The 81,822-nt window shown below is 58.7% G+C and carries 76 protein-coding genes and 1 tRNA gene (1 of these 77 cut by a window edge); 45 read left to right on the top strand and 32 right to left on the bottom strand.

Going from position 1 to position 81,822, the window contains the following annotated elements:
- Nucleotides 1-25: 25 nt before the first annotated feature.
- The gene (gene tyrS, locus MJP36_RS05175) at nucleotides 26-1,225 is read right to left on the bottom strand and encodes a tyrosine--tRNA ligase (protein ID WP_161548733.1); all 1,200 of its coding nucleotides are present in this window, start codon (nucleotides 1,223-1,225) and stop codon (nucleotides 26-28) included.
- A gap of 209 nt (nucleotides 1,226-1,434) precedes the next feature.
- Between tyrS and MJP36_RS05170 the strand changes: the two genes are divergently transcribed.
- Both MJP36_RS05170 and MJP36_RS05165 read left to right on the top strand, forming a co-directional pair.
- Entirely contained in the window at nucleotides 1,435-2,847 is a 1,413-nt protein-coding gene (locus MJP36_RS05170) for a peptidoglycan DD-metalloendopeptidase family protein (RefSeq protein WP_060757310.1), read from the top strand.
- A 3-nt stretch (nucleotides 2,848-2,850) separates the two neighbouring features.
- A complete protein-coding gene (locus tag MJP36_RS05165; protein ID WP_060757309.1) occupies nucleotides 2,851-3,942 on the top strand; it encodes an anhydro-N-acetylmuramic acid kinase in 1,092 nt (363 codons plus the stop codon).
- A gap of 75 nt (nucleotides 3,943-4,017) precedes the next feature.
- Here MJP36_RS05165 and erpA read toward each other — a convergent pair whose 3' ends face one another.
- The gene (erpA, locus tag MJP36_RS05160) at nucleotides 4,018-4,368 is read right to left on the bottom strand and encodes an iron-sulfur cluster insertion protein ErpA (RefSeq protein WP_003176443.1); all 351 of its coding nucleotides are present in this window, start codon (nucleotides 4,366-4,368) and stop codon (nucleotides 4,018-4,020) included.
- Between the two features lie 165 nt (nucleotides 4,369-4,533).
- Nucleotides 4,534-5,568 (bottom strand): N-acetyl-gamma-glutamyl-phosphate reductase, encoded by a 1,035-nt coding sequence (argC, locus tag MJP36_RS05155; RefSeq protein WP_244384997.1) that lies wholly within the window; start codon nucleotides 5,566-5,568, stop codon nucleotides 4,534-4,536.
- 135 nt (nucleotides 5,569-5,703) lie between these two features.
- Here argC and hemJ point away from each other — a divergent pair, with 135 nt between their 5' ends.
- The 6 genes from hemJ to coq7 all read left to right on the top strand — a co-directional run bounded on the left by hemJ (nucleotide 5,704) and on the right by coq7 (nucleotide 10,155).
- Complete coding sequence (gene hemJ, locus MJP36_RS05150) at nucleotides 5,704-6,132, top strand: protoporphyrinogen oxidase HemJ (protein ID WP_244384996.1); 429 nt, start codon at nucleotides 5,704-5,706, stop codon at nucleotides 6,130-6,132.
- A 25-nt stretch (nucleotides 6,133-6,157) separates the two neighbouring features.
- On the top strand, nucleotides 6,158-7,120 hold the full coding sequence (locus MJP36_RS05145) for an NAD(P)H-dependent flavin oxidoreductase (RefSeq protein ID WP_244384995.1): 963 nt from the start codon (nucleotides 6,158-6,160) through the stop codon (nucleotides 7,118-7,120).
- 69 nt (nucleotides 7,121-7,189) lie between these two features.
- A complete protein-coding gene (locus tag MJP36_RS05140) occupies nucleotides 7,190-8,152 on the top strand; it encodes a DUF805 domain-containing protein (protein WP_090368523.1) in 963 nt (320 codons plus the stop codon).
- 64 nt (nucleotides 8,153-8,216) lie between these two features.
- Nucleotides 8,217-9,005, top strand: coding sequence for an SDR family NAD(P)-dependent oxidoreductase (locus MJP36_RS05135; RefSeq protein WP_244384994.1), 789 nt, complete (start codon nucleotides 8,217-8,219; stop codon nucleotides 9,003-9,005).
- A gap of 46 nt (nucleotides 9,006-9,051) precedes the next feature.
- Nucleotides 9,052-9,390 carry a histidine triad nucleotide-binding protein gene (locus tag MJP36_RS05130; RefSeq protein WP_060757303.1) on the top strand — a complete coding sequence of 113 codons (339 nt, stop codon included), beginning with the start codon at nucleotides 9,052-9,054 and terminating at the stop codon, nucleotides 9,388-9,390.
- Nucleotides 9,391-9,507: 117 nt separating this feature from the next.
- Entirely contained in the window at nucleotides 9,508-10,155 is a 648-nt protein-coding gene (coq7, locus tag MJP36_RS05125) for a 2-polyprenyl-3-methyl-6-methoxy-1,4-benzoquinone monooxygenase (protein WP_123717337.1), read from the top strand.
- Between the two features lie 66 nt (nucleotides 10,156-10,221).
- Here coq7 and MJP36_RS05120 read toward each other — a convergent pair whose 3' ends face one another.
- Entirely contained in the window at nucleotides 10,222-10,644 is a 423-nt protein-coding gene (locus MJP36_RS05120) for an OsmC family protein (RefSeq protein ID WP_005792019.1), read from the bottom strand.
- 247 nt (nucleotides 10,645-10,891) lie between these two features.
- Here MJP36_RS05120 and crp point away from each other — a divergent pair, with 247 nt between their 5' ends.
- Nucleotides 10,892-11,536: a cAMP-activated global transcriptional regulator CRP gene (gene crp, locus MJP36_RS05115; RefSeq protein WP_060757312.1), complete on the top strand. Its 645-nt coding sequence runs from the start codon at nucleotides 10,892-10,894 to the stop codon at nucleotides 11,534-11,536.
- Here the strand turns inward: crp and MJP36_RS05110 are convergent.
- The 4 genes from MJP36_RS05110 to MJP36_RS05095 are packed head-to-tail and all read right to left on the bottom strand — an operon-like array spanning nucleotide 11,533 to nucleotide 14,716.
- Nucleotides 11,533-12,228, bottom strand: coding sequence for a lipoate--protein ligase family protein (locus MJP36_RS05110; protein WP_090368519.1), 696 nt, complete (start codon nucleotides 12,226-12,228; stop codon nucleotides 11,533-11,535). The two genes, crp and MJP36_RS05110, sit on opposite strands and share 4 nt — an antisense overlap.
- Nucleotides 12,229-12,230: 2 nt before the next feature.
- Nucleotides 12,231-13,067 (bottom strand): indole-3-glycerol phosphate synthase TrpC, encoded by an 837-nt coding sequence (gene trpC, locus MJP36_RS05105; protein WP_090368518.1) that lies wholly within the window; start codon nucleotides 13,065-13,067, stop codon nucleotides 12,231-12,233.
- A complete protein-coding gene (gene trpD, locus MJP36_RS05100) occupies nucleotides 13,064-14,113 on the bottom strand; it encodes an anthranilate phosphoribosyltransferase (protein WP_060757299.1) in 1,050 nt (349 codons plus the stop codon). Before trpD ends, trpC begins: the two co-directional genes overlap by 4 nt.
- 9 nt (nucleotides 14,114-14,122) lie before the next feature.
- Complete coding sequence (locus MJP36_RS05095; protein ID WP_060757298.1) at nucleotides 14,123-14,716, bottom strand: aminodeoxychorismate/anthranilate synthase component II; 594 nt, start codon at nucleotides 14,714-14,716, stop codon at nucleotides 14,123-14,125.
- 422 nt (nucleotides 14,717-15,138) lie between these two features.
- On the opposite strand from MJP36_RS05095, the gene estP reads away from it, so the two are divergent.
- Entirely contained in the window at nucleotides 15,139-17,058 is a 1,920-nt protein-coding gene (gene estP, locus MJP36_RS05090) for an esterase EstP (protein ID WP_244384993.1), read from the top strand.
- Nucleotides 17,059-17,193: 135 nt separating this feature from the next.
- On the opposite strand, the gene trpE is transcribed toward estP, so the two are convergent.
- From trpE to MJP36_RS05040, 10 genes are all read right to left on the bottom strand, one after another.
- Entirely contained in the window at nucleotides 17,194-18,675 is a 1,482-nt protein-coding gene (gene trpE, locus MJP36_RS05085) for an anthranilate synthase component I (protein WP_060757296.1), read from the bottom strand.
- A gap of 68 nt (nucleotides 18,676-18,743) precedes the next feature.
- Nucleotides 18,744-19,562: a phosphoglycolate phosphatase gene (locus MJP36_RS05080; protein ID WP_060757295.1), complete on the bottom strand. Its 819-nt coding sequence runs from the start codon at nucleotides 19,560-19,562 to the stop codon at nucleotides 18,744-18,746.
- On the bottom strand, nucleotides 19,559-20,233 hold the full coding sequence (rpe, locus tag MJP36_RS05075) for a ribulose-phosphate 3-epimerase (protein ID WP_244384992.1): 675 nt from the start codon (nucleotides 20,231-20,233) through the stop codon (nucleotides 19,559-19,561). The genes MJP36_RS05080 and rpe overlap by 4 nt, the downstream gene beginning before the upstream one ends.
- Before the next feature lie 83 nt (nucleotides 20,234-20,316).
- On the bottom strand, nucleotides 20,317-21,465 hold the full coding sequence (locus MJP36_RS05070; protein WP_060757294.1) for an iron-containing alcohol dehydrogenase: 1,149 nt from the start codon (nucleotides 21,463-21,465) through the stop codon (nucleotides 20,317-20,319).
- An 85-nt stretch (nucleotides 21,466-21,550) separates the two neighbouring features.
- Nucleotides 21,551-22,375 carry an ABC transporter permease gene (locus MJP36_RS05065; RefSeq protein ID WP_161548730.1) on the bottom strand — a complete coding sequence of 275 codons (825 nt, stop codon included), beginning with the start codon at nucleotides 22,373-22,375 and terminating at the stop codon, nucleotides 21,551-21,553.
- A 12-nt stretch (nucleotides 22,376-22,387) separates the two neighbouring features.
- Nucleotides 22,388-23,620, bottom strand: a complete 1,233-nt coding sequence (locus MJP36_RS05060; RefSeq protein WP_244384991.1) for an ABC transporter permease — start codon at nucleotides 23,618-23,620, stop codon at nucleotides 22,388-22,390.
- Nucleotides 23,621-23,698: 78 nt separating this feature from the next.
- Nucleotides 23,699-24,739, bottom strand: a complete 1,041-nt coding sequence (locus tag MJP36_RS05055) for an ABC transporter substrate-binding protein (protein WP_060757291.1) — start codon at nucleotides 24,737-24,739, stop codon at nucleotides 23,699-23,701.
- A 43-nt stretch (nucleotides 24,740-24,782) separates the two neighbouring features.
- A complete protein-coding gene (locus MJP36_RS05050; protein WP_060757290.1) occupies nucleotides 24,783-25,895 on the bottom strand; it encodes an ABC transporter ATP-binding protein in 1,113 nt (370 codons plus the stop codon).
- 226 nt (nucleotides 25,896-26,121) lie between these two features.
- Nucleotides 26,122-26,751, bottom strand: a complete 630-nt coding sequence (locus MJP36_RS05045; protein ID WP_104994840.1) for a response regulator — start codon at nucleotides 26,749-26,751, stop codon at nucleotides 26,122-26,124.
- Between the two features lie 18 nt (nucleotides 26,752-26,769).
- On the bottom strand, nucleotides 26,770-28,764 hold the full coding sequence (locus tag MJP36_RS05040) for a sensor histidine kinase (protein ID WP_161548727.1): 1,995 nt from the start codon (nucleotides 28,762-28,764) through the stop codon (nucleotides 26,770-26,772).
- A 77-nt stretch (nucleotides 28,765-28,841) separates the two neighbouring features.
- Between MJP36_RS05040 and MJP36_RS05035 the strand changes: the two genes are divergently transcribed.
- Nucleotides 28,842-29,813 carry an alpha/beta hydrolase family protein gene (locus tag MJP36_RS05035; RefSeq protein ID WP_060757287.1) on the top strand — a complete coding sequence of 324 codons (972 nt, stop codon included), beginning with the start codon at nucleotides 28,842-28,844 and terminating at the stop codon, nucleotides 29,811-29,813.
- A gap of 3 nt (nucleotides 29,814-29,816) precedes the next feature.
- Here MJP36_RS05035 and MJP36_RS05030 read toward each other — a convergent pair whose 3' ends face one another.
- Genes MJP36_RS05030 through MJP36_RS05020 form a run of 3 tightly spaced genes read right to left on the bottom strand, consistent with a single transcriptional unit; the run spans nucleotide 29,817 to nucleotide 32,282 of the window.
- Nucleotides 29,817-30,584, bottom strand: a complete 768-nt coding sequence (locus MJP36_RS05030) for a TerB family tellurite resistance protein (protein ID WP_060757286.1) — start codon at nucleotides 30,582-30,584, stop codon at nucleotides 29,817-29,819.
- 1 nt (nucleotide 30,585) lies between these two features.
- A complete protein-coding gene (gene murU / locus MJP36_RS05025; protein WP_060757285.1) occupies nucleotides 30,586-31,260 on the bottom strand; it encodes an N-acetylmuramate alpha-1-phosphate uridylyltransferase MurU in 675 nt (224 codons plus the stop codon).
- Complete coding sequence (locus MJP36_RS05020) at nucleotides 31,257-32,282, bottom strand: aminoglycoside phosphotransferase family protein (RefSeq protein WP_205345412.1); 1,026 nt, start codon at nucleotides 32,280-32,282, stop codon at nucleotides 31,257-31,259. Before MJP36_RS05020 ends, murU begins: the two co-directional genes overlap by 4 nt.
- 130 nt (nucleotides 32,283-32,412) lie before the next feature.
- Here MJP36_RS05020 and MJP36_RS05015 point away from each other — a divergent pair, with 130 nt between their 5' ends.
- The 11 genes from MJP36_RS05015 (at nucleotide 32,413) to MJP36_RS04965 (ending at nucleotide 46,483) form a co-directional block, all read left to right on the top strand.
- The gene (locus tag MJP36_RS05015) at nucleotides 32,413-35,226 is read left to right on the top strand and encodes an LPS-assembly protein LptD (RefSeq protein ID WP_104994843.1); all 2,814 of its coding nucleotides are present in this window, start codon (nucleotides 32,413-32,415) and stop codon (nucleotides 35,224-35,226) included.
- The gene (locus tag MJP36_RS05010) at nucleotides 35,201-36,541 is read left to right on the top strand and encodes a peptidylprolyl isomerase (RefSeq protein WP_081087108.1); all 1,341 of its coding nucleotides are present in this window, start codon (nucleotides 35,201-35,203) and stop codon (nucleotides 36,539-36,541) included. The genes MJP36_RS05015 and MJP36_RS05010 overlap by 26 nt, the downstream gene beginning before the upstream one ends.
- The gene (pdxA, locus tag MJP36_RS05005) at nucleotides 36,538-37,527 is read left to right on the top strand and encodes a 4-hydroxythreonine-4-phosphate dehydrogenase PdxA (protein WP_244384990.1); all 990 of its coding nucleotides are present in this window, start codon (nucleotides 36,538-36,540) and stop codon (nucleotides 37,525-37,527) included. Before MJP36_RS05010 ends, pdxA begins: the two co-directional genes overlap by 4 nt.
- Nucleotides 37,524-38,336 (top strand): 16S rRNA (adenine(1518)-N(6)/adenine(1519)-N(6))-dimethyltransferase RsmA, encoded by an 813-nt coding sequence (rsmA, locus tag MJP36_RS05000; protein ID WP_244384989.1) that lies wholly within the window; start codon nucleotides 37,524-37,526, stop codon nucleotides 38,334-38,336. The genes pdxA and rsmA overlap by 4 nt, the downstream gene beginning before the upstream one ends.
- A gap of 129 nt (nucleotides 38,337-38,465) precedes the next feature.
- The gene (gene apaG, locus MJP36_RS04995; RefSeq protein ID WP_060757279.1) at nucleotides 38,466-38,846 is read left to right on the top strand and encodes a Co2+/Mg2+ efflux protein ApaG; all 381 of its coding nucleotides are present in this window, start codon (nucleotides 38,466-38,468) and stop codon (nucleotides 38,844-38,846) included.
- Nucleotides 38,846-39,697, top strand: coding sequence for a symmetrical bis(5'-nucleosyl)-tetraphosphatase (locus MJP36_RS04990; RefSeq protein WP_060757278.1), 852 nt, complete (start codon nucleotides 38,846-38,848; stop codon nucleotides 39,695-39,697). Before apaG ends, MJP36_RS04990 begins: the two co-directional genes overlap by 1 nt.
- Before the next feature lie 9 nt (nucleotides 39,698-39,706).
- Nucleotides 39,707-40,036 carry a thiosulfate sulfurtransferase GlpE gene (glpE, locus tag MJP36_RS04985; RefSeq protein ID WP_090368494.1) on the top strand — a complete coding sequence of 110 codons (330 nt, stop codon included), beginning with the start codon at nucleotides 39,707-39,709 and terminating at the stop codon, nucleotides 40,034-40,036.
- 284 nt (nucleotides 40,037-40,320) lie between these two features.
- The gene (locus tag MJP36_RS04980; RefSeq protein WP_060757276.1) at nucleotides 40,321-42,243 is read left to right on the top strand and encodes a PrkA family serine protein kinase; all 1,923 of its coding nucleotides are present in this window, start codon (nucleotides 40,321-40,323) and stop codon (nucleotides 42,241-42,243) included.
- A gap of 113 nt (nucleotides 42,244-42,356) precedes the next feature.
- On the top strand, nucleotides 42,357-43,628 hold the full coding sequence (locus tag MJP36_RS04975; RefSeq protein WP_060757275.1) for a YeaH/YhbH family protein: 1,272 nt from the start codon (nucleotides 42,357-42,359) through the stop codon (nucleotides 43,626-43,628).
- Nucleotides 43,625-45,190 carry a SpoVR family protein gene (locus MJP36_RS04970; RefSeq protein WP_060757274.1) on the top strand — a complete coding sequence of 522 codons (1,566 nt, stop codon included), beginning with the start codon at nucleotides 43,625-43,627 and terminating at the stop codon, nucleotides 45,188-45,190. The genes MJP36_RS04975 and MJP36_RS04970 overlap by 4 nt, the downstream gene beginning before the upstream one ends.
- A gap of 63 nt (nucleotides 45,191-45,253) precedes the next feature.
- Nucleotides 45,254-46,483 (top strand): multifunctional CCA addition/repair protein, encoded by a 1,230-nt coding sequence (locus MJP36_RS04965; RefSeq protein ID WP_244384988.1) that lies wholly within the window; start codon nucleotides 45,254-45,256, stop codon nucleotides 46,481-46,483.
- Between the two features lie 75 nt (nucleotides 46,484-46,558).
- On the opposite strand, the gene folK is transcribed toward MJP36_RS04965, so the two are convergent.
- Both folK and folB read right to left on the bottom strand, forming a co-directional pair.
- On the bottom strand, nucleotides 46,559-47,077 hold the full coding sequence (gene folK, locus MJP36_RS04960) for a 2-amino-4-hydroxy-6-hydroxymethyldihydropteridine diphosphokinase (RefSeq protein WP_104994847.1): 519 nt from the start codon (nucleotides 47,075-47,077) through the stop codon (nucleotides 46,559-46,561).
- A complete protein-coding gene (gene folB, locus MJP36_RS04955; RefSeq protein WP_244384987.1) occupies nucleotides 47,068-47,421 on the bottom strand; it encodes a dihydroneopterin aldolase in 354 nt (117 codons plus the stop codon). Before folB ends, folK begins: the two co-directional genes overlap by 10 nt.
- A 74-nt stretch (nucleotides 47,422-47,495) precedes the next feature.
- Between folB and plsY the strand changes: the two genes are divergently transcribed.
- On the top strand, nucleotides 47,496-48,065 hold the full coding sequence (gene plsY, locus MJP36_RS04950) for a glycerol-3-phosphate 1-O-acyltransferase PlsY (protein ID WP_060757270.1): 570 nt from the start codon (nucleotides 47,496-47,498) through the stop codon (nucleotides 48,063-48,065).
- Nucleotides 48,066-48,098: 33 nt separating this feature from the next.
- Here the strand turns inward: plsY and tsaD are convergent, their stop codons facing one another.
- A complete protein-coding gene (gene tsaD / locus MJP36_RS04945; protein ID WP_060757269.1) occupies nucleotides 48,099-49,124 on the bottom strand; it encodes a tRNA (adenosine(37)-N6)-threonylcarbamoyltransferase complex transferase subunit TsaD in 1,026 nt (341 codons plus the stop codon).
- Between the two features lie 202 nt (nucleotides 49,125-49,326).
- Between tsaD and rpsU the strand changes: the two genes are divergently transcribed.
- From rpsU to MJP36_RS04915, 6 genes are all read left to right on the top strand, one after another.
- On the top strand, nucleotides 49,327-49,542 hold the full coding sequence (rpsU, locus tag MJP36_RS04940; RefSeq protein WP_002551877.1) for a 30S ribosomal protein S21: 216 nt from the start codon (nucleotides 49,327-49,329) through the stop codon (nucleotides 49,540-49,542).
- Between the two features lie 436 nt (nucleotides 49,543-49,978).
- Nucleotides 49,979-51,952, top strand: coding sequence for a DNA primase (gene dnaG / locus MJP36_RS04935; protein WP_244384986.1), 1,974 nt, complete (start codon nucleotides 49,979-49,981; stop codon nucleotides 51,950-51,952).
- A gap of 67 nt (nucleotides 51,953-52,019) precedes the next feature.
- Nucleotides 52,020-53,867 carry an RNA polymerase sigma factor RpoD gene (rpoD, locus tag MJP36_RS04930; protein WP_060757267.1) on the top strand — a complete coding sequence of 616 codons (1,848 nt, stop codon included), beginning with the start codon at nucleotides 52,020-52,022 and terminating at the stop codon, nucleotides 53,865-53,867.
- Between the two features lie 121 nt (nucleotides 53,868-53,988).
- Nucleotides 53,989-57,729 carry a bifunctional diguanylate cyclase/phosphodiesterase gene (locus tag MJP36_RS04925; RefSeq protein ID WP_060757266.1) on the top strand — a complete coding sequence of 1,247 codons (3,741 nt, stop codon included), beginning with the start codon at nucleotides 53,989-53,991 and terminating at the stop codon, nucleotides 57,727-57,729.
- A 15-nt stretch (nucleotides 57,730-57,744) separates the two neighbouring features.
- Nucleotides 57,745-57,821 (top strand) — tRNA-Ile (locus MJP36_RS04920).
- A gap of 129 nt (nucleotides 57,822-57,950) precedes the next feature.
- On the top strand, nucleotides 57,951-59,018 hold the full coding sequence (locus MJP36_RS04915) for a site-specific integrase (protein WP_244384985.1): 1,068 nt from the start codon (nucleotides 57,951-57,953) through the stop codon (nucleotides 59,016-59,018).
- 207 nt (nucleotides 59,019-59,225) lie between these two features.
- Here MJP36_RS04915 and MJP36_RS04910 read toward each other — a convergent pair whose 3' ends face one another.
- Nucleotides 59,226-59,708 carry a ribbon-helix-helix domain-containing protein gene (locus tag MJP36_RS04910; protein WP_244384984.1) on the bottom strand — a complete coding sequence of 161 codons (483 nt, stop codon included), beginning with the start codon at nucleotides 59,706-59,708 and terminating at the stop codon, nucleotides 59,226-59,228.
- A 320-nt stretch (nucleotides 59,709-60,028) separates the two neighbouring features.
- Between MJP36_RS04910 and MJP36_RS04905 the strand changes: the two genes are divergently transcribed.
- Nucleotides 60,029-61,146 (top strand): IS3 family transposase gene (locus MJP36_RS04905; RefSeq protein WP_425226338.1). Its coding sequence is split into 2 segments (ribosomal slippage): nucleotides 60,029-60,242 and nucleotides 60,242-61,146, totalling 1,119 coding nucleotides; the frame shifts between segments, so codons are not numbered across the junction.
- A gap of 458 nt (nucleotides 61,147-61,604) precedes the next feature.
- On the opposite strand, the gene MJP36_RS04900 is transcribed toward MJP36_RS04905, so the two are convergent.
- The 4 genes from MJP36_RS04900 to MJP36_RS04885 form a co-directional block, all read right to left on the bottom strand.
- On the bottom strand, nucleotides 61,605-61,988 hold the full coding sequence (locus tag MJP36_RS04900; protein WP_244384983.1) for a C2H2-type zinc finger protein: 384 nt from the start codon (nucleotides 61,986-61,988) through the stop codon (nucleotides 61,605-61,607).
- A gap of 354 nt (nucleotides 61,989-62,342) precedes the next feature.
- Nucleotides 62,343-62,654, bottom strand: coding sequence for a hypothetical protein (locus MJP36_RS04895; protein WP_244385604.1), 312 nt, complete (start codon nucleotides 62,652-62,654; stop codon nucleotides 62,343-62,345).
- A gap of 10 nt (nucleotides 62,655-62,664) precedes the next feature.
- Nucleotides 62,665-62,895, bottom strand: a complete 231-nt coding sequence (locus MJP36_RS04890; RefSeq protein WP_244384982.1) for a hypothetical protein — start codon at nucleotides 62,893-62,895, stop codon at nucleotides 62,665-62,667.
- Nucleotides 62,896-63,090: 195 nt separating this feature from the next.
- Nucleotides 63,091-65,487 (bottom strand): AAA family ATPase, encoded by a 2,397-nt coding sequence (locus MJP36_RS04885; RefSeq protein WP_244384981.1) that lies wholly within the window; start codon nucleotides 65,485-65,487, stop codon nucleotides 63,091-63,093.
- 313 nt (nucleotides 65,488-65,800) lie between these two features.
- On the opposite strand from MJP36_RS04885, the gene MJP36_RS04880 reads away from it, so the two are divergent.
- Nucleotides 65,801-66,334 (top strand): hypothetical protein, encoded by a 534-nt coding sequence (locus MJP36_RS04880; RefSeq protein ID WP_244384980.1) that lies wholly within the window; start codon nucleotides 65,801-65,803, stop codon nucleotides 66,332-66,334.
- Nucleotides 66,335-66,398: 64 nt separating this feature from the next.
- A complete protein-coding gene (locus tag MJP36_RS04875; RefSeq protein ID WP_244384979.1) occupies nucleotides 66,399-66,668 on the top strand; it encodes a type II toxin-antitoxin system RelE/ParE family toxin in 270 nt (89 codons plus the stop codon).
- Nucleotides 66,669-66,712: 44 nt separating this feature from the next.
- Here MJP36_RS04875 and MJP36_RS04870 read toward each other — a convergent pair whose 3' ends face one another.
- Nucleotides 66,713-66,979, bottom strand: coding sequence for a type II toxin-antitoxin system RelB/DinJ family antitoxin (locus MJP36_RS04870; protein WP_244384978.1), 267 nt, complete (start codon nucleotides 66,977-66,979; stop codon nucleotides 66,713-66,715).
- A gap of 239 nt (nucleotides 66,980-67,218) precedes the next feature.
- Nucleotides 67,219-67,893, bottom strand: a complete 675-nt coding sequence (locus MJP36_RS04865) for a hypothetical protein (protein WP_244384977.1) — start codon at nucleotides 67,891-67,893, stop codon at nucleotides 67,219-67,221.
- A gap of 184 nt (nucleotides 67,894-68,077) precedes the next feature.
- Here MJP36_RS04865 and MJP36_RS04860 point away from each other — a divergent pair, with 184 nt between their 5' ends.
- The 3 genes from MJP36_RS04860 to MJP36_RS04850 all read left to right on the top strand — a co-directional run bounded on the left by MJP36_RS04860 (nucleotide 68,078) and on the right by MJP36_RS04850 (nucleotide 70,737).
- Nucleotides 68,078-68,755 carry a hypothetical protein gene (locus MJP36_RS04860; RefSeq protein ID WP_244384976.1) on the top strand — a complete coding sequence of 226 codons (678 nt, stop codon included), beginning with the start codon at nucleotides 68,078-68,080 and terminating at the stop codon, nucleotides 68,753-68,755.
- 1 nt (nucleotide 68,756) lies between these two features.
- Nucleotides 68,757-69,710 (top strand): tyrosine-type recombinase/integrase, encoded by a 954-nt coding sequence (locus MJP36_RS04855; RefSeq protein ID WP_244384975.1) that lies wholly within the window; start codon nucleotides 68,757-68,759, stop codon nucleotides 69,708-69,710.
- A 358-nt stretch (nucleotides 69,711-70,068) separates the two neighbouring features.
- Complete coding sequence (locus tag MJP36_RS04850) at nucleotides 70,069-70,737, top strand: hypothetical protein (RefSeq protein ID WP_244384974.1); 669 nt, start codon at nucleotides 70,069-70,071, stop codon at nucleotides 70,735-70,737.
- Between the two features lie 647 nt (nucleotides 70,738-71,384).
- Here the strand turns inward: MJP36_RS04850 and MJP36_RS04845 are convergent.
- Nucleotides 71,385-71,795 (bottom strand): hypothetical protein, encoded by a 411-nt coding sequence (locus tag MJP36_RS04845; protein WP_244384973.1) that lies wholly within the window; start codon nucleotides 71,793-71,795, stop codon nucleotides 71,385-71,387.
- Between MJP36_RS04845 and MJP36_RS04840 the strand changes: the two genes are divergently transcribed.
- The 10 genes from MJP36_RS04840 to pqqE form a co-directional block, all read left to right on the top strand.
- A protein-coding gene (locus tag MJP36_RS04840) for an IS3 family transposase (RefSeq protein WP_244384972.1) occupies nucleotides 71,784-72,946 on the top strand; the annotation gives its coding sequence in 2 pieces (ribosomal slippage) (nucleotides 71,784-72,039 and nucleotides 72,039-72,946; 1,164 coding nt in all). The two genes, MJP36_RS04845 and MJP36_RS04840, sit on opposite strands and share 12 nt — an antisense overlap.
- A 607-nt stretch (nucleotides 72,947-73,553) precedes the next feature.
- A complete protein-coding gene (locus MJP36_RS04835) occupies nucleotides 73,554-74,000 on the top strand; it encodes an Lrp/AsnC family transcriptional regulator (RefSeq protein ID WP_060757265.1) in 447 nt (148 codons plus the stop codon).
- 146 nt (nucleotides 74,001-74,146) lie between these two features.
- Nucleotides 74,147-75,853, top strand: a complete 1,707-nt coding sequence (locus MJP36_RS04830; protein ID WP_104994850.1) for a flavin monoamine oxidase family protein — start codon at nucleotides 74,147-74,149, stop codon at nucleotides 75,851-75,853.
- 10 nt (nucleotides 75,854-75,863) lie between these two features.
- Nucleotides 75,864-76,658, top strand: a complete 795-nt coding sequence (locus MJP36_RS04825; protein ID WP_060757263.1) for a carbon-nitrogen hydrolase family protein — start codon at nucleotides 75,864-75,866, stop codon at nucleotides 76,656-76,658.
- 59 nt (nucleotides 76,659-76,717) lie between these two features.
- On the top strand, nucleotides 76,718-79,087 hold the full coding sequence (pqqF, locus tag MJP36_RS04820; protein WP_244385603.1) for a pyrroloquinoline quinone biosynthesis protein PqqF: 2,370 nt from the start codon (nucleotides 76,718-76,720) through the stop codon (nucleotides 79,085-79,087).
- A gap of 158 nt (nucleotides 79,088-79,245) precedes the next feature.
- Entirely contained in the window at nucleotides 79,246-79,320 is a 75-nt protein-coding gene (pqqA, locus tag MJP36_RS04815; RefSeq protein WP_003194766.1) for a pyrroloquinoline quinone precursor peptide PqqA, read from the top strand.
- A gap of 70 nt (nucleotides 79,321-79,390) precedes the next feature.
- The gene (gene pqqB, locus MJP36_RS04810; RefSeq protein WP_244384971.1) at nucleotides 79,391-80,302 is read left to right on the top strand and encodes a pyrroloquinoline quinone biosynthesis protein PqqB; all 912 of its coding nucleotides are present in this window, start codon (nucleotides 79,391-79,393) and stop codon (nucleotides 80,300-80,302) included.
- 104 nt (nucleotides 80,303-80,406) lie between these two features.
- The gene (gene pqqC / locus MJP36_RS04805) at nucleotides 80,407-81,159 is read left to right on the top strand and encodes a pyrroloquinoline-quinone synthase PqqC (RefSeq protein WP_060757260.1); all 753 of its coding nucleotides are present in this window, start codon (nucleotides 80,407-80,409) and stop codon (nucleotides 81,157-81,159) included.
- Complete coding sequence (gene pqqD, locus MJP36_RS04800) at nucleotides 81,156-81,431, top strand: pyrroloquinoline quinone biosynthesis peptide chaperone PqqD (protein ID WP_060757259.1); 276 nt, start codon at nucleotides 81,156-81,158, stop codon at nucleotides 81,429-81,431. The genes pqqC and pqqD overlap by 4 nt, the downstream gene beginning before the upstream one ends.
- Nucleotides 81,424-81,822 carry the 5' portion of a pyrroloquinoline quinone biosynthesis protein PqqE gene (pqqE, locus tag MJP36_RS04795; RefSeq protein WP_232965912.1) on the top strand. Its footprint extends 732 nt past the window's final position, so 399 of the gene's 1,131 nt are visible here — the first part of the coding sequence; it begins with the start codon at nucleotides 81,424-81,426; its stop codon lies off the right edge, out of view. Before pqqD ends, pqqE begins: the two co-directional genes overlap by 8 nt.

The raw sequence follows: 81,822 nt of genomic DNA, 5'->3' as shown, positions 1-81,822 counted from the left end.
TCGCCGTCAACCACTAATTTCAGCTTTATTCAGCCTTGAGCGTAATACGCGCAAATGCCTTCTTCCCTGCCTGACAGACATGGGTAGCACCGAGCTCGTATATAAAGGTGCGATCAACCACCTCACCATCTATACGCACACCGCCGGAACCCAGCAGATCACGTGCCACCGCCGAGTTCTTCACCAGGCCCGCCTTGTTAAGGACAGCCGCGATCGGCATTGCCTCTGCAGCAGTCAATTCAATCTCAGGCAGATCGTCCGGCAGCTCGCCATCCTTCATACGGTTACCCGCCGCACGGTGAGCACTGGCCGCAGCCTCTTCGCCATGGAAACGCGCAACAATCTCTTCTGCCAACTTGATCTTGACGTCCCGCGGGTTCGCACCCGCCTCTACATCGGCACGTAATGCGTTGATCTCATCCATCGAGCGGAAGCTCAACAACTCGAAGTAACGCCACATCAGCGCATCCGGAATAGACACCAGCTTGCCGTACATCACGCCGGGAGCTTCCTGGATACCCACATAGTTACCCAAGGATTTGGACATCTTCTTGACGCCATCCAACCCCTCCAGCAAAGGCATAGTCAGAATGCATTGAGCTTCTTGCCCATACGCACGCTGCAGCTCACGCCCCATCAGCAGGTTGAACTTCTGATCAGTACCGCCCAGCTCGACGTCCGCACGCAACGCCACCGAGTCATACCCCTGGACCAGCGGATACAGGAACTCGTGAATGGCAATCGGCTGATTGGTGGAGTAGCGCTTATCGAAATCATCGCGCTCAAGCATGCGCGCGACAGTGTACTGAGAGGTCAGACGAATAAAGTCCGCCGGCCCCATCTGATCCATCCAGGTGGAGTTGAACGCCACCTCGGTCTTGGCCGGATCGAGAATCTTGAACACCTGCGTCTTATAGGTCTCGGCATTCTCGAGAACCTGCTCACGAGTCAGCGGTGGACGCGTTGCGCTCTTGCCGCTCGGATCACCGATCATCCCGGTGAAATCACCGATCAGAAAAATGACCTGATGCCCCAGCTCCTGGAACTGACGCAACTTGTTAATAAGCACGGTATGCCCCAAGTGCAGATCCGGTGCTGTCGGATCAAAGCCAGCCTTGATACGCAGGGGCTGGCCACGCTTGAGCTTTTCGATCAGCTCGGCCTCGACCAACAATTCTTCCGCACCACGTTTTATCAGCGCTAGCTGCTCTTCAACCGACTTCATAACAGACCCGCAAGGCTCGAATTCAAAAGGGAACCAACCATACAAGATCAGTGACTAATTACAAGTTTTGCCCTACGTACGGACACCACTCAGCAAGCCCAGCGTTCGCGAGCTTGCGCCACAGATGATTTGGTTATATTTTATACAGTTATTTCATCTTCATCATGTCATTCATCTTTTCCATTTCATCTTCAAAGTCAAAATTACTTATGACCACTGAACCGTCTAAAGCGCCGCCGCTTTACCCGAAGACCCACTTGCTCGCCGCAAGTGGCATCGCCGCTCTTCTCAGCCTGGCACTCCTGGTATTCCCTTCCAGTGACGTAGAAGCCAAACGAACATCCCTGAGCCTTGACCTGGAAAGCCCAGTTGAACAACTGACACAAGATCAAGACGCTTCCGACGCCCAACAAGCCACAAATGCACCAGTTGAATCACCCTTCGCACAGATAGAAAACACGCCTGAAGAGACTCAACAGGCCGAACAGGAGCCGCCTGCAGCCGCCCCTGCCAAGAACCCACTGCATCGCGAAGTGATCGTGGCGAAAGGCGACACGCTATCAACCTTGTTCGAGAAGGTCGGCTTGCCCGCCGCCACCGTTAATGAGGTGTTGGCCAGCGATAAACAAGCCAAGCAATTCACCCAGCTCAAGCACGGCCAGAAGCTTGAGTTCGAAATGGCGCCAAACGGCCAACTGAACAACCTGCACAGCAGCACCAGCGACCTGGAAAGCATTGCCCTGACCCGGGGCGCCAAAGGCTTCACCTTCAACCGCATAACCGCCAAGCCCGTAATGCGCTCAGCCTACGTACACGGCGTAATCAATAGTTCCCTGTCTCAATCAGCCGCGCGCGCCGGCTTGTCCCACAGCATGACCATGGACATGGCCAAGGTGTTCGGCTACGACATCGACTTCGCCCAGGACATCCGCCAGGGTGACGAATTCGACGTGATCTACGAACAAAAAGTCGCCAACGGTAAAGTCGTCGGCACCGGCAACATTCTTTCCGCACGCTTTACCAACCGCGGCAAGACCTATACCGCCGTTCGCTATACCAACAAACAGGGCAATAGCAGCTACTACACTGCCGACGGCAATAGCATGCGCAAGGCCTTCATTCGTACGCCCGTCGACTTCGCTCGTATTAGCTCGCGTTTCTCCATGGGTCGCAAGCATCCAATTCTGAACAAAATCCGCGCCCACAAAGGCGTCGATTACGCAGCCCCTCGCGGCACGCCTATCAAGGCCGCCGGTGACGGTAAAGTCCTGCTGGCCGGCCGTCGTGGCGGTTACGGCAACACCGTGATCATCCAGCACGGCAACACTTACCGTACCCTGTATGGTCATATGCAAGGTTTCGCCAAGGGCGTATCGACAGGCAGTAACGTGAAGCAGGGCCAGGTGATCGGTTATATCGGTACCACCGGCCTGTCGACTGGACCGCACTTGCACTATGAGTTTCAGGTCAACGGCGTTCACGTAGATCCGCTGGGCCAGAAGCTGCCAATGGCCGACCCTATCGCCAAGGCCGAGCGCGCACGCTTCCTGCAACAGAGCCAGCCGCTGATGGCGCGCATGGATCAGGAACGGTCCACCTTGCTGGCTTCGGCGAAGCGTTAAGGTATGTCGCTCTATATAGGCGTGATGTCCGGGACCAGTCTCGATGGCCTGGATATCGCCCTGATCGAACAAGACCCGACGATCAAATTGATCGCCAACCACTATATTCCCATGCCGGACACGCTGCGCACCGAGCTTCTTGACCTGTGCGCCAGCGGCCCGGACGAGATAGCCCGCTCGGCCATTGCCCAGCAACACTGGGTAACACTGGCCGCTCAGGGCATCCACGCCTTGCTGGACCAGCAAAATCTCAAGCCTCAGGATATCCGTGCGATTGGCAGCCATGGCCAGACCATCCGCCATGAACCTGCACGGGGCTTCACCGTTCAGATCGGCAACCCCGCCCTGCTCACCGAGCTGACCGGTATCACCGTGGTCAGCGACTTTCGCAGCCGTGATGTAGCGGCCGGCGGCCAGGGCGCACCCTTGGTACCCGCCTTTCATGAAGCGTTGTTCGGCGAGCAGACCGGTCAGCGCGCCGTATTGAATGTCGGCGGGTTCAGCAATCTCAGCCTGATTGAAACCGGCAAGCCCGTAGCGGGCTTCGACTGCGGCCCGGGCAACGTATTGCTGGACGCCTGGATTCATCACCAACGCGGCGACCACTTTGACCGAGACGGCCAATGGGCGGCCAGTGGCAAGGTCCAGCCGCAGTTACTCAACGCGCTGCTCAGCGACCCCTTCTTCCAGACCAAAGGCCCGAAAAGTACCGGACGCGAAGTGTTCAACCTGAAATGGCTGCAACAGCATCTCGGTCAATTGCCTGCGTTCCAGCCTCAGGATGTGCAAGCCACCCTGCTTGAGCTGACCGCCCTGACCGTCGTCGAATCTCTACAAGCGGCACAATCCGGAACGCAGACCCTGCTGATCTGCGGCGGCGGCGCCCACAACGCCACACTGATGAAGCGACTGGCCGCACTGCTGCCCAACACCCAGGTCGATAGCACCGCCTCTTACGGTGTAAGCCCCGACTGGGTTGAGGCCATGGCCTTCGCCTGGCTGGCCCATTGCTGCCTCGAAGGCATCGCCGCCAACCGCCCGAGTGTCACCGGTGCACGCGGGCTTCGGGTCCTGGGTGCGATCTACCCCGCCTGACGACACTGAGAATCGCAGACAGCAAAACGCCGCTTGGCCAATCAAGGCCAAGCGGCGTTTTTTATGCGCTATCGATCAGATCGAGAACGAAGACCCGCAACCACAGGTAGTCGTGGCATTGGGGTTCTTGATCACAAAACGCGAACCCTCCAGACCTTCCTGATAATCCACCTCGGCACCTGCCAGGTATTGGAAGCTCATCGGGTCAACGACCAGGCTGACGCCCTCGCGCTCGACGATCGTATCGTCGTCGGCCACATCTTCATCGAAGGTAAAACCGTACTGAAACCCTGAACAACCGCCGCCCGTAACGAATACGCGCAGCTTCAAGCGATCATTACCCTCTTCATCGACCAGGCTCTTCACCTTGTGCGCAGCACCGTGGGTGAATTGCAAAGCCGTGGGGGTGAAGGATTCAACGCTCATGCTGATAATCTCCCGGCGTAGCGCCGCCCTATGCGTAATGGACGGCATTATCCGCTTCTCCTAGAAAAGCGGTCAACTATTGTTACGGTATATCAATCTGCTCAAGCGCCATTAAAAACACAAAAGGCCCGATCAACGGGCCTTTTGCACAGCGACAAAGCCGTCTTAAGGCAGCATGCCTGCGTGAGACAAGCCCAGCTTTTCATCCAGGCCAAACAGGATATTCATGTTCTGCACCGCCTGGCCCGACGCGCCCTTGACCAAGTTGTCGATCACCGACAGCACCACCACCAAGTCGCCATCCTGCGGACGGTGCACGGCAATACGGCATACATTGGCACCACGCACGCTGCGGGTTTCCGGGTGGCTGCCGGCGGGCATCACGTCGACGAACGGCTCGTTGGCGTAACGCTTTTCAAACAGCGCCTGCAGATCAACCGAGCGATCGACCACGGTGGCGTAGAGTGTGGAGTGAATACCACGGATCATCGGCGTCAGATGTGGCACAAAAGTCAGGCCCACATCCTTACCGGCCGCACGGCGCAGCCCTTGGCGGATTTCCGGCAGGTGGCGATGCCCTTTGACTGCGTAGGCTTTCATGCTTTCCGACGTCTCGGAGTACAGCGAACCTACTGCCGCGCCACGACCGGCGCCACTCACGCCCGACTTGCAGTCCGCGATCAAACGCGAAGCATCTGCCAGCCCGGCCTCCAGCAATGGCAGGAAACCCAGCTGGGTCGCAGTCGGATAGCAGCCCGGCACGGCAATCAGGCGCGCTTGTTTGATCTGCTCGCGATTGACTTCCGGCAGGCCATACACCGCCTCCTCCAGCAATTGCGGTGCACCGTGCGGCTGGCCGTACCACTTGGCCCACTCATCGGCCTCCTGCAGGCGGAAGTCTGCGGACAGGTCGATCACCTTGGTACCGGCCGCCAGCAGTTCCCCAGCCAACGCATGGGCCACACCGTGGGGCGTGGCGAAAAACACCACATCACAGGCGCCCAGGGTCTTGATATCCGGAACACTGAATGCCAGGCCGTCATAGTGGCCTCGCAGGTTCGGGTACATATCGGCCACGGCCAGCCCGGCCTCTGATCGGGAAGTGATGACGACCACCTCTGCCTGCGGATGCTGGGCCAACAGACGCAGCAATTCGACACCGGTGTAACCCGTGCCGCCGACGATACCGACCTTGACCATAAACCTGCCCTCAACGAACCCACTGGAAAGGCGTCGATAATAGGGGCCGTATCGTCCTGCGACAACCGCCAACGTGACGTACGGGCGCGTCAGCCACTACTATCTTGGCTACCGTGAACCTGGGAATAATCAAAAATGCTTTATCTATGGGTCAAAGCCTTTCATATCGTCAGCATCGTCTGCTGGTTTGCCGGGCTGTTCTACCTCCCCCGCCTCTTCGTCTACCACGCTCAAAGTGAGGACACCGTCAGCAAGGAACGCTTCAGCGTGATGGAACGCAAGCTTTACCGCGGCATCATGGGGCCGGCGATGCTCGCCACATTGATATTCGGTGTCTGGATGCTGGCGCTTAACCCCGGCATCTTTCAATCGGGTGCCTGGATCCACGCCAAGCTCACGCTTGTCGTACTGTTGATCGGCTACCACCACATGTGCGGCGCACAGGTGAAGCGTTTTGCCCGTGGCGAAAACACCCGCAGCCATGTCTTTTATCGCTGGTTCAATGAAGTGCCGGTTCTGATATTGCTGGCTATCGTAATTTTGGTCGTGGTCAAACCGTTCTAACTTCACATCACACGGGGTACCTCCAATGTCGCTGCCCGCTCTGCTTGAACAACGTCTGCGCCTGCCGGTAGTGGCTGCGCCGATGTTCCTGATTTCCAACCCGCAACTGGTCCTGACGTGTTGCCGCAACGGGGTGGTCGGGAGCTTCCCGGCGCTCAACCAGCGCGAAAGCAGTGGCTTCAAGGCCTGGCTGGAGGAAATCGAAGCGGGCCTGGCACAGTTGGACAACCCCGCGCCATATGCCGTCAACCTGATCGTGCACAACAGCAACCCACGTCTGCAGGCCGACCTGGCGATCTGTATCGAACACAAGGTCCCCATCGTCATTACCAGCCTCGGCGCGGTGAAGGAACTGGTCGACGCCGTGCACAGCTATGGCGGACTGGTGTTTCACGACGTCACCACGCGGCGCCATGCCGAGAAAGCCGCAGAAGCGGGTGTTGACGGCCTGATCGCCGTGGCGGCCGGCGCCGGAGGCCATGCAGGCACCTGGAGCCCATTCTCGCTGATCGCTGAAATACGCCAGTTCTTCGATAAAACGCTGCTGCTGGCCGGCTGCCTGAATCATGGGCACGAGATCCTCGCCGCCCAGCTGTTGGGAGCCGACCTTGCGTATTTCGGCACGCGCTTTATCGGCACCACCGAAAGTCATGCGCCGGATGCCTATAAAGAGATGCTGCTCACATCGCGGGCCGCCGACATCGTGCACACTCCAGCAGTCTCCGGCGTACCCGCCAGCTTCATGCGCCAGAGCCTGGAAAACGCCGGCTTCGACCTCGCAGCCCTTCAAGGCAAGGCGGACGTCAATTTCGGCTCCAAGCTCAAGCCGTTGAATGACGAGGCCAAAGCCTGGAAAACCGTATGGTCTGCCGGCCAAGGTGTCGGGGAAATCAATGATTTGCCCACTGTGGACGAACTCGTTGCTCGCCTGGATGCCGAATACCGCAAGGCCCGCGAGCAGGTGACACAGTTACGCTGGCCACGCTGATACAATTGCCGGACCGGCTGGCAGCAGCCGGCCTGCAACCCTCCCACTACAAATGACAAGGATGCCCGCATGAGCGACAACCGTTTCAAGATAGTGTTTGATGGAGCATTGCTCCCGGGTGTCGAAAGCACCACTGCCAAGCTGAACCTCGCCGAGCTGTTCAAGAGTGAAGTCGAGGCCATCGAGAAACTCTTCACCGGCCGCCCCGTTGCGCTGAAACGTGACCTGTCCCGCCCGGACGCAGAAACCTATCTCAACGCACTGAAAAACGCCGGCGTCGACGCACGTATCGAAGCCGAACAGCCGGTAGCCTTCAGCCTTGCAGAAACCCACGAAACATCGTCCCACACCTCAGACTTCTCGCAACCAGCCGCCTCGCCCTATGCCCCACCGCGCGCAGCCGTAGGCGATGAGTTGCCGGAATACGCCCCCCTCAACGTGTTCACCATCCATGGACGTATCGGCCGCCTGCGGTACCTGGCCTGGACACTGGTGTTGACCGTTGCGATGCTCGTCGCCTCCGGCATCATCGCCACTGCCGGCTTTGCCGTGGCAACCGCTTCGCCGACCGCGGGTATCATTCTGGGCTCGCTGCTGGGCTTTGCGTTGTTCGTGGCCATGCTCTGGGTCAGCGTGCAAATCGCCGTGCAGCGGCTGCACGACCTGGGTTGGTCCGGCTGGTTATGGTTCCTCAACCTGGTGCCGCTGGTGAACAGCGTCTTCCCGATCTTGTTGCTGGTATTGCCGGGGAACGCTGGCGCCAACCAATACGGTGCGCCACCACCGCGCAACTCCACTGCGGTAAAAGTCCTGGCCACCCTGTGGCTGGCGTTTATTCCAGTGATGCTGGCTATCGTGGTTACGCTGGGTATGAACGGTTACCTGAATCAACTCGAAGCCAACATGGACAGCGGCTACGAAAACAGCTCGATCACCTCCGATGACGCTGCCGATCAAAGCGTTATCGTTGATGAAGAAGACGCGCAAAGTGCTGATGAAGCAGCCGAACCTGTAGACTCTCCAGAACAGTGAAGAAACGCCCGCCCGCCTGTGATGTCCCTGTCACAGGCTCGGCGGCGTTGCGATGGAGAAAGGCATGACCCGTTACGCTCTGATCACCGGCGCCTCCAGCGGCATCGGCCTGGCTTTGGCCGAAGCCCTGGCCCGGCGCGGCCGCAGCCTGATTCTGGTGGCCCGTCAGCGTGATCAGTTGGAAAGCATTGCAATCGAATTGACTCAACGCTTTGGCGTCGAGGTGCTGTTTCGTGCCTGTGACCTGGGCGAGCCCCTGCGTTTGTCCGGGTTCCTGCTGGAACTGGAAGAAGGCGAACGTCAGATCGACTTGCTGGTGAACTGCGCCGGCATCGGCACCAGCGGGCCATTTCTGGCCCAGGACTGGATGACCGAACAAGACCTGATCGAAGTCAACATCCTGGCCCTGACCCGCATGTGCCATGCCCTTGGCAACGCGATGGCCCTGCACGGGGGCGGGCAGATTCTCAACGTCGCCTCAGTCGCCGCCTTCCAGCCCGGCCCGTGGATGAGCAGCTACTACGCCAGCAAGGCTTATGTACTGCACTTTTCCGAAGGGTTGCGCGAAGAGTTGAAAACCTGCGGCATCAAAGTTTCAGTCTTGTGCCCCGGACCTACACGCACGGCGTTCTTCGGCACCGCGCAAATGGACGCCGCAAAGATCGACCGCAGCGGACAATTGATGAGCCCTGAGGAAGTGGCGCTCTATACCGTGCGAGCACTGGAAAAGAACAAAGCCATCATCATTCCCGGGCGACGCAACCGCTGGCTGGCCTTCAGCCCGCGTTTCAGCCCACGCTGGCTGACCCGCAAGATCGCCGGTGCGATCAACAAGGCCTATTGCCCGCGCTGACGGCCTGGGTACACTCACCCCGCACTTTCATAATGGAGAAACAGCTGTGGATACTCTGTTCACCAAGATCATCAACAGAGAAATACCCGCGAAGATCATCTACGAGGATGACCAGGTCCTCGCCTTCCACGATATCGCGCCTCAGGCACCGGTACATTTCCTGGTAATCCCGAAGAAGCCGATCCGTACGCTCAATGACCTGACCGAAGAAGACAAGAGCCTGGCCGGCCATATCCTGTTCACTGCCCAGCGCCTGGCGGTAGAGCAAGGCTGCGAAAAAGGCTTTCGCGTGGTGATGAACTGCAATGAAGATGGCGGGCAGACCGTCTATCACATCCATATGCATGTACTCGGCCAGCGCCAGATGAACTGGCCACCGGGCTGATCAGCCTCGCGGTACAGGTCGCGGCCCAAGGCTGCGACCCCATGCCCCTGACTCAGCACAAACGCTTTGTCCTCTCTTGCGGTAAACTGGCCGCCGAGATTCCTCCCGGAGGTCAGCATGACTACCCAACGTCACTACTCGCCGATTGACCGTCTGTTGCTGCAAGCCGACATGGCCATGCGCACGCTGCTGCCATTCAGCGGCCAACCTTACCGTCCATCGCCCGCCATTGTGCAACCTGACGCGCAGATGAGCGAGACCGACACCCGCCACGTTGCCGGCCTGATGCGTATCAACCATACCGGTGAAGTGTGTGCCCAGGCGCTGTACCAGGGCCAGGCGCTGACCGCCAAGCTGCCGCAAGTACGCGCAGCGATGGAACATGCGGCCGAAGAAGAAATCGACCACCTGGCCTGGTGCGAACAGCGCATTCGCCAACTGGGCAGCCACCCCAGCGTGCTCAACCCATTGTTCTACGGTTTGTCGTTCGGCATCGGCGCCGCTGCCGGCTTGATCAGCGACAAGGTCAGCCTGGGGTTTGTCGCAGCGACAGAACATCAGGTATGCAAACACCTGGATGAACACCTGGAGCAATTGCCGGCGGAGGACGAAAAGTCCCGGGCCATTCTTGAGCAAATGCGCATCGATGAAGAACACCACGCAGAAAGCGCACTGGATGCCGGCGGTTTCCGCTTCCCGGCGCCGGTGAGGTTCGGCATGAGCCTTTTGGCCAAGGTCATGACCAAAAGCACCTACCGCCTATAAGTACCAAGAGCCTGACCCACAAAAAAGGGCGCTATAGAAGCGCCCTTTTTTCTTTTGCGTGTCCCGTCAGCCCAGCTCGATGATTTCGTAGTCGTGGGTGATCGCCACACCGGCCGCGCCGAGCATGATCGACGCCGAGCAATACTTCTCGGCCGACAACTCGATGGCACGTTTGACCTGAGCCTCTTTCAGCGCTCGCCCCTTCACCACGAAATGCATATGGATCTTGGTAAACACCTTGGGATCTTCAGTGGCACGCTCGGCCTCCAGGAATGCTTCGCAGCTCTCCACGGCCTGGCGGGATTTCTTCAGGATGCTGACCACGTCGAAATTGCTGCAACCGCCTACGCCGAGCAGGAGCATTTCCATCGGGCGTACACCCAGGTTACGGCCACCGGCCTCCGGCGGGCCGTCCATGACCACGACATGGCCACTGCCCGACTCACCGAGGAACATGGCTTCGCCCGCCCATTGGATGCGTGCCTTCATCATCCAGACTCCACTGCTAAAAAAGGGTTATCAGCTTAGCACAGGGCCTCGAAACAGCAGCGCCCCGCATGAAAGCGATCAATGACAGCATTTGCCAGGCAAAATCATCAATCGAATCAGAATGCGTCTGGTAAGCTGGCGCCAATTCAATGGCGCATTGCCATCTTTTGTGCAGCGTGTATCAATGCCGACACCGCTGGATAAAAACAAATCCAATCACACCCTGCAGTTCTTTCGGGATACAACCATGGTTGCTCTTACTCCCACACCCAAGATCAAGAATCTCGACAAGTTGTTGATGCATTGCCAGCGCCGTCGCTATCCGGCCAAACACAACATCATCTGCGCAGGCGAACGCTCGGAAACGTTGTTCTTCATTGTGAAGGGCTCAGTCACCATCTTGATCGAGGATGACGACGGTCGCGAAATGATCATCGCGTACCTCAATACCGGGGATTTCTTTGGGGAACTCGGGCTGTTCGAACAGGCGGGTAAAGAGCAGAAACGCAGCGCGTGGGTGCGGACCAAGGTCGAATGCGAAGTGGCCGAGATCAGTTATACAAAATTCCGCGAACTGGCCCAGCATGACCCCGACATTTTGTACGCCCTGAGTGGTCAGATCGCCCAGCGTCTGCGTGACACCACGCGTAAGGTTGGCGACCTGGCATTCTTTGATGTCACCGGCCGCGTGGCTCGCTGCCTGCTTGAGCTGTGCAAACAGCCTGACGCGATGACCCACCCCGACGGCATGCAGATCAAGGTCACACGCCAGGAAATCGGGCGCATTGTCGGGTGTTCACGGGAAATGGTCGGCCGCGTGCTCAAGGACCTGGAAGAGCGCAACCTGGTGCACGTCAAAGGCAAAACAATGGTGGTGTTCGGTACCCGTTAACCCGGCAGGAAACTGGCCAACATTTGACGGTACAGCGCGTCCAGCCGAGCGATCGCATCCGGCGCGGGAAAAGCTTCGTGCAGGGCAATATGGCTGTCGGCACGCACCCGCTGGTCGAGACCGCAGGCTTGATTGAAGCGATTGACCGCCGCGATCAGTTCCTCACGGTCGTTATCCAGCAGCAATGCACCATGCACCAACCCCACCGGGCGGCCAGCACTCTGTCGCCAGCGCTGGGCGGTGCCGACCATTTTGCGGCCGTTCAGATTGACGTTGTAGCGACCGTCACAAAACGCGCCGTCGATTTCACCGACAGAAGCATCGCCCCCCAACTCGCTGAGTAAATCGCAGATCGGCTGGCACAAACGCAAGTAACCGGTTTCGATACGATTCTGGTCACCTTCGCTGCGCGGCGGTGCATAGACCAGGGCGATATTGACCGTCGCACTCGACTGCGGCACCGGTTCTCCGCCGGTTTCACGCAGCAGTACCGGCCAACCGGCATCCGCTGAAACCTGGCTGGCGGTTGCGAAAGCCGGCAGCCGGCTCAAACGGCGCGGCATGACCAAGGCTTGATCGCTGGGCTGCCAAAACAACAGCCCGAACGCCTGCTCACCCGCACACACGGCCGCCAACAACGCCTGCTCGGCGGCAAGCCCTGCCTCAACGGTCATCCTTGCGGGCAGGGTCATCATCAGTCCAGGGTCGAACCGCTGATCGTCACGCCACGCTCCGGGAAGAACAGGCGTTGCAGCTCCGCCCCCGGGTTCTCGGCGCGCATGAATGTCTCGCCGACCAGGAACGAATACACGCCGCTGATTTCCATCAGTTCAACGTCAGCTCGGTTGACGATGCCGCTCTCGGTAACCACCAGGCGGTCCCGTGGAATGCGCGGCAACAGGTCGAGGGTGTTTTCCAGGCTGACTTCGAAGGTGTGCAGGTTACGGTTGTTGACCCCCACCAGGGGTGTGTCGAGGGTTTTCAGAGCGCGTTCCAGCTCGTCGCCATCGTGGACTTCGACCAACACATCCAGCCCGACGCTTTTGGCCACGGCGGCCAGCTCGGCCATCTTCACGTCATCCAGCGCGGAAACGATCAACAGCACACAGTCGGCGCCGAGGGCACGGGCTTCGACGATCTGGTAAGGGTCAACCATGAAATCCTTGCGGATCACCGGCAGCTTGCACGCGGCGCGAGCCTGCTGCAGATACAAGTCGGAACCTTGGAAGTAGTCGATATCGGTCAGCACGGACAGGCAAGTCGCCCCGCCCTTCTCATAGCTGCCGGCGATTTCCGCCGGCACGAAATGTTCGCGGATCACGCCTTTGCTTGGAGAAGCCTTCTTGATTTCGGCAATCACCGCCGGTTGCTTGAGCTTGGCCTGGGTGATCAAGGCATTGGCAAAACCACGCGGGGCATCGGCGACTTTCGCCTGAGCCTCAAGCTCCGCCAGGCTCACGCGCGCGCGGCGCTCGGCGACTTCTTCGGCTTTGCGCGCGAGGATTTTTTCCAGCACGGTCGGGACACTCATCCTTCATTCTCCATCTTGAACACTGCGGTGAATGCTCCCAGCTCTTCGAGCTTCTCGCGAGCCAGACCGGTGTGCAACGCATCGTGGGCCAAAGCAACACCCTCTTTAAGACTATAGGCATGGTCCGCTGCGTAAAGTGCCGCGCCAGCATTCAGGACAATCATTTCCGCGGCTTTTTGGCCATTTTCAGTCTTGCGACGCCCCAAGGCATCACGAATCAGCTCCAGCGATGCCGCCGGGCTCTCAACCGAAAGGCCGTGCAAACTCTGGCTCTTCATGCCGAGATCTTCGGGCTCGACCCAATATTCGCTGACCTGGTCATTCTTCAGCTCCGCGACAAAGGTCGGTGCCGCCAGGCTGAACTCATCCAGGCCATCCTTGGAATGCACCACCAGCACGTGCTTGCTGCCCAGACGCTGCAGCACTTCGGCCAACGGCCGGCACAGCGCCTGGCTGAATACGCCCACCACCTGATGTTTCACACCGGCCGGATTCGTAAGCGGGCCGAGCATGTTGAACAGGGTACGCAGGCCAAGATCCTTGCGCGGGCCTGCTGCGTGTTTCATCGCACCGTGATGGGACTGGGCGAACATGAAGCCAATGCCCACGCTGTCGATACAGCGCGCCACTTGCACCGGTGTCAGGTTCAGGTAGATCCCGGCCGCTTCCAGCAAATCGGCACTGCCGCTCTTGCCGGAAACCGCACGGTTGCCGTGCTTGGCCACGGTGCAGCCGGCGGCAGCGACGACAAAGGATGAAGCCGTCGACACGTTGAAGATATTGGCGCCGTCACCGCCGGTGCCAACCACGTCGACTACACCGTCGAGGGTATTGAGTTCGACCTTGTCCGCCAGCTCGCGCATGACCGACACGGCGCCCACGATTTCGTCGATGCTCTCGCTCTTCATGCGCATCGCCATCATGAAAGCGCCAATCTGCGCATCGGTGCATTGACCGGTCATGATTTCGCGCATCACATCGCTCATTTCAGCGGTGCTCAGGTCCAGATGGCCGACGATACGGCTCAGGGCAGTCTTGATATCCATGGAAAGTCCTTAGCGCGTGCCGCCGCTCTGCTTGAGAAAGTTGGCGAACAGCTCGTAGCCCTGCTCGGTCAGGATTGATTCGGGGTGAAACTGCACCCCTTCGATATTCAGCGTCTTGTGGCGCAGGCCCATGATCTCGTCGACCGAGCCGTCTTCCAACTGGGTCCAGGCGGTCAACTCCAGGCATTCGGGCAGCGTCTCGCGCTTGACCACCAGCGAGTGGTAACGGGTCACGGTCACCGGCAAGTTAAGGCCGTGAAACACCCCCAGGTTCTTATGGAACACCGGGCTGGTCTTGCCGTGCATCACTTGGCGCGCACGCACTACGTCACCGCCAAACGCCTGGCCGATGGACTGATGGCCCAGGCATACGCCCAAAATCGGCAATTTGCCGGCGAAGTACTTGATCGCTTCCAGGGAGACGCCGGCTTCGGTCGGCGTGCAGGGCCCCGGCGAAACCACAATGCGTTCCGGATTCAAGGCGGCGATTTCGGCCACGGTCAGTTCATCGTTGCGCACCACTTTGACCTCGGCGCCGAGTTCACCCAGGTACTGCACAACGTTGTAGGTAAAGGAGTCGTAGTTATCAATCATCAGCAACATGTGGGTTCAAACCTCTTGAATTCACTGATTTCGAATGACCGCCTTCCAAAAGAGTGTCCCGCTGCCAGACGCACGTTCCGGTTGCCGGGGTGAGCCGGCAAGGGCGTCAAACAGAGGGTGCAGAAGGCAAATCGGTACAGGTCCGGCCAGGCCGGCAGAGAAAAATGTCAGGCGCGCCAACGCCAACGGGCGTGTGCCTTGACTACTCGCATCAAGAGTTTGCTGATGATCAACACGGGGAGGGTCTCATTCATACGTTCAGGCACAGTAACGTAGCCTCGCCAGCGGTGCAATATGGAGCAACGAATACGGGGGCATCACCACCGCCTCCTTATAGGAAAAAACCGTAATCGTCGAAGAAAAGCCGGAAAACATTGCTAGTGTTTCACCTGCGATACAAAAACAACTAAATGGAATTTTGCATGTTCAGACCGACTTTCTTCGCTCCATTGGCCGGCTGCCTCCTGTCACTGGCCTGCACGCAGGCATTTGCAGCCTCCTCTCCCTACTCAACCATGGTGGTTTTTGGCGACAGCCTCGCCGACGCCGGCCAGTTCCCCGACGGCAACGCCGGCGCCACCTTGCGCTTTACCAACCGCACCGGGCCGACGTTCCAGGGCGGCTACGGCCTGGTTTCATCGACCTTATTGGGTACCAAGCTGGGCGTCACGCCTAACGACCTGAATGCCTCCACCTCACCGGTTCGTGCAGCACAAGGTCTGCCTGACGGGAACAACTGGGCGGTCGGCGGCTACCGTACCGACAATATTCTGGATTCCATCACCTCCGTCTCCAACGCGGCGATTCCACCCGGCAACGCCGGTGGCGGTACCGTACTGCGCAGCCGCCAGGGTTATCTACCGGCCAACGGCGGGCGAGCCGACCCCAATGCGCTGTACTTCCTCTCGGGGGGCGGCAATGACTTTTTGCAAGGCCGTGTACTCAGCCCCGGCCAAGCCGTTGCCGCAGGCGGGCGTCTGGCCGACAGCGCACAAGCGCTGCAACAAGCGGGGGCGCGCTACATCATGGTGTGGATGTTGCCCGACCTGGGGCTGACACCGGCGATTAACGGTACGCCGGCACAAGGGGCGAGTACTGCCCTGAGTAACCTTTTCAACCAGGCGCTGGTCCAGCGCCTGTCGCAGATCGACGCCCAGATCATCCCACTGAACATCCCGTTGCTGTTGAAGGAAACCTTCGCCGACCCTGCCCGCTTCGGCCTGGCCACCGGACAAAACCTCACGGGCACCTGCTTCACCGACCCCAGCTGCGCCAACCCGACCTATGGGCTTGGCGGCACCAACCCCGATCCGACCAAGCTGATCTACAACGATTCGGTACACCCCACCATCGCCGGACAACAGCTGATCGCCGACTACGCCTATTCGCTGCTCGCGGCGCCATGGGAATTGAGCCTGCTGCCGGAGATGGCCCAAGGCACCCTGCGTGCGCACCAGGATGAACTGCGCAATCAGTGGCAGGCCGACAACGGCCACTGGCAGGCGGTGGGCCAATGGCGAGCGATTGTGGCGGGGGGAGGCCAGCACTTGGACTTCGATCATCAAGGCAGCTCGGCCAGCGGTGACGGCAATGGCTACAACGTGAATGTCGGTGGCAGCTACCGGCTCAACGAGAGCTGGCGTGTAGGCGTTGCAGCCGGGCTGTATCGACAGACTCTCGAAGCCGGCGCCCGCGATTCGGACTACAAGCTCAACAGCTACATGGGCAGTGCTTTCGCGCAATACCAGCAAAACCACTGGTGGGCCGATGCCGCACTGACCGGCGGCAAGCTGGACTTCGACAGTCTCAAGCGCAAGTTCGCCCTGGGCGTCAGCGAAGGCTCGGAGAAAGGTGACACCGACGGCTGGCTATGGGCCTTGAGCGGCCGCGCAGGCTATGACATTGCCGCTCCAGGCAGCGACTGGCACCTGTCGCCCTTTATCAGCGCCGATTACTCGCGGGTCGAAGTAGAGGGTTACTCGGAAAAAGACAGCCGCTCCACCGCACTGACCTTCGCCGATCAACAACGCGACTCCAAGCGCCTCGGCGTCGGCCTGCAGGGCAGCTACCGCGTGACGCCGCAAACCCAGGTATTTGGCGAGGTAGCCCACGAGCACGAGTTCGAAAACGACACCCAGAAGGTGAAGATTTCACTCAACAGCGTGCCGGGCATCGACTTCAAACTGGATGGCTACACGCCCCGCAGCAACTCAGACCGCCTGAACCTGGGTGTCAGCCACAAGCTGACACAAGAGCTGGCGCTGAGGGCTGCGTATAACGTGAGAAAGGATGACAACCTGACCCAACAAGGGGTGAGTGTAGGAGTGAGCCTGGACTTCTGATCAAGTCTTGAAATGGCGCAAAACCAAAGTGGGAGGGGGCTTGCTCCCGATTGCGGTGGATCAGCCAGCTCATTGGTAACTGACACTCTGCAATCGGGAGCAAGCCCCCTCCCACACTTTGATCTACAGCTGGCTTCACCCCTGCGGGGTTTGCTCAGCCAACGCCACCGCGCGGAACATGGCGCGGCGCTTGTTCAGGGTTTCTTCCCATTCAAGGGCCGGCACCGAGTCCGCCACAATGCCGCCACCGGCCTGCACATGCAGCTCGCCGTCCTTGATCACCGCGGTGCGGATCGCGATGGCGGTGTCCATGTTCCCGTTCCAGGCGAAATAGCCCACCGCGCCGCCGTAGACGCCCCGCTTGACGGGCTCCAGCTCATCGATGATTTCCATCGCACGAATCTTCGGCGCACCCGACAAAGTGCCCGCCGGCAAAATCGCCCGTAGCGCGTCCATCGCGGTCAAGCCGGCCTTCAGCTCGCCGGTCACGTTGGAGACGATGTGCATGACGTTGGAATAACGCTCGATGACCATCTTCTCAGTGAGTTTCACCGAGCCGATTTCCGAGACACGCCCGGTATCGTTGCGGCCCAGATCGATCAGCATCAAGTGTTCGGCGATTTCCTTGTCGTCGCTCAGCAGGTCTTCTTCCAGCGCCAGATCCGCCTCTTCGGTCGCGCCACGCGGGCGAGTCCCGGCGATCGGGCGCACGGTGATCAGGTTGTCCTCGACACGCACCAGCACTTCCGGCGAGCTGCCCACCACGTGGAAGTCGCCAAAGTTGAAGAAGTACATGTAGGGCGTCGGGTTGAAACAACGCAGCGCACGGTACAGATCGATCGGCGCCGCCTTGAAGTCGATGGACATACGTTGCGACGGCACGACTTGCATGCAATCACCGGCGAGGATGTATTCCTTGATGGTGTCGACTGCGCGCTCGTAGTCATCCTGGGTAAAACTGGAGCGGAATACCGGGTCAGCGGCAGGCGGACGGCTGAGGTCCAGCCCGCGCCGCGGAGTGATCGGCTGGCGCAGTTTATCCAGCAGGGCTTCGAGACTGGCCTGGCCTTGTTCGAACGCGTCCGCCTGGGACGGGTCGGCCAAGACGATCGCATGCATCTTGCCGGCGAGGTTGTCGAACACCACCACGGCATCGGAGACCATCAGCAGAATGTCCGGCACACCCAACGGGTCGGGGTTCGGGCATTTGCCCAGACGTTTTTCCACGTAGCGCACGCAGTCGTAGCCGAAGTAACCCACCAGGCCGCCGTTGAAACGCGGCAGGCCGGGAATGGTCGGTACGTTATAGCGCGCCTTGAAGGTCTCGACGAAGGCCAGCGGGTCTTCCACATCATGGCTTTCGATCTCGACGCCATCATGCGTGATACTCACCCGATGGTCGTGTACCCGCAGCACGGTGCGGCACGGCAGGCCGATGATCGAGTAACGGCCCCATTTCTCGCCGCCCTGTACCGATTCCAGCAGATAGGAATTGGGTTGGTCGGCCAGCTTCAGGTAGATCGACAGCGGCGTATCGAAGTCGGCCAGGGTTTCGCAGGCCATGGGAATACGGTTATAGCCGGCAGCGGCCAAACGCAGGAATTCTTCGCGGATCATGAGGTGCCTCGTGGCTTGAGGGTCAAACGGTCAGATAGGCAAACGTGCCGCAGCGCGGCCAGGATCAGTCAGGCGCGCCAACGCCAGCGGGCCAGGGCCTTGATGACTTTCATCCAGAGTTTGCGAGTGACCACCACGATGGGATTTCCAGAAGGGTTTGAATCAACGTCGGGCAACGTTATCTCAGCGCCCGCTCCCAAGCAACCGGGGATTAACTGGCGCAGGTCATCAATCACCAGCGCCGGCGACTCTTCGGCAATCGGCCGGCCATGGTTATAGCCGTAGCTCAGGGCCACGCACTGCACCCCCGCCGCTTTCGCCGCCAGCACATCACTGCGCGAATCGCCGACGAACAACGACTGGGACGCGGGGATGTTGGCCATTTTCATCACGAAGAACAGCGCCGCCGGGTCAGGTTTCTTCTGCGGCAGGGTATCGCCGCCGATGATCCAGCGGAAATAGCGGCCGATCTTCATCTCGTCCAGCAACGGCGCGACGAAACGCTCCGGCTTGTTGGTGATCAGCGCCATTTCCACACCCTGCTTGCTCAGCCACTTGAGGGTGTCGCGCACGCCTGGGTACACCACGGTCAGTTCGTGGCTGCTCTCATAGGCGGCGTTAAACAGCTCCAAGGCGTGTTCGGCCTCGACATCGTCCACACCGTCGGCGTCGAGATGATTGGCCAGGGCCCGGCGCACCAGCATCTGTGCGCCGTTACCCACCCATTCGCGCACCGAATCAATGCCCGCCGGCTTGCGCCCCAACTTGAGCAGCATCTCGTCCACCGCCGCCGCCAGGTCAGGCACCGAGTCGATCAAGGTACCGTCCAGATCGAACATCACCAGCCGTGGCAGTTTGCCGGGGAACAGCCGCTCAAAGCCGCTCATGGACGCGCCAGCGCCAGTTCGGCACGCATCTTGTCGATGACTTCCTGGTAGTCCGGAGCGTTGAAGATCGCCGAGCCGGCCACAAAGGTATCGGCACCTGCAGCAGCGATTTCGCGGATATTGTTGACGTTGACCCCGCCGTCGATTTCCAGGCGGATATCACGGCCGGACGCATCGATCAGCGCACGGGCTTCGCGCAGCTTGTTCAGCGTGCCGGGGATGAACTTCTGCCCGCCAAAGCCTGGGTTGACGCTCATCAGCAAGATCATGTCGACCTTGTCCATCACATACTCAAGCACGCTCAGCGGGGTGGCCGGGTTGAACACCAGGCCGGCCTTGCAGCCGCCTTCGCGGATCAGTTGCAGGGTACGGTCGACGTGCAGCGAGGCTTCCGGATGGAAGGTAATGTAGGTCGCGCCAGCCTCAACGAAGTCGCCGATGATGCGATCCACCGGGCTGACCATCAGGTGCGCATCGATCGGCGCGGTGATGCCGTACTTGCGCAACGCCGCGCAGACCATCGGCCCGATAGTCAGGTTGGGTACGTAGTGGTTATCCATGACATCGAAGTGCACGAAGCCCGCACCGGCGGCCAATACCTTGTCCACTTCCTCACCCAGGCGGGCAAAGTCGGCGGAGAGAATCGATGGAGCAATGACGAAGGGCTGCATGACGCACCTTTTTGAGCTAAATCACGATGGCGCGCATTGTATACCTCATGCTTTGCCGCGCGCACCGTGACCTGGCTCAATGGCTAGTACGCCGCGCGGTAGATTTTCTCGATATCCGCTGTGCTGAGCTGGCGCGGGTTATTGCGCATCAGGCGTTCAATGCCTGCAGCTTCGGCAGCCATGGCCGGAATTGCGTCTTCGGGAATCCCGAAGCTGCGCAGGCCCGTGGGGATTTCCACGGCCGCGCACAGCCGCGTCATCGCCGCGACGGCCTGATCGGCCGCGTCAACCAGACTCAAGCCGGTGACATTCACGCCCATGGCCTCGGCGATGTCGCGCATGCGTTCGACACACGCCAGCTTGTTCCACTGCATCACATAGGGCAGCAACAGAGAGTTGCTCACGCCATGCCCGATATGAAAACGACCGCCCAGCGGATACGCCAACGCATGCACGGCGCCCACCCCGGCGTTACCGAACGCCATGCCCGCCATCAGGCTGGCGGTGGCCATGTCGTCACGGGCCTGCAGATGCCCCGGGTTGGCGTACGCCTTGGGCAATGCGTTGGCTATCAACTTGACCGCGCCTATCGCCAGGGCATCGGTAATCGGCGACGCATTCAGCGACAGGTAGGCTTCAATGGCATGCACCAACGCATCCACACCGCTGGCGGCTGTCACGCTGCGCGGGCACGTGAGGGTCATTTGCGGGCTCATCAGTGCAACATCCGGCAGCAAGTAATCGCTGACGATGCCTTTTTTCAATTGTGCGACCTTGTCGGAAAGGATCGCCACATTGGTCACCTCCGAGCCGGTACCGGCCGTGGTCGGGATCGCGATCAACGGCGGCCCCTTGCGTGGCACCTGGTCGATGCCGAACAGATCGGCCAGCGCACCGTGGTAGCCGGCATACGCGCCGACGCATTTAGCGATATCGATGGAGCTGCCCCCGCCGACACCAATCAAGCCATCATGCCCGCCGTCGCGGTAGGCCTGCATGCAGTCTTCGACGATGGCAATTTCCGGGTCGGGCTGCACCCGGTCGAAGATTTCATAGTCGCGCTCGCCCAAATGCTCGAGCGCCAGCGCCACGGTGCCGGACTTGACCAACGCCGCATCGGTGACGATCAGCGGGTTATCCACATCCAGGCGTGTGAGTTCGGCGGCCAGTTGCTCGATGGCACCTGCGCCGGTGAGCAACTTGTGGGCGATCTTGAATGAGGAAGTACTCATGTGCGCGGCCTCTTATTGAAGGATGGGCTGGCACAAGAGTAGCTCTCTATGCGGGGTTGTCAGCCATTCAGCAGCTGAATGGTCATCATACCTGCGCAGTGCGCAGCTTCTCGCTACGCCCGCGCAACCATTCCAGGGTGAGCAACAGCAGCACCGAGAAGGCAATCAGCAAGGTGGCGGCAGCGGCAATGGTCGGGCTGAGGTTCTCGCGAATGCCGCTGAACATCTGGCGCGGCAGGGTCGCTTGCTCGGGGCCGGCGAGGAAAAGCGTCACCACCACTTCATCGAACGAGGTGGCAAAGGCAAACAGCGCCCCGGAAATCACCCCCGGCGCGATCAACGGCAAGGTCACCCGGCGAAACGCGATCAATGGTGAGGCGCCCAGGCTCGCCGCCGCCCGCACCAAGTTATGGTTGAAACCCTGCAAGGTCGCCGACACGGTAATGATCACAAACGGCACACCCAGCACCGCATGCACAACGATCAGCGAGAAGAAGCTGTTGCCCAGGCCCAGTGGCGCAAAAAACAGGTAACTCGCCACGCCGATAATCACCACCGGCACCACCATCGGCGAAATCACCAAGGCCATCACCAGCGCCTTGCCGGGGAAATTGCCGCGCGTGAGGCCTATCGCGGCCAATGTGCCGAACACCATGGCCAGCACCGTGGCGGCCGGCGCGACGATGATGCTGTTCTTCAACGCACGCATCCATTCGGCCGAGGCGAAGAAATCCTGGTACCAATGCAGCGAAAAACCTTGCAGCGGGTACACCAGGAAACTGCCGCTGTTGAACGACAGCGGGATGATCACCAGCACAGGCAATATCAGGAACAACAGGATCAAGCCGCACAGGATCCGCAGGCTGTAGAACCACAGGCGTTCGACGGGCGACATATAAGGGATCAGCATCGCAAGGTCTCCTCAGCTCAGGCGCAGGCGGCTGGCGCCTACCAGCCGGTTGTAGATCAGGTACAGCAACACCGTCGCCAGCAGCAGCAAGCCGCCCAGCGCCGTGGCCATGCCCCAGTTGATGCTGGTGTTGGTGTAGAACGCCACGAAGTAGCTGACCATCTGGTCGTTCGGGCTGCCGAGCAGCGCCGGGGTGATGTAGTAACCAATCGCCAGGATGAACACCAACAGGCAGCCGGCGCCGACGCCGGCGTAGGTCTGCGGGAAATACACGCGCCAGAAGCTGGCGAACGGGTGGCAGCCCAGGGAAATCGCTGCACGCATATAGGTGGGTGAGATGCCTTTCATCACGCTGTAGATCGGCAGAATCATGAACGGCAACAGGATGTGCACCATGGAGATGTAGACCCCGGTACGGTTGAACACCAGCTCCAGGGGTTTGTCGATCAAACCCATGCCCATCAAGGCGCTGTTGATCAGGCCACCGGACTGCAGCAGCACGATCCACGCGGCGACCCGCACCAGGATCGAGGTCCAGAACGGCAGCAGCACCAGAATCATCAGCAGGTTGCTTTTGCGCGCCGGCAGGTTGGCCAGCAGGTACGCCAAGGGATACGCCAGCAGCAGGCAGATGAAGGTAATCACCAGGCCCATCCAGAAGGTACGCGCGAAAATGTCCAGGTAAATGGCCTGGTCCGGCGTGGTCGGGGCCAGTTCGCCCAGGTCATTGATACGGTGGTCGACAGCCGCCAGCAGGTAGAACGGTGTGAGGCTGCTGGTATTGCGCCGGATCGCCTGCCAGTACGCGGGGTCGCCCCAACGTTCATCGAGGCTTTCCAACGCTTCTTTGTAAGAGCCGGGCGCCTCGGTAAAGGGCAGCGCCCGCGCGGTTTTGGTCAGCAGGCTGCGATAGCCGGCCAACTCCATGTTCAAGCGCTTGGACAAGTCGCCCAGCGTCTGGTTTTTGCGCGCTTCGCCCAAGTCTTCGCTCAGCGCCTGATACACCGGTTCGCCGGGCAGGCCACGGCCATCCCAGGCCTTGACCGCCACCACGGTACGCGGCAAACCGCCCACCACTTCCTCGTTGCCGACGCTTTTGTAGAGCAGCGCAATGATTGGCACCAGGAACACCAGCAGCAAAAACAGCACCAGCGGTGCAATCAATGCCTGGGCCTTCCAGCGGTTGAGCCGTTCGGCACGCGCCAGGCGCTGCTTGAGGGTGGTGCTGGGAATGGCGATAGCCATGGCTGACTCCGGATCTTGAAAGGAAATGCAGAACCCTGGTGGGAGAGAGCAACGCCTCTCCCACCGGAGCAAGCGGTGTTATTTGGCAGCCCAGGAATTAAAGCGCTGCTCCAACTGCTCGCCGTTATCCGCCCAGAAGCTCACATCGATCTGCACCTGGTTGGCGATGTTTTCCGGGGTGGTCGGCATATCCTTGAGGATGTCCTTGGCCAGCAACGGGACCGCTTGGGTGTTGGCCGGGCCGTAGGCGATGTTTTCCGAGTAGGTCTTCTGCTGCTGCGGCTGTACCGAGAAGGCGATGAATTTCTTTGCGGCTTCGGCACGGTCTTTCGCCAGGCCTTTAGGAATGGCCCATGCGTCAAAGTCGTAGATGCCGCCGTTCCACACCACCTTGAGGTTGCTTTCTTTCTGCACGGCGGCGATACGGCCGTTGTAGGCCGAACTCATCACGACATCACCCGAGGCCAGGTACTGTGGCGGTTGGGCGCCCGCTTCCCACCACTGGATCGACGGCTTGAGTTCGTCGAGCTTCTTGAATGCACGGTCCTGGCCATCTTTGCCGGCCAACACTTTGTAAACGTCCTTGGGCGCTACGCCGTCGGCCATCAGGGCGAATTCCAGGGTGTACTTGGCACCTTTACGCAGGCCGCGTTTGCCGGGGAATTTCTTGGTATCCCAGAAATCCGCCCAGCTGGTTGGCGCGGAAGCCAATTTGTCGGCGTTGTAGGCCAACACCGTGGACCACACGAAGAAACCCACGCCGCACGGCTGGATCGCGCCTTTTACGTAGTCCGCAGCATTACCGAACAGCTTGGGGTCCAGAGGTTCGAACATATCTTCGTCACACCCCCGGGACAACTCCGGCGATTCCACTTCCACCAGGTCCCAGGACACACTCTTGGTGTCGACCATGGCCTTGACCTTGGCCATTTCACCGTTGTACTCGCCGGCGACGATCTTGCCGTTGCCCGCGCTTTCCCACGGTGCGTAAAACGCCTTGACCTGAGCGGCCTTGTTCGCGCCACCAAAGGACACGACGGTCAGGTCCGGGCCGGCCATGGCCTGGGTCGCGCCGAACAAGCCGATAACCAGCGCTGAATACTTAAGGGATCTCAACATTGTTGTGCTCTCCACGTGCAGGGTTGGTGAAGCCATGGGGCGATCAATTCGCCTCTAGAAGTGGGTCGAGTGCGCGAACGTGCTCGACTTGCCAGCCAATCGGTACCACGTCGCCGACCGCCAGGGCCGGGTCCAGCTCGGCGATCGGTTGTTTCACAAAAAAATCGGTCTTGCCGCAGACTTCCAGACGCACGCGCACGTGGTCGCCCAGGTAGATGAATTCCGCCACCCGCCCCGAAAAACGATTGATGCAGCTTTCGCTGGAACCATTGAGGCTGACCCGCTCCGGACGCACCGACAGCGTCACCGGCCCGCCGACCTGACCTACGTTCACCGCCAGCGCCTCGACCTTCTCGCCGCGCGCCAGCTCCACGACGCAGCGCTCGCCGGTGTGGCTGTGCAAGCGGCCGTTGAGACGGTTGTTCTCGCCGATGAAGTTGGCGACGAAGGTATTTTTCGGTTCTTCATACAAGGTCCGCGGCGCAGCAATCTGCTGGATCTCGCCCTGATGAAACACCGCCACGCGGTCGGACATGGTCAAGGCCTCGCCCTGATCGTGGGTCACGTACACCACGGTCACGCCGAGACGCTGATGCAGGTGCTTGATCTCCATCTGCATGTGTTCACGCAGTTGCTTGTCGAGAGCACCGAGGGGTTCGTCCATCAACACCAGTTGCGGTTCGAACACCAGCGCACGGGCCAGGGCCACGCGCTGTTGCTGACCACCGGAAAGTTGCGCCGGGTAGCGTTGGGCGAAGGCGTCGAGCTGGACCATGCTCAGCACGCGCTTGACCCGCTCACTGATGTCGGTCTTGCTTAACGAGCGCACCGAGAGCGGGAACGCCAGGTTCTCGGCAACCGTCATGTGCGGGAACAGCGCGTAGTTCTGGAACACCATGCCGATATCGCGCTTGTGCGGCGGCACGTTATTGATGGAACGCCCGGCCAGGAGGATTTCACCGGCGGTCGGTGTCTCAAAGCCGGCGAGCATCATCAGGCTGGTCGTCTTGCCGGAACCCGACGGCCCAAGCAGTGTGAGGAACTCGCCCTTGCGAATCTCCAGGTTGAGGTCTTTGACGATCAGGTTCTCGCCGTCGTAGCTCTTCTGCACGCCACGAAAGCTGACCAGCACATCATTTGTATCCGCCTCGCTCATACCCGCACCTTTGTGTTTTGGACCGCAATGGAACAAGCGTAGTCCAGGCGCAAGCCCCCGGAAATCGGGGGCTGGGAGAGAATTGCATCAGCCGGTTGGAAGGTTGGGGGTAGGGATCGCCCTACAGCGATGGCGGGCACAGGACGGTGCAACTACAAGGGGTGAGCTGCAAGCGGCAAGAATGGGCTCGGTGATGGTTTGCAGGGTGTCGCTAATGGGCATGTCGTCAGAGCAGCCTGTGCTCCATGGCGTACTTCACCAGCTCCGCCAACGAAGTGATATTGAGCTTTTGCATCAACCGCGCCTTATGCGTGCTGATGGTCTTGCTGCTCAGCGCCAGTTGCTGGGCAATATCATTGACGTTGGCCCCCTGGGCCAGGCGTTCGAATACCGAGAACTCGCGCTCCGACAGCAACGAATGCAGCGGCCGCGTATCGGTCAGGCCGACTTCGAAGACCATACGGTCGGCCAGGTCGGGATCGATATATCGCCCACCGGCTGCGACCTTGCGAATAGCGGTCAGCAACAGCGCCGGGTCGCTGTCCTTGGTGGCATAACCCGCCGCGCCGACCTTGAGGGCGCGGGCGGCCATTTGCGCTTCATCATGCATCGACAACACCAGAATCGCCGGCGGATTGCCCAGCGCCCGGATGCGCGCAATGGCCTCCAGGCCGTTCACACCCGGCATCGAGATATCCAGCAGCACCACCTCGCACGTCACATGGCGCAAGGCTTCCAGCAACTGCTCGCCATTACTGGCTTCACCGACCACCTGCAGGTCTTTGGCCAGGCCGATCAATTGCTTGATGCCCTCTCGGACGATGGTGTGGTCTTCGGCTACCAATACGCGAATCACAGGTTTTTCCTCTTGTTGTCAGGCATCCAACGGCACCGTGACGCTCAGGGTGGTGCCTTCCCCCACTTCGCTATGCAGGCTCAGTTGCCCGCCCATCATCAGCACTCGCTCGCGCATACCGACCACGCCGAAAGAAACAGGGCGGCCGGGGGTTTCGACGAAACCGACGCCATCATCGCTGATGGTCAACCGCAGGTCTGCCCCCTCAATCACCAGGGTCAGCTCAACGGTATGCGCCTGGGCATGGCGCATCACATTGGTCAGTGCCTCCTGCAGGACCCTGAACAAACCAATGGCCTTGGCGTCACTCAGGGCCGGCAGGTTATCCGGAACCTGTACCAGGCAGGGAATTTGCGTGCGGGCTTCGAAGCGCCGGGCCTGCCATTCGATGGCCGAGGCGATGCCGGCGTCGAGGATCGGCGGGCGCAGCGCGGTGGCCACATCGCGCACCAGTTGGAACAACTGGGCGATCAGGCGCTTCATGCTGTTAAGCCGCTCATTCAGGCCAGGGTCGAGCTGCGCATAGGCCAATTCGCACATCGAGGTTTCCAGCTTGAGCACCGTGAGCATCTGGCCCAACTCATCGTGTACCTCGCGGGCGATGCGGGCTTTCTCTTCTTCGCGCACGGTTTCCAGGTGGGCGGACAATTCGCGCAACTGCGCTTCGCTTTGCAGCAAGGCGGCCACGTAACGGCGGCGTTCGGTGACATCGTTGAGGTACACCACCAGGTATTCGCCCTGAGCAAAACGCAGGAAACTCAAAGACACATCGGCGGGCAGGATACTGCCGTCGGCGCGCACGCAATCGGTGGCGAAGGTTTGCCCGCCCTCCTCGCTGGCGCGGGCGCGTCGCCACAGGTTGAGCCAGCGATCCATGTTCAAGGTCGGGTCGACCTCGACCAGCGGCCGCTCGATCAGCGCGCCCGGAGCGTAGCCGAGCATGCTTTCTGCCGCACGATTGGCGTAACGCACATGGCTGTCCCAATTGACCCACAGGATGCCGACCGTACTTTGATCGATGGAAAACTGCGTCAACCGCAGGGCTTCGGCACCGGCAGCGCGGGCGGCGCTTTCTTCCCGTGCCGCCAGCAAGTCGTGTTCCAGGCCGCGTTGCTGGCGACGCTGCCAGGCGACCATCGCGAGGCAGGCCAGCAAGCAGATTCCCAGCAACAGGCTGAGGTTCTTCCAGAAACCCGGGAATTCCGACAATCGCGGGTACTGGGGTTGCAGCCAGCGATTGTGCAACTGGTCCAAGTCTCGCGCGGGTATCGCCCGCAAGGCGCTCTGCATGAGGGTTGCCAGTTCCGGCCAATCGCGACGCGTGCCCACCCGCAGCAACTGTGGCAAGCCGATATCACCGACCACCGCCAGCCCCGCAAATTCTGCTTCGCCGGACAAGCGGCTCAGTTGCGCCTCATCCACCACGGCATACCGCGCTTGTTGGCTTACCAGCAACTGCAGGGCCTGGCGCTCCATGGGCACCCCTTGCAAGTTGAGGTTGGGATAGGTGCTGCGCAGGTAATCGGCCACGGCGCTGGGCATGCGCACGGCAATGCGCGATCGTTCGTCGAGTTTCTCCAGCTCCACTGCGCCGCCGCCTTCGCGGACGCCGACAATATGCTGAGGCACACGCATGTAAGGGTCGGTGAATAACCACAGGCGCAAACCCGCCGGGGTTTGCTGCAGGCCGGGCGCAATATCCACTTCGCCGTCGCGCACGGCGGCCTCCAACTGCTCCTGATCGGGAAAATTGCGCCACAACAGTTCGATATTCAGCGCCTTGGCCAGCCACTGCATCAACTCCACATTGGCCCCGGACAAGCGTTGCAGGCGCCGGTCGTATTGCGCGTAAGGTGCCTGCAACACCAGCCCCACGCGCAACTCCGGATGCTGGCTCAGCCACTCACGCTGCTGCGCATTGAGCTGTGCTTTCGGCGCAACGGGCGCAGGCGCGGCCGTTGCCATCAAGGCACAGCACAAACCGCCGATAATCAGCAGACAGCGAAAACCCATGATCCACGTCTCACATCACTGACAAATACTGACCAACCCATTAGGCTGCTGGAATCATTTCTGGCCGGGAATTAACGATGCCCTTTCACCACCGTTCGGCACTGCCAGCATTGTGCCTGTCGCTGCTATTTACCAGCGCCTTTTCTGTTCAGGCCGCTGACGCCCCCGCGCCCGCCGCCGAAAAACCTGCGGAGCGCCAAGCGCTGCCCGAGCGCAGCCAGGAAGAGGCCAGCGCGCTGGAGCGCAATATCCCACAACACGAGCAACAACAATTGCAGGCCGGCACCGATTCGTTCCTGGCCTTATGGAAACCCGCCAACAGTGCAGAACCGGAGGGGGTGGTGATTATCGTCCCCGGCGCCGGCGAAAATGCTGACTGGCCGCAAGCAATCGGCCCGTTGCGCCGCAAATTGCCGGATGCCAACTGGGGCAGCCTCAGCCTGTCGCTGCCGGACGTGAGCATGGACACCCTGCCGCCACGGGTGATCGAAGCGCCCAAGGCAACCGTCGACACCAGCAGCAAAGACGGCAGCACGGCCGCCAAGCCCATCGAACAAGCCGCCAGCGCCGAAGCCGAAGGCACAGACCCAGCGGTAGTGCCGGGTGCCGATGAACAGGACAAGACCGACGCCAAGCGTATTTTCGACCGGATTGACGCAGCCGTGGCCTTTGCCCAGACACAGAGCGCGCGCAGTGTGGTGCTGCTGGGCCACGGCACTGGCGCCTGGTGGGCCGCACGTTACCTGAGCGAAAAGCAACCGGCGCAGGTTCAGAAGCTGGTGCTGGTGGCCGGCAAAACCCCGGTGGGCCGCCAACCGGATCTGCAACAAGTGGCCCCGGCCTTGAAAGTGCCGACGGCGGATATCTTCTATCAGGACAATGCCCTGGACCGTAAAAACGCCCTGGCGCGGCTTCAGGCGGCCAAGCGTGGGAAGAATGAAGGCTATAAGCAGGTGTCACTCAAGACCCTGCCCGGCAACAGCTCGGCCGAGCAGGAGCAGTTGTATCGGCGGGTTCGAGGCTGGTTGAGCCCGCAAACCGTCGACTGAGGCTTACCGGAAATCGCGCCGTTCGCGAATCAACGCATAGGCGTTGTGCAACTCGCGGGTTCGCTCGGTTGCCTCGCGCACTTGCGCGGGGCTGGCGCCGGTGCCGGCAATCTTGTCCGGATGGTGACGGCTGAGCAGGCGGCGATAGGCACGCTTGATCACGGACGGCTCCGTAGTTGCGGTGACCCCCAGGATTCGCAACGCCTCCTGATAGGCCCCCCCTCGGTTCACCAGCGGCTTGCGCTCGGGGGTGTAATCGGACGCCAGTGCGTGCAGTTGTTGCGGTGTCCAACCCAGCCACTTGCCCCACTGGTCAATCAGGTCGCGCTCGGCGTCATCCGCTCTGCCATCGGCCCAGGCCATGCGCCAGCAGGCGCGCAGCACGCCCTCTGCCGCATGGGGCTGCGCCTTGAGCACGCGCAGATAGCTACGCACCCGATCGCTACCGGACTTGCCCCGGTTGAACGCCGTGATAGCGCGGCGCTGGGCGGGTTCGTTCATATCCAGTGCACGCATTTCCAGGCGCGCCTGCTGGATATGCCCATCCACCACCCGGCCATTGCTTTTGGCCAGTCGGCCCAGCAGCACAAACAGCAATTCGTCATTGCGCAGCGCCGGCCGGCCACCCAGGCGTTCGCGCAATTGCGCCCAACTCTGCAGTTGCAAGCGGCGATCCAGCGCCTGCCCCAACAATGCCCCCAACAAAGCCCCCGGAATGCTGGCAATGGCAAAGCCAGCCCCGGCGCCGATCAGCGTCCCTGGCCACAACATCTTATCGCTCCGCAGTCAGCAGGGTTTCGACCTGCGCCAGGCGCTCCAATGTCCCCACATCGATCCAGCGTCCCGCCATGTGCTCCCCCGTTACCAGACCTTTGCTCATGGCCGCCCGCAGCAGCGGCGCCAATTTGAAGGCACCGGCACTGCAACCCGCGAACAGTTGGGGGTCGAGTACCGAAATGCCACTGAAGGTCAGGTTATCGGCACCGGGCGCGGCATCATGAAGCAAACCCTGGTCCAGGTAGAAATCACCACCCGAAGGGTGGTGCGCCGGGTTATCCACCATCACCAGGTGGGCCAGGCCCTGAAGCGGCTGACGTAGCCGGGTGAAGTCGTAATCGGTCCAGATATCACCATTGACCACCAGGAACGGCTTATCCCCCAGCAACGGCAAGGCCTGGAAAATCCCGCCTCCGGTTTCCAGCGGTTCTCCTTCGGCCGAATACTGGATGCGCAGGCCAAACTGCGCGCCGTCACCCAGATAACTTTCGATCTGCTGACCGAGCCACGCATGGTTGATCACAATCTCGGTGAAACCGGCCTTCGCCAGTGCCTCCAGGTGATACTCGATCAGGCGCTTGCCGCCCGCTTGCACCAGCGGCTTGGGCGTATGCAGCGTCAGCGGGCGCATGCGCTCGCCTTTGCCGGCGGCCAGGATCATCGCCTTCATAGGCTCGCCTCGACCGGCTCGCGCAGGCTGGCAAGCAACTCACCCAGTTCGCGCAGTTCGGGCCGGTCTGCAAGCACCGCTTCTATATAAGCAAAGAAGCGCGGCACATCCGCCAGATAGCGCGGCTTGCCGTCGCGGTGGCAAATGCGCGCAAAGATGCCGATGACCTTGAGGTGGCGCTGCACGCCCATCAGGTCGCTGGCACGCAGGAAAGCCTCGAAGTCGGCGTGCACGGGAATGCCCAACTGCACGGCACGCTCCCAGTAGCCACGCTGCCATTCGCGCACACGCGCCTGGGGCCAACTGAGGAATGCATCCTTGAACAGACAGGTAATGTCGTAGGTCACCGGGCCGTAGACTGCATCCTGGAAATCCAGCACGCCAGGGTTGGGCTCGCTGATCATCAGGTTGCGCGGCATGTAGTCGCGGTGTACCAGCACCTTCGGCTGGGCCAGGGCGCTGTCGATCAGTTGCTCGCTGACGCGTTGCCAGAGATCGCGCTGGCGAGTATCGAACTCGATACCCAGGTGCCGGCGAACGTACCACTCAGGAAACAATTCCAGCTCGCGACGCAGCAAGGCAACGTCATAGCTGGGCAGTGGCGCATCCATCGGCAACTGCTGAAAAGCCAGCAGCGCATCGATGGCATCGGCAAACAATTGATCGGCGTTGTCGGCGTCAATCACGTCCAGATAGGTTTTTCTGCCCAGGTCATTGAGCAAAAGGAAGCCGCGTGGCAAATCTTCTGCATAAATTTTGGGTACGTTTATCCCCGATTTCGCCAGTAGATGCGCAATTTCGACGAAAGGTTTGCAGTTTTCCTGGGGCGGTGGCGCGTCCATGACCACGAACGTATGTGCCCCTCCCTCCCAGCGGAAATAACGCCTGAAACTCGCGTCGCTACTGGCCGCGGTCAATGTGGCCGGGGGTACGGCACCCCAACCCTGGGCGTTGAAAAGGATTGGCAATTGCTCATCCAGCCAGACTTCCAGCTGTTGTAAACGTAGATCTTGCTCGGGCATTACAAGGGTCTCCGACGGCGCTAGCCGTCAAGCGGGGCATGCTTTATTATCACGCATCTTTTTCAGACCATCGAGAGGCGTGCGGCCCAAACCGCGGGCAGATGGCACGCAGGAAGCCCGGACTAATAAGATGGCATTGAAATCCCCCGCGTTTCGTAGAAAATTTCCGTTGCTGGTAACCGGCAGTCTGCTGGCCATGCAACCTTTCGCCACCTCATTCGTGGTCGCCGCGGAACAGTATGACTGCTCAGTCTCTGCTTCGGGTGCCTGGGATTGCGCGCCGAAAACCGCCGCAGCCCCATTGCCGCCACGCCCGGTGCATGATGGCTCTGCCGTCAGCTCGGCAAACGGTACGCCACAAGGCGAAACCGGCAGCAGCGCCGACGCCGAACCCAAGACCATGCTGGTCACCGAAGCCAAGGGCCGTGGCCTGCGTTCGCGCAGCGCCGACTACAGCCACCTGGACTGGGTGCCTCGCGAGAAGCTGACCGCCGCCCAGCTGGCCGAAACCGGCCCGTATTGCGGCGGTGCGTACATCGAGCCGATGCGTCCTGGCATGAACGACAAGACAGCCAAGAGCGACGCACCGACGTTCATCGGCGCCAAGGCTTCTCGTTACGAGCAGGAACAACAGATCGCGACCTTGGCCGGTGACGTCGTCATGCGCCAGGGCAGCATGCAGATGGAAGCCCAGGAAGCCAGCCTGTATCAGGCCGAGAACCGTGGCGAGCTGAACGGCAACGTTCGCCTGCGCGACAACGGCGCCCTGATCGTGGGTGACCATGCCCAGGTACAGCTCGATACCGGTGCGGCGCAGATCGACAACGCCGAATACGTGATGCACAAGTCGCGCATCCGCGGTAACGCCCTGTACGCCAAGCGTGCCGAAAACGCGATCATCCGTCTCAAGGACGGTACGTACACCACCTGCGAGCCAGACAGCAACGCCTGGCAGCTCAAGGGCAACAACATCACGTTGAACCCTGCCACCGGTTTCGGTACGGCAACCAACGCGACGTTGCGGGTCAAGAACATCCCGATCCTCTACACCCCTTACATTTATTTCCCGATCGACAACCGTCGTCAATCCGGCTTCCTGCCGCCGAGCTTCAGCACGGGTGGCGAGACTGGCTTTACCCTGGTTACGCCGTACTACTTCAACCTGGCACCGAACTACGACGCCACGTTGTACCCGCAATACATGACCAAGCGCGGCCTGTTGATGGAAGGCGAATTCCGCTACCTCACCAAGTCCAGTGAAGGTCAGTTCGGCGGCGCGTACCTGAACGATGACAGCGACGAGCGGAAAAATCAGACCGACTACGAAAAAACTCGCTATATGCTCAATTGGCAGCATAAAGGTGGGTTGGATTCACGCCTGACGTCCCAGGTCGACTACACGAAGATCAGCGACCCTTACTACTTCCAGGATCTCAAGACCTATGAAGAAGGGGTTCAGAACCGTGACTTCCTTAACCAGCAAGGCTCCCTGACGTACCGGGGCGACTCGTACCAGGCCCGCCTGAACGTTCAAGCCTACCAATTGGCGACGATTTCCCAGATCACGCCGTATGATCGACTACCGCAAATCACCTTCAACGGTATGTTGCCGTATCATCCGGGCGGATTGAATTTCACCTATGAGACGGAAGCTGCCCGGTTTGAGCGGAGCCTTGAAAATGGCACGTTCACCGATGAAAACGGCGTCGTATCACCGCGACTGGATACTTATGTTACAGGCCTGACCCGTGCTAACGGCACACGCCTGAACGTTGCGCCAGCCGTAGAGTACCCAATGAACTGGACCTACGGTTTCATTACGCCGAAGCTCAAGTACGTTTATACCAAGTACGATCTTGATCTGGATGGCACGGGTAAAAACCAGATCATCGCTGCGCAAGCTGCCGCAGCGGCTACTGGCACCCAATATGCCGGTGGCGAATACAAGAGCTCCCAGGACCGTGCAATTCCGGTCGCAAGTATCGACAGTGGCCTGTACTTCGATCGCAATACCAATTGGTTCGGCAAAGATTATCGCCAGACCCTGGAACCGCGTGCGTACTACCTTTATGTTCCCAACAAGGACCAGAGCGATATCCCAGTATTCGATACCAGCGAATACTCGTTCAGCTATGCCTCGCTGTTCCGCGACAACCGCTTCAGCGGCAATGATCGGGTCGGCGATGAGAACAAGCTCTCCCTGGGTGTGACCAGCCGCTGGATCGAAGAAAACGGCTTCGAACGTCAACGTGTGTCCGTGGGCCAAGCGTTGTATTTCAAGGACCGTGAAGTCCAACTGCCCGGCGTCTTGGCTGCCGACCGTGCCGACGCACAGTCGAACGTATCGCCTATCGCTCTGGACTATGAGTTCCGCTTCAATCGCGATTGGCGTGCGACCGCCGACTACAACTGGGACCCTGACAGCCACAGCCCTCGCTCCGGCAGCGCCATGTTCCACTACCAACCGGAAGACAACCCGAACAAGGTCGTCAACCTGGGTTATCGCTATCGCAACGACCAGGTGGTGTACAACCAGCTGACCGGCAAATGGCAGTTCGGTGGTGACTACGGGCAGCCAGGCGACCCGAATTTCGTGAAGGATTACTACAAAATCCAGCAACACGACTTCTCGATGATGTGGCCGATCGTTCCGCAGTGGAACCTGATCACCCGCTGGCAGTATGACTACGCCCGCAACCGTACCCTGGAAGCCTTCGGTGGTTTCGAGTACGACAACTGCTGCTGGAAACTGCGCGTTATCAATCGTTACTGGGTTTCCAACGACGAATATACCCAGATCGCCCCCCTTAACGAAAAGGGTGACCACGGGCTCTTCTTCCAGATCGTCCTTAAAGGACTCGGCGGCCTGACCGGCTCCAAGGTAGAGAGCTTCCTCGACAAAGGCATTCAAGGTTATCGTGAACGTGAAGATCAAGCTTTCTGATTGTCTGCGCCCGCTCGTGCTGGGCGCGCTGTTCCTGGGTACCGTATCGGCACACGCGGCCGTTCAACAGCTGGACAAAGTTGCGGCCATTGTCGATAACGACGTGATCATGCAGAGCCAGCTGGACCAACGGGTCAAGGAAGTGCAGCAAACCATCGCCAAGCGTGGCGGCGGTGTGCCACCGACCAGCGTTCTGGAGCCTCAGGTGCTGGAGCGCCTGATCGTCGAAAACCTGCAACTGCAGATCGGCGAACGTTCCGGCATCCGTATTTCGGATGAAGAGTTGAACCAGGCCGTCGGCACCATCGCTCAGCGCAACAACATGAGCATCGATCAGTTTCGCGCCGCCCTGGCTCACGATGGCCTGTCCTATGAGGACGCTCGTGACCAGATCAAGCGTGAAATGATCATCAGCCGTGTGCGTCAGCGTCGTGTGGCGGAGCGGGTCCAGGTTTCCGAACAGGAAGTGAAGAACTTCCTGGCTTCGGACCTGGGCAAGATGCAGCTCTCCGAGGAACTGCACCTGGCCAATATCCTGATCCCGACGCCGGACAGCGCCAACGCTGAGCAACTCAATGCCGCCGCGGCAAAAACCCAGGCCGTTTACGACCGCCTGAAGGCTGGCGCTGACTTTTCCCAGACCGCCATCGCCGTATCCGGCAGCGATAACGCCCTGGACGGTGGTGACATGGGCTGGCGTAAAGCCGCTCAGTTGCCGCCGCCGTTCGACCGCGAACTCAGCGCAATGCAAGTGGGTGATATCACCCAGCCTGCCCGTACGCCAGGCGGCTTCATCATCCTCAAGCTGTTGGGCAAGCGTGGCGGCGAGACCTCGCTGAAAGACGAAGTCCATGTTCGTCACATCCTGGTCAAGCCAAGTGAAATCCGCACCGAGGCACAAACCAAGGAGCTGGCGCAGAAGATCTATGACCGCATCGAAGGCGGTGAAGACTTCGCCACCCTGGCCAAGAGCTTCTCGGAAGACCCGGGTTCGGCGCTCAACGGCGGCGACCTGAACTGGATCGACCCGAAAGCCCTGGTGCCGGAGTTCCAGGACGTGATGGCCAAGACCCCGCAAGGCGTGCTGTCCAAGCCGTTCAAGACCCAATATGGCTGGCATGTACTGGAAGTCCTGGGCCGTCGCGCCACCGACAACACCACCCAGGCTCGCGAGCAACAAGCCCTGACCGTGCTGCGTAACCGCAAATACGACGAAGAGCTGCAAACCTGGTTGCGCCAGATCCGTGACGAAGCCTACGTTGAGAACAAGCTGCCAGGCGCCGAGCAAACAGGCACCAACCAGGCAAGCCAGTGAAACCCCAACGTTTTGCAGTCACACCCGGCGAGCCGGCCGGCATTGGTCCAGACCTCTGCCTGCTGCTCGCCTCGCAGCCCCAGCCACACCCCCTGATTGCCATTACCAACCGCGACCTGCTCCTTGAGCGGGCTGCGCAGTTGGGTGTGGCCGTCAACCTGCTGGACGTGGCGCCGGGCAACTGGCCTGATGTGCCGGCCCCCAAAGACAGCCTGTATGTATGGGATACCCCGTTGCCGGCCAAGGTGGTTGCCGGGCAACTGAACAAGGCCAACGCGGCCTTTGTACTGGAAACACTGACCCGCGCCGGGCAAGGCTGCATGAACGGTGACTTCGCCGGCATGATCACCGCCCCTGTACACAAGGGTGTGATCAACGAGTCCGGCATCGCCTTCTCCGGCCATACCGAATTCCTCGCCGAACTGACCCATACCGCTCAAGTTGTGATGATGCTGGCGACTCGCGGCCTACGCGTTGCCTTGGTGACGACGCATCTGCCGCTGCGTGAGATTGCAGACGCCATCACCGCCGAACGGGTGGAGCGTGTCACACGCATCCTGCACGCCGACCTGCAACAGAAATTCGGCATCGCCCAACCGCGCATCCTGGTCTGCGGGCTCAACCCCCACGCCGGTGAAGGCGGCCACTTGGGCCATGAAGAAATCGACATCATTGAACCGACATTAGAGCGCCTGCGCCAAGAAGGCATGGATCTGCGTGGTCCACTGCCTGCGGACACTCTGTTTACCCCCAAATATCTGGAGCACTGCGATGCAGTGCTGGCGATGTACCATGACCAGGGGCTGCCCGTGCTGAAATACAAAGGCTTCGGCGCCGCAGTCAACGTGACATTGGGCCTGCCGATAATCCGTACCTCCGTCGACCATGGCACTGCCCTGGACCTGGCGGGCAGCGGCAAGATCGATACCGGCAGCCTGCACGTGGCCCTGGAAACCGCCTACCAGATGGCCGAGACCCGTATATGACTGAGCACTACCAACACCGGGCGCGCAAGCGCTTCGGGCAAAACTTCCTGCACGATGCGGGTGTAATCGACCGCATCCTGCGCTCCATCCATGCCAAGCCCGAAGACCGCCTGCTGGAAATCGGCCCGGGCCAGGGCGCACTGACCCAGGGCCTGTTGGCCAGCGGCGCTCAACTGGACGTGGTTGAGCTGGACAAGGACCTGATCCCGATCCTCAACCAGCAGTTTGCCGGCAAGTCCAACTTCAACTTGCACCAGGGCGACGCACTCAAGTTCGACTTCAACAGCCTCAACGCCGCGCCTAACAGCCTGCGTGTGGTCGGTAACCTGCCGTACAACATTTCCACACCGCTGATTTTCCATCTGCTGAACAACGCAGGGATCATCCGCGACATGCACTTCATGCTGCAAAAGGAAGTGGTTGAACGTCTGGCAGCAGGTCCGGGTGGGGGTGATTGGGGTCGCCTGTCGATCATGGTCCAGTATCACTGCCGCGTGGAGCACTTGTTCAACGTCGGCCCTGGGGCGTTCAATCCGCCACCGAAGGTTGACTCGGCCATTGTGCGGCTGGTGCCTCACGCCGTACTGCCGCATCCCGCCAAGGACCATCGGTTGCTGGAGCGCGTGGTGCGTGAAGCATTCAACCAACGTCGCAAGACCTTGCGTAACACGCTCAAGGCGCTGCTGAGCAACGCCGAGATCGAAGCCGCCGGCGTCGATGGCGGCCTGCGCCCGGAGCAACTGGACCTGGCTGCGTTCGTGCGCCTGGCCGACCAGCTTGCCATCCAACCGCCGCCCGCCGCAGACTGAAGCCTGCCTCTGTGGGAGTCGGCTTGCCCGCTCCCGCAGACAGCGAGTCTGGCCTAGTGCCCGCCTCATGGCCTAGACTGATCCGCATCTGCTGTCCTCCGCTTTTGCTTTTAAGGTAAGGCCTCTCGCATGTCCGATCCTCGCTACCAGATCGACGTCAGCGTCGTCACCCGCTTCCTCGCGGACCAATCGCAACCTGAACACAACCGTTTCGCCTTCGCCTATACCGTCACGGTGAAGAACAACGGGCTGGTGCCGGCCAAGCTGCTGTCGCGCCACTGGGTCATCACCGACGGTGACGGCCAGGTAGAGGAAGTACGCGGCGCGGGCGTTGTCGGCCAACAGCCATTGATCGACAGCGGCGCCAGCCACACTTATAGCAGCGGCACGGTCATGACCTCCAAGGTCGGCACCATGCAAGGCTCGTATCAAATGAAGGCCACCGATGGGAAGTTGTTCGACGCCATCATTGCGCCCTTTCGCCTCGCGGTGCCGGGAGCCCTGCACTGATGGCGACCTACGCGGTCGGCGACCTGCAAGGCTGCCTGGAGCCTCTCAAGTGCCTGCTTGAACAAGTGGGCTTCGACCCGGTGAATGATCGCCTGTGGTTGGTGGGTGATCTGGTCAACCGTGGCCCACAGTCACTGGAAACCCTGCGCTACCTCTATCGTTTGCGCGACTCACTGGTGTGCGTACTGGGCAACCACGACCTGCACCTGCTGGCGGCGGGCAATAACATCGAGCGCCTGAAAAAGAGCGACACCCTGCGGGAAATTCTCGAAGCGCCCGATCGTGTCGAACTGCTCGATTGGCTCCGCCGACAAAAGCTCATGCATTATGACGAAGCCCGCAACACGGCCTTGGTCCACGCTGGCATCGCGCCGCAGTGGTCACTGAAGAAAGCCCTCAAGTGTGCCGCCGAAGTAGAAGCGGCGCTGGCCGATGACAACCTCTACACCGCCTATCTCGATGGCATGTACGGCAACGAGCCGGTGAAGTGGGACAACGACCTCAGCGGCGTCACCCGCCTGCGAGTGATCACCAACTACTTCACGCGCATGCGCTTCTGCACTGCCGAGGGCAAGCTGGACCTCAAAAGCAAGGAAGGCGTCGATACCGCGCTGCCTGGGTACAAGCCCTGGTTTGCCCATAAGGAGCGCAAGACCCGCGACACGAAGATCGTCTTCGGTCACTGGGCAGCCTTGGAAGGCAAGTGCGAAGAACCTGGCGTGTATGCCCTCGACACCGGTTGCGTGTGGGGCGGCGCCATGACCCTGATGAACATCGACACCGGCGAGCGCCTGAGCTGCCAGTGCCCACCCCCCGTGCCCGTCACACAGCCGACCGCCGCCAAGCCATAGGAGCCCGCCATGAGCGAATTCAAACGTATCCCCCCCGAACAAGCCCAGGCGTTGCGCGAGCAGGCCGCAGTGGTCGTGGATATCCGTGATCCCCAGGCGTACGCCGCGGGTCATATCAAGGGCGCCCAACACCTGGACAACCACAACATCGCCGATTTCATCCGTGCGGCCGACCTCGACGCGCCGGTGATCGTGGCCTGCTACCACGGCAATTCCAGCCAGAGTGCCGCCGCCTACCTGATCAGCCAGGGCTTCTCCGACGTCTATAGCCTGGACGGTGGCTTCGAGCTATGGCGTACGACCTATCCTGCGGAAATTTCCTCAGGCGATTCGCAATAATTTTTTTCACACCCCGCTACCCCGCGTGACGCTTGGGCTCGCGCCGTTTCTGACGAACGGCGCAGCCAAACTAATTGCGCATCTCACCTTGACCTCCCGGATTCCGAACTATCCTTAAGCGCAGGCCATCCAAATCAGGGGAGAGCCGGTACACCGGCGTGCGGGTCATCGGTAGCGTTTCAGGGTGTTCTGGGGGGAAACGGTCATTGGCGTCCGCCAATGTCTGCCAGCATCGACTGATTGATCCGGCGTCGGCTCCACGTATCGAGCGAGGTGACGACGTCATGAGTATTTTCAGCCACTTCCAACAACGCTTCGCATCCACACAGCAGGAAGAACTCACGCTGCAAGAGTATCTTGAGCTGTGCAAACAGGACCGCAGCACCTATGCATCTGCCGCCGAGCGCCTGCTATTGGCGATCGGCGAGCCGGAACTGATAGACACCTCGAACAATTCGCGCCTGTCGCGAATATTCTCCAACAAGGTGATCAGGCGCTACCCGGCCTTTGAAGACTTCCATGGCATGGAAGAATGCATCGACCAGATCGTCTCTTACTTCCGCCATGCCGCCCAAGGCCTGGAAGAGAAGAAACAGATCCTCTATCTGCTGGGTCCCGTCGGCGGCGGCAAGTCTTCCCTGGCGGAAAAACTCAAACAACTGATCGAGAAGGTGCCCTTCTACGCCATCAAGGGTTCGCCGGTCTTCGAGTCGCCTTTGGGCCTGTTCAACGCCACGGAAGATGGCGCGATCCTCGAAGAGGACTTTGGCATCCCACGTCGCTATCTCAACACCATCATGTCGCCTTGGGCCACCAAGCGCCTGTCCGAGTTTGGCGGGGACATCAGCCAGTTCCGCGTGGTGAAACTCTACCCGTCGATCCTCAACCAGATCGGCGTAGCGAAAACCGAGCCAGGGGATGAGAACAACCAGGACATTTCCGCGCTGGTGGGTAAAGTCGATATCCGTAAACTCGAAGAATTCCCGCAGAACGACGCCGACGCCTACAGCTACTCGGGCGCCCTGTGCCGGGCCAACCAGGGCCTGATGGAGTTCGTGGAGATGTTCAAGGCACCGATCAAGGTGCTGCACCCACTGCTGACCGCCACCCAGGAAGGCAACTACAACAGCACCGAAGGCCTGGGCGCGATTCCGTTCAACGGTATCCTGCTGGCCCACTCCAACGAATCGGAATGGCACACCTTCCGCAACAACAAGAACAACGAAGCCTTCATCGACCGTATCTATATCGTCAAGGTGCCTTACTGCCTGCGGGTCAGCGATGAAATCAAGATTTACGACAAGCTGCTGTTCAACAGTTCGCTGGCCAAGGCCCACTGCGCGCCCGACACCTTGAAGATGCTGGCGCAGTTCACCGTACTGTCACGCCTCAAGGAGCCGGAAAACTCGAATATCTATTCGAAGATGCGCGTGTACGACGGCGAAAACCTCAAGGACACCGACCCCAAGGCCAAGTCGATCCAGGAGTACCGCGATACTGCAGGCGTGGACGAAGGCATGAACGGCCTGTCGACACGCTTTGCGTTCAAGATCCTCTCCAAGGTCTTCAACTTCGACCCTCACGAGATCGCCGCCAACCCGGTGCACCTGCTCTACGTTCTCGAACAGCAGATCGAACAGGAACAATTCCAGGCGGAAACCCGCGAACGCTACCTGCGCTTCCTCAAGGAATACCTGGCGCCGCGCTACATCGAGTTCATCGGCAAGGAAATCCAGACCGCCTATCTGGAGTCCTACAGCGAATACGGCCAGAACATCTTCGACCGCTACGTGCTGTACGCCGACTTCTGGATCCAGGACCAGGAATACCGCGACCCGGAAACCGGCGAGATCCTCAACCGCGTGGCTCTCAACGAAGAACTGGAGAAGATCGAAAAACCGGCCGGCATCAGCAATCCGAAGGATTTCCGCAACGAAATCGTCAACTTCGTGCTGCGCGCCCGCGCCAACAACAATGGCAAGAACCCAACCTGGCTCAGCTACGAGAAGCTGCGGGTGGTCATCGAGAAGAAAATGTTCTCCAACACCGAGGATCTGCTGCCGGTCATCAGCTTCAATGCCAAGGCCAGCAAGGAGGATCAGCAAAAACACAACGATTTCGTCACACGAATGGTCGAGCGTGGCTACACCGACAAACAGGTACGCCTGCTCTCCGAGTGGTACCTGCGGGTTCGCAAATCGCAGTAAGGCAGCGACGGGCGCACACTGCCAGGCCTTTGGCCTGGCAGCTGACCGCTTGTCTCTAAGCTTCCAGCTCGCGGCTTGAAGCTTGTAACGTGAAGCTGCCCGGAGGGCTCCCCATGAGCTATGTGATCGACCGACGCCTCAATGGCAAGAACAAAAGCACGGTAAACCGCCAACGTTTCCTGCGGCGTTACCGTGACCACATCAAAAAGGCCGTTGAAGAGGCCGTCAGCCGTCGCTCCATCACCGACATGGAGCATGGTGAACAAATCAGCATTCCCGGACGGGACATCGACGAACCGGTGCTGCACCATGGTCGTGGCGGCAAGCAGACCGTGGTTCACCCCGGCAACAAGGAATTCACCACCGGCGAACATATCCAGCGCCCCCAGGGCGGAGGCGGCGGCAAGGGGCCGGGCAAAGCCGGTAACTCCGGCGAAGGCATGGATGAGTTCGTGTTCCAGATCACCCAGGAAGAATTCCTCGAATTCATGTTCGAAGACCTGGAACTGCCTAACCTGGTCAAACGCAACCTGACCGGCACCGACACCTTCAAGACCGTGCGTGCCGGCGTCAGTAACGAAGGTAACCCGTCCCGCATCAATATCATTCGCACCCTGCGCTCGGCGCATGCCCGGCGTATTGCCCTGTCGGGCAGCAGTCGCGCAAAACTGAAGGAAGCCAAGGAAGAACTGGCCCGTCTTAAACGTGAAGAGCCAGACAACTTCGGCGATATTCAGGAAATCGAGGCGGAAATCGAGAAACTCAGCGCGCGTATTCACCGTGTGCCGTTTCTCGATACCTTCGACCTCAAATACAACCTGCTGGTGAAGCAGCCCAACCCCAGTTCCAAGGCCGTGATGTTCTGCCTGATGGACGTGTCCGGCTCCATGACCCAGGCCACCAAGGACATCGCCAAACGTTTCTTCATCCTGCTGTACCTGTTTCTCAAGCGGAACTACGACAAGATCGACGTAGTGTTCATTCGACATCACACCAGCGCGCGGGAAGTGGACGAAGAAGAGTTTTTCTACTCACGGGAAACCGGCGGCACCATCGTGTCCAGCGCCTTGAAACTGATGCAGGAGATCATGGCCGAGCGCTATCCAGCCAATGAGTGGAACATCTACGCCGCCCAAGCCTCCGACGGTGACAACTGGAATGACGACTCGCCAATCTGCCGCGACATCCTGATCAACCAGATCATGCCGTTCGTGCAGTACTACACTTATGTTGAAATCACTCCCCGTGAGCATCAGGCCCTGTGGTTCGAATACGAACGCATCGGCGAAGCCTTTGCCGACACTTTCGCCCAGCAGCAACTGGTCTCGGCCGGCGATATCTACCCGGTCTTCCGTGAACTCTTCCAGCGCAGGTTAGTGACATGACCGCCAAAAAAGAGCAAAAACGCCAACCCATATCCACGGGCTCCGAGTGGACCTTTGAACTGATCCAGGCCTATGACCGGGAAATCAGCCGTATCGCGGCGGGCTATGCCCTGGACACCTACCCCAACCAGATCGAAGTGATCACCGCCGAACAGATGATGGATGCCTATGCCTCGGTGGGCATGCCCTTGGGCTATCACCATTGGTCCTACGGCAAGCACTTCCTTAGCACCGAGAAATCCTACACCCGTGGCCAGATGGGGCTGGCCTACGAGATCGTCATCAACTCCGACCCGTGCATCGCCTACCTGATGGAGGAAAACACCATCTGCATGCAGGCGCTGGTGGTGGCTCACGCCTGCTACGGGCACAACAGCTTCTTCAAGGGCAACTACCTGTTCCGCACCTGGACCGATGCCAGCTCGATCATCGATTACCTGGTGTTCGCCAAGCAGTACATCATGCAGTGCGAGGAACGCCATGGCATCGATGCGGTAGAGGATTTGCTCGACTCCTGCCATGCCCTGATGAACTACGGCGTTGATCGCTACAAACGACCGTATCCGATCTCCGCCGAAGAAGAACGCCTGCGCCAGAAGGAGCGCGAGGAGCACCTGCAGAAGCAAATCAACGACCTGTGGCGCACCATTCCCAAACGTGCCGGTAAAAACAGCGACAAAGACAATGCGCGCTTCCCCGCCGAACCTCAGGAAAACATCCTGTATTTCCTGGAAAAACATGCGCCGCTACTGGAGCCGTGGCAGCGGGAAATCGTGCGCATCGTACGCAAGATCGCCCAGTATTTTTATCCACAGCGCCAGACCCAGGTGATGAACGAGGGCTGGGCAACGTTCTGGCACTACACCTTGATGAACGACCTGTACGACGAGGGGCTGGTCACTGACGGCTTCATGATGGAGTTCCTCACCTCGCATACCAGCGTGGTGTTCCAGCCGGGCTTCGACAGCCCGTATTACAACGGCATCAACCCCTATGCGCTGGGTTTTGCCATGTACCGCGACATCCGCCGCATGTGCGAGCACCCCACCGAGGAGGACCGCCGCTGGTTCCCGGAAATCGCCGGCAGCGACTGGCTGTCGACCATCAAGTTCGCCATGAGCAGCTTCAAGGATGAGAGCTTCATCCTGCAGTACCTGTCACCCAAGGTGATTCGTGACCTCAAATTGTTCAGCATTCTCGATGACGACCTCAAGGATGACCTGGTAGTCCCGGCCATCCATGATGAACCGGGTTACCGCACCATCCGCGAAACCCTGGCGGCGCAGTACAACCTGGGCAATCGCGAACCTAACGTGCAGATCTACAGCATCGACGTGCGCGGTGACCGCTCGCTGACGCTGCGTCACCAGCAGCACGATCGCAAACCCTTGGGCGAGTCCACCGAAGAAGTGCTCAAGCATCTGCATCGGCTGTGGGGCTTCGACATTCACCTGGAAACCTTGCAGGGCGATCAAGTGATGAAGACTCACCACGTGCCACCGCGCACCGATCACAACGACAACGACTACGGCCGCCTGGACCTGGCCGTCGTTCACCTCTGAAACGGCAAAGCCTCCATTGGTCCGGCACAGGCGGTATCCTGTGCGGCTAATGGAGGCTTTTTCATGAAAATCTACAAAGTCGGCGGTGCGGTACGTGACCGCTTGCTGGGCATACCGGTCACCGACATCGACCGCGTTGTGGTGGGCGCAACCGCCGAAGAAATGCTCGCCAAGGGTTATAAGCCTGTGGGCGCTGACTTTCCGGTGTTCCTGGACCCGAAAAACGGTGACGAATATGCCCTCGCCCGCACCGAGCGCAAAAGCGGCCGCGGCTACGGCGGCTTTGTGTTTCACGCCAGCCCCGAGGTCACGCTGGAAGAAGACCTGATTCGGCGCGACCTGACCATCAATGCCATGGCAGAGGACGATGAAGGCAACCTGACCGACCCCTACGGCGGCCAAAGCGATCTTGCTGCGCGCATCCTGCGTCATGTTTCCCCAGCTTTTGCTGAAGATCCCCTCCGTGTGCTGCGTGTTGCACGCTTTGCCTCGCGTTACGCTCATTTGGGTTTTACCGTGGCGCCGCACACACTGGAACTGATGCGTCAGCTCAGCGAGTCCGGCGAACTGCAAGCGCTGACCCCGGAGCGTAGCTGGAAGGAAATATCGAGGGCGCTGATGGAGGATCAGCCAGAGGTGTTTATCCAGGTACTGCGCGACTGTGATGCGCTGAAAACCTTGATGCCGGAAGTGAACGCGTTGTTCGGCGTACCACAGCCTGAAGCCCATCACCCCGAAATTGACACCGGCGTACACACCTTGAGCGTGCTGGCACAGGCCGCCCGGCATCAACAACCCCTGACGGTGCGCTGGGCCTGCCTGCTGCATGACCTGGGCAAGGGCCTGACGCCTGTGGATAAGTTGCCACAGCATATCGCTCACGAGCACAAGGGCCTGAAGTTGATCAAGGCGGTCAACGAGCGTTTCAAAGTGCCGAAGGATTGCCAGGATTTGGCGCTGCTGGTTGGCCAGTACCACACTCACGGACATCGTGCACTTGAGCTGAAAGCCTCGACGTTATTGGAGTTGCTGCAAAGTTTCGATGTGTACCGTCGACCCCAGCGCTTCGAGGAGTTTGTGGTGGCATGTGAAATGGATGCGCGCGGCCGCAAGGGTTTCGAGCAGCGTAGTTATCCACAGGCCGACTACTTACGCGGCGCGGCAAAGGCAGCGCGCGAAGTGGCGGTAGCGCCCCTGCTGGAGAAAGGTTTCAAGGGCCCGGAGCTGGGCGAAGCCCTCAAGCGCGAGCGGCTCAAGGCGTTGAAGCACTACAAAGAGCAATATTCAGTGTAGAAGCGAGCTTGCCCGTGAGGATCGTCACACGGACTGCCTGGATTAACTCGCCTCTTGCGCGAGCAAGCTCGGCGCTTACAGAAGAACGTCCGAAGTGAGTTGCTGGCCCTGCCATTCAAACCCGACAGGCGCCAGTACCTGGTCGATCCGCGCATCACGCCACAGCTCAGCCAACGGCTTGCCCGCCTCCGGATGCACACGATCGGGGGCCATCAACGACAACGGCCACAATACAAAGGCGTTCTTCAGTATTTCTGCCCGCGGCAGGATCAAACCATCGAAATTGCCCACCAACTCGCCATACAGCAGCACGTCAATATCCAACGGCAAGCCCTTGCGATCAGGCGCATAGCGGCCATTGTCGGCCTCGATGAATTTCAAACGACGGTCCAGCTCCATCAATGGCAGATCGGTGTAGCCCGACACCACCAGATTGAAGAACGGCCCGCTCTTGATACCCACCGGCTGGCTTTCGAACACCGCCGAACAACGCATATCGACCAGCAAACCCGCCAGCGCGTCCAGGCCGGCGCATAGGTGGGTTTCGCGCTCGATATTGCTGCCAAGGCCAAGGTAAACCTGAGTTAGCGACATCCGCGCTCGATCTCCACACCCACGCCCTTGGCGGCCGGCACGGCACCCGGCTTGGTCAGTTTGAGGTGCAGCCAGGGAATCTGGAACTCGCTCATCAGCACTTCGGCCAAGCGCTCGGCAAAGGTTTCCACCAGCTGGAATTGAGCCTGCTCGGCAAACGCCTGGATACGTGCGGATACGCTGGCGTAATCCAGCGCCAGGGTCAGGTCGTCGCCGGCCGCAGCCGGGCGGTTATTCCACGCGAAGCTCAGGTCCAGGCGCAGGCATTGCTTGATGCCGCGCTCCCAGTCGTAGGCCCCGATCACGGTGTCGACTTCCAGGCCTTCGATAAACACTCTGTCCAAGCACTCTTCTCCGCAGCACGACAAGGGCGCGATGCCCCGTTAGAATCAGGGCGTCCTCGCCCGGAATAGTTAGCATGTTTTGGTCACTGGCGATTCTCGCCTACCTGCTCGGCTCGCTGTCCTTTGCCATTTTGCTCAGCCGCCTGACGGGAAATCCCGACCCGCGAATGAGTGGCTCAGGCAATGCCGGTGCCACCAATATGTTGCGCCTGGCCGGCAAGAAACTCGCCGTGCTGACGTTGCTCGGCGATCTCTGCAAGGGCCTGTTGCCCGTGCTGATCGCCAGCCTTGTCGGTCTTTCCCTGCAACAGCAAGCCTGGGTGGGCGTGTGTGCCGTGCTGGGCCATCTGTTTCCACTGTACTTTCGTTTTCGCGGCGGTAAAGGTGTTGCCACGGCGGCCGGCATGCTGCTGGGGATCTACCCACCGGCTGCGTTGCTGGCCGTACTGGCCTGGCTGCTGACCTTCTACCTGACCCGCACCAGCTCGCTGGCGGCGCTGATCGCCACACCGCTCACTCTGCCGTTGCTGGCATGGCAGGAGCCTGCGGCGTTGTTGCCGATGAGCGTGCTGACGCTGCTGATTGTCTGGCGTCACCGCGGCAATTTACGCGACCTGTTTGCCGGGCGCGAACGGCATTTTTAAATGCCGTCGATGAACCCGGCTCGCACCGCCCCCTTACAACGGTGAAAGCTGCTCCATCGGCCAACGCGCCTGCACGCTGATGGCCAGGCTCTCATGCTGCCCGGCCTGCAGACGCTGGCAACCGGCATAGGCGATCATCGCGCCGTTGTCGGTGCAGAACTCTGGCCGCGCATAGAACACGTCGCCCTGCATGTCGCCGAGCATTTTTTCCAGCGAGATACGCAATGCCTTGTTGGCGCTGACGCCGCCTGCAATCACCAGGCGCTTCATCCCTGCCTGTTTCAGGGCGCGCTTGCACTTGATGGTCAAAGTCTCCACCACGGCCTGCTGGAACGCCAGCGCAATGTCGCAACGGGCTTGTTCACTGTCGTCCCCGGCGCTGACGCTTTGCTGCCAAGTATTGAGCGCAGAGGTTTTCAAGCCGCTGAAGCTGAACATCAAGCCAGGGCGATCGCACATCGGGCGCGGGAACGTATGACGACCCGGTACGCCCTTTTCGGCCAGACGCGCAATTTCAGGGCCACCGGGATAGTTGAGGCCCATCATCTTCGCGGTCTTGTCGAAAGCCTCACCAGCAGCATCATCCAGCGATTCGCCCAAAAGCGTGTATTGGCCGATGCCATCGACCTGAACCAGCTGCGTATGGCCACCGGAAACCAACAAAGCGACGAACGGAAACTCTGGCGGTGTTTTTTCCAGCATGGGGGCCAATAAATGGCCCTCCATGTGGTGCACACCGAGGGCAGGAATGCCCCAGGCAAAGGCCAGCGCCTGAGCGCAAGACGCCCCAACCAGCAGGGCTCCAACCAATCCGGGGCCTGCGGTGTAAGCAATTGCGTCGATCTCGGTCGGCACACAGCCGGCCTCATCCAACACCTGGCGAATCAACGGCAGCATGCGTTTGACGTGATCGCGGCTGGCCAGCTCCGGCACCACGCCGCCATAGGCACGATGCAGGTCGATCTGACTGAACAGTGCATCGGCCAAAAGCCCGCGTTCACTGTCGTAAAGTGCGACGCCGGTTTCGTCGCAGGAGGTTTCAAGTCCCAGTACTAGCATGGGTTTGCGCCTTGTAGAGGCTGAATTCGAAGGCGCGCATAATAGTCGCCACTCCCCCTCCCGACTAGCGGTTTTCGATCAGAGGCTTTGCATTCCGGGCAATGAGGGGTTAACATCCGCAACCCTTAAAAACCGACGACCTCAGCCGCGAATGTTTTGCGACGAGAACGTTGATCCCGGTAATGAAAGAAGGTAGCTCTGGATGCCAGCCGTCAAAGTTAAAGAGAACGAACCCTTCGACGTAGCTCTGCGTCGTTTCAAGCGCTCCTGCGAAAAAGCCGGTGTACTGGCTGAAGTTCGTAGCCGCGAATTTTACGAGAAGCCAACTTCTGAGCGTAAGCGCAAAGCAGCAGCCGCTGTTAAGCGTCACGCCAAGAAAGTTCAGCGCGAACAGCGCCGCGCCGTTCGTCTGTACTAATACACAGACGATCGTAGCAAGCTTCTGCCAAAGCCCGGCCTTCAGCCGGGCTGCTGGCATTTGCGGATATCGCTTGATGCTTCACTGTTGACGCCGCACACGCGACCGATACATAGCTTCACACGTCAGGACTGGCTCTTTTGCCAGCGGTGCACGTCTCTTCTGACGAGCCTAACAAGGCTACTGACGAGCACACTTATTTTTCAACAGACGATCAATCGTATCGGCTGCGCCCCTTTTCCGAGGCCCATCATTGGCCAAGACCGGAAACCCGGGCAACATTTCCAAGCCGAAGACTGATAGAAATTAACGTCAGTGAATGCTCGGCAGATACACTCCCTGACAGCCCAAGCAGACAATTGTTGATCAAGCCGTGAATCCCTGTGCTTGAGTGCTTGATGGGCCCTCATATACACGCAGTGATGACGAGAACGCCATGGCCGGGCTAATTCCCCAGAGCTTTATTGACGACCTTCTGAACCGCACCGACATCGTCGATGTTGTCAGCTCGCGCCTGCAAATGAAGAAGGCCGGTAAAAACTACACCGCCTGCTGCCCGTTCCACAAAGAAAAGACTCCGTCGTTCAGCGTCAGCCCCGACAAACAGTTCTACTACTGTTTCGGCTGCGGCGCAGGCGGCAACGCCCTCGGTTTCATCATGGACCACGACAACCTGGACTTCCCCCAGGCCGTCGAGGAACTGGCGAAAGCCGCCGGCATGGAAATCCCCCGTGAAGAAAGTGGCCGCGCGCACAAACCCCGACAGCCCACCGACTCACCGCTCTACCCGCTGCTGACCGCCGCTGCCGACTTCTATCGCCAGGCACTTAAAAGCCACCCGCAGCGCAAGGCCGCCGTCGATTACCTCAAGGGGCGCGGCCTTACCGGCGAGATCGCCCGCGATTTCGGCCTGGGCTTTGCCCCTCCCGGCTGGGACAATCTGTACAAGCACCTGAGCAGCGATACGCTGCAGCAAAAGGCCATGATTGATGCTGGCCTGCTGGTGGAAAACGCCGAGACCGGCAAGCGTTACGACCGTTTCCGCGACCGCGTGATGTTTCCGATCCGCGACAGCCGTGGCCGGATCATCGCTTTCGGTGGCCGGGTACTGGGGGACGACAAACCCAAGTACCTGAACTCGCCGGAAACGCCGGTATTCCACAAAGGCCAGGAGCTGTACGGCCTGTTCGAAGCACGCAAGAACAACCGCAACCTTGATGAAATCATCGTGGTTGAAGGCTACATGGACGTCATCGCCCTGGCCCAGCAAGGCCTGCGCAATGCCGTGGCGACGCTGGGCACCGCCACCAGCGAAGAACATATGAAACGCCTGTTTCGCGTCGTGCCCAGCGTGCTGTTCTGCTTCGACGGCGACCAAGCCGGGCGCAATGCCGCCTGGCGCGCACTCGAAGCCACGCTGTCGAGCTTGCAGGATGGGCGTAGGGCGCGCTTTCTGTTCCTGCCCGAAGGCGAAGACCCGGACACACTGGTTCGCTCCGAAGGCACCGACGCGTTTCGCGCACGCATCAATCAGCACGCCCAGCCACTGGCGGATTATTTCTTCCAGCAACTGACCGAAGAAGCCGACCCGCGCTCCCTCGAAGGCAAGGCGCACATGGCCACCCTCGCGGCACCGCTGATCGACAAAGTCCCAGGCGCCAACCTGAAATCACTGATGCGCATGCGCCTGCTGGAAATCACCGGATTGAGCGGGGATGCCGTCAGCCAGCTGGTGCACAGCGCGCCACCGGACGCACCGCCGGCCTATGACCCAGGCATGGATTACGACGCCATGCCGGATTATTCCGACTTCCACCAACCCCAGGAGGCCTACACGCCCCAGCAGGAGTGGACAGCGAAGAAACCCGGCGCCGGCGGCAAGAAATGGGACAACAAGAAACCCTGGAGCAAGAACGGCAAGCGCGGCGACCGCGATGAAGCCTATGCGCCACGTACGCCCGTAGCGGTTGAAGCGCCCATGCTTATCGCGTTGCGCACGCTTATTCATCACCCGCAACTGGCGGGAAAGGTTGAAAGCGCCGACCACTTTGCCAATGAAAGCAACAGCTATGCTCAGGTACTGATCGCCTTGATCGAGGCGGTGCAGAAAAATCCCAAGCTAAACTCAATTCAATTGATGGCTCGTTGGCATGGCACCGAACAGGGGCGCCTCTTGAGAGCACTCGCGGAAAAGGAGTGGCTAATTGACGGCGATAACCTTGAACAACAATTTTTAGACACCATTACTAGGTTATCTGCGGGTCAGCACACGCAGACCCTCGATGACCTCATCAAAAGAGCAAGGCAGCCGGGATTGTCGGCTGAAGAGCAAATTCAGATAGCAAAACAGATGCGCGACCTCTTAAAACAGAACGTTTGCGCATCAAACCCGACCTCAGCTGGCGTGTGAGGTCATAGCTCGGGTATAATCCTCGGCTTGTTTTTTGCCCGCCAAGACCTTCAGTGGATAGGGTGTTATGTCCGGAAAAGCGCAACAGCAGTCTCGTATTATTGAGTTGATCAAACTGGGTCGTGAGCAGAAGTATCTGACTTACGCCGAGGTCAACGACCACCTGCCCGAGGATATTTCAGATCCTGAGCAGGTGGAAGACATCATCCGCATGATTAACGACATGGGGATCCCCGTACACGAGAGTGCTCCGGATGCGGACGCCCTTATGTTGGCCGACGCCGATACCGACGAGGCTGCCGCTGAAGAAGCGGCTGCCGCGCTGGCTGCTGTGGAGACCGATATCGGTCGTACCACCGACCCTGTGCGCATGTATATGCGTGAAATGGGTACCGTCGAGCTGCTGACACGCGAAGGCGAAATCGAAATCGCCAAGCGTATCGAAGAGGGTATCCGTGAAGTGATGGGCGCAATCGCGCACTTCCCTGGCACGGTTGACCACATTCTCTCCGAGTACAACCGCGTTACCAGCGAAGGTGGCCGCCTGTCGGACGTCCTGAGCGGTTATATCGACCCGGACGACGGCATTGCGCCGCCGGCTGCCGAAGTACCGCCGCCTGTCGATGCCAAGGTTGCCAAAGCGGACGACGACTCCGACGACGACGAAGCTGAATCCAGCGACGACGAAGAAGAAGCCGAAAGCGGTCCAGACCCGATCATCGCTGCCCAGCGTTTCGGTGCGGTTTCCGATCAAATGGAAATCACCCGCAAGGCCCTGAAGAAGCATGGTCGCACCAACAAGCAGGCAATTGCCGAGCTGCTGGCGCTGGCTGAGCTGTTCATGCCGATCAAGCTGGTACCGAAGCAATTCGAAGGCCTGGTTGAACGTGTTCGCAGTGCACTTGAGCGTCTGCGTGCTCAAGAACGCGCAATCATGCAACTGTGTGTACGTGATGCACGCATGCCGCGCGCCGACTTCCTGCGCCAGTTCCCAGGCAACGAAGTTGACGAAAGCTGGTCCGACGCACTGGCCAAAGGCAAGGCGAAATACGCTGAAGCCATTGGTCGCGTGCAACCGGACATCATTCGCTGCCAGCAGAAGCTGACCGCGCTTGAGACCGAAACCGGCCTGACCATTGCTGAAATCAAGGACATCAACCGTCGCATGTCGATCGGCGAGGCCAAGGCCCGCCGCGCGAAGAAAGAGATGGTTGAAGCGAACTTGCGTCTGGTGATCTCGATCGCCAAGAAGTACACCAACCGCGGCCTGCAATTCCTCGACTTGATCCAGGAAGGCAACATCGGCCTGATGAAGGCTGTGGACAAGTTCGAATACCGTCGCGGCTACAAGTTCTCGACTTATGCCACCTGGTGGATCCGTCAGGCGATCACTCGCTCGATCGCCGACCAGGCCCGCACCATCCGTATTCCGGTGCACATGATCGAGACCATCAACAAGCTCAACCGCATTTCCCGGCAGATGTTGCAGGAAATGGGTCGCGAACCGACCCCGGAAGAGCTGGGCGAACGCATGGAAATGCCTGAGGATAAAATCCGCAAGGTATTGAAGATCGCTAAAGAGCCGATCTCCATGGAAACGCCGATTGGTGATGACGAAGACTCCCATCTGGGTGACTTCATCGAAGACTCGACCATGCAGTCGCCAATCGATGTCGCCACCGTTGAGAGCCTCAAAGAAGCGACTCGCGACGTACTGTCCGGCCTTACTGCACGTGAAGCCAAGGTACTGCGCATGCGTTTCGGCATCGACATGAATACCGACCACACCCTTGAGGAAGTCGGTAAGCAATTTGACGTGACCCGTGAGCGGATCCGTCAGATCGAAGCCAAGGCGCTGCGCAAGCTGCGCCACCCGACGCGAAGCGAGCATCTGCGCTCCTTCCTCGACGAGTGATACCAGAACCCCCGGCCCAGGCCGGGGGTTTTGCTTTCTACAGATAAAACGCTCTGTCTCCTCCCTCCCCCGCAATGCCCGTCTACACTCGAAACATTCCCCGTGCCATAACGAGACCGTTATGCCCAGACTGCCGACTGTGTTACTGCTGTCGCTGCTGACCTGGACCGCAACGGCTGGCGCGTTGACTCTTTCTGATGATGAGCGTAGCTGGCTGGCGGACCATCAGGAGCTGCGCCTTGGGGTGGATGCCTCTTGGCCCCCCTTCGAATATCGCGACGAAAACGGTCGCTACCAGGGACTGGCTGCCGACTATGTGCGCCTGATCCAGGACCGCCTGGGCGTGCGGATCAATCTGATTGAGCCGGCGAACTGGACCGCCGTGCTTGAACAAGCCAAACACAACCAGCTCGACCTGCTGCCCGGCATCATGTCCACCCCGGAGCGGCAAAGCTACATGGCTTTTACGCGCCCCTATCTGGATTTCCCCATCGTCATCCTCGCCCATGTAGGGGGTGCCAAACCACGCGACCTCAAGGGTCTGTACGGGCTGAAGATTGCCGTGGTGGAAAACTATGCGCCCCACGAACTGCTGCGGACCCACCACCCCGACCTCAACCTGGTGGCGATGCCCAACGTCAGCTCGACACTGCAGGCCCTGGCCACCGACGAAGTGGATGCCGTGGTCGGCGATCTGGCGTCCAGCGTCTGGAGCCTGCGCCAGCTCAAGCTTGATGGCTTGTATGTCAGCGGCGAAACGCCCTACCGCTATCAACTGGCGATGGGCGTACCACGGGATGAAAAAATACTGGTGGGCATACTCGACAAGGTGCTCGCCGACTTGAGCCCCGATGAAACCGACGCGATCCAGCAACATTGGGTAGGCAGCGTCGCTGATCACCGGACTTTCTGGGTCGACTTGCTGACGTACGGCCTACCCGCCGTGCTGCTGCTGAGCACAGTCCTGGCCATCGTGATTCGGATCAATCGTCGGCTCAGTTCGGAAATTTCCCGGCGAGTCGCCCTTGAACAGGAACTGCGCAGCAGCGAATACCACTATCGCGGCCTGGTGGAGAGCCTGTCCGCCATTGCCTGGGAAGCCAGCATCACCGACTTCACCTACAGCTACGTATCGCCCCATGCCGAAGACCTGCTGGGTTACCCCCGCGCCCACTGGCTGATCCCCGGCTTCTGGCGCAACATCATCCACCCCGCCGACCTGACACGCGCCGAAGCCTATTGCTACCGCGAAACCCGTGCCAACCGCGACCATAGCGTGGATTATCGCGTGATCACCGCCGACGGCCGCTGCCTGTGGGTGCGTGACATTGTCAGCCTGATCGAACACGGCCATGAGCCGGTACTGCGCGGCCTGATGATCGACATCAGCGAAGCCAAGCGCACCGAAGAAGCGCTGCAGCTGTCTGAGCAGAAGTTTGCCTCTGTGTTCCAGCAATGCCCGGACATCCTGGTGATCGCGCGGATGTCCGATGGCTGCCTGCTGGAAGTCAACAAGGCGTTCGAGGACCAAATTGGCCTGACGGCCGAAGAGGTCGTGGGCAAAACCGCCACCGAACTGAATATCTGGGGCGTCCAAGGCGTCGGTCCCGACCTGCTGCAAAGGGCGCAGAACACCAGCATCCGCAACTTGGAGATGACCTTCCTGCGCAGCAATGGCCAGGCGTTTACCGGGCTGATCTCGGCCGAACCCTTCCAACTCGACACCACCGCAGCCCTGGTGGTAGTGGTGCGTGACATCAGCCAGCTCAAAGAAACTCAACAACAACTGCAAACCTCTGAAGAGAAATTCGCCAAGGCATTCCATGCCTCTCCAGATGGCTTGCTGTTGAGCCGCCAGCGCGATGGTGTGTTGATTGAAGTGAACGAGGGCTTCAGCCGGCTGACCGGCTTCACCAGTGCGACGCTTGACCAGTCATCCCTGGACCTGGGCATTTGGGTCGACCTCAACGAACGCAAGCACATGCTGGAGCTCATGCAGCGTGACGGGTTTGTGCGCGACTTTATCTGCCACATCCGCCGCGCCGACGGTTTGATTCGCCTATGTGAATTATCCAGCCGGCCCCTGCCCATCGGCGGTGAAGACTGCATGCTGACTATCGCCCGCGACATCACTGAGCGCCAGTTGATGCAGGAAAAACTGCAACAGGCTGCCACCGTGTTCGAAAGCACCGCCGAAGGGGTATTGATCACCGACACCCGACAGAACATCAGCGCCGTGAACCGTGCTTTCAGCGAAATCACCGGCTACAGCGAAGCCGAAGCCCTGGGCCAGACTCCGCGCCTGCTCGCCTCCGGCCTGCACGACAGCGCGTTCTACGCGGCGATGTGGCATCAGTTGACCGCGCATGGGCATTGGCAGGGCGAGATTTCCAACCGCCGTAAGAATGGCGAGCTGTACCCCAGTTGGCTGACCATCAGTGCCGTGCGCAACCGCGAGCAACTGATCACGCATTTCGTCGCGGTGTTTGCTGACATTTCCAGCCTCAAACACGCCCAGGCCCGCCTCGACTACCAGGCGCACCACGACCCGCTGACCGGCCTGCCCAACCGCACATTGTTTGAAAACCGCCTGCAGGCGGCGCTCAACACCCAACAGGAAATCGGCAACCAGGGCGCGGTACTTTTCCTCGACCTGGACCGTTTCAAGCACATCAATGACAGCCTCGGTCACCCCATCGGCGACCTGCTGCTCAAGGACATCGCCGTACGCCTCAAGGAACAACTGCGCGATATCGACACCGTCGCCCGGCTTGGCGGTGACGAATTCATCATCCTGCTGCCCGGCCTGCAACAAGCCAGCGATGCCGAGCATCTGGCCAATAAGCTGCTGGCCTGCTTTACCCCACCGTTCCAGGCCGGTGAGCACGAGTTCTTTATTACCGCCAGCATCGGCACCAGCCTGTACCCCCAGGACGGCACCGATGTCGCCACCCTGGTCAAGAACGCCGACGCTGCGATGTACCGCTCCAAAGCCAAGGGCCGCAACCGGGTCGAAAGCTATACCCGCGACCTGACTGCCCAAGCCAACGAACGTGTGGCGCTGGAACACGAATTGCGCCGCGCCATGGAGCGCGACGAACTGAGCCTGTACTACCAACCAAAACTCAGCCTTTCGACGCAAGAAGTGATCGGCGCCGAAGCCCTGATTCGCTGGCACCACCCGACCTTCGGCGATGTCCCGCCTGAACACTTCATCGCCCTGGCCGAAGAGAACGGCATGATCCTGCAGATCGGCGATTGGGTCCTGGAACAAGCCTGCCGCCAGATGCATCTGTGGAAAGAAGCCTTCGAAGACTTCGGCCCACTCTCGGTCAACCTTGCCGGCGCACAGTTGCGCCATCCCAACCTGCTGGGACGCATTGAACAGCTGCTACGCGACTACCGCCTGGAGCCAGGTCGCCTGCAATTGGAGATCACCGAGAACTTCATCATGAGCCAGGCCGAAGAAGCGCTGGAGGTGCTGCATCAACTCAAGCGCCTGGGCGTACAGTTGGCCATTGATGACTTCGGCACCGGCTACTCGTCCCTCAGCTACCTCAAGCGCCTGCCGCTGGACTTCCTGAAGATCGACCAGTCCTTCGTGCGCGGCCTGCCCGATGACCCTCACGATGCCGCCATCGTACGCGCGATCATTGCCCTGGGCCACAGCATGCAATTCACCATCATCGCCGAAGGCGTGGAGAACCCCGCGCAGCAAGCCTTCCTGGCCGCCGAGGGCTGTGAGCAAATGCAAGGCTACATCGTCAGCCTACCCCTGCCGCCCGAGCTTTTTGCCGCAAGCCACCTTCACCTGCGTGTTTCAGAGTTTTCGGATGGCACAGCGGAGAATCCGTCGTTATAATCCGCGACCTGTTAAGGGCCTATAGCTCAGTTGGTCAGAGCAGAGGACTCATAATCCTTTGGTCCACGGTTCAAGTCCGTGTGGGCCCACCAACTCCAAAAGCCGCGCATTGCGCGGCTTTTTGCTGTCTGCGACAAAAACAGCTGGACCAGTCCTATGGTCCACAGGTACAAAATCAGTACAGTGCCAAAACAACGGTACGTTTTTGGAGCAGAAATAGCATGGCCACCATCGTCAAAACAGACGCGGGCACTTGGAAAGCCCTGGTGCGGAAAACCGGCTGGCCCGCCAACGCCAAGACCTTTCGTACAAAGCGTGATGCCGAAGACTGGGCCCGTCGCACAGAAGATGAAATGGTCAGAGGCGTGTATATCCAGCGGAGTGGGTCCGAACGTATGACTCTGGCCATGGCATTGAAACGCTATCTGGCCGAAATCAGCCCAACGAAGAAACCGACAACTCAGCGCGCCGAGACAACCAAGGCTCAGCAGCTAATCAGCCATCTAGGCAAGTACTCGATGGCTGCACTCTCCGCAGAAATCATCGCCAATTACCGGGATACGCGCCTAGCCTCGATCACCAGTCGCGGCAAGCCAACAAGTAACAACACTGTGCGCCTGGAGCTTGCCCTTCTGAGCCACCTGTACACCGTGGCAATCCAGGAGTGGGGGTTGGGGCTAAGTTTCAACCCGGTGCTGAACATCCGCAAGCCAAGCCCCGACGAAGGCAGAGATCGGCGCCTATCTGCCGAGGAGGAACGCCGGTTGCTGGCTGCAGTAAACGCGCACAGCAACCCGATGCTTGGCTGGATTGTTCGAATCGCTCTGGAGACAGGCATGCGCTCGTCGGAGATAACATCTTTGCGTAGGCATCAGGTTGACTTAAAAAAACGTGTGGTGCGTCTCTCTGATACTAAAAACGATAGCGCACGCACCGTGCCGCTGACCCGGCTGGCCACTGACACTTTCCAACTGGCGATGACCAACCCTGTCCGCCCAATCAACTGCGATCTGGTGTTTTTTGGGGAGCCTGGCAAAGAGGGCAAGCGCAGCGCATATGCCTTCACCAAAACGTGGGGCAAGCTGAAGACTAAGCTAGGAATGCCCGACCTGCGCTTCCATGACCTTCGTCATGAAGCGGTCAGTCGGCTGGTCGAAGGTGGCCTTTCTGATCAGGAGGTGTCCGCCATTAGCGGGCATAAGTCGATGCAGATGCTGAAGCGCTACACGCACCTGCGAGCTGAGGATCTGGTAGCGAAATTGGATAAGCTGGAGATAAGAAATTTCTGATTGAGTAACTGCAAGGGCTGCGTACGTGCTTGCGTCCGAATCGACCAGTCATTTCCATCAGATTTTAGCACTCGCTTTGAGGCCATGGCAGCAAAGTACGACCCAACGTTGGCTTTCATGAACGGAGCTAACTTACGTGAATAAGCACTTCGGGGCGGCCTGACGATGCCCACGTCAGCTTCGACCCGAAGTGTACGCGGAGCGACATCAGACCTTACGTTTCACCTCTTGCATGTACTCTATCCAGACAGCATATGGGTGGACATATAAGTGATAGCTGTCCAAACCAGACGCCGGCGGCCAGGTTACGTGCTTACTGATCACAAAAATTTCGCGGTCAGGATCGACGTAGTAGCCAGTTACCACGTTCCGCCCATAAATGCCTGGAGTCGGCGCTCCTGTCTTAGTTTCGGGGTGATCGTGCTTTTTCGTCCAGATAACCTCATCTTCGATCCAGCGTTTTACTTCCATGAAGTCGCTCCTCATTTCCTCTGGCTTGGAGAACCAGCTATGGAACAGCTCGGAGGAGTTCTCACGTACGCTTTCCTCCAGAGGAATGCCACCTAGCGTAAGGCTGCTAAGGTACTGGCTCACGGCCTTGGTTATAATGGAGTTGCGCGGTTCGCCCGTGCGCAAAGCCCAGAGATCTAGCTGGTCACGGACATTGTCATTCAATCGTACTGATAGCATTTCGACACTCATACATATAGGGTTAGCCATCGCATACTGTGTATGCGACCAACTGCATACTATGTATTATTCGACCTTCTATCAATACCTTTCTGATAATTATCGGCTACATCCCCATGCACATGTGTTGGAATTGCTTGATTCGGCTGGCTGCGATCGCGCCCTACTTTTTCCCAAACAGGGACGCTGCCCTTATGCGGAATAACCCGCGGTTTGTGGCTGATTGAATCGCCCCGGGTTTCGTAGACACCTCTTTGCCTTAAACTGAGGCCAATTAGGAGGTGCCATGAGCAACCCCGCGTTACCCCGAAGAATTCAAAATCCAAGCGGTCAATCAAGTGACCGAAAAGAAGCTGCCTGTCGCTGATGTAGCGGCCCGTCTCGGCGTGTCGACGCATAGCCTCTATGCCTGGATAAAGCGCTACAGCAAACCTCAAGAAGAACGGCAGCAGGACGATGATCAGCACGCTGAACTGCGTCGTCTGCGAGCGGAACTCAAGCGCGTCACTGAAGAGCGAGACATATTAAAAAAGGCCGCCGCGTACTTTGCCAAGGAGTGCGGCTGAAGTACGCCTTTATCAAGCAGCGCGCGGGCGACTATTCGATTCGACGGCTTTGCCTGACGCTGAAAGTCCATCCCAGCGGTTATTACGCCTGGCTGTCTGAGCCGCAATCTCTACGCGCCAAAGACGACCAACGACTGCTGGGTTTGATCAAGCATTCATGGCTGGAGAGCGGCGGCGTTTATGGCTATCGCAAAATCCATGACGATCTGCGCGAGATCGGTGAAGATTGTGGTCGGCATCGTGTGGCGAGGCTGATGCGTCTTGAAGGTCTGCGCTCTCAGACAGGGTATCGACGCCGCCCTGGAAAGTACGGCGGTAAGCCAGCGGTCGCTTCACCCAATTTGCTGAAGCGCCAGTTCGATGTCGTGGAACCCAACAAGGTCTGGGTCACCGACATCACTTACATTCGTACGTATGAAGGCTGGCTGTATTTGGCTGTGGTGCTGGATCTGTTTTCTCGTCAGGTCGTTGGCTGGTCAATGAAGTCGCAAATGACCAGTGATTTGGCCATTGATGCGTTATTGATGGCGGTTTGGAGGCGTAAACCGAAGCAAGAGGTGATGGTTCATTCCGACCAAGGCAGCCAGTACAGCAGCTCCGATTGGCGCAGTTTTTTGAAGGCGAACAATTTGGTTGCCAGCATGAGTCGCCGAGGCAACTGTCATGACAACGCCGTGGCCGAGAGCTTTTTCCAGCTTCTGAAACGGGAACGGATCAAGCGGAAAATCTACACCACACGGGAAGATGCTCGTAGTGATGTGTTCGATTACATCGAGATGTTCTACAACGCAAAACGCCGCCATGGTTTCAACAATCAGCTGTCACCGGTAGAGTTTGAAAAGCGTTACGCAATGAGCTTGCAAGGTGTCTAGAGAATCCGGGGCGATTCACTTCCCACGACGGTGAGCGTTACGAAGTACATCTCTGTGAGGGATGCTTTTTTCAAGCACTGGCTTATCTTCGTCAAGAGCGGCGAACTCAGAATATGTTCGGTGCAGAGGACGGCGCTGATTTTTCGGAGGACTTAGGTCTCGTAGCAAAAAAATGATTACTTCGGTTAGTCGGGCGGATGAGGTCGAAATGAAAGGGCGTCGAAAGGTCAGAACGGATAAGTGGCAGATTAAGGAGCTGGTCATTAAGGAGGCAAGGGCTATTCTTACCACACGGGCAATCACAAACGGACGCTTTTTAAATATCGCAGCCCAGAGCAAGCTTGAGGAACCAGTTGGATTGTTGGCAGGGAGCCGATGGTGAACCAGGTGACTACCGCCTTGGATGGCACCGGCCAGCAAACCCATCGGAGCGGTAGCCAAATTTCCTGTAATTTGGATTACCCTGCGTAGCGCTCCCATTTTTGGATTGCTGCTCTTGCTTCTATCTCGCCGATGCCGCTTACCAATGAATCAGCAAATGCCAAGTGGGCATCCATGTAGCGGTCAAAATCTTTCTCTGGAACCCCATTCGAAAGTGCGCGGCTCCACCAGGAGAACGCTACAACAAGCTTGCCAAGCTCAGGGTCGTAATGATCCTTCATTCGGTCAAGACCGCCATCATTGAAAGCGACAGCCCAGCCGAATGCTTTTGAAAAGTCCCGCACTTTTTGAGGCTGAGAGCCCCGCGCATATTTTTTATGAATGGCTGCGTGCGTTTGGCGGTCTTCTTCCAATGATGGGACGTAGAGGAGTCCACAAATGCGGCAGGTAGAAACGGTCAAGTTGTTGCTCCTTTCTTGATGGACGCGAAATTTCGCATCGCTCTAGGAACTCGGCCCCACAGATGCAGGGCTTGGGCATTATTGGGACTTTTTTCTTGCTGGTCGCGCTTCACTATGAGAGCCGACGCGATCCCGTAAGATATTGTGCCTAGAAAAAGCGAAATTCCATAATTCGCTAGCACATTTGGCAAGGGATCACCTCGGTAGAAATCCCAAAGGTGAAGCGCGGCCATACCAATTGCGTACCCCCTCATAAATGGCCAAAAACTAAGGTTCATGGTCTTTTCCGTTGTTCGTAGAAATGGTGGTGCACGTGGTGACGTGTCGCCGCGGCGTGCAGTAGCCGATTTATCTCTACTTCGCAGGCTTGACCGAAACGACCTCAATGAACCGGTACTTCTTCCTTGCCATCTTCGTCGCGTCCAGTTCAGCTTGAAGCGTGCTCAATGTATCGGCCTCGTAGGTGAACAACTCGGTTTTTCTTTCGAACTCGCTTCCTACACGCAATAAGACCTGCAGCTTTGGTGCGAATGGTTTGGCCTCCTTCCGCTTGCTCGCTAGTGTCGATGGCGCGACGACGACATGCGGTTGGATCTGTGGAACCGTTAACTGCTCAGCAGGCGCAGCCGATCCAAACAATGCATGGCGCATCTCTTCTTCGGTCATCATGATTTTCCTAGAATGGGTTGTCCCACTCGATTTCGGGTGCGCAGTAGTCAAAGCTGTAATTGCCCAACGTTCCGGCCCGCTCACCTTTCGCAGCTTTAGAGAGGACCTGCTCATATCCGTTATCGTCCGTGCTCTCCACCTTAAGTTCGAATAACGCTTGATCCAAAAGCTTCTCTAGGGCTTTTGGGGAACTGGCTTCTACTGTGATGGTTATTTTTCCTGGCGCTATCACTTTCATGCATAATTTTCCTATTATTGATAACCAAACTTTGAATACCTCTTCACATCGTCGATTGTAGTGAGGACTTGAAGATTGCCTTCTATATTCAGCCCGCAAACGCGCTACCTTAATGACCAGACACCTAAATCGCTAAAGGAAAGGTCGACGCAGCCCCGTCACTTATGCCCCTCGCTATTCAGCGCAAGACATCCTTCAGAAGAGATCCGGCTTTGGCTGAGGCACTTCCTCTGACTCTGACGTGACGGGGACAATGATTGGCAATACGCTGGAGAGTTGGGCCACATTTTGGCCGTTGTTGGCGACCACTATTGGGGAAGCGTCAGTCTCAACCGTTGCCTGCTCCTCAATGGCGACCTGTACTTCCGCTTCTTCCTCCGCAATATTCAGATCCACGTACGCATCGCCCATCATCATCTTGTAGTGAGCCAAGTGTCCTGAATGGTCGAAGATTTTGAAGAAGACTCTGCGGTAGTTTTCCACCATCGAGTTTTCTATCGCTAGGTACAGATCGTCATGAGCGAAGTGGGAGCCGTCATTTACCCAGGACAGCAACGACCGGCAGTGGATCTTGTCTGCACCGTCGAAGTGCTTATAGAGGGTGTGTAGGTCGGTGGAACCCAGAATTTTGAAATAGTTCTCGAGGATCCTGCGCAGGGTGTTCTGAATCGTCGTGTTGTTGATGTCTGGTCGCTTCAACTCCGACCAGAGCAGGTCGTAGGAGGTCTTGATGGGATTGCCTGCATGGGATTCGACCTTCGATTTCTGATCGGATTTGCGTATCACCCAAAACGTCTCATACGGTAAGGCATTCTTCTTGCGCTCATGGTTGAACGTGATCTCTTTATGGAAGTAGATGTTGTGGGTCAGGATGAATACCTGCTTGATGTATCCGGTGTTGGCCTTCACCTCTTCGAAGATTTGCTTGATCAGACTACTGACGATGAAGAGCACGTCGCTGTCCAAACTGGATACCGGATCGTCAATGACCACAACGCGGTCATTGGTCGTTCCAGTCGTGGACGCGCTTCCCTTTAGCAGATGGTAGAAGTAAAGGAAGGTCACGAAAGTCTTTTCACCTTCGCTCAGCGTGTTTTTAGCGTCGGTACCGTTGCTGCGAACTAGTTTGTACGAGCTTTCAGTCGAAGCGACGGCAAGCTTAAAACCATGAAACCCGAACTCCTTGAGGAGCTTGTTGATCGCCCTAGCGGTGGGTTCGATGGTGGTTGAGGAGCGTTCTAGTTTGCCCAACTCTTCCTGCTTTACCTCTATGGCCGCATCGCCAGCATGAATCTTGATTGCCAGGCCGGTGATGGCACCGTCCAGGGCTGCTTTTTGCTTGCGGTAGTGCTTGATCTCCTCCTTGAGCTCCACCTCCAGCATGTATTTCCATATCTCCCCAGTGAGCTCGTTATATTTCCGGTCAAAGTTGGCGACGACGTCGTTGTGCCGGTGGATCTGCTGATTGGCCTCTGAGATCAAACCCAGGATTTTTTCGCATGTGCTGGCGGTGGATTTCAGCTCAATTACGAGGCTTGGCGTGACCTTCTTAGATTGGATCTTTTCTAGGTTGGTGCGTGTCTCTGTCGTCAGAAGGTCGATCAGTGTTACCAATTTGTCGCGGTCGAGAAACTTGCTTTCATGCGCCAGAATCGCGTGAAGCTGCTGCGCGATCATCGTGCTCGTGTCTTGGTAGTTTCCTCGGAGCACATCGATGGCTAGTGTATTTTTCTCGAAGCTGTCATCGAAGTATTCGATAAGACTACGCTCGAAATCCTTCGTGGTTTGCTGTTGGCAAAAAGGACACTCGCCATCATTTTCGTTGAAATACCTTATGCCTTGGCGCACCCAATCGCTGTTGTTGAGTCTTTCGATCATCGCGGCAATGTCGACATCACTCTTCCCGATGACCTTTGTCCCCAGAATGGGTGCTTTTTCGTATTCCGTCAGAGCGTTGAAGTTGATGGAGTGGATCAACGCCTCAGACTTGGGCTTCTCACCATAGAGCAGCTCTGCTTTTTGCGTCAGATCCGGGAGTTGCAGGAGTTGTGACGTGTTGCCCCGAGCTTCTTGTAGCACCCTATCCTTGAATTTTTCAGCATTGTTTCGTAGGCCCTGAAAGGCGCCATGGAAGACTTCATCATGCTTGCGTTTCTGGGCCCAGCACTTGTCCTTGAACTGTTCTTCTAGGACGAGGAGCTCCTGGCGTTTGCCACCCGTTTCATCGAGACCAGTGAGTGCTATTTTCAGGCTCTGCCGGCCCGCCTCCAGGTTTTCGATGTCTTTCTTGAGGTCCTTTATCTCGTCAAGCTTGGCTTGTTGGGTTTCCCCGAGTGTGAAGACGCCTTTGAGGTTGGCAACTTGGTTGAAATTCCTTTCCATGAAATCCTGGTTGTACACCATCGTCTCAACGCGCCGGCCGTTTCTCCACTGTACATCAGAGGGAAGATAGTGCTCAGGGTCTTCGATGACCCTGCCAATGCTCGTCTTGCCTGCGCCATTGGCCCCATAGAAGAAGTTAATTTTCTTGAGGCCGTTGATCGTGACGGGATCGATATAAGTGGCGATGGCAAGGCGTATGGACTCGATCATCTCTGTCATCCCTAATGAGAACAGTCACTGTGAACCTGGTTACCGAAAACGGTATCGATGTACAGACTTTGCTTGGCTGATCACACCGTACGATTTTATCGAAATAGATTCAGCCAGTTTCTCGGCGCTAGCATAAAAACGCTGTGGCTAGTTCGTACGAAAGCGATGATCGATCAAGAACACCGGTGGTGTAGTCGTCGCCACCTTCGGCCCTGAAGACCAGTCAGGCCTTGTCCACCGCTTAGGCAGCTGGGCGTTCGCTCACCGCTGGATGGACGATCCTGCGCAAATATGGATCCAATAATCATCACTGATGTCACTATGCCAGCGAAACCGCAAAGCCGCCACCGAGCAAAAAACGAAGCAAAGCAACGCAGAAGTTGAGCAAATGGCGAATGAGCTTGGGTTTGTTGCGCGCCAAGCTAACCCTTTACCTACTCCAGTTGAGTGGTCGAGGCGACGTTTCAAGACCGGGCGCGATATCCAGGTCAACATCAAAGGGGAGGAGGAAACCAGAGACGAGCTGTACCGTATTGCCGACGATATAGATCAGCCCCTGGAAGAAACATTAAAGCGAGCCCTGGCAGCATTGCCGAGTAGGGGAAGGGCTTTGCCCAAAGCCTGGCTTTGGGGTAAAGCTGGACGTTTTTGGAACTCGTTAGCAACCACACATAAAAAAAGGCAAAAAAAATCCCTTCCCGGTGTTTACTTTTTTCGGGAAAGGATGATATTCTGTGTGGATGTGTCAAAAACGTACAAAAGTCACATCTTACACTGTGTGTGTTTTTGTAGATTAGAGAGAATTAGCGGACCGGTCAATGGCCATTTATCGGTTTTCCGCAAATAATTCCGACTGGTGCTACGTTGGCGACCCATACCTAACCTTAATCTTTGTATGGGAGTACTTAACCTTGCTAAAAATCCAAGATACACCGCAATTCATCGCTGACTTCAAAGCGCAGCTCGCTGCCGGAGAAGATCCAGCTCCATTCATCGGAGTTATCGAATGTCTCGAAAAGCAGCTACCACTGCCTATTCGACACTGTGACAACCCTTTGGTTGGGACGGGGCGTTGGTGCTGCCTCATCAGCTTCGACTGGTGGATGATCTACAAAGCAGATCCCGTGGCAGGGACAATCACCTTGGAACAGACCGGAAGCTATCAGTACCTGTTTGAGTAAGCTTGTGAAATAGAACGGCGCCCCAAGCGCCGTTCTCTTGATTGTCAGATTCCCAATTTCCCGAAAAGGGCAGCAGAATTTTCGTGCTGGGTAACAACCGGGTTCCGATCTTGCTCCTCCATGACCGCTCTTGCTCGGGCGTTCAACGAGGGTGCTTTGACTTGAAAAGGCAGCTCTTTGGTTTGAACAACCTGGACAAGCATCATGCGAATTGCTTGAGAAACGGTGACGCCCATTTCTTCAAGAATCGCTGTGGCATTGGCTTTAAGATCGCTTTCAATTCGAGTACGAACGACTTCAGTGCTAGCCATAAATCCTCCAGAACACACTGTAGCTACAATGTGCTCAGTATACTCTTTCTATACCCTTAGTCCAGATTTTTGTACAAAAAATACTCAAGTCTCACGTTAGGCCCAAGCGCCTGGGCCTGGGCCCCCTCTCAACAATGCGCGAGCGTATCGCCATTCAGACAAGGGCCGAGCCGGAATTTCCAATATCAGACGTTGGTAGATCCCTGATAGCGACCATCAGGCCGGGGAATCGCTAGGGGCTATTCTCCTACCTTGATGGGGCCGTACATGCCGGTAAAGATCAGTGCATTCCAAATTTTCTTCATTGTTTGCCCTGTCTCTTGATTCACAAACAGGGATGATCTACTGCCATGAGGAGTGCCGAGTAAATAGAAGCGCATGCTCTCCCAGGTCTCCGCGACTTCAGCCCGCCGCCACATCGGCAGCTCTTGTTCCAGCATCAAAGGCACAGCAATTGATGCCGGGATCGTTCCATCCGACGACAATCGTTTTTTCCAATTACATTTCACCAAGATAGGCTGGGCCTCGGTGTTGTACAGCTTCACATCCAGCCGCTCCGCTGTAATTTCAGCTGCTGGGTGGTAGGGGAGCTTGGCGACTGAATCCAGTACGTTCTGGCCATCACCATAGGGGCAGGTGATGAATCCATCGACAAAAAATCTGGTGTGATCCAGTCCCTGGTAGCCAGATTGATTCCCTGGCGTAGTCGCAGGATGGCGGTCGTTGTGATTGCTAACGAGCGGGTGCCAGGAAGGGTAGCTATCGACTACAGGGCCAAGCTCTTCGGAAATTTCTTGAAGCGCCTCTTTGCTGCGTGTTCTCTGATATTCGTCCGCATCGCGCGCTCTTGGGATCAAATAGGACTCCATCTGCTCATAACCAAGTCTTGCCGCTTCGTCAGCTCTAAAGGCCATAACCCACCCCGTACAATTGAATTCCTATGCACGGTATCAATTGGTCGCGCATGAAACAATCATTTCATGCGCGACTATGCCAAGTAATGCTAAGACCAGTGAGTTCATGAAAGGGGGGGGGGGGGGGGTATTTAAAATATGGTGATAAAATACGTTATCACCACTTTTAAGCTAGGAGCTACCGGTGGATATTTCAGAAATGTACGAGAACATCTATCCCGTCCGCGTTGACTGCTTGGTGGATACCTACGCAGGCATCGCCGAGCAAGCGTTCGGAAATTTCCTAGATCAGAATTTCGACCCGGACACAGCAGGTGGGTTTGATCGCGATGATAGAAAACGCGTCAGCGGTATCAAGACCATCGTGTTTGCCGCGATGGCCATTGAGGCGGCGGCATTCGAATTCTCAGCTTCGATACTGGGTGACACGATTGCTGAAAAGTACCTGGACAGGATGGACATCGTGGGTAAGTGGATGATCGGGCCTCGACTGGTCTGCGGCCAGTCGCTTGATGCCGAAGGTCCTGCCATCACCAGTCTTAAAGGCTTGGTGAGCGCGCGCAATGCCTTGGTGCATCACAAGTCAAAACCGGGAGACAAAGCGGGAAAGGCCATGAAGGCAATGATGGACAAATGGGCCAAGTTTGAAAAAGACCAAGTGCCCAATGCCTTCAAGACCCTTGTGCTGCTCTCACTTGAACTGAAGGCGTTGCCAAGCGGTTTTGTTGGCGTCGTTCCTTACCGCGATAGAAGCCTTCTCATACCACCAGGTTTCCGTAACGACTACTCGCCTCATCCTCGCGTAAAGAAAGTCATTGACCGTTGCCACGAGATCCATAAAAAACATCTGAAGGGAGTTTGAGGTGTCAGATCTGATCCTTTCCAGCGAACGCCGACTGACAGCCGTCGAGTTCCAGCAGTTGGCCAGCGTGCCGGCCCCAGTCGAGTGGTTCGCCAATATCGATAACCCACGGACACGCCGCGCGTACCAGGGCGACCTGGAGGACTTCTGCGGGTTTGTCGGACTGACTACAGCGGATGAGTTCCGGGCCGTCACCCGCGCACACGTTTTAGCCTGGCGCGCACAGCTCGAACAGCGCGGACTGGCCGGCGCCACCATCCGGCGCAAACTGGCGGCGTTGGCCAGCCTGTTCGATCACCTGCTCGAGAACAATGCCGTCGCCGGCGGAAATCCCGTGCACGGCGTCAAACGGCCCCGGGTTGAGACCAACGAGGGCAAGACGCCGGCACTGGGTGACCGCCAGGCCAAGGCGCTGCTGGATGCTCCGGATGTAAACACATTGAAGGGGCTCCGCGATCGAGCACTACTGGCCGTGCTGCTGTATCACGGCCTACGCCGCGAGGAAGCCGCACAGTTGAGAGTCAGCGATATCCAGGAGCGTAGGGGTATCAAACATCTGCAGATCCACGGCAAGGGCGGCAAGCTGCGCTATCTGCCGCTGCACCCGACTGCAGCCGAGCGTATCTACGCGTACCTGGAGCGTTCCGGGCGCCACCAGGACGACGTTCAGGAACCGCTGTTTGTGCCGCTGCGCGGGCGTTCTACTGGCACAGGCATAACCGCCAACGGAATCTACGCAATGGTCGGAAGCTACGCCAAGGCGGCAGGTATCAATGTCGCTGGGTTGGGAGTGCATGGCCTGCGTGCCACTGCTGCGACCAATGCGTTGGAGCACGAAGCCGATATCGCCAAGGTCCAGGCTTGGTTGGGTCACGCCAATATCAGCACAACCCGGATCTATGATCGCCGACAGCTGAGGCCTGAGGATTCGCCAACCTTCAAAGTCAACTATTGAGATCAGCCCCAACACAGACTTTTCTGAAAATTTCAGGGGGGGTTAGCGAATCTCAGGCCCCTCTTCCCACACCCTACACCCATCAGCACACCGAGCACATACAGCACGCTGAGTACATTCAGCACACCGAGCACCGCAGGCTCACCATAACATTTTGAAATTAATGAATTTTTTCAGCTTTATTTGCGCGATATCACGCAATACGAATTAATGAATTAGGCTATTTCATGCAATTGAGCCATCTGTATCGTCAATTCACGTGCATAGTAATGCGCGATATACGCGTGTAATGACGGTTTGCCATCGTCAACGAATGCCGGGAAACTGGACCCAACAGAAAACGAATAAGGGCTACACAATGGCCAACGCAAAACAGTCAGCAAAACGCCGCTTAACGATGGCGGAACGTGCTCAGCAACTGATGCTAGTCCACTTCCCTGAGATTTCCGAGGCGTTGAAATGGACGCGCAAAACCCACGACGGCTTCAGCACGATCCCTCGGACCCTGCCCATTGCCATGCAGATTATTGACGCTGATTCGAAGGGACAACCTGCTGGGCACGTGCTGTTTTGTCTATGGGCGCGTATGCCCGATCATCCGGTCATAACGATCGAGAATCCCAGCACGTTTGCTGCCGAAGCGGGGTTTCTCGGGGAGCGTGCCGTGGACACCTGGCGTCGTCGGATGAAGAAGCTCCGGGAGCTGAACTTCATCATGACCAAGCCCGGTGCATCCGGCGAATTTCACTATGTGATGCTCACCAATCCTAACGCTGCGGTCGAGTGGATGCGTAAGCACAGCAAGGTTCAGGATGGCCTGTATAGCCGCTTCATCGAGCGACTCCCGGAGATCGGTGCCTATGGAGATATCGAGGCATTCCAGGCCCATTGGGCAGAACTCCAAAAAGCAGAGAAGGCAGTCGCAGCCAAGGCCGCAAAAGGTAGCAAAAAAGCATCGCCACCTCCGCCGGCACCGGCTCCATCCAGCAAGCCCAAACGGACAGCGAAGGCTAAGGCAAATGCTTAAGAGAGCTACGGGCATCGAGTGCCAATCCGCCCACCTCGATGCCCTCAAAAATAAAGCTCTGGACCAGCTGAGGGTCGAGTCTTGACTGGGCAGGGCTGTGGTGGTGCAACGTTTAGCTGACAGCCGATACGACCTAGAGGAGGCCGAAAATGCAATTACTGAGGAGAAGAGCCGCGGGCATCGAGTGCCAATCCACCCACCTCGATGCCCACAAAAACAAAGCCCTGGACCAGCTGAGGGTCGAGTCTTGACTGGTCAGGGCTGTGGTGGTGCAACGTTTAGCTGACAACCGATACGACCTAGAGGAGGCCGAAAATGCAGTTACTGAGGAGAAGAGCTACGGGCATCGAGTGCCAATCCACCCACTTCGATGCCCTCAAAAACAAAGCCCTGGACCAGCTGAGGGTCGAGTCTTGACTGGTCAGGGCTGTGGTGGTGCAACGCTAGGGATGCTAGACATCGGCAAGAAGTCTAGCATCCCCCTATCTAAGCGAAAAGCAGCGGCAGGCAATCAGGAGCCCCACTACGTTGCGCGCTTTTTTGAGATACGAAAACGTGATCGCGTCGGCTCGATGAAGGAATACCTGGCTTTTCCATAGGCGCGGCCAAGCGAAACGTTTCGTCATTCCCCCTCCTTGAGTTTGAATTTACTTGTTTGGATCGAATTGCTGCCAAGACTCGGGCATGCCTGTGCCGAAGCCACAATTCAGGCAATCCAGCCCTTTCTCATCAACTGATCGATTGAAAGCAAATGTCTTGCCTTTAAGATCAGTCAAAAGCAGTTTTTCGCCTTTGCTTTTTGCCTCCCAGGTTTGTTCACTCAGAACCTTTTTCTGAAAAGGATCGACCTTCACGACTGTGGCCTTACTGCCCTTAATATCGATGGCTACCAGTGGTCCTATTACGCCTTGCATGGCTCGATAGCTACCCTCAAACGGATTGCCACAACCACTCAGGCCGACACACAGCTCGATGAGGCAACTGTAGTGGTCTAATGAAACCGGACACCCATTTAGGCGAGAATACTCGCCAGATCGAGGTGTCAGATGACCAAACAACGCCGCTCCTTTACGCCTGAATTCAAACGCGAGGCTGCCGACCTCGTACTCAAACAAAACTACAGCTACGTCGAAGCCAGCCGCTCACTCGGCATTGGCGAATCGGCATTACGCCGCTGGGTTGATCAGATTCAGAAAGAACATAAAGGCATCACCCCGCAGAGCAAGGCGCTGACGCCAGAACAGCAAAAAATCCAGGAGCTTGAAGCCCGGATCGCTCGGCTTGAGCGAGAGAAATCAATACTAAAAAAGGCTACCGCGCTCTTGATGTCGGAAGATCACGAGCGTTCGCGCTGATTGACCAGTTGAGCGCCCATGAGCCGGTAGACTGGCTGTGCAAGGTGTTTGCCGTCACCCGCTCGTGTTACTACGCTCAGCGCCTGCGACGCCGCACGCCTGATGTAAAACGGCCTCGATTGCGTAGCCGCGTCAGTGAACTGTTCTCGCAAAGCCGAAGCGCTGCGGGCAGTCGCAGCATCTTGTCGTTGATGCGTGAAGACGGTGAGCAACTTGGTCGATTCAAAGTGCGCAGCTTGATGCGCGAGCTTGATTTAGTTAGTAAACAACCCGGCTCTCACGCCTACAAACGAGCAACAGTAGAAAGACTCGACATCCCGAATACGTTGAGCCGTGAATTCGATGTACCTGTCCCCAATCAAGTCTGGTGCGGCGACATCACCTACATTTGGGCGCAAGGAAAGTGGCATTACTTGGCCGTCGTCCTGGATCTCTGCACGCGTAGGATCGTGGGTTGGGCGCTATCGGAAAAGCCAGACGCTGAACTGGTGATCAAGGCACTGGATATGGCCTACGAGCAGCGTGGCAGGCCTTCGGATCTGTTGTTCCACTCGGATCAAGGGTCGCAATATGCAAGTCGATTGTTTCGCCAGCGGTTGTGGCGATACCGCATTCGCCAGAGCATGAGCCGGCGAGGAAACTGCTGGGATAACGCACCGATGGAGCGCGTATTCCGCAGCTTGAAAACAGAATGGATACCGACCTTGGGCTATCGAACTGCGCAGGAAGCACAGCGCGATATCAGCCATTTTTTGATGCATCGTTACAACTGGATTCGGCCTAACCAGTTCAACGGTGGGTTGGCACCAGCTCGGGCCGAGGAAAAACTTAACGTCGTGTCCGGGATTAGTTGACCACTACAGTGGGCATCAGGGCATGGATGAGTGCTTTTTTGGACAGCTGTCCTAGGGTGCGCAATGGGGTACTGGATGGGTGTGTTCGGGGCATTCAAGGGAATCCATAAGGCATTAGCGGTGCTTTGGTGGTACTAAGCGGGAATTAGAAGGGGCCTCGTCACCCCCGCTTTGGTCCAAAACAGCGAAAAAGCGCTTTAAGCGCTAAGGTCCGCACAAAAAAAGGCTCCATTACCCTTCGGGTCCGTCGTTTGATACAGGCGCCTAGTTTAATCAGCAGAGGAACCAGCACCTGGGCACCAGGCTTAGGCATCCGCAGCAGCGGAGGCGTCCTATAAGTACATTGGCGGTACAGTCCCCAGTCGTAACCACTTTTACAAAACTGGCAAAAACTCAGCGTTAACAGAAGGTTAGCCCTATTGTACCTTTGCCTACCCTCGCCTAGACTTACATGGCCTCGGAGTGTCATTCGGTGACTCATAATCCTTTGGTCCACGGTTCAAGTCCGTGTGGGCCCACCAACTCCAAAGCCGCGCATTGCGCGGCTTTTGTGTGTCTGGAAGTCTGTAACATGTAGCCCACTGCCGTCAGCACTGGAGTGCCCACTTTGCCCGTCCTCGATGAAATCGACCGCCAACTGATCGCCGCCCTGCAGATCAACGCTCGTGAAAGCGTGGCGATGCTTGCGCGGCAGCTGGGTATCGCGCGCACCACGGTGACGTCGCGCCTGGCACGCCTAGAGAAGACCCAGGTGATTACCGGATATGGCGTGCGCCTGGGCCAGCGGGTAGTGGACGGCGGTTTGCAGGCTTATGTGGGGATTACCGTGCAAGCGCGCTCGGGCAAGGATGTGTTGCGCAGGCTGAGTGCCATGGCGCAGGTCCAGCAGTTGTGTGCAGTCAGCGGTGAATTCGATTACGTGGCGTGGCTGCGTACCGATTCGCCGGAACAACTGGATCAATTGCTGGACCAGATCGGCAGCGTCGACGGGGTCGAGAAAACCACCACCTCCATCATCCTCAGCAGTAAATTGGACCGCGGCCAGCCAATCTGACCACTTGCTTCGTCACTTTGACTAAAAACAATTCAATCCGACGACACTTTGCGTCTTATTAACGAACACTGAGCTCCCTAAACTGGCTGCCATCTTTTCCTATACTCCACGGGACGTGCCCCGCCGAGTCGCCAGCCAGGTGTGCCATGAACGAAGCCAACCAAAAGACTTTCCAAAAGCCCAATCGCCACCCTGCAGACGGCAAAAAGCCCATCACCATCTTCGGCCCGGACTTCCCGTTTGCCTTTGACGACTGGATCGAACACCCCGCCGGGCTGGGCAGTATTCCCGTCGCCCAGCATGGGGCTGAAGTCGCCATTGTCGGCGCCGGGATTGCCGGGCTGGTGGCCGCTTACGAGCTGATGAAGCTGGGCCTGAAACCCGTGGTATACGAAGCCTCGAAGATGGGCGGCCGCCTGCGCTCCCAAGCATTTGAAGGCGCCGAGGGCATCATCGCCGAACTGGGCGGCATGCGTTTCCCGGTGTCCTCCACCGCGTTCTACCACTATGTGGACAAGCTGGGCCTGGAAACCAAACCCTTCCCCAACCCGCTGACTCCGGCCTCCGGCAGCACCGTGATCGACCTCGAAGGCCAGACCCACTACGCGCAAAAACTCTCCGACCTGCCGGTGCTGTTCCAGGAAGTTGCCGACGCCTGGGCCGATGCCCTGGAAGCCGGCTCGCAGTTCGGTGATATCCAACAAGCTATCCGTGATCGCGACGTACCGCGTCTAAAGGAGCTGTGGAATAAGCTCGTGCCGCTGTGGGACGACCGCACTTTCTACGACTTCGTCGCCACCTCCAAGGCCTTCGCCAAGCTGTCGTTCCTGCATCGCGAAGTCTTCGGCCAGGTGGGCTTCGGCACCGGCGGCTGGGACTCGGACTTTCCCAACTCCATGCTGGAAATCTTCCGTGTGGTCATGACCAACTGCGACGATCACCAACACTTGGTGGTCGGGGGTGTGGCGCAGGTGCCCATGGGCATCTGGCGTCATGTACCGGAGCGCTGCGCCCACTGGCCGGCGGGTACCAGCCTCAGCTCGCTGCATCGGGGCGCGCCACGGGCCGGGGTGAAGCGTATTGCCCACGCTGCCGATGGCCGTTTCGCCGTCACGGATAACTACGGCGACACCCGCGAATACGCGGCGGTGCTGACCACCTGCCAGAGCTGGCTGTTGACCACCCAGATCGAGTGTGATGAAAGCCTGTTCTCGCAAAAAATGTGGATGGCCCTGGACCGCACCCGCTACATGCAATCGTCGAAAACCTTTGTCATGGTCGACCGCCCGTTCTGGAAAGACAAAGACCCGGAAACCGGCCGCGACCTGATGAGCATGACCCTGACCGACCGCCTGACCCGCGGCACTTACCTGTTCGATAATGGCGACGATAAACCGGGGGTCATCTGCCTGTCGTACTCCTGGATGAGCGACGCGCTGAAAATGCTCCCGCAGCCCATCGATAAGCGCGTAAAACTGGCCCTCGACGCCCTGAAGAAGATTTACCCGAAAGTCGACATCAAGGCGCGCATCATCGGCGACCCGATTACCGTGTCCTGGGAAGCCGACCCGCATTTCCTCGGGGCCTTCAAAGGCGCGTTGCCCGGCCACTATCGCTACAACCAGCGGATGTATGCGCACTTCATGCAGAAGGACATGCCCGCCGAACAACGTGGGATTTTTATCGCCGGCGACGATGTATCCTGGACCCCGGCCTGGGTGGAAGGCGCGGTTCAGACCTCACTGAACGCGGTGTGGGGCATCATGACTCACTTCGGCGGCCGCACTCATCCGGAAAACCCAGGCCCGGGCGATGTGTTCGATGAAATCGGGCCGATTGCTTTAGCGGATTAAGGAGTCAAGCATGCGTGTCGCCCTGTACCAATGCCCACCACGACCGCTGGATGTGGCCGCCAATCTCAAGCGGCTGCATCAAGTGGCGCACGAGGCCTCGGGCGCCGATGTGCTGGTGTTGCCGGAGATGTTTCTCAGCGGCTATAACATCGGCGCCGAAGCCGTTGGCGCACTGGCTGAAGCCCAGGACGGCGCGTCGGCACAGGCAATCGCCGCACTGGCCAAAAGCGCCGGGCTGGCGATTCTGTATGGCTACCCGGAACGGGCCGATGACGGGCAGATCTACAATGCCGTGCAGTTGATCGACGCCCACGGCCAGCGCCTGTGCAACTACCGCAAGACTCACCTGTTCGGTGATCTGGACCACTCGATGTTCAGTGCCGGGGAGGATGATTTCCCGGTAGTTGAGTTGAATGGCTGGAAGCTGGGGTTCCTGATCTGCTACGACCTGGAGTTTCCGGAAAACACTCGGCGCCTGGCCCTCGCCGGCGCCGAGCTGATCCTGGTGCCCACCGCCAATATGGTGCCATTCGACTTTGTCGCCGACGTCACCGTGCGGGCGCGGGCCTTCGAAAATCAATGCTATGTGGCTTACGCCAACTATTGCGGGCATGAAGACGAGATTCAATATTGCGGGCAAAGCAGCATTGCGGCGCCGAACGGTCAGCGAATCGCCCAGGCCGGGCTGGATGAAGCCTTGATTGTGGGCGAGCTGGATCGCCGCTCAATCCTGGAGGCCCGCGCCGCCAATCACTACTTGCAAGACCGTCGCCCGGAGCTCTACGGCGTGCTGAACAAACCCTGAGCCAGCCGGTTTGCCGGCGGTTTGTTAACATGGCCACACCCTACGTTTCGGAAGTGTCCATGCCTGCCCCGGCCCACCCTCATCATCGTCATCTGACCCTGGCCAATGGCCTGCAGGTTTCTCTACGCCATGCACCGCGCTTGAAGCGTTGCGCCGCAGCCTTGCGGGTGGCCGTCGGCAGCCATGATGTGCCTTTGGCGTGGCCGGGATTGGCGCATTTTCTGGAGCATTTGTTGTTTCTGGGCACCGAGCGTTTCCCCGCGAACGACGCCTTGATGGCGTACGTGCAGCGTCACGGCGGCCAGGTCAACGCCAGTACCCGGGAGCGCACCACCGACTTCTTTTTCGAGTTGCCGGTGTCGACCTTCGCCGAGGGGCTTGAGCGACTGGCCGAGATGCTCGCTCATCCACGCCTGGCAATTGAAGATCAACTGCGTGAACGCGAAGTGCTGCACGCGGAGTTCGTCGCCTGGTCGCAGGATGCCCAGGCGCAACGGCAGGTCGCACTGCTCGAAGGTCTGGCCGATGATCATCCGCTGCGGGGTTTTCATGCAGGTAATCGCGACAGCCTGCCCGTGGAAAGTGAGCTGTTTCAGCAAGCGCTGAGGGCATTCCACACCGACTTCTATCAGAGTGGGCAGATGACCCTGAGCCTTGCCGGCCCCCAGCCGTGGGACGAACTCGAAGCGCTGGCGCGGCGGTTCAGCGAACAGCTGGCCGCCGGGGCTGGCCACCCACAGGCCGCTCCGCCGGCGCTGATGCGCGACCAGGCCACGGGTTATCAGCACACTGCCAATGGTCACCTGCACCACGTCATTGCCTACGATGTACCACGCGAAGCCCTGGAGTTTCTCTGCACCTGGCTCAACAGCGCAGCGCCCGGCGGGTTGCTGGCTGAACTGAAAAATCGAAAGCTGGCCAGCACATTGCGTGCCTCGGTGCTTTATCAGTTTGCCGGGCAAGCACTGCTGGATATCGACTTTGCCCTCGACACCCACGCTGATTCGGCGGCGCTGATCGAGATGTTGTTGCACGACTGGCTGAGTTTTTTCGCCCACAGTGACTGGACGTCACTGCGCGAAGAATTCGCCCTGCTGGCGGCGCGTCAACTTCAGGTCCAAGGCGCCCTGGCGTTGGCGCGGTACGAAAGCCAAGCGCTGTCGGAGCACAGCGTCAGTGCCTTGAAGGCCCTGCTTGATTCACTGCAGCTGAAGCCCGCCCAGCACACTTGGCAGTTGCCACCCGGCAACCCCTTCCTGCGCCCGCCCGTCAAAGAAGAACGCGCCGGCCTGATTCGCGGCCAAACCAGCGCCCATCGCGGCCTGCGCACCTTTGCCCAGGATCGTTCCCGAGGCCGACGCGAAGCCTCCGCGCTGACGTTCAGCAAAGCCTTGGCTGATGACACCGAGGAAGGTGCGCTCTATCTGCATTGGCAGTTTGATTCAAGCCTCCCTGCCGGGCTGGAAAGCGCATTGCAGCCGTTGCGGGACAACGCCCATCAGGCGGGCGTCGAATTATCGTTCGAAACCCTAGCCAATGACTGGTGGGTGAAAATGACCGGCCTCCACGAGCCGATGCCGGCCGTGCTCGAAGCCTTGGCGCATAACCTTAACCTGCCCGTGGCCCATGAGACGCCCTCCAACGCAGCGCCGCTGATCGCGATCCGAGCACTGCTCAAGGCGCTCCCGGCTTGCTGTGCCGGTGCTCGCAGCGAACCTCGCGTGACGCCGGCAGCGTGGAACACCGCACGCTGGCAAGGGTTGGGCCTGGGGTTGCCTGCCGCATGCGAAGCCGCGATCAAAACCGCTGCCGCTCGTTTGCCTGGGCAGCCCGCGAGCATCGAGTACCAACACCCGCCCATCGGTGGTCAACGTCTCTGGCACGCGATGGCAACGGCGTCCGACGAAGCGGCATTACTGCTGTTTTGCCCGGCACCCACACAATCCCTGGAGGACGAGGCCGCGTGGCGCCTGCTCGGGCATCTGTTGCAGGGGCCTTTCTACCAACGCTTGCGCGTCGAGCTGCAAGTCGGCTACGCCGTATTTAGCGGCGTGCGACAGATCAACGGGCAAACCGGGCTGCTGTTTGGCGTGCAGTCCCCCAGCGTTTCCCTCGCCGGTATCGTCGAACACCTGCAAACCTTTCTGACACAACTGCCGTCGTTGATCGAGGGCAGCGCCGACCTGGGGGGCCAGGACCTGGCCCGGCAGCTCACGGCACTTTCTGTCGCCCAAGCCGCCGAGCAGCTTTGGCACGCGCAGTTGGCCGGCCATTCGTCGGGATATCTGGAGCGGCTTGAACAACTCATCCGATCTCGCACGCGTGAAGATTTACTGCAGGCCGCCCGGCAACTCAACAATGCCTCGGGCGGCTGGCGCTGTGTCGCCAACGGCCCACGTATCAGCGATCACTGGCAAGCCGCAGGCTGATCATTGCCAGGCCTGCAAAAGGCTTTTTCTTTCGAGACAGCGCTAACTTGAGAAGAATTGCGTAATATTCATACGCAGTATCTGAACATCTCCGACAGGAGGTGGACTATATGTAGTAGTTGGTAGTGAACGTCCCATCCTTTGGTAGGAGTATGAATATGACCTGGTCCAAACCTGCTTACACTGATCTGCGCATCGGTTTCGAAGTCACCATGTACTTCGCCAGCCGTTAATCCGCTGGGTAATACAACGCCTCGGTTCGCCCGGGGCGTTTTTGTTTGAGCTTTGCTTGATGGAGCGACCATGTTTGTCCAGATTCTAGGTTCCGCCGCCGGCGGTGGTTTCCCACAGTGGAACTGCAACTGCGTGAACTGCGCAGGTTTTCGTGATGGCAGCTTAAAGGCCCAGGCCCGCACCCAGTCGTCCATCGCGATCTCCGACGATGGCGTGAACTGGGTACTGTGCAATGCCTCGCCGGATATCCGGGCGCAACTGCAAGGCTTTGTCCCGATGCAACCCGGCCGTGCCCTGCGTGACACCGGCATCAGCGCGATCATCCTGATGGACAGCCAGATCGACCACACCACCGGCCTGCTGAGCCTGCGTGAAGGCTGCCCGCACCAAGTGTGGTGCACCGACATGGTCTTTGAGGACCTGAGCACCGGTTTCCCGTTGTTCACCATGCTCACCCATTGGAACGGCGGCCTGGTCAGGAACCGCATCGAGCTGGACACCGGCTTCACCATCCCGGCCTGCCCAAACCTGCGTTTTACCCCGTTGCCACTGCGCAGCGCTGCGCCGCCCTACTCGCCACACCGCTTCGACCCGCACCCAGGCGACAACATCGGCCTGATCGTCGAAGACCTGCGCACCGGCGGCAAACTGTTCTACGCCCCGGGACTGGGCAAGGTCGACGCGCCGTTGCTGGAGATCATGGCCGGTAGCGATTGCCTGTTGGTGGATGGCACGATGTGGGATGACGATGAAATGCAACGCCGTGGCGTCGGCACTCGCACCGGCCGCGAGATGGGCCACCTGGCGCAGAACGGCCCCGGCGGCATGCTCGAAGTGCTTGCGCAGTTGCCTGAACAGCGCAAGGTACTTATCCACATCAACAACACCAACCCGATTCTCGATGAAGACTCCCCCGAGCGGGCCGAGTTGGTGCGGCGCAATGTCGAAGTGGCTTACGACGGCATGAGCATCGAACTGTAGGAGCTGGCTGCCCGCGAAAAATCCAAGGGCACCGCGCTCATTCAGAATGCCCCGTCATCGTTAACCACCTTCGCGAGCAAGCTCGCTCCTGCAGGAGACTTCTTATGACTGAAAGACCGATGAACACCGCAGAATTTGAAAAGGCCCTGCGGGCCAAGGGCGCCTTCTACCATATCCATCACCCGTACCATGTGGCGATGTATGAAGGCCGCGCCACCCGCGAGCAGATCCAGGGTTGGGTCGCCAACCGCTTTTACTATCAGGTAAATATCCCGCTGAAAGACGCGGCGATCCTGGCCAACTGCCCGGACCGTGAAATCCGCCGCGAGTGGATTCAACGCCTGCTTGACCACGACGGCGCACCCGGCGAAGACGGTGGGATCGAAGCCTGGTTGCGCCTGGGCCAGGCGGTCGGTCTCGACCCCGATCAACTACGCTCCCAGGAATTGGTGCTGCCCGGTGTGCGTTTTGCGGTGGATGCCTACGTCAACTTCGCCCGTCGCGCCAGCTGGCAAGAAGCCGCCAGCAGTTCGCTGACCGAGCTGTTCGCCCCGCAGATCCACCAGTCGCGCCTCGACAGTTGGCCGCAGCATTACCCGTGGATTGATCCAGCCGGCTACGAATATTTCCGCACGCGCCTGGGCCAGGCCCGTCGCGACGTGGAGCACGGGCTGGCGATCACCCTGCAGCACTACACGACTCGCGAAGGCCAGGAGCGCATGCTGGAAATACTTCAGTTCAAACTGGATATTTTGTGGAGCATGCTGGACGCCATGAGCATGGCCTATGAACTCAACCGCCCGCCCTATCACAGCGTGACCGAGCAACGGGTGTGGCATAAAGGGATCACCCTATGAGCTTTGATCGCAGCAAAAAACCGACCTGGCGCCAAGGCTATCGCTACCAGTACGAGCCTGCGCAAAAAGGCCATGTGTTGCTCTATCCCGAAGGCATGATCAAGCTCAACGACAGCGCCGCCTTGATCGGGGGGTTGATCGACGGTGAGCGCGACGTCGCGGCCATCATCGCCGAGCTGGAAAAACAATTTCCCGGTGTGCCTGAACTCGGTGAAGACATCGAGCAATTCATGGAGGTCGCCCGTGCTGAGCACTGGATCAACCTTGCCTGAAAAACCCGCTGTCGGCCTGCCGCTATGGTTGCTCGCCGAGCTGACTTACCGCTGCCCGTTGCAATGCCCGTATTGCTCCAACCCGCTGGATTTTGCCGAGCAGGGCAAGGAGCTGAGCACCGAGCAGTGGATCAAGGTGTTTCGCGAAGCGCGGGAAATGGGTGCGGCACAACTGGGGTTTTCCGGCGGTGAACCGCTGGTGCGCCAGGACCTCGCAGAGCTGATCGCCGAGGCACGCCAGTTGGGGTTCTACACCAACCTGATCACCTCCGGCATCGGCCTCACCGAACAGAAAATCAGCGACTTCAAAAAAGCCGGCCTGGACCATATCCAGATCAGCTTCCAGGCCAGCGATGAACAGGTGAACAACCTGCTGGCCGGCTCCAAAAAA

Origin of the sequence: Pseudomonas palleroniana, assembly GCF_022836895.1 — a bacterium.
In the GTDB taxonomy this organism is placed as follows: domain Bacteria; phylum Pseudomonadota; class Gammaproteobacteria; order Pseudomonadales; family Pseudomonadaceae; genus Aquipseudomonas; species Aquipseudomonas palleroniana.
The sequence above is the reverse complement of the archived record's forward strand: the minus strand, read 5'-3'. Positions and strand labels throughout refer to the sequence as shown.

Bases quoted from the DNA above. Each gene is read 5' to 3' on its own strand.
- MJP36_RS05080 (WP_060757295.1), bottom strand. From the start codon at position 19,562: ATGAGCGGCTTTGAGCGGCTGTTCCCCGGCAAACTGCCACGGCTGGTG.
- MJP36_RS05015 (WP_104994843.1), top strand. From the start codon at position 32,413: ATGGCATTGAAATCCCCCGCGTTTCGTAGAAAATTTCCGTTGCTGGTA.
- MJP36_RS04990 (WP_060757278.1), top strand. From the start codon at position 38,846: ATGGCGACCTACGCGGTCGGCGACCTGCAAGGCTGCCTGGAGCCTCTC.
- crp (WP_060757312.1), top strand. From the start codon at position 10,892: ATGGTTGCTCTTACTCCCACACCCAAGATCAAGAATCTCGACAAGTTG.
- pqqF (WP_244385603.1), top strand. From the start codon at position 76,718: ATGCCTGCCCCGGCCCACCCTCATCATCGTCATCTGACCCTGGCCAAT.
- rpe (WP_244384992.1), bottom strand. From the start codon at position 20,233: ATGCAGCCCTTCGTCATTGCTCCATCGATTCTCTCCGCCGACTTTGCC.
- MJP36_RS05020 (WP_205345412.1), bottom strand. From the start codon at position 32,282: ATGCCCGAGCAAGATCTACGTTTACAACAGCTGGAAGTCTGGCTGGAT.
- MJP36_RS04850 (WP_244384974.1), top strand. From the start codon at position 70,069: ATGGCCAACGCAAAACAGTCAGCAAAACGCCGCTTAACGATGGCGGAA.
- trpE (WP_060757296.1), bottom strand. From the start codon at position 18,675: ATGATCCGCGAAGAATTCCTGCGTTTGGCCGCTGCCGGCTATAACCGT.
- apaG (WP_060757279.1), top strand. From the start codon at position 38,466: ATGTCCGATCCTCGCTACCAGATCGACGTCAGCGTCGTCACCCGCTTC.
- MJP36_RS05055 (WP_060757291.1), bottom strand. From the start codon at position 24,739: ATGTTGAGATCCCTTAAGTATTCAGCGCTGGTTATCGGCTTGTTCGGC.
- MJP36_RS05135 (WP_244384994.1), top strand. From the start codon at position 8,217: ATGACCCGTTACGCTCTGATCACCGGCGCCTCCAGCGGCATCGGCCTG.
- dnaG (WP_244384986.1), top strand. From the start codon at position 49,979: ATGGCCGGGCTAATTCCCCAGAGCTTTATTGACGACCTTCTGAACCGC.
- MJP36_RS05165 (WP_060757309.1), top strand. From the start codon at position 2,851: ATGTCGCTCTATATAGGCGTGATGTCCGGGACCAGTCTCGATGGCCTG.
- MJP36_RS05120 (WP_005792019.1), bottom strand. From the start codon at position 10,644: ATGAAGGCACGCATCCAATGGGCGGGCGAAGCCATGTTCCTCGGTGAG.
- plsY (WP_060757270.1), top strand. From the start codon at position 47,496: ATGTTTTGGTCACTGGCGATTCTCGCCTACCTGCTCGGCTCGCTGTCC.
- estP (WP_244384993.1), top strand. From the start codon at position 15,139: ATGTTCAGACCGACTTTCTTCGCTCCATTGGCCGGCTGCCTCCTGTCA.
- MJP36_RS04890 (WP_244384982.1), bottom strand. From the start codon at position 62,895: ATGAAAGTGATAGCGCCAGGAAAAATAACCATCACAGTAGAAGCCAGT.
- MJP36_RS04895 (WP_244385604.1), bottom strand. From the start codon at position 62,654: ATGACCGAAGAAGAGATGCGCCATGCATTGTTTGGATCGGCTGCGCCT.
- MJP36_RS04825 (WP_060757263.1), top strand. From the start codon at position 75,864: ATGCGTGTCGCCCTGTACCAATGCCCACCACGACCGCTGGATGTGGCC.
- rsmA (WP_244384989.1), top strand. From the start codon at position 37,524: ATGACTGAGCACTACCAACACCGGGCGCGCAAGCGCTTCGGGCAAAAC.
- pqqB (WP_244384971.1), top strand. From the start codon at position 79,391: ATGTTTGTCCAGATTCTAGGTTCCGCCGCCGGCGGTGGTTTCCCACAG.
- MJP36_RS04885 (WP_244384981.1), bottom strand. From the start codon at position 65,487: ATGATCGAGTCCATACGCCTTGCCATCGCCACTTATATCGATCCCGTC.
- MJP36_RS04910 (WP_244384984.1), bottom strand. From the start codon at position 59,708: ATGCTATCAGTACGATTGAATGACAATGTCCGTGACCAGCTAGATCTC.
- MJP36_RS04830 (WP_104994850.1), top strand. From the start codon at position 74,147: ATGAACGAAGCCAACCAAAAGACTTTCCAAAAGCCCAATCGCCACCCT.
- erpA (WP_003176443.1), bottom strand. From the start codon at position 4,368: ATGAGCGTTGAATCCTTCACCCCCACGGCTTTGCAATTCACCCACGGT.
- rpoD (WP_060757267.1), top strand. From the start codon at position 52,020: ATGTCCGGAAAAGCGCAACAGCAGTCTCGTATTATTGAGTTGATCAAA.
- MJP36_RS04980 (WP_060757276.1), top strand. From the start codon at position 40,321: ATGAGTATTTTCAGCCACTTCCAACAACGCTTCGCATCCACACAGCAG.
- MJP36_RS04880 (WP_244384980.1), top strand. From the start codon at position 65,801: ATGTCACTATGCCAGCGAAACCGCAAAGCCGCCACCGAGCAAAAAACG.
- MJP36_RS05040 (WP_161548727.1), bottom strand. From the start codon at position 28,764: ATGGGTTTTCGCTGTCTGCTGATTATCGGCGGTTTGTGCTGTGCCTTG.
- rpsU (WP_002551877.1), top strand. From the start codon at position 49,327: ATGCCAGCCGTCAAAGTTAAAGAGAACGAACCCTTCGACGTAGCTCTG.
- argC (WP_244384997.1), bottom strand. From the start codon at position 5,568: ATGGTCAAGGTCGGTATCGTCGGCGGCACGGGTTACACCGGTGTCGAA.
- pqqC (WP_060757260.1), top strand. From the start codon at position 80,407: ATGACTGAAAGACCGATGAACACCGCAGAATTTGAAAAGGCCCTGCGG.
- tsaD (WP_060757269.1), bottom strand. From the start codon at position 49,124: ATGCTAGTACTGGGACTTGAAACCTCCTGCGACGAAACCGGCGTCGCA.
- tyrS (WP_161548733.1), bottom strand. From the start codon at position 1,225: ATGAAGTCGGTTGAAGAGCAGCTAGCGCTGATAAAACGTGGTGCGGAA.
- trpD (WP_060757299.1), bottom strand. From the start codon at position 14,113: ATGGATATCAAGACTGCCCTGAGCCGTATCGTCGGCCATCTGGACCTG.
- glpE (WP_090368494.1), top strand. From the start codon at position 39,707: ATGAGCGAATTCAAACGTATCCCCCCCGAACAAGCCCAGGCGTTGCGC.
- MJP36_RS05035 (WP_060757287.1), top strand. From the start codon at position 28,842: ATGCCCTTTCACCACCGTTCGGCACTGCCAGCATTGTGCCTGTCGCTG.
- MJP36_RS05050 (WP_060757290.1), bottom strand. From the start codon at position 25,895: ATGAGCGAGGCGGATACAAATGATGTGCTGGTCAGCTTTCGTGGCGTG.
- MJP36_RS05145 (WP_244384995.1), top strand. From the start codon at position 6,158: ATGTCGCTGCCCGCTCTGCTTGAACAACGTCTGCGCCTGCCGGTAGTG.
- MJP36_RS05060 (WP_244384991.1), bottom strand. From the start codon at position 23,620: ATGGCTATCGCCATTCCCAGCACCACCCTCAAGCAGCGCCTGGCGCGT.
- MJP36_RS05140 (WP_090368523.1), top strand. From the start codon at position 7,190: ATGAGCGACAACCGTTTCAAGATAGTGTTTGATGGAGCATTGCTCCCG.
- coq7 (WP_123717337.1), top strand. From the start codon at position 9,508: ATGACTACCCAACGTCACTACTCGCCGATTGACCGTCTGTTGCTGCAA.
- MJP36_RS04975 (WP_060757275.1), top strand. From the start codon at position 42,357: ATGAGCTATGTGATCGACCGACGCCTCAATGGCAAGAACAAAAGCACG.
- MJP36_RS05030 (WP_060757286.1), bottom strand. From the start codon at position 30,584: ATGTTGTGGCCAGGGACGCTGATCGGCGCCGGGGCTGGCTTTGCCATT.
- MJP36_RS05065 (WP_161548730.1), bottom strand. From the start codon at position 22,375: ATGCTGATCCCTTATATGTCGCCCGTCGAACGCCTGTGGTTCTACAGC.
- MJP36_RS04915 (WP_244384985.1), top strand. From the start codon at position 57,951: ATGGCCACCATCGTCAAAACAGACGCGGGCACTTGGAAAGCCCTGGTG.
- murU (WP_060757285.1), bottom strand. From the start codon at position 31,260: ATGAAGGCGATGATCCTGGCCGCCGGCAAAGGCGAGCGCATGCGCCCG.
- MJP36_RS04870 (WP_244384978.1), bottom strand. From the start codon at position 66,979: ATGGCTAGCACTGAAGTCGTTCGTACTCGAATTGAAAGCGATCTTAAA.
- MJP36_RS04965 (WP_244384988.1), top strand. From the start codon at position 45,254: ATGAAAATCTACAAAGTCGGCGGTGCGGTACGTGACCGCTTGCTGGGC.
- MJP36_RS04865 (WP_244384977.1), bottom strand. From the start codon at position 67,893: ATGGCCTTTAGAGCTGACGAAGCGGCAAGACTTGGTTATGAGCAGATG.
- MJP36_RS05095 (WP_060757298.1), bottom strand. From the start codon at position 14,716: ATGTTGCTGATGATTGATAACTACGACTCCTTTACCTACAACGTTGTG.
- MJP36_RS04925 (WP_060757266.1), top strand. From the start codon at position 53,989: ATGCCCAGACTGCCGACTGTGTTACTGCTGTCGCTGCTGACCTGGACC.
- trpC (WP_090368518.1), bottom strand. From the start codon at position 13,067: ATGAGTGTCCCGACCGTGCTGGAAAAAATCCTCGCGCGCAAAGCCGAA.
- MJP36_RS04970 (WP_060757274.1), top strand. From the start codon at position 43,625: ATGACCGCCAAAAAAGAGCAAAAACGCCAACCCATATCCACGGGCTCC.
- hemJ (WP_244384996.1), top strand. From the start codon at position 5,704: ATGCTTTATCTATGGGTCAAAGCCTTTCATATCGTCAGCATCGTCTGC.
- pqqD (WP_060757259.1), top strand. From the start codon at position 81,156: ATGAGCTTTGATCGCAGCAAAAAACCGACCTGGCGCCAAGGCTATCGC.
- MJP36_RS05070 (WP_060757294.1), bottom strand. From the start codon at position 21,465: ATGAGTACTTCCTCATTCAAGATCGCCCACAAGTTGCTCACCGGCGCA.
- MJP36_RS05170 (WP_060757310.1), top strand. From the start codon at position 1,435: ATGACCACTGAACCGTCTAAAGCGCCGCCGCTTTACCCGAAGACCCAC.
- folK (WP_104994847.1), bottom strand. From the start codon at position 47,077: ATGTCGCTAACTCAGGTTTACCTTGGCCTTGGCAGCAATATCGAGCGC.
- MJP36_RS05110 (WP_090368519.1), bottom strand. From the start codon at position 12,228: ATGACCCTGCCCGCAAGGATGACCGTTGAGGCAGGGCTTGCCGCCGAG.